This window comes from Falsibacillus pallidus (assembly GCF_003350505.1).
Classification (GTDB): Bacteria; Bacillota; Bacilli; order Bacillales; family DSM-25281; genus Falsibacillus; species Falsibacillus pallidus.
In genome coordinates this window covers 1-115,343 of sequence record NZ_QQAY01000002.1, presented here as the reverse complement: position 1 = coordinate 115,343, position 115,343 = coordinate 1, and the positions used below count along the sequence as shown (strand labels likewise).

Sequence of the window (115,343 nt, the reverse complement as noted above, 5' to 3'; positions counted from 1 at the left end):
GCTGTACCATTTGACTGATTCATGCAGGTCGGAAACATGGACAAAAACGGTATTCATTTTGTTTAGGATAGGACTTTTCATAAGAAACACACTCCATTTCATTTCATTTTCCTCTATTTAAACGAGTTTAAATGGATAAATTATACGCAGGGTTAAAATTTTTTGTAAAATGGGTTTGACTATGACGCAGCGTTAAGGTGTAAAGTGAAATAGTCAGGAGGTGATCGAATGGAGTATACGGTTCAGAAATTGGGGAAATTGGCTGGAATCAGCGCAAGAACGCTTAGGTATTATGATGAGATTGACCTTCTTAAGCCGGCAAGAATCAATTCATCAGGATATCGAATCTACGGGCAGACTGAAGTCGATCTGCTGCAGCAGATCCTTTTCTATCGAGAGCTTGGCCTTTCCCTTGAAACCATTAAAGAAATCATTGCATCACCTGCATTTGACAGTGCAAAAGCATTGACCGAGCACCGTGAACAGCTCCTTGACAGACGAAAGCAGCTGGACCTTCTCATAAAAAATGTGGAGAAGACCATTGCAGTAAAAGAAGGGAGAACTACCATGTCAAACAAAGAAAAATTCGAAGGCTTCAAGAAGAAAATGATAGATGAAAATGAAGAGAAATATGGAAAAGAAATTCGAGAAAAATACGGGGATGAAACAGTAGACCAGTCGAATCAAAAAGTAATGAATATGACCGAAAGCGAGCATGAAGAAGCAAACAAACTAGAGGAAGAATTGCAGCAAACCCTTGCAGATGCATTTAAAACAGGAGAGCCCGGCGGAGTATTGGGACAAAAAGCAGCAGAACTCCATAAGAAATGGCTGATGAATTACTGGAAATCCTACAGTAAAGAAGCACACGCGGGGCTTGCCCAAATGTATGTGGATGATGAACGCTTCACTGCCTATTACGACAAGGAACAGCCAGGGACAGCAGCTTTCCTCCGGGATGCCATCCTTATTTATACCGGAATGAAAAAGTAGGGCTGTTTTCGTAAACATTGTTGTTAAAATCTTACTTTCGATTTTAACGTAAAAATACCTGTTTTGCGCGTTGATATAGGGTATCCAGGCTCTTTTCCAGATAAATCTCCTTTACAATTTGCATAAGTTACTCTGTTTTAGCGACTAAAGCAACATACTTTAAGAAAAGAGCCAAAAGTAAAGAAAATCCGGCAGAGGATTGATCACCCTTTGCCGGCTATTTGGGTATACTCGAAGTTTAGGCGAAATTACTAGAACAACAGCATTAGTTGCTAGAACTTACAGACATTTCGCTAGAACCTTCAAAATATTAACTAGAACATCCCCCATTAGAGACAAAATCATTAGTAAATCCCTTGAAAATTCAGCGCATTCATCTTCAACCCGAGCTCAACAGCTGCAGCATTCAGCAATTCCCAAGAAAAACAGTAAAATTTCCAATAAACGATCCTGTCTTCCTCCATTTCAATGAAGTGGATATTGTTTAAGTAATCCCCATCCTCCTTAATCTCACATTCAACCACCACTGTCCGTCCCCAAAGCTTAACGATAGATGCACGAATAGCCCCTTGTCCTGCAGCAACTTGTGTCCAATCATTCAAGGAGTTCTTCAAGGTTTCATCTTTTCCAAATTCAATGCCCGCATGCATGATTTCTGTGACAACATGGTCATCCAATAGAGAAGCAATGAGATTCGGATCTTTTTTCTCAAACCCTTCCAGCAAACGTTCAAGCGTCGCGGAATAGGTGTTACATTCTTGCACATTCAAGAGTTCCAAACTAGGAAGTTCGTTTATCCCCTCGGAAAGAACCGCACGTGCACGGTTGAGGTTGGCATAAACAGCACCTTGAGTACATCCGAGTATTTCCGCCGCCTCCTTTGTACTGAATTGAAAGACGTCCACAAGAAGGACAGACGTATACTGTTTTGGAGTCAATCGGCGAACCAAATAATCCAGGCTTTCTATCACTTCAAGGCTATTTTTTGCATCGATATCCTGCTTCCACTCAATATCATACCCTCCTGCGACAGCTGCCTTCCCTCTTCTGCACTGATCGATCCAAAGGTTTGAAGCGATCCGAAATAAATACGCCTTCAAATTCAATTCCTGAAAAACCTTTGTCAGCATGGAAAGTGACTTCAATAATGTTTCCTGGACTAAGTCCTCTGCATCCCAGGGAGAACCGGTAAGCCTGAAGCAATACCACCATAAGTCTTTCCGAAATGGCTCTATCGTTCTTTTATATTCCTTTTCAACGGAGCGCATCTTCTCACTCCAAGAGAGGACGGATTGATCATTCATTTTAAACACTCCTTTTAGTTTACATAATAAAATTATATTAAACTTACATTGATTGCTGCTATGATTTACTATACTTACTTCTTCATCTCTTACTTCAATACCTTTCAAAACGAAAAAACCCAAACCAAATTGGTTCAGGTTCTGTCAGGTTCATCCTTGCATAATGAGACGATTGAAAAGAGAAGCCCTGTTATGAAAAAAGATAACGTCACGATCCAATGGAACAAATAAAATGAAAAGAGCGTCGATACAAACATGAGCATCAGCCAGAGCAGCGGTTGGCGTTTTCTACATTTGTCCTGCATTTTTTTGGCTCCAATAATAATTCTCCAATGCTTCGGCCAAAGCTTTCATGGAACGATCCAGTTCAGCCCGGTTATTATCCACACCGCCCACTTCCACTAACATCGCCCTTGAAGATAAGTCCTGGTTATAAACGCCGTCCCCCATGGATTTATTTTTCAAAAGAACGCCCCTGCTCAATCCAGGATAATGGGCTTCCAGATACGTATGCAGTTTTTCGGCAAATGCCAGGTTTTCTTTATAGGATTTATGCTCCTCTCCTACAATGAAATACAGCCTTGCATAGCTTTTGTCCTTAATGGCAATGGTTGTATCCTCTCTCCTCAGGGAATCACGATGAAGATCGATGAACATCTTTAAACTTTCCTCATCAGCCATGGCATCTTGAACGATAGATCTTGAGAGCTTGTAGGATTGATTGGTCGTCAATCCCTTCACGTGGAGCTTTTCCGCCATGTTATCACGATCATGTTCGGCGCCAATTCCATTTTTGGCCAAAGCATCGGCTAAGGTGGTCCCCGCTGAAATTATATTCAATTCAGGATTGGAACTGACTGCATCGTTCGGTTTTTTGGCATTTGGCAATAGCGGCAGGAAGGACTCCCAGCTATGTGAGTGATAAATATAGACCACTTTTTCTAAATTCGGATGTGCCGGTGGAACTGCAGTTTGATTTCCACTTCCAATTGGCTCCTCATTGTTAAGCAGGACGTCCATCGGAGGAGTGGATTCAACAGGGAGATTCGTAAAATTGCTCCCTTGTCCTGCAATTTGTATTTTTGTATCAAAATTGGCGAAGCCCGGAAGTTCCCTTCCTAGAAGAGAACGAATATCATAAGGCTTCACATTGGTCGCCAGCATGAAGGCCATCTGGCTGAGTGAAGTGCTTCCTTCATCGGGAGCTGGAAATGCATGATTTTCACTCATGAAACTATGTGAATACAGTTCCGACGCATCAATATTCTTTAATAATGACGACATATATTCAGAAGAAATTTTATTTGCGGCAAGGCCAGAGATGCTTGATGCAAGCGTGAAAAAAATTAGAATCATAACAACTAGCATCATGATCTTTTTCGAGTACCATCTCAACTGTCCCAACATCATTTTTCCCACCCCCTTTAAAAAGGTATGCAAAGCTGCGGGGGTTATGAAAAAGGAAATAAGATAGGGAAACATAAGACATCAATTGTTCCTAGTTGATTCTTATCTTGGCTAGCTGGATCTTCTCATGGATACCGGCTTGCTCATTTTCGTTTTTGATGCAGAACGTTTTTTATAATAGGTAAATAGGTTCCCTAAGCACAGACCAATAAATAAATACAATAATCCTCCTGATAATGCGTATATAAGGCTGCCTGATGCACCTGTTAGAAAACCATATACTACTTGATCTTTATCTTTTGCTGGAGATGTTGGAAGATCTGTCAGCATAAAGAATGCAAAGAATAATGTGGCATTAATAAATGGCGGTCTAAATGCATCTGCTGCTAATGTAGAATGGAAAAAACCCATAATTGCCAAAATAAGAAACGATGTGCCTGAAAAAGCAAAGACTTGAGGAAATTTATGAACACGGTTGACTACGACATACCCGCCTATCAACAGCAGGGGAATCGCCCATGGAGTCAGATCTCCAAACGCCCCCCACCAGCTCTGCCCCGTTCTGAAAAGAAGGTACGATAACAGCAATCCTAATGCTGCAGGATTAAAGATTGGTTTATTCTTATAAACTATAAAATGTTTTGATAAAATGGCAAGTACAGCTGTTGAAGTAACCACCCACATGGAAGCTGCTGTACTAGAAACAAGGGCGATAATCAAACCTGTGATTACTGCACCATCCGGCACTGTCCACTTTCTTCCTTTGATGATATTTATAGCCGTATCAACTACAACTCCTGCAATAATTGCAATGATTGCATTTTTGAACCCAGCCATGTCTTTATAACCTATTGATGCCAGTATAAGATAACAAGCCATTGCAGCAGCTACATATCCTTTAGGGGTTTTAACCCATTTTTTAAATGTCATCCTTATTTCCTCCCACCTTTACAATCTTCAGTTCCGGAGTGATCAACCGTCCTCTTGCACCAGCCGCTTCCAATAATATATCCGCTTCTTCAGCCTCCATTAAGAAGCATGCCGTAGAAAGGGCATCCGCCAACATTGCTGAAGGGGCGATGACAGTAGAACTTACCCATCGATTGGGTGAACGTGTGGTTTCTGGAAGGATGATATGGTGGTTTTCAGGATTATCCTCATTCTTTCGTTCATAACTTCCACTTGTGCAAACGGCTTGGTTCGATATATCAAATACTTCGATGACCTCAGCAGTTTTTACTGGATGTTGCAGACCGATTTTCCACGGTGTGTCCTTTCGCTCCAATCCTCTTGCATACACATCTCCACCGGCATTTATGATATATCCCTCAAACCCGTTCAGTTCAGCTGCTGCCAAATCGATCGCGAATCCTTTTGCGACAGCTCCCAAATCTATAATTAGCGGCTTTTTTAATCGTAAACTCCTGGTCGATTCATCTAAAATAATATCCCTATATGTTGCGGCAGAATCGATTGAAGCCGTAGAAATGCGTTCTCCCGTTAAATAATTTTGATTAAATCCATGCTGTTCCATGGCCTTGCCGATGGTGGGGTCAAACCTTCCATCCGTTGCATTTGCTACTTCTAAAGCGAACTTTAATGGTCCAAATAAATAGGGGCTGATATTTACTGGTTTTCCTGCTATGCTGCATGCACGCATTAATTCACTCTCTGGATTAAAACGGCTGCAGGCTTGTTCCACTTTCCGAAAATGCTCGAAAGCTCGTTCAGCAGCAGCTTCTGCTTCTTTTTCAGCAGTTCCATTCCAAGTTGCAATCTTAATTTCAATCAATGTATCCATAAATAATTTTATTTTTCTCATCATATCTCCTACGAATTTTCCGCTTGACTTAGCGCATCCTGCACCGCATTTTTAAAAGCTTCTGTACTGTATGTGGCTCCAGAGACATTTTCGACGTTATAACTTTGATCGGCGACTACTTGATCAGGGAGATTCACGACATCCTCTTCTGAATAGTGCATACCCCAATCACTGATTTGAACATCAACGATCTTATCTTTCTTTAAGGTCACGGATACTTGGATTTCTCCTCGCCTGTTCATTCCCATTCCGGTATAGGTACCATCTCTGTATTGCTGTTTCGGAGTATTGATCGTTTCACTATTGAGAGAATTTGTTTTTTCTTTATTAGGATTGGATACTTGTCCATTTGTCTGCTTATTTAAAAACTCGTAATGAGCGGATTCCATTTTGACAGCGTCCTGTTCCGTTGTATAAAAACCGCCTGCATACACGGCAGCTACTGCGGCGCTGCAGAGAACGACCCATTTTTTGTCCATTTTCCCCATCTGAATCCTCCTTGTACTCATTTATCTGATACTCTAAGCATATAGGTCTACTTTTAAAATTTCTTTAAAAATACACTCTTATTTAAAATGACTGCTTATTACTTAATAATCCAAATATCAAAAAGACCCGCATTTCTGCGAGTCATTTAGCCTTTGGATGATTTGATAATGGAAGTTTGATAATAAATTCACTGCCTTCATTTAGCTTTGATACTGCCGTTATCTGTCCTCCGTGAGCTTCTACTATCCATTTAGCGATGGATAATCCAAGTCCTGAACCGCCGGTCGCTCTGTTTCTCTCTTTTTCACTACGATAAAAACGATCAAAGATATATGGCAGATCATCCTCGGAAATTCCTTTACCATTGTCTTTAAAATTTATCATCAAATGCGACGTGCCTTCCCTTTTACACATAACCACAATTTGACCATTTTGGTAACTGTATTTAATGGCATTATCCAATAAAATTACAAATAATTGATGGAGTCGTTCTTTATCTCCGAAGTAATTGATATTTTTCTCTATTACTTTTTTCAGTTCCATTTCTTTCATATCTGCAATCGGCTGAAACTGCTCCACTAAACTTTCAAGCAGCACATCAATGGAGAATGAGCTTGGATTAAGCTGTTGCTCATTGGAATCGTATCTAGCCAGCGTCAATAAGTCCCCAACCATTTTGCTAAGCCGTTTCACTTCTGAAAGGCCATTATAAATACTCGTTATTTCCTCTTCAATCGTGCGCGTTGGATGTCTGAAGAGCCTTTCTAACTGTGTTTGAATAATGGCAAGGGGCGTTCGAAGTTCATGAGATGCATCCCCGACAAACTGCGCTTGTTTTTCCCACGATCTTTGAATGGGAATCAAGGCTTTGTTTGCGAGGAATAAGCCGGCAAAAAACGAAATTGCAAGCCCGATTACACTGCCAAAGGCAATCAAAAGGAGAAGTTTTTTCAGCACCTTTTCCTCGGGATCTATATTGTAAACAAGTTGTACAGTGGCTGATGAAGGAACTTTTTGCGGTTCGAATTTCAATACTTTATGCTTTAGTATCCTGTAAGTATGACCACCAACGGATTTCGTTTTTACCTTCTTATCATCATTCGTTGGCTTTAACGACGCCAATTCCCTGCTGTAAAAGGCATTTTCCGGATAACTTTGGAGCAGGTTTCCTTTCTCATCCCAGAACAAGTATGTGACCTTGCGCTCCGTTTCCCGCTCCCTTTCCTCTGACTTTATTTCATTTGAGTTCTGTACAAGATAAGCCTCTTTATGACGGAGCCGGTCGTCAATCGAAGAATAAGAGATTCTTTCCATGAACAAATACAAGCTAAAGCCCAAGATGGTCAGCACAATAAAAAATACAAGTGTAAAAAGCGAGACTAATTCGATTTTAGTTTTGCGGAACATTTACTTCTCCTTTTAGCATGAATCCGATCCCCCGTACTGTGACAATCCAATGATCCATTTGAAAGGGAACAAGTTTTTTCCGAAGGTGGTGAACATATACATCCACGACATTCACCCCTGCCTCTGAGCTGAATCCCCAGATTCGATTAAAGATTTGATCGCGCAGGAGAATCTGCTCCTTATTCAAAATAAAGAATTCAAGCAATCGAAATTCTTTTATCGTCAAATTCAATTTTTCTCCATTTAAATAGGCATCATGGTCATTTAACTTAATTGGTCCATATCCAATTTCCACTTCTGCCAAATCTCCTTTTCCGCGGAGGAGAACTCTAATGCGGGCAAGCAATTCTGGCCCGGCAAACGGCTTGATTAAATAGTCATCTGCTCCTGCATCGAGCCCTTTGACCCTATCCGTGACACTGTCTTTAGCAGTCAAAAGCAAGATAGGCGTCTTTATAGCTTGTCTTCTCAAAGATTGTACAATCGAAAAGCCATCCATCTCAGGAAGCATAATATCAAGGATAATTGCATCATAGATATTCTGCTCTGCAAGCATTAGACCATCCAGTCCGGTATGGGCAGAATCCACATCATATTTTTCTTCTCTTAATAAATCAGCTATCCCATCAGCTAACATTTTTTCATCATCAATGATTAGAATTTTCATTTTTGCCTCCAAATTCTTTACCTGCTCCTATTTTATCCCGAGATTATTAAAATATCTTTAAAAATGGGTGGGAGGTGAAGCATAATTGTAAATTCATAATAAAAAAGTACATCACTTTTCATTAATAGCGATATACTTTGGAAAGCTATATTCATATTTCAAGACGACTAAGAATATGTTCAGTTATTTCAACGATATTCAATTTATCGGTTTGTATGTACTCATCAAATGTGCCTGACCTGAAACCATCAAGGCATCTTTCTGTCTGCTGGAAACACCAATTCCCTTCTTCTTCCCCTCTATTCAAAAGCCGATCAGAAATGGTTTCCTTTTCCGCCATTAAACAAAAATGATATGTCTTGGCATCTATTTTTTTGAACCCGTTATAAATGTATTCAAATCGTTCCTGATTATAAATCGTCATTGGAACAATCAATGTTTCATGATAGGTGTCCATCAATTCTTCAGCCACTTCCACCACGAGATTTTTCCAAAGGATGAAGTCCTGAAAGTCACCAGTTTTTGCTTCCCTTTGCCTGATTTCCACAGGCAGCATCTCCCGGAGCAAGTACCCGACCATTTCTGGATCAAAAAGAATGCTTCCTTCGATTCTGCTCTTTAATTCTTCAGCTACACTCGTTTTACCAACCCCAAAAGCCCCATTGATCATAATAATCATTGTTTTGTACGCTCCAAGTGAAATGAAATTTTCTTTATAATTTCTTGATAAAAGTCCTCTTCATGAGGGACAAACGCTTCTTTTCCTACGCTATCGGTTATCTGAAAAAATTCTCCCTCTTTTGTCTCGCCAAATCCTTCTATACAGACTTTTTCTCTAGTTCCCGCCCAAAGCTCACTGAACTCTTGAAATTCGATTTTGACGATCCCTGCTACTTCCTCTTTTTGAAGTTCATAGTTATTGATTGGCCCTTCATGAAGGAAAAGGTATGTATGTGTTCGTTCGCGATCAATCAGGTCCTCTCGCTCGACTTCATACGATATCACACCTAAATGAATCAATTCACTCAAAGCCAGCTCGAGTCCGACTTCTTCTTTCACCTCACGAAGTCCGTCTTCCACCGTTTCTTCTGCAAGCAGGTGCCCCGCCGCTGTAATATCCAGCAGGTTGGGATAATCTTTCTTATCTTCACTTCGGAGCTGAAGGTGGATGTAGTCTACTTGATTTTCTCGCGTCACAAACCAACAATGAAACGTTTCATGCCAATGACCGAGCCGATGAATTTCTTCCCTTGTCGCAACCCCTAATTCGGTACCATTTTCATCAACGATTTTAATTAGTTCAGATTCCATTTGATGCACCTGCTTTGATTTCAAAAGTTATAATTCCAATTAATTTCATACTTGAGCTATCTCTCGAGAATTTGATAATCTTTACTCTTTTCAACTGCAATATTATTTATCTCGGCAAAAGAAACAAGAGCATCATAAACCCCCGCTGGTTTAAAGCGAATAATCCTAAGTTTCGTTCCTTTTAGTGGACATATTGAAATACATTTTGATGCCCAACCTGTACGTTTACATTTAATAATCTTAATGTCACTGGAAGTTAGACTGCGGCAATATATTATTCCGAGAAGAAACTTCACTCGATATATGATTTTTTCATTTGTGATTTCCAACTCAAAATCAATTAATAACAGAATTGCTGCCAAAATTGCCACAGCTATATCAAACATGAATCCTGTAATATCCACATCGATCAGCATACTTTGAATACATAAAAGTATAAGAGTAGTAAAAAGAGGCAATCGTTTCAATTCAGCAGAATAGATCATTTGCTTCCCCACTTTGTCCTCATGATAAAAATCGAAACTGACAGTTTTTTCAACACCAATTGTAGTGCTATTATTTTCATATACGAGAATAGAAAGGTGGAGTGAAATATGGCACTTGAAATGAGAAAGTATTGCGAAAACTGCAGTCAACCACTTCAGGATCAGGGTGTTGCCTTTTTATTTGCACTTATGAATGTACATTCTGTTCAGACTGTACTGAAAAAATGGAGCAGGTCTGCCCAAATTGTGGGGGAGAACTTGTGAAGCGGCCAAGAAAGAAATGGTCAATGTTTGTATAGAAGTTCTCCCTTTTTCTTACTCACTCCCATTGTTGTTGCTATCAGCATAATATTGTACAACTTTTTCATATAGAACCAGCTCCTGTTGTCCCTTCTCCGTCAGTGTGTAGACACCTCGCTGAACACGCTCGAACCAGCCTTCATAATTTTTACTCAAAATGGAGGTGGTTTTATCCCCTGTTCCTAAATCACGGAGCCCTTTTGGAGACATTGGGCCATTTTCCTTCAGGAAGTGTGCAATTTGAATGCAATTTTCTTTGTAGGCAGTGACAATTTTTGTTTTGGTGCTGCCCCCTACATTGTAATCGCCGTTTCTGCCCTGGATTTCCTGGATGATCTGCTTTCGTCTCCGCCTATTTTGCTGCCTGCTCTTTTTCCGGTCAAATGGCTGCGGTTCAATTCTCACTTCTGCTTTAGGAGTGCTTCCCTGGAAAGAGACGATAATCAAACCGAGTTCCATTCGCCTTATTAAATGGCACAAGTCCTTCCACTTTTTCGAAAACAAGCTGTATTTTGGTTTTGGTATACCAATGTAAACCTGGTCCGCTGCCTTTTGCCTCTTAGCTGCTTGGATAAGAAGATCGACGGTCATGTTCAGCTTTAATTCGACCACGAGCAATTCATCTTCTTTGATGGCTGCAATATCGCAATGCTTCACTTCTCCATAAACATCGTATCCCTGTTTGACGAAATATTTTCTGATCGGCTCATATAAATCTGCTTCCAGCCGCTTTTCCTGCTGTTTTTTCATATGTATCGCAACTTTCTATATTTGTATAACTGTTTTATATCTATCGATTCTTTATAGATACCTATAACTTTATCAAAACTATCAATCACTATTCCTATTATATCACTCACACTATTTCCCTGACTAAAAATTCCATAAATCCGACTGGAATTCATTAAAAAAACGCCAAATAAATGGCGTCTCCTCATTCTTCATTATACTCCTGATTTTTCATTTCAGTCATATCCCTCACCCCCGTACGGGCATAGGATTTGTTGAACGCTTTAATTTATACGCTTTTGAATAGCGCTCCATTTCTTCTTGCTGCTCTTTCCATAAATGCAATCAAGATAAGAGAAATGAGTAAATAACCAATCCCGATACTGAATTCTTTCATTAATAAAGGAGCAATGGCATAGGATTCTAAACCAAAAATCCCTCTCAATGCCTCAATACTATTTGTCAATGGAAGCATCCTAGCGATACTCTCCAATGGACCTGGTAGAAAATGAACGGAAAAGTTGGCACCGCACAAAATCTGAGTGACCGCAAGTACAATGTTTAAATACAAATTTGGATTTTCTACTAAAAGACTTACAGCTGCAAAAATCATTGAGAAACTCATCATGGAAAACAAGGTGATGACCATTAAAACAAAAAGTGTTCCAGTCTTCATCAAAGGCATCTCAAGTCCAAACAAGAAATGTCCAATAACCAAGCCAGCAGCAAATACGAATGTCGAATCCAAGAAAGGTACAATCGCCTTCCTCAAAATGATTAATAATGTCGATGTAGGAGATGCAATGCTCAGCTCAAGTGTTCCGAATCTTCTCTCCATCCTGAACATGTTCAAAAAGTTGATGGACATTGTTTGAAACGTATAGAAGGCAATATTTCCGATTACGACGAATTTTATAAATTCTGATCCTATAACAGAACTGACCAAGGCGGCATAAAACAAGTAATGAATAATCGGATCAATAAGTCTAAACAGGATAAATAGTTTTACGGATTGAAAAGAATAGATTGCCTTATAATTTATATTGGTAAACCCGTATTTATACAGCAGCATTAGATCGCCCCCAAATTTCCTTTTTGGCGTATGATGTTCTCTATCCTCTTCACGATAAAATAAGAAGCAGCCAAGTAAACAAGGCTTACCAATACCGCTATAATTAATGAAGTATACATGTTAGGCGAGAGCAGCAATGATTCATGCACAGCTTTGATACTCCAGGTCATCGGTATCAAGTAGGAAATAAACCGGAGTGCTAAAGGCAAATGATCAACCGGAATCAAGACCCCGCAAATCAAAATCATTGGCATTAGGATTAAATTTTGAAAATCAAACGCGTTTTGAAAAGCTACAAAAACGATAGCCAATATCAATCCAGCAACACTCAATGAAAAAACAAGGACGAGTACAGTTAAAAAGAATAGTGAATAATCCTCAACCCCTATTGAAAAATGAAAAATGAACTTGGCGTATACAAAGCTTAAAATCATGGAAATGAGTGCAATTACTGAATTGCTGATGGTTTTTGAAAGTATGATTTTGAACAAAGACACCGGTGCAGCAATTAAAAGCTTTAAAGTATCGCTCCATTTCTGTGATATTAGCGAAGATCCTGAAGAATATAAAACATAGCTCCACATACTGATCAACGCCGATGCCACCACAAATTTATCTGACTGGATGTCACCTCTTACTTGCTTCAAAAAATAAAAAATAGTCAAAAACATAAAAGGCTGAAAAAACAGCAAAAATTGATACATTCTGTTATTGAAGTTCGTGAAATATTTAACTTCTCTTATAAGCAGCCAAACAGAGTTCATGCCATCACCCAACATCCTTCATGTGATGGACATAAGCATCCTCTAAAGAGATATCCTTCTTCCGCAGTTTCAATACCATACCATATCTGCCAAGATGGTCTGAAATTTTCTCTGTAATCGACTCATCGACCTCGAAGTTAACTGTATAAAATGGTTCTTTGATTGCCTCTATTTCCACATTCGTAAAGAAGCTGTCTCTTTTTAAGCTCTCTGTATCAGATAGATTCATAGTAGCCTCGTATAATTTAAGATGGTTGCAGCTATCTTTTATCTCCTCGGGATTGCCTATCATACTCAGCTTCCCATTTTTAATGAATGCAATCCGATCACAAAGCTCATCAGCTTCCTGCATATAATGTGTGGTTAAAATGATTGTAATTCCATTACTTGAAAGTTTCTTAACTAAATCTCGCAATAGCCTTGCCCCTAATGGATCCAATCCAATCGTCGGTTCATCCAAGAAAAGGATTTGCGGCTCATTGATCAAACATCTGGCAATATGAAGCCTTTGGGTCATTCCCTTTGAATAAGTATGTATTTTCTGACCTTCATTATCCTTTAATTCCACTAATTCTAGCAGCTCACTAATTAATTGTGTTTGTTCTTTGTTCTTAATTTTGTATAGGGTACAGAAGTAGTGCAGATATTCCCTCGCCGTAAGCCTCCCATATACCCCTCGTTCCCCTCCGTAGACAAAATTGATTTTATCCCTGATCTTGCGGCTTTCGGTGACAACATCATAACCAAGAACCTTCGCATTGCCTCCTGTTGGCAGAAGAAGGGTTGTCAATATTTTAATTGTTGTTGTCTTCCCTGCTCCATTTGGGCCAAGCAGTCCAAATACCTCTCCTTTATAAACTTCAAAAGATACATCATCTAAAGCCTTTTTCGTCCCCTTCTTTATCTTGTAGGAACGGGCCAGGCCATTTACCTCAATCACCTTTTGCAAAAACCTCACTCCCTCTATAAATATCATAACATCTTACAATATTACCATAAATTATCATTTAATGTTTAGAAATTTCAGAAATTTAAAGAAGTAAACCAAAAGTGACAGGCACGCCCCGATTTTTGTCGATTAAAAAAGCCCCTGATTCAACAGGGGCTTAAGTCATTAATCATTTTTAAAATGTAAATTGCTGTACGAGTTTGTTTAGGTTGGCTGATTCTTTTTCAAGCATCCTTGCACTGTTTGCCACTTCTTCCATCGAACTGCTTGACTGTTCTGAAGTAGCTGTCACTTCCTCCACTCCTGCAGCCGTTTCCTCTGAAACCGATGCGATTGTATCGATGGAGGCATTGATGACCTTCGTATTATCCAACAGTTCAAACATGGATGAAGACATCGTTTCTACTTGATTGGTTGTTTTTTCAATTGTATCCTTCAATAATTTGAATTTCTCGCCTGTCACGTTGATTTGCTTTGTTCCATCAGATACTAATTGATAGCTGTCATTCAGTCTAGTTACAACTTGTTTCGATTCATTTTGAACATCTGAAACAATGGACGTGATATTCGTGATAGATTGAGTAACCTGATCCGCTAATTTTCTTACTTCATCAGCCACTACTGCAAACCCTCTGCCGTGTTCACCGGCTCTGGCCGCTTCAATGGCAGCATTCAAGGATAGCAAGTTTGTCTGTTCTGATATTTCCTTTATAACTTGTACGAGATCAGTAATCTGGCCAGTTTTTTCATCCAATCCTTTTACCATGGATAATGACGATTTTATTTGGTTATCTATCTCGTTCATTTGATTAACTGACTGAATCATATTTTGAGTACCATCACCGGTAATTTCCAACATCTGTTTAGAGTTTTCTTTTACATTTTCGCCTTCCATCGCTGCGTTCATGATGCTCTGTGAAAAATCGCTCATTTTTTCAAGAAGAGTAGAAGCTGAATGTGCTTGCTCTTCTGCACCACTCGATAATTCCTGCATGGTCGATGCGATTTGGGTGCTTCCCATCCCTACCTCATCAGCATGCTGTGTAAGTTCTTCGCTCTGGGTTGTAACTTGGTCGGATACACGTGTAATTTCAAGCATCATATCCCGAAGTTTCTTTTTCATATGATTCATTGAATTGAATAATTGTCCGATTTCGTCTTTCCTTTTCACCTCTAGTATTTCAGTAGAAAGATTCCCATCGGCAAGCTGTCCCATTTGCAACGAAACTTTTTTAATTGGAGCTGCTAAATGTCTGGAGAAAAGTAGCGTAACGATGCTCCCAATAATTAAAGAGACAGCCAATGTGATCAGCAGCATCAATAAAATGGAATTAGCCGATTTGTTAAAATCCATTTGATATGTTCCAGCCGAAATGACCCATCCCCAATTGGGATCTACTTCACTGTATGTAGTTTTTGGTTCAATTGCATTCGGATCATTTGGAAGCGGCCATTTATAGGTGACAAATCCACCGCCGTTTTTCGCTTTTTTGACAAGGTCATGGATAAAATACTTTCCGTCTTCATCCTTTGAATCCCATACATTTTTGCCTTCTAAGGAAGGATGGGCAAGTTCATTTCCATTTTCATCCAGAACGAAGAAATATCCGTTCTCCCCTAAATCTATTTTATTTGTAATTGTACGTTTTCCATCAGATTGTTTTGGTCCGATTAGAGCCTCTTTGAATTTCTCTTGGGCTTCTTCCTGAGTAATATGACCATTTTGCACCTCGCCATTTAATGTATCAGCAAGTTTGACAGCCATTTTTACTCCATTTTTTAAATTCGTATCACCTAAACTGTTAAGATGATCTTTTGCTTGAAAAAATCCAACAAGACCGATAATAAGTGCGGGAATGACTAGTAATAGGAAAGACACGCTGATCACTTTCCACTTGATTGATTTCATTCTCTATTGACCCTCCTCTGAATAATTAGTGTTTGTCCTAAAAGAGAAGATTGATTTTCTATCTTTTTCCTCCCCGCCCTTATATCGACACAATTCGACTCATTTTAACCCTTTTGTATAAAAATCATTTTTTTATTTTTAAACTATTTTCTGAATTTCACGCAATTTATTTCTGCATAAAAAAAGCCTGGCACAAAAATGCACCAAGCTCGACCTTTTTATATCTCCTTCGAAGACAACGGCAAAAATAATTTCACTCCCCGCTTATTGACCGGGAGGAATTTCATATCAGCGACTAAATGGCTTATATAGCCTGCAAGGCAGGCCTCGAATGCACCCGGCAAACCAATTGAGGCTTGAAACTTGCTGGCGATGACGCCAAAAAAGATCACTCCCAAAATGGAATGGGTGTAGCTTCTATGCGGGATTAGCGATGCTCCAATGATGAAGATCCCAAGCAGCCAGAGCCAGTTTTCCCCCAGTGAATATCCAGCAAGCAGGACGCCAATCCCGGTCATGGTCAGCATCCGCCGCTGGGTGAGAAAGGATGAGAATACGATGACTCCTACCCCTGCACATATCCCTTTCCACTTATCGAATCCTCCGTCTAAATAACTGTAAACGATGAGCAGTACACCCACTACTTGGGCGATGGTCCGAAATACTTTATGTGACATCGTAATTTTATTGGTCAATACACTGTCGATATCCATATCCGGCATCAAGCCAGAGATGCCTCCCAGACCTGCCAGCATTAGATTGGTCGATAAATCCAAATGCTGTGTATTTCCGATGATGAATCCTGCTGCTGTTCCGATAGCTAAATGTGCTGTGCCCTTCAAACCTTTTCACCTTTTTTCTTGATGTTTAGGATGAGTTGCTAAATTCATCCTTTTTCTGCAGTATGTCTACCATTATTCCTTAATTGGAAGAAAAAAACTATCGCACGACATACCTAATATCTCAAGAAAAATGGCAATCTCCTTCCTAACTTTTCCTACTTTCATCCCCTTATCCTACTTGCCGTATGCAATCAGGAGCATGGCCAACAGCGCGCTTCTGATCGGCATCTCATGCCAGATGAGATGTTCATGCTCCGCGTGGGCGCCGTCACCCACAGGGCCCAAACCATCCAAGGTCGGTGCGAGCGGCGCGGTGAAGTTCCCATCGCTTCCCCCGCCAGTCTCCCGTTCTTCCAGGGTAAATCCAAGCTGTTCTTGTGCGATTTTTTTAGCTGTCAAATACATTTCTTCGGTATCTTTTGTCCGTTCAAACGTTGGCCGGTTGATGCCCCCTTCAACCGTTATTTTGGCTTTCGGATTAACCGGCTTCAATTGCTGAATCAACGGCAGTAGCCTGTCAAATTCCTTTTTCGATTTTACCCGAAGGTCGATATCTGCGTTTGCTTCCGCTGCCATGACGTTCCCCGTAGTGCCGCCGTGGACTGTTCCGACGTTCACCGTGGTTCCGATTGATAAATCCGTCAAGCCGTGGAGATAGAGGATTTGATGAGCCATTTCCTCAATGGCACTGACGCCTTTTTCCGGATCGACTCCGGAATGGGCAGGAATTCCTTCCACTTTCATTTTGAACATCCCCACGCCTTTTCGGGACGTCTTCAAAGCTCCATCCATGGATGGCTCCAATACGAATACCCGCTCACTCTTCGCAGCTTCTTTCTCAATGAGCTTCTCAGAAGAAGGACTTCCGATTTCTTCGTCGCTTGTAAAAAGCCAAACGACTTTCTTGTTTAATTTGATCCCTAATTGACTCAGTGCATGAAGCGCGTATAGCCCCTGGATAATTCCGCCTTTCATGTCAAAGGTGCCAGGTCCATAAACCTTCCCGTCATCGAGGCGGAATGGCATGCGTGAAAGAGTCCCTTCAGGCCAAACCGTATCAAAGTGGGCCAAGATCAAAAGCTGGCCGTTTCCTTCTGCCCATTGTGCACGGATATGATTCCCGTATTCTTCCACGGCAATTACTTCAGTCAATCCGCCTGTCAAATGCATGAAGTTCCGTTGAATCCAATCTCCTGCCCGATTTGTTAACTGTTTGTTTGTCGAAGGCGATTCGATTTCAACTAATTCTCTTAAATCATTCAGCATGTTTAACTCGTTATCTTTTAAAAATGCCACAAGTTCATTCATGTCCATTCCCCTTTCCATTGTAGAAAAATCCTTCCCATCACATAGCAGGGAAGGATTTCACTCATTTTTTTATTAAATAGTCAAAGATCGCTTTGCCGATCCTGCTGATTGTTTTTCTGCCGAGTTCTTTATCGTATAGACCATCGATTAAAACAGAGGCATAAACGGTTTTCTCGCCATATGTAAAGATGCCGCAGTCATGCTCCACTCCGTCCAGCTCTCCTGTTTTATTGGCAGCAGTGACAATCTCTGTATCCATCAATGCAGGAAGCTTGTCGACAAATTGCTGCTGTTTCATGATTTGGAGGATCAATTCCCTGCTTTTTTTATTTAAAAGCTTTCCTCTATCAATCTCTTTCAAAACAAGGAGCATGTCCTCAGGACTGGTATAATTGTTCTTCCCATTTCTAATGGCTTCGAAGTCCATCATCCTTCTGCCGAGTGAGGTTTCCTTCAGCTGAAGCGTTTTGATGCAGTCATTGATTTCTTTCTCACCTGCCAGATCGATTAAGAAGTTGGTAGCGGTATTATCAGAAACAATGATCATCAATGTCATAAAATCCTTAACCGTCAGTTTAACGGAATCCGATAAGGCTGGCAGCACGCCCGCTCCACCGACCCGTTTCAAAGACGAAAAATCGACAGGCTCGTCCAGAGAAATCTTTCCCGCTTCCACTTGTCTGAAGCATTCGATGAGAATGGGAAGCTTGATCAGACTGGCTGAAGGAAACCGGTCCATTTCGTTCAAAAGGATCTTTCCTTCATGCGTTTCAATTGCCAACCCGATCCTGCCTGGGCATACGGAAGCCAGCTGCGTGATTTCATCTCTTAACCTGAGCATATTATTTGCTTGCAGCGACTTGAGAGAAGTCATGATCACCTGTCACCTTCTTATTGTAGAGATGGCATGCGACAAAATGATTCGGTTCAATTTCCTGCCACTCTGGTTTAACGGATGCACAGGCATCCATGGCGTGTGCACAGCGCGTCCTGAACACACAGCCGCTCGGTGGATTGATCGGGCTTGGAAGCTCTCCTTTTAAGATGATACGCTCCCGTTTATCTTCCACATCCGGATCAGGAATCGGGATGGCTGAAAGAAGCGCCTGAGTATATGGATGAAGTGGATTATTATACAGCATCTTGCTGTCAGTCAGCTCGACAATATGCCCCAGGTACATAACGGCGATACGGTCGCTGATTTGCTTGACCATTGAAAGATCATGGGCAATGAATAAATAGGTAAGGCCCTTTTCACGCTGCAGCTGTTTCAAGAGATTTACGACCTGCGCTTGTACAGAAACATCCAATGCGGAAATCGGCTCGTCTGCAATGATGAATTCAGGATTCAATGCCAATGCACGCGCAATTCCAATCCGCTGTCTCTGACCACCGCTGAACTCATGGGGATAGCGGTTCGCGTGGTCCCTGTTCAGGCCCACATCTTCTAAAAGCTGATACACCCTCTCGAGCCTTTCCCTCTTATTTTTGTACATCCCATGGACTTCCATTGGCTCCGAAATGATTTCAGACACCGTGGAGCGGGGGTTCAGGGATGCATAAGGGTCCTGAAAAATCATCTGCATCTGCTTATGGAAATCAAAGCGCTCTCTTTCATTCATTTCATGGACGTTTTTCCCGTCAAAGACCACATCGCCTTCCGTAGCATCATAGAGTCCGATGATGGTCCGTCCAGCAGTGGATTTGCCGCAGCCGGACTCACCGACGATCCCAAACGTTTCCCCGCGGTAAATTTCAAAAGAAATGCCGTCCACCGCTTTTAGATTTTGCTTTTTTCCCAGATTGAAATGTTTCTTTAACCCTTTTACTTCGAGCAATGTCTGATTGGTCATGATGCGTCACCTGTTCCCTTCCAGTAGCGGCTTGCTGCGCAAAGCTCTTTTTCATAGATTGTCCCCTTCATATCGAGGATTTCAATCGTTCTTCCTGTCTTTGGCGAATGGAGGAGCTTCCCGTCTCCATAGTAGATCCCGACATGATGGAGGCTCCCTTTCCCTTCTTCATAGGCAAAGAAAAGCAAATCTCCACGCTGAATATCTTCGAGTTCTACTTTTTCCCCTGAAGCAGCTTGATCATGGGCATCGCGGGGAATGATGACTCCGTTCGCTTTGCACATATTGTAGCTGAATCCTGAACAGTCGTATCCATAGCTGCTCATACCACCCCACAAATAAGGAAGATCCAAGAACTGTTCTCCATATTTTACAATTGCTTCTCCGTCTTCAATCGGGATTGCCTTAATGGAAGGATAGATTGCAACGTCTTTTGTATCAAGGTAGCCCGCTCCAATCGGTGTTTTCACTTTCACTTTTCCATTTTCCTCTTCAAGGACAGGCAGGCGGGTTTGAAAGCTTAGCGTCAGCTCCACTTCTCCTTCTTCATTAAGAAGATCCGCTTTTTTCGAAAAAACGACAGCCCATGAACAGTCCTGCACATCCCAGTCGACCACTTTTTCCAACTGAGCCAACGGGACCCATCCCGGATAGCCGCGTTCGTCTTTTGATGATGGCTGATCGACTGCGATCACTTGAGCCCAGCCGTCTTTTTCATCCAAGACAAGTACTTCCTCGCCAAATAACAGCTGCGTCTGCACGCGGTTCCCTTCGCAAAGGTCAAGGAGAGAATCATACGTCATGGATCCAATCCACTCATCCAACTGCACTGGATTCGTGATCGCTCCCTGATCCATTTCCCTGCTGGAATCTTGTTTTGTCCAAACCGTCGCCGCTGACACGCTAGTCAGCCATTTATACTGGATTTCCAATAGTAGCCCCTCCTTCAATATGTACATGTGAGATTCCCAATCCTGTTGATGTCGGAAAAGTAATATGGCGTCCGTTGTAGCGTATTCCGCCTTCCACAATATCCTTCGCCAGCATCAATGGAGCATCAAAATCAAATCTGGTGATATTTTTCTTGCTCGCTGCAAAATGAGCAGCTGCTGTGATCCCAAGCCTTGTCTCAATCATGCTTCCGACCATGCACTCCACTCCGCAAACTTCAGCCATGGCATTGATGGTCTGGGCACGGTAGATTCCCCCTGCTTTCATTAGCTTGATATTAATCAAATCAGCGCTGCGTGTTTTCAACACTTCGAAAGCCTGCTTAGGAGAGAAGACACTTTCATCTGCCATGATCAAGGTTTCCACCTGATCTGTCACCTGCTTCAACCCTTCAATATCATCCGCTTTAACAGGCTGTTCGACTAATTCGATGTCCAGGCCCATGTCCTCCATTTTACGGATTGTTCGGATGGCTTCTTTTGGCGTCCATCCCTGATTGGCATCCAGGCGGATTTTGACCTCTTTTCCTACTCTGTTCCGTATTTCTACAATTCTATCAATATCCACAGCAGCATCGTCTTTGCCGACTTTGACTTTCAAGATATTAAAGTCATTTTCCACATAGCCCGCTGCGTCTTCTCCCATCTCTTCCGGGTCATTGACGCTGACCGTGAAGTCCGTTTCCAAAGCATCCTTTGCCCCGCCAAGGAATTGATACAGTGGGACTTTGCAATACTGGGCAATACAGTCATACATCGCCATATCCACCGCTGCTTTAGCACTTGAATTCCCTACAAGAATCGTATGAATACCTTGAAAGAGAGTTTCATAGTTCAGTAAGTTCTTATTCAGTAAAAACGGTTTGATTACTGTATTGACGGCCGCCTCGATGCTTGAGAGACTGTCGCCTGTAATGACAACGGTCGGTGGAGCTTCTCCCCATCCCACAACGCCACCGCTGCACTCCATTTTCACTACGACGGCTTCCGCCGTGTGGACTGTCCGCAATGCGGTTTTAAACGGCTTCGTCAATGGGACTGCTGCGCGGTAGGTTTCGATATTTTCAATAATCATCATTCATCATCCTTTATTCGATGCCGCTGTCTACGGCAAGTATTTTATTGGATGCGTCAAGAGTGGCTTTCACTCCTAAGGGAACGGCATAGTGCGGATTGCAATGCCCGATTTGGAATCCTTTCACTGCCGGCACTTTCGCCTTCCCGGCATAATGGTCAAGCACTTCATCCAATTCCAGTGACAGCTTCCTCTCCCCGGGTCCGCAGTCCTTGAAATCTCCAAAGACAAGTCCTGAAGCTTCCTGCAATTTCCCAGTCATATAGAGCTGATTAAGCATTCTGTCGACAGAACGCGGCTCTTCATGTATATCTTCAATCAATATGATTTTATCTTTCGTATTGATTTCAAATGCGGTGCCAAGCGTACTCACCATCAGGCATAGGTTTCCGCCTGTCAAAATCCCTTCCCCTTTTCCTGCATGCAATGTTTCCAATGGAGAGAGTTCTTCAGTATAGGTGAATCTTGAGGGCTCAAATAACTGCTGAAGAGATTTCCACGAATCTTCATGAACATCTTCTTCTCCTAAATCAGATCCGAGCATCGGGCCGTGGAAAGTGGTAAGTCCGGTCATCTGCCGAATGGAGGTATGAAGGAATGTAATATCTGAATATCCCCAGAAAACTTTTGGATGCTGTTTGATCAATTCATAATTCAACATGGAGGCAATGCGGCCCGTCCCATATCCGCCGCATGCACAAATAATGCCTTTTACTTCGGCATCCTCAAACATGTCATGCAAATCTTCCAACCTCTCAAAATCACTTCCAGCTAAGTAGCCATATGTATTTAAAGCACTTTTTCCAAGTTTGACTTTCACACCATACATGTCTTGTAATTTTTCTATCGCTCTTGTCAGGTTTTCTTTATTAGGGGAAGAAGCAGGGGAAATGACTCCGATGGTATCTCCTTTTTTGAGGCGCTGAGGTTTCATCATTTATTCTCCTTTCGAATTAAGGACTTTCATTAACGTGGTGATGCATCTTATATGTATATGTTTAATAAATCCAAGGGATGTTCATCAGAACACCCCTTGGCTGGCTAAGTCTATGATTCGCGCTGAAAATTACTTCTTGTCAGCCCATTTCAATTCGATGTATCCAACCGGATGGCGTACAATTCCGGAGACTTTATCGTTTTGAAGGTACACTTGGTTATAGAAGTAAAGCGGTACAATCGGCATGCCTTCGAAAAGGACTTTTTCAGCTTGATATAGATCTTCGAAGCGTTTGTTTTCATCTTTTTCATTTTTAGCTGCTTTGATCAATGAATCGAATTCAGGATTTGACCATCCTGTACGGTTCATGGAAGAACCAGTGATAAAGCTTTCTAAGAAGTTGACCGGATCACCGTAGTCAGCTAGGAAAGAACTTCTAGAGAATTGATATTTCAATGCTTTTTGATCAGAAGCAAACACACTGGATTCAACGTTTTGAAGTTTGATATCCACACCAAGGTTTTCTTTCAGCATTCCTTGAAGCGCTTCTGCGATTTTCTTATGGGAATCACTTGTGCTATAAGTCAAAGTGACATCAGGAAGCTTATCCCATCCTTCTTCTTTCATTCCTTCAGCAAGCAATTCTTTTGCTTTATCTACATCTGTCTTGACTAAATCGCCGTTTGTTTCACGGAAGTCTTTACCATTTGCATCGTTAAATCCATAAGATACAAATCCATAAGCTGGCTTTTCTTGATTTTTCGTTACATAGTCGACAATTTTTTTCTGGTCGATTGCCATTGCAAATGCTTTGCGGACTTTTTCATTATTGAAAGGCTCCATGTTGACGTTAAAGCGGTAGAAATAAAGCCCCGCTTGGTCTTCAACCTTGACGCTTCCATCTTTGAACAATTGTTCGCTCAAATCTGCAGGTACATCTGACGTATCCAATTTACCTGTTTTGAACATTTGATATTCTGTATTTGTGTCATCGATCATAGCCCAATCGACTTTATCCAACTTGACTGTATCGGCATCCCAATACTTATCATTTTTCTCCATAACGATGCGGCTGTCATGATCCCATTTGGTCAATTTGAATGGACCATTTCCAACGAAAGAGTCTGCTTCTGCAAACCATTTCGGATTGTCTTTTGCCACTTTTTCATCGATCGGGAAGAATGCAGGGTTGGCAATGACATTTAAGAAATACGCTTGAGGGCTTGTAAGCTTGACTTCAAATGTTTTGTCATCCAAAGCTTTTACACCCACTGCATCTGCAGAGCCTTCACCGTTATTGAATGCCTCTCCGCCTTCAATGAAGTAGCCCAGGAATGAAGCTGGAGAACCAGTGTTAGGGTCTAATAATCTCTTCCAAGCGAATACAAAATCACCTGCAGTGACATCGTCGCCGTTAGACCATTTTGCGTCCTTGCGGATATGGAATGTGTATGTCTTTCCATCTTCTGATACATCCCATTTTTCAGCAGTCGCTGCTTCTGGATCGTTGTTCTTCCCTAGACGGGTCAAACCTTCCATCAGGTTATTTAATGCACTCCATGACACTGAATCGAATCCGATTGGCGGATCGAAAGAAGTTGGCTCCTGGCCATTGTTCAAGTACAATACCTTCTCTGTCTTGGAATCTTTGTCGCCTTTCGGCTCGCTGTTTGCATCGTCATTTGCGGTACAAGCTGCGAGGCCGAACATCAATACAGCTGTCGACAATACCCCGAAAATCTTTTTCTTCATGTTTTTCCCCCTCATTCAATGAATTTGCATCTATTTTTCTATTTCATAGCTGCCAATAATTTTTGCGCCCTCTCATCCTGAAGCCAGCAATCTACCTCATGCTCGCTGGACAAGCTGGTCTTGAATGGATATGCCCTGTCGCACACTTCCATGGCATAAGGACACCGTGCAGCGAAGGCACACCCTTCAGGCGGAGCAAATAAATCAGGAGGTGATCCAGGAATCGGAATAAGGTCTCCTCCATCCAGATCAAGGCGGGGCACAGAATTCAACAAACCTTTTGTGTATGGATGCTGAGGCTTGTAGAAGATTTCTCTTCTTGTTCCAGCCTCGACGATTTTTCCTGCATACATGACCGCGATTCGGTCAGCGACTTGCGCTACTACACCGAGGTCATGCGTAATGAGGATGATTGATACACCGGTTTTTTCTTGAATCTCTTTAAATAGATCAAGAATCTGAGCCTGAATCGTTACATCCAGGGCCGTTGTCGGTTCATCGGCAATCAGGATTTCCGGATCGCAGACAAGTGCCATCGCGATGACGATTCTCTGGCGCATCCCACCGCTGAATTGATGCGGATACTGCTTCAGTCGTGCTTCAGCACTTGGTATGCCCACAAGCTTCAGCATCTCAAGCGCTTTTTTCTTTGCTTCAGCTCTTGAAATCTTCTCATGCTGAATGATTCCTTCCATGATTTGATCCCCGACTGTCAGTGTTGGATTCAACGCTGTCATCGGATCCTGGAAAATCATAGAGATATCCTTCCCCCTGATTTTCCTCATTTCGGATTCCTGTATTTTAGTCAAATCCTTTTCTTTATAAAGGATGGAACCTTCTGCAATTCTTCCCGGAGGATTCGGGATGAGCCTCATGATGCTTTGGGATGTGACACTTTTCCCGCAGCCTGACTCACCCACAATGGCCAGGGTCTCCCCTTTTTTCAAGTCAAAAGTGACACCCCGAACGGCTTTGACTTCCCCTCCATACGTTTTAAAAGTGACATGGAGGTTATTGACTTCCAGTATATTTTCCATGCTCGCTACCTCCTTAACTTTGGATCAAGCGCATCCTGCAGCCCATCCCCAAGTACGTTGAAAGAAAACATTGTCAACGAGATGAAAAATGCCGGGAAGAACAATCTCCACCATTGGCCGGTTAAAATCGCGGATAAACCGTCGTTGGCCATCGAGCCCCAGCTTGCGTATGGCGGCTGAATCCCAATTCCTAAAAAGCTTAGGAATGCTTCAGCAAAAATGGCCGATGGTACAGTCAGCGTCATTTGAACAATAATCGGCCCCATTGTATTTGGAAGCAGATTTTTTCTGATGATTCTCTTTGTTTTCGTCCCAAACGTTTTCGATGCAAGAACGAATTCATAGTTTTTAATTTGAAGTACCTGTCCGCGAACTATCCTAGCCATTCCAACCCATCCGGTAATGGATAAAGCGAGAATGATCGTGGATAGGCTTGGCCCCATGACAACGCTGATCAAAATGACGACCAGCAAGTATGGCAGCCCATACAGGATTTCGACAAACCGCATCATCAAGTTGTCTGTTCGACCACCCTTATAGCCGGAAATACCTCCATAGACGACACCTACTAAAAAGTCGATGAGTGCAGCCACAAGGCCGACAAATAAGGAGATACGTGCGCCATACCAGGTACGGGCGAACACGTCGCGTCCTAAATCATCTGTACCAAACCAGTGATCACCGGACGGTCCAAGGTTTTGCTCCATAAAATTTTGCTTCGTAACGGAATGTGGGGAAATCCATGGTCCAATAACCGCCATGACAGCTAAAACCGCCAAACAGATAAGCCCAAACATCGCCAATTTATTTTTGATCAATCTTCTCCATGCATCCTGCCAGTAAGAGAGGCTCGGTCGGACAACAGCTTCTGCTTCATCAGAGTCTTTTTGTTTCGGCGTGAACCATTCGTCAGGAATGTTCGGCGCAATATTCGGTTCATGTTGTTTTCGAAGCTCCATTATCTTCCCTCCTTGCTTGACAGTTTGATTCTCGGATCAAGCACTCCGTAAGCCATGTCGACTAAAAAGAGCATAAAGATCAGAATCGCACTGTAAAAAACGGTCGTTCCCATAATGACGGGATAATCCCTCGTACCGATGCTGTCAACGAAGTATTTCCCCATCCCAGGAATTGCGAATATCTTTTCGATGACAAATGTTCCTGTAAGGATCCCTGCAGTCATGGAGCCTAGTATCGTAACAATCGGAAGCATTGCATTCCTCAATGCGTGCTTGATGACAATCTTTACCGGGGACAATCCCTTAGCTTTGGCTGTTTTGATATAATCCTGGGTCAGGACTTCAAGCATGCTTGAGCGTGTCAAACGGGCTATGATAGCCATTGGACCTGTTGCCAGGGCAAGGATCGGGAGAATCATATGCCTCCAGCTCGTCCAGGTTGCAACAGGCAGGATTCCCCAGTTCACTGCTACTTCCTGAATCAACAGCGTTGCCATGACAAAGTTCGGTATCGATATCCCCAGAACAGCAATCGTCATGGCCAAATAGTCGATGATGCCGTTATGCCTCAAAGCGGCAATTACGCCAAGAATGATGCCGGAAATAATCGCGACAATGAGAGTATCCATCCCTAATTCAAAAGAGACAGGGAATCCCCTTCCAATCAGTGTGTTGACAGATTCGCCTTTTTTGATGGATGGTCCGAAATCAAGCATCGCAACCGACTTCAAATAGTTCACATACTGAAGCGGCAGCGGGTCGTCAAGATGGTAAAAGGAAATTAAATTCTTCTGGACCGCCTCACTTGTATTGCGCTCTTCATTGAACGGCGAGCCCGGAATCGTATGCATCAAGAAGAAAGTCATTGTAATGATGAGCCACAGCGTCACTATCATTGCAGCGAAACGTTTTAATAAATATGTAATCATCTGAACACTTCCTAACAGAAGGTGGTTCTCATTGCTAATTCCGTCATTACAAGCATGGCTTGGTAGGCTTCAAGAATATTTTTCGCCTGATAACGGACAATGGTCGTTCCTTCTTCGATTTCTGTTCCAGGCATCAAATTCGCCCATTCCGCTTCACCGAAGTTTGTAAATTCGATGCGAAGCACCGGGTTTTCCGGAGGGGTAAGCGGTTTCACATTTTCCCTATTTTTTAAAGACTCTTCTGTCTTCCTGCGAAGAAGCTCTCCTGCTTTTGCGGGAGTAAGTGATTTTGCTGCAGATCTGGATATCGCTTCCTTAACGATTGCTGTCGTGACATTCGGAATCAATGCTTCCGCTTCTGCAGCAGCCTGATCATCCCCTGCGACCAATAGCACCGGTACGCCATAATATCCCGCAACGTAAGCATTGAAGCCAAGTTCACCGATAGCTGTATCGTTTATGTACATATTCCTCGCACCATAGATCATGGAATGTGTCATGACCCCCGGCTGCCCGGCTCTTGCATGATACCCGACAAACGCAGCACCCGTGTATGTATCATCCAATCCCTGAACCATAGAGAACGGTTTTACATCCCCTGTTATCAACTGTGTATCGGGATGAAGATTTTCAATCAATAAATTATTCATTTTCGAATGGCTGTCGTTGACTACCACTTCCTTACAGCCGCTCTCGAAAGCAGATGAAATGACATGATTCGCTTCCTCTGTCATGATCACCCGGCTTCTCTCATAGTTATGTTTACCCGAGTCTACATGGGTATGGTCGACCAATCCTGTAATTCCTTCCATATCCACTGAAACATATAATTTCATGGAATTCCCCCTTTTTCCATTTTACAATTTTCTTAAAATTATAAATTATAATACAATAATTTTCAATCCAATTCGACTAAGTTTCATAGGTGACTATGTATCTATTTTTTGGAAAACATCTTTTAAATCCTAGTTTAATAGGCTTTTAAGAAGTCATAGTGACTGAAAAATAATTTCAGTTTCAGCTAGCTTTTTTAGGCATTTTATTTCAAATATATTCCGGGTATGCAGTGAATTGAACTAAAAATTGTATAATTATGAGATTATAAGAAAAGCGGAAGCGCCTCGAACAGCCCCGACCAGCATAAGACGGAACTCGAAGGAAATCCTGATTTCCGTAGAGGTACGGCTTATGACTCGAGGGGCTAGGCGCTGGAGCTGGACAGCACTTCACTCAGAATTGTTATACTTTATTATCTATCAAAAAAGGGAACCGACCCAAAAGTCGATTCCCTCCATATTTTAATTCCATTTCTAATTAATGCCCTGCATGATCTACATGATTCAGGTGCTTTTTATTTCCCCAAATAAAGACCACTGATACGAGAACGAAGAATGCACCCACGATGAATGGCACCTGCGGATTGAAGATCTCCGCCAGTCTGCCCGCTGTGTATGGCGCAATCGCACCTCCAATGAAACGGAGGAAGCTGTATGCTGCAGACGCTGTAGAACGTTCCACAGGGGCAGCATTCATGACAGCAGTCGTAATCAAAGTGTTGTTATTCCCAAGTACCGCTCCTGCAAGGATGACAGACGTGATGACAACCCATTGAGTAGAAGTCCATACTCCCATGCAAATAAGGAGAACGGCAAAAAGGAATAACATAGCACACATGGATTTTATTGCACCGAATCTTGCCTGAAGCTTAGGCGCCATGAAAACAGACGTAATAGCAAGCAGGATTCCCCAGCCTAAGAATACAAATCCAAGGCCGTGTTCCTTCAGCCCCATTACAAATGGCGCGTACGCAAGCAATGTGAAGAATCCGAAGTTATAAAGTGCCGCTGCAATCCCGAACACTAAGAGTGAGCGATGCTTCAGCGCACGGAACGGGTCGGCCAGCGATGTTTTGGGTTTTGCCACTTTCCCAGTGTCAGTTGCTTTTGGCATTAATATTGTTAAACCTAAGAACGCAATGACCATCAAGCACGCCACTCCAAGGAACGGACCTCTCCAGGACATAGCCCCAAGCCATCCCCCGAGCAGTGGACCTACTGAGATCCCAAGGCCGATTGCTGCTTCATATAATATGATTGCCTTTGCAGTTCCACTGTTAGATAGGGAAACAATTGCGGCAAGCGCTGTTGCAACAAATAAGGCATTTCCAAGGCCCCAGCCTCCACGAAGACCGACCAGTGCCCATATACCATTTGATGCTCCGCCTAAAGCAGAGAAAATAGCAATAATGACGATTCCGCATAATAATGTCCATTTAATCCCGATTCTGGATGAAATTGCGCCTGTTACAAGCATAGCTATGGCCATGACGGCGTTGTAGCTCGTAAATAGAAGCGTCACTTCACTTTGGCTCGCATCCAGCTGTTCTGCAATGGCAGGTAGAATCGGATCCACCAAGCCAAGTCCCATAAATGCAATGATACAAGCGAAAAAGACCGCCCACACTGCCTTTGGCTGCTGCAGCAAACCTGGTTCAGCATTCAATGAAGGCTGCACCGGTGCTGCTTTTTTCGTTAACGTACTCATAAAAACACCTCTCCGATCTATTTGCAAAAAATATTAAAGGATTTTTTTGAATGTATGCCTGATAACGTCCCCACGGCTAATGATTCCAACGAGGACTCCATTTTTTTCGACAGGAAGCTTCTTGATTTGTTTTTTGCCCAAGATAGCAGCAACTTCCTCTACTTCTTCATCCCAAGAAGTTTTGACAACATGTTTCTTGGCCATTTCCATGACATTCAATTCAAGGATGCTTTTTAGCCTTTCTTCAAAGCCTTCATCGTCCCCTTTCACCACATCTACATGGAAAATAGAATCGATGATGATATCCTCGTGTTTACCGATATACTGCATAATATCCCCGTCGCTGATATAACCCACTATTTCGTTGTTATTATTGACAACAGGCAGTCCGCTGATGCGATATTCAAGAAACGCTTCAATGACCTTACGGATGGTCGCATCCTCGTTCACTTTATAAACATGTGTATTCATGATCTCTTGAGCAAGCATGAAAATCCTCCCTTTCGAAAAAACTAATTGTATGATGCAACTTTATTTATAATTGTATGATACAATTAAATGAGAAATCGGTCAATACCTTTGTTTGACAAATAGGTGGTGAAAGTTATGATGAATAAAGGAAGAATTGCGCGAGGTGAAGGTAATATGAAAGAAGATTCATTAGAACTGATACAGCACGAGCTAGCCATTCTGGTAAGATACGTCACATCCGTATCTCCGAATCGAAATGGCGGAAACTTGGACCGTTCAGGTTTTCTTTTACTATATGAACTTGAATTTGGTGGATCGGCAGGGGTTAAAGCACTGGCTGAACAATTCCACTTGGATATTTCCACTGTCAGCAGGCAGGCAGCTGCACTTGAGGCAAAAGGATACGTTTCAAAAGTTCCGAATCCTTCTGATGGAAGGTCATATAACTACGAGATTACAGAACTCGGAAGACAGGAGTTCAATGCTTACAAGATAAAGCGCATCAATAGTTTAAAAAACATCATGAAGGAATGGAATGAAGAAGAAGTTGAGCTATTTGGGAAGATGTTAAAAAAATTTAATAAGGCATTCAGCTAAGAAAAAAATTCCAGCCCTTTGAAAGGCTGGAATTTTTCATTACTTCACTCGGTATACTCTTGCTTCATATGGTTTCAAGTCAAGTAACGCTGCCGCTTCATGACTCTGTACGGCAATGTTTGCAAGCATCAGGCTATCACTGGAGACTTGGAAGCCCAATTCTACACCAACGGCTGGCTTATCGCTTAAATTCGTCACTATGACGACTTTTTCATTGTCCAGTGTGCGTGTGTACGCATAAACTTGTTGATCTCCAGGAAGAAGCAAGTCATACGTTCCATACGTGAAAATTTCGTCCGATTTTTTCATAGAGATCAATTTTTTGTAGAAATTCAATACAGAGTCTGGATTCTTCTCTTGCTTCTCTACATTGATTTCCAAATAGTTCGGGTTGACCCCAATCCAAGGCTTTCCAGTTGTGAATCCTGCATTTTCTGCATCAGACCACTGCATTGGCGTCCTGGAGTTGTCCCTTGAGGTTGCCCAAATGATTTCCATGATCTCTTCGTGAGGAACGCCTTCTTCACGTTTGAACTTATACATATTTTTGAAGGAAACGTCATCATATTCCTCAATGGTTTCGAATTTGACATTCGTCATGCCAAGTTCTTGTCCTTGGTAAATGAATGGTGTCCCTTGCATCAAGAAATACATAGCCGCAAACGCAGTAGCACTCTCACGCCAGTATTCTTTGTCATTTCCCCAAGTGGATACGACACGGGCTTTGTCGTGGTTTTCTATGAACAACGCGTTCCAGCCTGAGCCTTCCAGAGCTTTTTGCCATTTGGAAAGGACTTCTTTTAGTTCGACGATATCAAGTTCTTTCTTCTTTTCAGCGTCCCAGAGGCTTAGATGTTCAAATTGGAAAATCATATTGAACTTGCCTTTCTTTTCATCGACCCAAAGATCGATATCATCGACGCTTACGCCGTTCGCTTCCCCTACTGTCATGATCTCATATTTAGAGAAGGTTTCATCCTTCAATTCCTGCAAGAAAGGCTGAATGCCATCCACGTTCATATGCTTATCGAACGAAGAAACATATTTTACGCCCTCTTCATTAGGCATATCCTCTAGCCCATCCTCTTTTTTGATATGGCTGATCGCATCGACACGGAATCCATCGACCCCTTTATCAAGCCACCAGTTGATCATATCGTATAGGGAACGGCGCACTTCCGGGTTCTCCCAGTTCAAATCCGGTTGTTTACGGGAGAAAATGTGCAGATAATATTGTTCCGTCTTCTCATCATATTCCCATGCAGATCCACTGAAGATGCTTTCCCAGTTGTTTGGCTCTTTGCCGTCTTTCCCATCGCGCCAAATGTACCAGTCGCGCTTCGGACTTTCCTTGGAAGAGCGGGATTCGACGAACCATGGATGTTCATCACTCGTATGGTTGATAACGAGATCGATGATCAGTTTCATTCCACGCTTATGAACTTCCTCCATTAGTCGATCAAAATCAGCCATATTTCCAAAATCCGTCATGATGTCCTGATAGTCGCTGATGTCATATCCGTTGTCATCATTCGGGGATTTATACATCGGGCAGATCCAGATGACATCGATGCCCAATTCCTTAATATAATCAAGTTTAGCGATCATTCCTTGCAAATCGCCGATCCCGTCTCCATTCGAATCCATAAAACTGCGAGGGTAAACCTGATAGGCCACCGCTTCTTTCCACCATTGTTTTTTCATTTCGGTTCCTCTCTCTCTTTAGGCATTATCATGCAACTGTATGAACGATTATTTTACTGCGCCGTCTGAAATCCCTTTGATAATTTGTCTTTGGGCAAAGAAATAACCGATGATGACAGGGATGATTGCAATCGTCAAACCTGCAAGAGCCAAGTGCCATTGCTTCGTATATTCTCCAAAGAAGAAGAACATCCGCAGCGGGATTGTCTGCATCCCTTCCTGATTGATAACCAAGGATGGAAGCAAGTAGTCATTCCAGATCCAGATAGTATTCAAGATCCCAACCGTAACGGTAATTGGCTTCAACATTGGGAAGATAATATACCAGAAAGTTTGGAATTTGTTGCATCCGTCCATTTTTGCTGCTTCATCCATAGACTTTGGAATACCATTCAATGTACCGTGGTAAAGGAAGATGGATAAACTGCTTCCGAAACCAAGGTACATAAAGATCAATCCTGCACGATTCAGCATTTGGAACTTACCGAAGAGCGTGACAAGCGGAATCATGACCGATTGGAATGGGATCAGCATTGCTGCAACAAAAATGAAGAATAAGATCCCGCTGGCTTTTCCTTTGTTTCTTGACAAGGCATACGCTGCCATGGAAGAGAAAATAATGATGATCCCAACACTTATGACAGTGATCAAGAGGGAGTTGAAAAACGTTTTGATGAACTCAAGCTGAGTAAATGCTTCAATATAGTTGTCCATGTTGAAGCTTTCAGGCAAACGAATAACATCCGTGAAAATTTCTCTCTTTGTTTTCAATGAGTTGACGAGCATTAAGTAGAAAGGTGAAAGCCATAACAGCCCTAGGATGACGCCGATGATTTCTACGATAAAAAACTTCCTTTTGGCCATTACATCTCAACCTCCCTTTTCTTATTAAAGTAAACTTGTGTTAAAGAAATGATTGCTACGATTACAAAGAAAATGACTGCCTGTGCTTGTGCGTAAGCCATTTTATTCTCGCCAAAAGCTGTCTGGAAGATTTCCATCGCCACCATCTGAGTGGATTTGAATGGCCCCCCGCCAGTCAATGATAAGTTTTGGTCATACAGCTTAAATGAGTTGGATAGCGTCAAGAACATACTGACTGTGAATGCAGGCGCTACCAATGGGAAAATGATATAGCGGAATCGCTGGAATGCATTGGCTCCATCGATTTCAGCCGCTTCAATCAATTCAGCAGGAAGCCCTTCCAAATAAGCGATGTAAATGACCATGATATAGCCGGACATCTGCCAGCTCATCAAGATGACTAATCCCCAGAACCCAGTCTGAGTCGTTGACAGCCAGCCTTGAAGGCCTTCGATTCCAAGGAGGTCCCCAAGTCCGGAGAACACTTTCAAGAAAATGAACTGCCAGATGAAACCGAGGATCAAACCGCCGATAAGGTTCGGCATAAAGAAAATCGTTCTTAAAAACTTGCTTGATTTGATTTTAGATGTAACGATCAGGGCTAGCCCCAACCCGATTATATTAATAAGAATGATGGATACCACTGAGAATTTGACTGTAAACCAAAGGGAAGCTAAAAAGTCAGCATCATGGAATAAATCCAGATAGTTTTTAAAACCGACGAATTCCCCGCTTGTTATTCCGTTCCAATCTGTGAAAGAGTAATAGACTCCGAAGAAGAGAGGAATCACGACAACCAGCGTCAAAGCGATCAGGACCGGCGCTAAAAACAGCCAGTATGATAAATCACGAGTACGCATGTTTAGTCCTCCAAACCTTTAAGAATTTTGATGGATCATGATAGTTATGTTTAAGGAATCACCTAGGCTGTTTCATAAACTTTTTTGTTAAAATCTTAATGCCGATTTTAACTTGAAAATAGCTGTTATGCGCGTTGTAATGGTGTATCCAGGCTCTTTTTGAGTTGAATATTCCGCATAGATTGCATATATTATCCTGTTTTAAAGCTTAAAGCGACAAACTGTGAGAAAAGAGCCATCACCCATTAGCAAAACAAAGTAGCAGGGAGTTGCTCATCTGCTACTTTGCGTCGATCAATTATTCAAGGAACTATTATTTTCTAGCGTCTTCCCAAGCTTTTTGAGAATCCTTAACTACTTCATCCCAGCTTGCTTTGCCGCTTAGGTATTTTTGAATATCTGCACCAAGTTTATCTTGGCCCCATCCACTTGGATAGCCCATGAATACCCAGCCGATTGTATTGCCGTCTTGAGCATATTTGTAGATTTCTTTTGAAATCGGATCAGAAATCTTGTCTAAATCGTAGCCTTGATAAGCAGGGATGAATTTGAAATCTTCAAGAACTGCTTTTTTACCTTCATCAGAAGTGTACAGCCAATCCAAGAATTTCTTAGATTCTGCAACGACTTTTTTATCAAGGGTTTTGTTTACAGCCCAGTACATTGGAATTCCTACAGGAACTGCATTTTCTTTATACCCTTGAACAGGGATTGGAAGCAGGCCGATTTTGTTGTCAGCAAGATCTTGGTCGATTCCAGCGATTGAGCTGTAAACCCAGTTTCCTTGCTCGATCATAGCCACTTTGCCAGTTGAGAACAACTCTTCAACTTGTTGAGAGTAGTCAAGGCTGACTGTTGGCTGTACAGAATATTTATTTTGAAGATCTAAGAAGTTTTTCATTGCATCGCCATATTTGAAATCAACTTTCTTCGCATTGAATGCATTCAAAACGTTGTTGTCGAATTCAGGAGCGATGAATGCGTTGGATAAATGAAGTCCAGTTACCCAAGTTTCTTTTCCTGGAAGTGCAAATACTGCTTTGATTCCAAGTTCATCTTTTTTGGAATCCAATTTTTCAACTGCTGCTTGAAGGCTGTTGAAGTCTTTGATTTCTTCAGGCTTGATGCCAGCTTTTTCAAAGATTTCTTTATTGTAGATTAAGCCGTAACCTTCTTGGTTGTAAGGAACGCCTAGAACTTGGTTATCTTTCTTAACGCCTTCTAATGTTCCATCAAGAGCGTTTTTAGCTGCTTTAGTATCGGAAAGGTCAGCTAGTTTCGCTTCCCAATCAGCAACGTCCTGAGGTCCGCCAACATTGAAGATTGCTGGTTGTTTGCCGGAAGCAAATTTTGATTTAAGCGCCACACCATAGTCTTGGCCGCCGCCGACAGTTGTGATGATGATTTTTACGCCTGGATGTTCTTTTTCATACTTTTTCACTAAGTCTTCAAATTGCTTTTTGAATTCCACTTTGAATTGGAATACGTCGATCGTCACTTCATCCTTGCTGCCGCCATTGGATGAGCAGCCTGCCAAAGCAACGCTTAGAAGCAAAATGAGTGAGAAAATCAATGCTGCTAATTTTTTACCTCTCATTGGTGATTCCTCCATTTAAACTTTTTAAGTTAGGAAACCGTTTGCACAAAATCGCAAAGAAAATTATGCCAGAATAGGAATCCTTCTAATAAGTGTTTTCAATATATTGTTTAAAAACACAGTATTATGTAGGAGTGTCGCTTCTTGTCTTATTTTGTGAAACCGTTTGCACTCACTTGACGAATTTACTATATCACAAACTATTTACCTTGTACAATAGTAATCATTAAAAATTTTTTCTTATCGTTTTCCTTAAATATTCATAGGAATACTCTCTGATTCCCATGATATAATAGTGAAAAAAGCGATTAGGGTGTCCCGATGAAAAAATCACTCCTTTTATCAATCATCATTTCTCAACTCATATTTTTTCTTTCACTTCCGATGATCCATCATCTGTTTTCATACATTCATCCTCTTGCATTTGTGGTTATATGGGCTGTGACAACATTTTGTACTACTTTTATTGTCCTTGCTGTCAAAGGCCAAAAAGTGATTGCGCCATACTCATTATTCATATCCATCATGATTGTTTATACAGCGAGTCTGCTTGTACTCCTTTTCATCCGTCCTGGAAATCAGAATTACGACAATTGGAACATGACTCCTTTCAATACGGTAAGATTTTTCATGTCCGGAAGGGTCCCTCTTCTGGTTGAATTCTATAATTTAGTAGCAAACGTCGTTTTATTCATTCCATATGGGTTTTTCCTTCTTGAATTAAGGAAGCGGTTGGGCATCTCCATATTCAGCCTTATTTTTTACCCGCTGCTCTGCATCTCGATGATTGAAATCCTCCAGCACTTAACCAAAAGAGGGAGCCTCGACATCGATGATGTAATATTGAATATGTGCGGGGTCCTCATTGGATATGCTCTGTATCCCCTGTTCCACAAGGTCATCAAAATTAAATCTAAGACAAAAAAGCCGCCTAAGTGATGAATGGCGGCTTTTTTCGATGTTCTCATCAAAAATTAATTGGATTCTTTTCGTAGAAAGGACTATAATATGGAATAGAAATGAGGACAGGCATTTTTCTCCGGAAAAATGCACGGCCTGATATCCATTAAGGAGATGACATTATGGTAGGACCAGCAGGTTTAGTATTGATTGGTGCAGCAGCACTTGTTGTCTTTGGCCCTAAGAATTTGCCTGAAATCGGTAAGGCAGCCGGTAAAACCCTTCATGAATTCAAAAAAGCCACACAAGGAATCATGGACATGGATGAACCAGCCAAAAAAGAAGAAAAAACAGAAGCTAAAATTGATTTAGATAAATAATCGTCAAAGTAAAGAGCTGATGAGGTCAGCTCTTTTTTTATTCTCCAGCTCCAGCTCCCCCGGCTAGCCCCTCGGAGTCATAAGCCGTTCCTCTACGGAAATCAGGATTTCCTTCGAGTACCGTCTTATGCTCGATGGGGCTGAGCAAGCCGGCTGCGCTTTTCTACTTCCCAACTGAAAATCCATCAAATAGCCTTCCTCCGAATGACGCCAGTGCTTCATCTGTTAAGTTTATGACAGCAGATTTATCCCCTGAAGTGTAATAGTCATCAAATGCTTTTGCAAATTCACCAGCATAGTTTTCATCAAAATTCCTCAAGGCCCTGAATATCCATTTGGACTCCCCTGTCCATTGTTTATTTATGCGTAAAACAAATTCGTGAAGAAGCTCTGCCAGTCTGCCCGCAATGAATATTCCCTCTGATCTATTTTGACTGCCGATGAAATCATCGAGCACATCCGAAATAAAGTAGCGTTTTAATTGAATGGTCTTGTCATCCCACATCTCAGGACCTGCATTTAATTGCCTTGCAGCTTCCGACTTAATGGAATTCAATTTCTCATGATCTCTCAAGACAATCCCCTCAGATATCATTTTTTGAAGGGATGGCCGTCCGCGTTCTCGATCGCTTTTGAAAAATGATAGAAAGCTTGTAAAAGAATGGACGAAAACCTCTATTGGCCAATTTTCAAAAACCAAAGATTCACGATAGGCGGATGATAGCTCACCCTTAAAAATGATGATATCCAAATCTGATGTCGCTGTTTCTTCGCCTCTTGTAACGCTTCCTGCGAGAAGGGCTGCATCACAATCAGGGAATTGAACTTCTATAAATTTTTCGGCTGTTTCAATCGCCGTCATTGCTTTCATCTCCTCCCCCTCATTTACCGGAACTTACTATTAAATACAAACTCACTTCTTTTCATATAAATACAATTCCCCATTGCGGGGATGTCTGATTTTCGGACCGCTAAATCCTCTTTTTATAATTTCTTGATGCATGTAAATCATAAGTGCCCCATGCCCAACGATTAGAACGTTCTCTTTTGGATTATTCAATATCCGATCAAGTACATTGTTGATTCGCTCTAAGATGTCTTCTTTTTTCTCCAATTGGGATTTGTGATTAGCGGCCCATGCGAGCCTGATAATTGCTGCCCAGGCCAAAAAGGGAAGTTTTCTGGTTGGTTTGAAAATTGGATACATCTTGATCTCCCTCAATTCTGAAAGTTGGATAACCTCCCCTTTGAATATGCTTTCCGAAGTAGTCACCGCTCTTGAAAGATCACTCGTATAGCACCTATCCCAATGGATCCCTCTAAAATCTACTTCTGCAGGTTCTACTTCAGCATGGTCGTACTCATCAAACCATTTCATGACATTTTCTTGAGAAATCATTCGTTCTTTTGGAAACTCTTTGAGAACCTTAAAATGCCTCACTAACCCTACTTTCACCACATATCTCCCCTTTTGCCGGACTTTCACTCATCCATGAAAGTCAACTGAACAAACCTTCTCTTGCCTGCTTGCAGTATCATACCCTCCTTAATCTCCAATGTTGTTTTTATTTCCAGTACTTTTTCTCCATTAACTCTAACACCGCCGCCGGTAATCATTCTTCTTGCTTCACTTTTGGAAGGGAGCAAATTAAGTTCAACAAGTAAATCAATAAGAGGCAATTGCTTTTCCCCTTTCCATATAACACGTGGAATTTCATCCGGAATAGAGCCTTTTTGAAAAACCGTCTTAAAATGATGTTCTGCTGTTTCGGCAGCTTTTTCACCGTGGTACATACGGACAAAAGTACGGCTTAATAACATCTTGGCATCACGTGGATGGAGTTTCCTTTCTTCCAGCTCTTTCTTAATTCGTTTCTTTTCTTCGAGTGCTAAATCCGTTGCCAGTTCGAAGTATTTTGTCATCAATTCATCCGGTATGGACATTGTTTTTCCGTACATATCATTTGGAGTGTCATCAATGCCAATGTAATTATGTTTAGATTTGGACATTTTTTCTACGCCATCAAGCCCTTCTAAAAGCGGCAATAAGATAACTATTTGTTTCTCTTTCCCAAAATGCTCCTGCAGCTGGCGTCCCATCAGAACATTGAAATGCTGATCCGTTCCACCAAGTTCCACATCACTTTCAAGCATGACCGAATCATAGCCCTGCATAAGCGGGTAGAAGAATTCGTGAAGGGAAATCGGCTTTCCTTCAGCAAGTCTGTTTGAAAAATCATTGCGCTCCAACAGCCTAGCCACCGTAATGCTGCCGGCCAAATGAATCACGTCCCCAAAATTCAGGGTGGAAAGCCATTTTGAATTGTAGTGCAGCTCCACTTTACTCATATCCAGGACTTTGCCGAACTGTTCAAAATATGTCTGTGCATTATGCTTCACTTCTTCAGTTGTCAGCTGTTTTCTTGCCGCAGATTTCCCAGTAGGATCACCAATTTTCCCCGTGAAGTCTCCAATGATAAGCTGGATGATATGCCCATTTTCCTGAAACTGTTTTAATTTATTCAAGACTACCGTATGGCCGATATGGACATCAGGTGCAGAAGGATCCAGCCCGAGTTTTATTTTCATTGGAATGCCTGAAACAATGGACTTTGCTATTTTCTCTTTCAACTCTGCCGCAGGGATGATTTCAGATACGCCGCTGCTATAGATGGCATACTGCCTTTCCAGCTCTTCAATCTGATTTTCGTCAAGTGTTTCAATGATATTCCTCAACTTCCATTCCTCCTTTTTCCCATAAAAAAAACGCCCCTATATAAGGGACGTGGTCATTCTTCACGCGGTACCACCCTTGTTGAAAAAGAATCATCTTTTTCCGCTCAAAAGGGATAACGGTCCTGCCGTACTTGGCTACTGATTAATTCACCAAGAATGTTCCAGAAGGTAATTCACCATTATTTTTGCTCCGATTTCCACCCTACATCGGCTCTCTATACCAGGGAAATAATTGGCTACTGACTTCTTTCGCTACATCATGATAATGAAATTATGAACATTTTATCCGAATGTTTTGTAAAAAACAAGAAAAATTTTCTAAATATATGTACAATAGTATTAATTTCTTGTTGCTATTTGAGGTGAAATTCATGAAATTATATCCAGAATCTCCTTTTCTTCGCTATGTCGAGTTAAAAAAAGAATTAGTTCCATCCTTTGCCGAATTCCCTTTCAATCTTCCCTCCATTCAAAAAATGGACAGATTGAATTTTCATCCCAATACAACGTTTATAATCGGTGAAAATGGATTGGGAAAATCGACATTGCTTGAGGCAATTGCGGTATGCGCTGGCTTCAATCCGGAAGGCGGAACCTTCAATTTTCAATTTTCCACATACGATTCTCATTCAGAATTAGATCAGTATATGCGCCTAGTAAGAGGGACGGAGAAGCCGAAGAATGGATTTTTCCTCCGTGCCGAAACCTTTTATAATGTGGCCTCACAAATCGAAAAACTGGACCAGGATCCTTTGGCAGGACGGAGGATCATCGATTCTTTCGGCGGCAAATCCCTTCATGAACAATCTCATGGGGAGTCCTTTTTTGCTGCTTTTACCAACCGATTTGGACCAGAGGGGCTATACATATTAGACGAACCTGAAGCGGCACTGTCCCCATTAAGGCAGCTATCCCTGCTTTCTCGGATGCACGAGCTCATCCAGGAAGGTTCCCAGTTCATCATTGCCACTCACTCTCCAATCTTGATGTCCTATCCCGGGGCAAAAATCATGGAAATGTCACCGGGTGGAATGAAGGAAACGGAACTGGAGGAAACCTCGCATTACACAATCATGGAACAATTTTTCCTTGATCGAAAAAGGCTCTTGCATCATTTATTGAATAAATCATGATATTGGAGTGAGACAAATGGATTCCATTTTACTAGACTTCCCATTCGAATTTGAAACAGAAAGATTATTGATCAGAGGCCCTCTGCCTGGAGATGGAAAAGCAGTGTATGAGGCGATTATGGCTTCACTTAAGGAATTGAAACCCTGGATGGCTTTCGCCAATAAAGAGCAGTCCATTGAAAATACTGAAGCGAACATCCGGAAATCACACGCAGAATTTTTAACCAGGGAAGATCTTAGGCTATTAGTATTTCATAAAGAAACTAGAGCGTTTATCGCTTCCTCCGGTCTGCACAGAATCAATTGGGATATCCCAAAATTCGAAATCGGATATTGGATCGATAGCCGATACAGCGGTAAAGGCTACATGACAGAAGCAGTCGAAGGCATCAGCGATTTTGCAAGGAGGGAATTAAAAGCGAAGCGAATTGAAATCCGCTGCGATTCCAACAATGTACGAAGCAGGGCCATTCCGGAGAGGCTTGGCTTCGAGCTGGAAGGCATCCTAAAGAATGACAGCCTCTCCATCGATGAACAAACTCTCCGGGATACATGCATTTTTGCAAAAGTTTATTAAAGTAAAAAGCACATTCTGCCAGCTTCGACTACTACTAATTGCAGAATGTGTTTTTTGTTAGTTTAATAGTTTCCCCATGTAGTACTCATTGACAAATGTTCCGTCTATCAATAAAGAATCCTTCTTTGTTCCTTCTATTTCAAATCCAATTTTCTTATATAGTGCGACTGCCCGTCCATTCTCGGATACGACTGTCAATTAGAAGCGATGCATCCCTTTGCTCCGTGCCCACCTTTCCATCTCAGCGAAAAACTCTTTTCCTACTCCTTTACCTGTGAATGCCTCATCAATACCAATCACTAAGTAAGCGGAATGTCTATTTTTGTTTGCGGTTCCGCCGATGGCAAACATGTAGCCAATCAAATCTTCTTCATCAGCTGCTATCAAGATGACTGAATTAGATTGTTTTTCAACAGAAAGAATCCTCTTTTCCATCTGTTCTGCTGTCAGTGTCCTTTCCCCCGCCTCAAACATCATAAAATCAGATTGCCCATCCACTCTCATCATTAATGCAGCCAATTTTTCAGCATCCTTTACAGTTGCTTGCCTGATCATCTAGCATCCCTCCTTTTATAACTCCTTCTAAATGTATCATGAACCTAAATGTAAACAATACACAGGTTCAGGGTGATGCCCCTCTTCTACTTCTCCGGTAGGTTTAAACCCTGCTTTTTCGTAAACCCGTATAGCGGCTTCATTATTCCAGATGACAGAAAGATAGATTTCAGAGCACCCATACATTTCAACCATCTCCTCAATGACTAATTTTAGAGCTGGACTTCCATATCCTTTTCCTTGAAACTGATAGCCAAGCATAAGGCTTATCATTTCATATCTCCCAGTTTCCTTATTTAATCCATGGGAAGCAAAGCCGATCAGCTGTTCTCCATCATATAAAGCCCGCGGACAATAGCCGAAAACTTGTGCAGCCCCTAAAAAGAAAGCATTGGAACCCACCCAGCGTTCAAAGATCTGAATTCTTTTTTCCTGGTCCTCATCTGACTTTATTCCGATAACCTGCCAAAAATTTTTCTCTGTTACATCTTCAAAGTGTAGATTCATTTCATAGCCTCCTCTTTCTTCTGTAAAGCTTTTTCTGAAATCATTTTTATATTTTGCTGATACATCTCTCCATTTGACCAGTGTAAGTATTCATAGGGCATTTTCTCCGGAAAGCTATCTTCTTGCTTCATTGAAACAAATCTTTTTATATAGTTCTTCACTATACCCAAATGATCTGCAGTTCCCACTTGTCCATGTCCCGGTATAGCTATTTGAAGATTAAACTGTAGTACTGCTTCAAGACTTTTTATCCAATTTTCCAAATTGGACTCTTCGAAGAATGATGGATGTGTTTCAACAAAAAGCAGATCTCCCATAAAAGCTGTATGGTCATCTGGCAAGTACAAAATACTGTCGCATATCGAATGTCCTGAACCAAAGGATATCAATTTCGCTTTTCTTTTTTGTCCGATAAATTCAAATTCAGTCTGAAAGGTACAGGTTGGCAGAGTAAGATTTAAACCGGGCAATGATGATTCAATTTCCTTTAAAAAGGCAATCTTCTTGTCCATATTGATTTTTTCGTTCGGAGTCTCAATTGAGCAATTATTTTTAATCAATTTTTTTATGTATCCTGAGAGATCATCCATTCCGTCTTTTTGATTCCTTATACGTTCTGGATGGACATTTTTCATTTGTTCAAATGTCCTGTGAGTAGACAGAATTTCTGCATCCTTGAATACCTGATTCCCCCGAATATGGTCACCATGCCAATGACTATTGATTACACAAGATGGTTTTCTGCCTGTGAATTTCTCGGCAGCTGTTTTTAAATCTTCTGCAGCCTGCTGTGTATTAAATGTGTCAAAAATGATGGTTTTATCACCTAAATCAACAAAACCGGCATTTCCGACAGCTCCACCTCCGTCTTTCGCAATGGCGGCAAAGATGCCCTCATTGATCTTATTCAATTCAAAATGCTTCGAATAGAATTCCATTTACCAGTACACCCCTTTACACTTCAAGAGAAAATTCTAATTTATTCCTTTTACTAAATACGCTCAAAGCTCATCGAATCCTTCTCACTCTCTATAAATTTAAGGGAAATTATGTTAAAATGTACCAACAACTCATAAATTTCCAATTTCTAAAAATGGAAAAGGAGTACGGTAGATGCGGAGCGATGATAGATGTTAAAAACCATTATTCTTTTACTCGGCCCCACTTTAATGATTTTCATCGGGCTGAATTTAGCAGGGAATATCCTATTGACGTTCAGCCTTTTTTACGGATGGCTTTTTCTTGTTCCATTTCTTAATAGAAAAATATCTTCTGAAAACAAGCTTGTCCCATCTAAAAAAAAATCCGCTGCTGCAGGGATTATAAGCGGCATTCTGTGTATGTTGTTGATATTCGGAAGCTGTTCTATATTTTTGAATACTTTATTTGATGTGGAAAACTTGAGAAATGTTTTGAATAAGTGGGATTTTTCTGGAAGGAATGCTGCGTGGCTCGTTCTAATTCTGATATTCATCAACCCTTTTTTAGAAGAAAACTATTGGCGCAGCTATATGATGGAGAAGCTTAAAAATAAAGCTGGGAGCGGGATAGCCATTTTGATCACTTCGGCATTTTACAGCCTTTATCATCTGCTTTCCCTTCTCCCAATGATGGAATGGCCTTATAATTTCATCGCTGTTCTGCCAGTATTTGCTGCTGGTCTTCTATGGGGTTATTTTCGAAATCGGTATCAATCGCTCATCGCCCCGATCATCAGCCATATCCTTGCTGACTTCGGAATCATGCTGGTGTATTTAATTTGGATTGCCTAATAAATTTCAGCTTTATTAATCATTTTCCTCTTCCACAAATCTCTTTAATGCGGAAAGCTTGTTTTCCCAATAAAGTTCAAAGAATTGCAGCCATTTTTGCAGTTCGGTCAGCGGCTCTGGCTGCAAGGTGAACAAAGTTTCCCTTCCGGATTTCCTTTCGCTGACGAGCCCTGCCTCTGAAAGAATGCGTAAATGTTTGGCTACTGCAGTCCTGGAAATGGGGAAGTAGCTGCTGATTGACGCAATGGACATCTCTTTGCCGCCAAGCATTTTTAACATCTCTCTTCTTGTAGGGTCTGCTACAGCCTGAAAGACATCAGGTTTAGCTTTCTCTGCACCCATACTATCCCTCTATATGGCTTCGGAGTTTTGGAAGAATTGAAAATGCCCATCCTTTTGCCATATTTTCCTGTACCGCACGGTGAGGTGCTCCGAATTCTGTTACTTTATCTTCATCCCATCCTCCATGGACAAGTGTGAACTCCGTTTTTCCTTCCATTTCCTTCAGATAAAACTCAACGAACCAATCTTTCCCCCAATTGAATGATAAAAAATGCGGAGGATCGATTTTTGTGACTTTGCATGGCGACATGCCGAATTGTGCGGCATTTAAATGAAAATCATGTCCTTCTACAGGTTCAAAATCATTGGGCATAAACCAAACAGCAATCCCTTCTGCTGTTGAGACTGCCTTCCACACCTTTTCAATTGGCGCATTAAAAACTTCTGTAAAACGTACTTCCTGTTCAATTCTTTCTTGTTCTTTTTCCATTTGATACACCTCTATTTTTTAGATTTGACTTTTTCCTTTTCCCTGAATCGCAATGCAGACCAAGCCGCATCTACTGCTGCGTTGCTGACTGGGCGAAAAATCGTCTCTTGCATCATTTTCTCTGCCAGAATGTCGCGGTTGAGATCAGTTTCTACTTTTTTGGATGTTTTCTTAGGGTAGGTAATCCAGAAAACGCCATCCTCTTTTAAAAGAGGCAGTACTTTGGGAAGCCAGCCATTTAACTCAGAAGAGTTTTTTACATACAACTGGATAAAATCCAGCTCTTCTTCATCTGTAACCTGTTCAAAATCAAGCGAATACCCTTCAGGGGCATTGAAAACCTTTGCTGCATATCCTTCTTTATAACGCAGCTTTTTAGCTAATTCATTCATGAATTGGCCCTCCTTCTCAAAAAAAATAAAACCAAATGGTTTCATATACAGAGCATATAACACCTTTTGGTTTCATTTCAAATTTTATTTTTTGCTGGTGGGGCTTTTTTCATTCCCTCTTTTAAAATTCCCCGTTGCCTTTGCTAAAATAAGTTGTACTTCTAGGTCAGTCGCAGCAGCATGAATTTTATTTACTGTCTTTTCCGCTTCTTGTCCTTTCAATGTCTTTATCCATTTTCCTTCCCAACTGATGAAAACATAATTTTCTTTTGTAATCCGGTAATCAAATACATTTTCAGCTAAACGATTCCTTTTGTCGATATTATCCATTTACCATAGCAACCCTTTTCTTCACTGAATTCCAAGGTTCAGCTCGTTCCATCCAAGTGTTATTTTCTCCATTTCAGCAGTTTTATCAAAATGGAGGTCCTTTATCATGACCCCTTTGCGAAGCAGATCTTCATACTTCAATACGATCCGTTGAAAATCTTCATCGCAGTCTACATAAACATCAATTCTCTGTTCTATCTGCAAATCCTTTTTCTTTCTCACATCCTGAATAAACCGGATGAAATCCCGCACCATTCCTTCCTCCAACAGTTCCTTTGAAACAGCCAGGTCCATCATGACAGTGAAGCTGCTGTTTGATGCTTCCGAATTTCCATTAGATTGCACCTTTTTTTGTAAAATCACTTCTTCATCCGTTAATTCAACTTCTCTTTTATCTTCTAGAACAAAGTGCAGTTTTCCTGAGTTTCTAAATTGATTGATATCATTCATTGACAGTGACTGTAGAAGGTGTTTCACCTGATTTAAGTCCTTGCCCAATTTAGGGCCCGCTGCCTTAAAGTTCAATTTCAATTCAAAAGCAATCAAATCACTTGAAGCATCTTCCCACACGATTCTTTTTACATTCAGTTCATCCATGATTGTTTCTTCAAATAAACAGAGCGTTTCAAAATCCGATCTGGCAGGAATGATGATCATTTTTGCCAAAGGCTGCTTTGTCTTGATTTGTGCAGAATTTCTGATGCTCCTGCCAAGCTCCACGATTTCAAGCACTTGGTCCATTTGACGTTCTAATATTTCATCCTTCCATTCCTTTCTGCTTTCAGGATAGTCAGTTAAGTGGACGCTATTTCCTGTCAGGGAAAGGTGGATTTCCTCTGAAGTGAAAGGGATGAAAGGGGCAGATAACCGGGCTAGATCTCTTAATACTGTATAGAGTGTTTGGAAGGCAGCTGCTTTATCGCTTGTCATACCTTCACTCCAAAATCTTTGTCTGTTTCTCCTGATGTACCAATTGCTTGCTTCTTCTGCCAACCTGCCAGCAGAACGGGCAGCTTCTGTTAAACGATAGTCATCCATTTCCGACTTCATTTTTTCTTTAGTGGTTTCAAGTCTTGATAAAATCCATCTATCCATAACAGAGTATGCTAATTCCTGATTTTCATCGGGTTTAAATGAATCCATATCGGCATACAGCGTATAAAAGTTCAGCATACTCGACAATGTATCGATGAATTTAGACTTCGCTTCTTTAATGTTCTGTTTTGAAAATCTCTTCTGATTCCATGGTGCACTGTCTTCTATTAGCGCCCATCTTAATGCATCTGCTCCAAATTCCTTCATCAGCTCGATCGGATCAAGGGCGTTTCCTTTGCTTTTGGACATCTTTTGACCCATTTCATCCAGTACATGCCCTGTTGCAAGAACTCTTTTGTAAGGCGCTACTCCCTTATATAATACTGAGACTGCAAGCAGTGAGTAGAACCAGCCCCGCGTTTGATCAATCCCTTCCGCTACCACATCTGCCGGAAACTGTTCTTCGAATAAGTTTTGATTGTCAAAAGGAGTATGATACTGAGCAAACGGCATGGATCCGCTGTCGAACCATACGTCAATTACCTCAGGCGTACGCTTCATCTTTTTCCTGCATGAAGGACATTTAACAAGCAATTCATCTACGTATGGCTTATGCAGTTCCAAATGTTCCGCATTCTTTTCGCTATTTTCAAGCAGCTCATGGATGCTTTTTGGTGAAAATTCCGTCTGGCAGTCCTCGCATTCCCAGACATTCAAAGGTGTTCCCCAATAGCGGCTGCGGCTGATATTCCAATCCACCATGTTTTCAAGAAAATTGCCGAACCTTCCTTCCTTAATATGCTCAGGATGCCACTGTACACCTTGATTTTCATTAAGCATCTGTTCCTTGACTGCCGTGGTTTTGATAAACCAGCTGTCTGAAGCATAATAAAGCAATGGAGAATCGCATCTCCAACAGTGTGGATAGGAATGTTCATACTTTTCCTTAAGGAATAAGAGCCCTTTTTCATGAAGCATTTTGACAATGTCTACATCACAGTCTTTAACAAACCTGCCTGCTAGCGGCTCTACCTCATCCGTATATCTCCCTTGCCTATCAACAACATTAACAAAGGATAATTGTTTTTCCTGAACGGTTCGATAATCATCCTCTCCATACGCTGGTGCGATGTGGACAATTCCTGTACCGTTCTGTTCTGTTACAAAATCAGCTTCCACGATGATATGCCCTTTATCTACATTGACGAAATCAAACGGCGGAACATAGGAGTGCCCAGCCAACTCGCTCCCTTTTATGACTTCAATCAGTTTATCGTTTTCTTTCATGAAACTGTTTGCCCGAGCTAAAGACATGATCAGAACTTCATCATCGGTTTGGACTTTTGCATATTCGAGATCTCTATGGACAGCTAATGCCACATTGGCAGGCAATGTCCATGGGGTCGTCGTCCATCCAAGCACATATTCATTGCTTGAACTTTTCAACTTGAATTTGACAGTCGCACTTAAATCTTTGACATCCTTATACCCCTGCGCCACTTCATGGGAGCTTAGTGAAGTCTGGCAGCATGGACAATAAGGAGAAACCCGGTGGCCTTTATATAAAAGGCCTTTCTGATGCAGCGTCCCGAGGATATGCCAAACCGATTCGATATACTCATTGCTCATCGTAAGGTATGGACCGTTCATGTCCACCCAGTAGCCTAGATCTCGGGTGAACTCTCTCCACTGCTTTTCATAGGAAAAGACACTTTCTTTACACTTAGCAATGAATTTTTCTATACCATACTCCTCGATTTCTTGCTTCCCTGATATCCCTAATTGTTTTTCCACACCCAGTTCGACAGGTAGTCCGTGGGTATCCCATCCAGCTTTCCTTAATACTTTTTTTCCTTGCATCGTCTGATAGCGGGCAACGATATCCTTGATCGTTCTCCCCAAGGCATGACCGACATGTGGAAGACCGTTTGCTGTTGGCGGTCCTTCATAAAACACAAACGATTCCGCCTCTTTTCTCTGTTCGATGGATTTTTGGAAAATACGTTCTTTGTCCCAATATTCCAACATTCTCTTTTCCATTTGCACCCTCGCTTCTTTACTTGAACCCATCATAATCCTCCTTAATTTATTGATTCAAAGGCTGTTTTCTTAACAATGTTGTTAAAATCTTACTGCCGATTTCAACGTAAAACTAGCTGTCAGGTGCGTTGGGATGGAGTATCCAGGCTCTTTTCGAGCTAAATCTTTAGCAAAGAATGCATAAGTTATCCTGTTTTAATGCCTAAAACAACAATCTTTGAGAAAAGAGCCTAAATAAAAAAACACCCATCCCTATTCATTAGGGACGAGTGTTTACCCGCGTTACCACCCAAATTCTGCTCTCGATTGAAAGCAGCACTCTGTCAACGTACTATCATACGCGTTCCTTTTAACGGCGGACCTCCGTCAGGACTTACTCCGTTCAGTCCCGCATCTCAGAGATGATTTTTCCAATTGGACTTCCCGCCGGTTCCCACCACTCCGGCTCTCTGTTGAGGAAGTACACAAAAGTACTTTTTCTCTTCATTGATTTTTATTGAAATATTTCATTTATTATAATATGGTTTATTCTGGAATGCAATGAAATGTTCTGGAATTCTTCAGTAAAAAGGTTGCTTTCTTTGAACTGACCTGTCAAGCTAGAGAAGAAGTTTTACCAGACATTGAAAAAGCAGGTGGTCATAATGATAGAAGTCAAGACATCCCAACTAAGCGACGGAGAATTTAATAGAGGCGTCTTCGCCACACAGGATATCAAAAAAGGGGAATTGATTCACGAAGCCCCCGTCATCGCGTATCCAAACGCTGAACATATCCATATTGAAAAAACCCTTTTAGCAGACTATGCATTCGAATATGGGAAAAACCATACCGCAATGCTGCTTGGATATGGAATGCTGTTCAATCACTCCTATACACCAAATGCAGTCTATGAAATCAGCTTCGAAAAGCATACATTCGATTTCTTTGCTTATAAGGATATTAAAGCAGGAGAAGAAATCCTGATTAATTACAATGGGGAAGTAGATGACATGGATCCCCTTTGGTTCAATAAGGAATCCGATGAAGAATAAATAGCAGCAAAATGAAAGAGCGCCTAAATTCGGCGCTCTTTTATATTGTCCAGCTCCAGCGCCTCTAAACAGCCGGCTCCGCTTTTCCTATTAATGAGTTACATTCTTCGGCACATTCCGCAACATGCTCGATGATGAGAATCCGATGTAAATGGATGCAAATGCAATTAAGAAGTGCAGGATATTGTCTGCAAATAAGAAGATGATCCCTGCAAATTCGTGGGTGAACATTCCAATAATCCCGACGAGCAAGTATACAAAACCAAAGATTTTAGCATAGGCTGCAGCTCTGGCTTCACTGGTTGTACAAATCAATGCAATGATACCTGAAACTAAATGGACAATATTATGCATCGGCGTCAAATGAAAGATACCGTCAAACTGTACGAAAAATCCAATAATTCCCAGTAAAATAAATACAACACCTAATAGACCTACAAATTTTTTAGCCATCTCCATCCCTCCAGTCTTTTAATAGTTGGAAAGCCCTTATGTAACACAAGTTTGTTAGTACATATATTCCTATTTTTTCTAATCTTTAAACCATCCAACAAAAAAAGCATCCAAAAAAGGATGCCATCAATACGGTGCGTATGGGGTATATGGGTAAGGATATGAATACGGATATGGCGGGTAGGCTGGAACCGGATATGGTACTGCTGCTGGAGCAGTTGCAGCTGCTCCCAGCGCAACACCTGTCAAAGTTCCTGCTGCAAAGCCAGCTGCAGGATTATATCCCCAGCCATGATAGCCTCCATGACCCCAATTTCCGCCGCCGTGTCCCCACGTACTTCCATGACCCCAAGTTGCATGACCGCCGCCATGGCCCCAGCTGGCATGGCCGCCTCCACCATGTGCAGGTCTTGATTGTCGCTGGTTTGGAACAAACATTGCTATCACCTTTCCCTTTCACCAGGATTTTAATATCATATGTTAGTTCCGGCTAAAGGGTTTTTCTAATTCAATTCATATGTGTAAAAACTAAGCCAATCAAAAAAAGAAAGATTGCCCCAATTAGATAAACCAAAACCTGAATAAAAATATAGTGGTTATTCTTTTTTTGAAACATCCTCTCTTCCGATGAAAACAAACTGTATGAAAATATGGGGTCACAGATGTCCCAGATCATTCTTCCCTTTTTGCATCTCGTTTTCATCTCCACCACATTCATCCCCTTTTTTGCCGCGAAAATATTTTGAAACAACCAGCCAGATAACCGAAATGATGATAAATGAAAAAATATAAACGACCGGACTTATCTGTAGCCCTATGGACTGGACACTGGCGGAAGTTGTTGGAACTCCACCTTTATAAGAAAACGCTTTCAAATATCCATAAATACTGATGATCAAAAAATAGAGAACGTGGATGAACAAGGAACCTTTGATCGCCTTTTGAAATGCCAATTCCTTTTCCCCCTTTATACCTCTTTCAATATCTATTCGATGTTTTCTATTGAATCCCTTTTAAAAAATATTCTTTTACAACTATATATGAACTTCACTTGCCTATTTTCATTCTTTTTGTTATGCTAAGGAAGAATTATTTTTGCTCGATATGTTGAGTGAAGAACAGCAATGCTTTTTCGCTAGGATATCATTAAGAGCAAGAATAGTAATAAGATTGTGTGTTAAACGCACGAGGAGGCAACAATAATGGAAAACGGTAAAGTAAAATGGTTTAATGCAGAAAAAGGTTTCGGATTCATCGAGCGCGAAGGTGGAGAAGATGTATTCGTACATTTCTCAGCTATCCAAGGTGATGGTTTCAAAACTCTAGAAGAAGGTCAAGACGTGACTTTCGAAGTAGAACAAGGTGCTCGTGGACCACAAGCAGCTAACGTTAATAAAGCATAATTAACGCTACAAAACATATGAACAGACCCTGCTTGCAGGGTCTGTTCTTTTTATTTCACCTAACTGCTTTTCGGCTATAAACATAAAGAACCCCGTTCAGCGTTCGAACGGGGTATAAAAAGTAAAGAAAATGGTTTAGTTCATTATATCATAAATTTTTTCTTCCATAAAAAAATTCTTTGTGAATTTTCATACAAAGTGTGAACATGCTCCTCTCTTCTTTTCCATGATTATTCTTCTACTATTTTTCCCATTAAAGTTTAACCTCTCTTCATTTAGGATAAAGCAAAGCAATGGCGATTAACGCTGCCATCCTGAATATTTGAACAAGGGAGGAACTTGAAACATGAGCCAAGATCAAAATAAAAACAGCAAAGACGAACAGCTCGATGAATTCCGTTCGGATGACGCAGGAAAAAAATTAACCACCAACCAAGGGTTGAAAGTATCGGATACAGAACATTCCCTCAAAGCTGGCGAACGCGGCCCTACATTAATGGAGGACTTCCATTTTCGAGAAAAGATGACCCATTTCGATCATGAAAGAATACCGGAAAGAGTCGTCCATGCCCGCGGCTTTGCTGCACACGGCGAATTTGAAGTCTATGAAAATATGAAAGAATTCACCAAGGCTGGATTTCTCCAGGATCCTTCAGTTAAAACACCTGTATTTGTTAGGTTCTCAACCGTTGCAGGATCTCGCGGGTCCGCAGATGCTGTAAGGGATGCACGTGGATTTTCGACGAAATTTTATACGCAGGAAGGAAACTATGATCTAGTAGGGAATAACATACCGGTTTTCTTCATTCAAGATGCTATCAAATTCCCCGATCTTGTGCATGCACTTAAGCCTGAACCTCATAACGAAATGCCTCAGGCAGCTTCTGCACACGATACATTTTGGGATTTCATCGCCAATAATACTGAGTCTGCACATATGGTAATGTGGGCTATGTCCGATCGTGCAATCCCTAGAAGCTATCGCATGATGGAAGGATTCGGTGTGCATACATACCGTTTTGTGAATGAAGAAGGCCAGGCTCATTTTGTGAAGTTCCATTGGAAGCCAAAGCTTGGTGTGCACTCCCTTGTTTGGGATGAGGCGCAAAGATTGAACGGCAAAGATCCGGATTTTCATCGCAGGGATCTTTGGGAATCCATCGAAAACGGCCAGTACCCTGAATATGAACTGGGTGTCCAGCTGATTAAGGAAGAAGATGAATTCAAGTACGATTTTGACGTTCTTGATCCAACAAAGCTTTGGCCGGAAGAACTCGTCCCAGTCAAAATTGTTGGTAAGATGGTCTTGAATAGAAATGTAGATAATGTTTTCGCTGAAACGGAACAGGTAGCATTCCATCCAGGCCATGTAGTCCCAGGGATTGATTTCACGAATGACCCCCTTCTTCAAGGGCGTTTATTCTCTTACACCGATACTCAATTAATCCGTCTTGGCGGACCGAACTTCCATGAAATCCCGATCAATCGTCCAGTTTGCCCGTTTCATAATAACCAGCGTGATGGATACAACAGGATGACCATCAATAAAGGTCCAGTATCCTATCATAAAAATTCATTGCAGAACAACGAGCCCTCCCCTTCTTCTGAAAAGGATGGCGGGTACGCCCACTATCAAGAAAAAGTAGAAGGACAAAAAGTCCGAAATCGAAGCAAAAGCTTTGACGACCACTACTCCCAGGCAAAATTGTTCTGGAATAGTATGTCAGATGTTGAAAAAGAACATATCATTAACGCTTTCCGTTTTGAACTAGGGAAAGTAAAAAGCAAGGATGTTAAACAACAGGTAGTCAACATGTTCAGCAAGGTTTGTACTTATCTTTCAGGAGAAGTTGCCAAAGGGCTAGGGTTGAAAGTGCCTGAAGACGCCTCCCCTTCCACCGAGGAGAGATCTTCAGAAGCTCTCAGTCAAATGAACACTGTCAAAACGGCGAAAACAAGAAAAGTGGGCATCCTTGTTGAAGATGGATTCCATTATGAAAATACGCACCAATTAATCAAAGCTTTGAACGATGCTGGAGCCGAAGCCGAGATTATCAGCAGTTCTCAAGGAAATGTCAAAGGCGGCAATGGTGAAGAAATGGAAGTCGACCAAACCTTCCTGACTTGTGATTCCGTCTTGTATGATGGGATTTACCTTCCTGGAGGAAAGGATAGCATTGATTCCATTCAGTCCAACCGGGATGCTGTCATTTTCCTACAAGAAGCATTTGGACATTTCAAAACAGTCGGAGCCTGCCACGAAGGGACAGAGCTTCTTTCTACCCTCGGAATGGTCGATTCTGCTGAAGATGGCGTCATCACACTAAAATCAGATGAGGAAAATGACAATTTCTACAATTCATTTGTAGATGCACTGAAAAAACACCGCCATTGGAACCGACAAATATAATAAAGCAAGAGCCTGGTCCGTTAATTGGCCAGGCTCTTCATTTTAGCAAAAAATATTTTAATTATTTTCTAAGCCAGACCTTCCTATAGTCGATCTTCCCTCTTGCATTCATTATGGCACCCCCGATTGAACCGTCATGCATCACCCTCTGTTTTATATGGAAAAGGAACAAAACCTGTCTTTTTTCAGCCAGTTTCAGTTCCAATTTATGCAATAATTCCTTCCTTTTTTCAAAAGACGATTCCATTCTGCAAACACGAATGCATTCAGAAACCATTTCTTTAGAAGCATCGTCCAGATGGTTTTGGATAAAACCATTTTCCGATTGGAACATGTGAATCAATTCAATGTCAGGCTGTGCACCTGCCACCTCCCCCGCTGCCAATAGATCAGCTTTTTGAAGAATTTCAGGGTTTGTCAACTGAGTGACGGGAAGGATGATAGTCTCTATATGGAAACCGGCAATTTCCAGCTGCCCTCTCAGCCACTGGACATTCTTTTCATTGCTTGTCATTTCGTAAGTATATAGGGAGAGCATTTCTCCTCTATAGCTGGACTGTTGCAGCAGTTTACGCGCAAGTAATAGATCCCCTTCTTCTCTAATTTCCTCAGAACTGATATCAGGAAAAAAACTGCTCGCTGGGATTTCTCTCATTTCTTTTAAATCCCCAATCATTTTCGAGCGATTGATAGCCATATCAATTGCTTTTCTGACAAATGGATCCTGCAAGACGCCTTTTTTCCTTAGGTTCATACTTAGATAGACTGCTCCAGTTTCAATGCCTGTCAATTCATTAAAAGTCTTGTGTTCCCTTTTAGCTTCTCCATCATACAAAATATCTCCCTGATTGAGCTGATCTAAAACTCTGGACTGATTATAATCAGGCACCACCCACATCTCCATTCCATCTAAGTGAGGCCTACCATTAAAATATTCCTGATGAGAATGAAGCTTCATGATTGATTCATTATTCTCAACTATTCGAAACGGTCCAGTTCCGATTGGATGGGATTGAAAGTCTCTGTTTTCAATCAGTTCGTCTAAATCAGAAGGAACAATCGAACAATACTCAGCGCATAATTCATGCGGAAAAAGTATGTTGGATTCTTTCAAATGAAATTCAATTCCATAACTGCCCGATCCTTCAATGTGTTCAATCATATTTAACAATGGAGCCGCTGTGCCTAAGGATTTCAATCGAGTAAACGTAAACTTGACATCCTCTCCCGTAAATAATTTGCCGTGATGAAACTTAACCCCTTTACGGAGATAAAAGACCCATACCTTATGGTCATTTTTGCTTTCCCAATAATGAGCAAGCTCCCCTTCAAGCTGCTTTGTCCTTTCATTAAATGAAGTCAAGGTATTGAAAATCTGCCTGATGAAATCCGCTTCTGTACGTCGATGGACGAATGCAGGATCCAATCTTAACACCGGGCGATAAAACGGGTAGCGGATAATATCCGCTTGCTCTTCCGGCCGTGCCCCAAAATGGGAATACAGCCACTCTTCAAAAGAATATGCAATGGGTAATTCTTCATTCATCATCTGTAAGGCAGCAGATATTTTCCCCTGTTTGACAAGTTCTTTTGCTTTTTCAAATTTCAGTTCCTCAAGCGGCTTAATAAAACAGATTTTAGATTGGTTCCCACGGCCTTTCCCGGGGATCCACTCGATATATTGCAGCTCCACCAATTTCTTTATGAGGAGCTGAGCATTGCGAATCGTACAGTCCAATACATGCGCTATCTCATCCATTCGCACATTCTGGAATATTCCTTCCGGTTGATTGAAATTATTTCTAAGTGCTCGGTAATGCGCCTTAACATCCAAATGGGCCACTCCTCTTTAAAAAGGCGAAATTTCAAAGTACGCAACTTTCGCTTTTTCTTCTTCTTTTAGAAAAGTATAATTTTTTCCAACAGAACCGTAAAGAGGTGGAACAAAAATGATTGCTGTACAAAAGAAAAAAGGAGAGGCTTCAATATTCAGCAAAAAACAGCCCTCCATATGGCAAAATGCAAATTTTATCATCCTGTTGTTCTCAGGTGCAGTCCTTGCATTTGGTAGTAAAATCTATGAACTTGCCCTTCCCTTGATTTTATATCATGTGACGAATTCTCCGGTCGTCATGTCTCTTATGAAGGGAATCGAGTTTCTGCCGAATCTATTATTGGCTATGTTTATCGGTGTCTTTGTAGACCGTTCGCGAAAAAAAGCCTGGTCTCTTTGGACCGTATTTCTGCAAATCATCATTTTGTTCGTCCTATTTTTCTCAATGCGGAATGGTACACCCCCACTGATTTTGTTCTATGTATGCGGATTTTTTCTGATGACCTGCAGCTATGCTTTTTTCAACGGACGCGCAAGTATTGTAAAGCTTGCTCTCCCAACTGAAATGCTGACAACAGCGAACGCTTCTTTTAATTTCATTTTTACATTCATCGGAATTATGGGTCCTGCGATAACGGGGCTGATACTGATGTTTTCATCACTTAACTCCGGCATTCTTCTCACGGCGGTTTCGTTTTCGATTGCCTTTGTGATTCTGCAGTTTTTAAAATTTGATGAGGCTCCTTCTCTTGCAGCAAGGGAGGGGTTTTGGAGAGAATTTAAGGAAGGATGGATTGAACTTTACCGCAATCAAACCTTGTGGCTGATCACGATAACAGTGATTTTCATGAACTCGACTGCAGGCATGGTCGATACGACTATAGTCTTCTATGCTAAAGACGTGATGAAGCTCTCAGATGCTGAATTGGGACTTCTTCTCTCGTTTGCAGGAATCGGGGGACTGCTTGGAAGTTTGGCAATCGGCCGCATCAGGCATAAATGGAGAACGGGCGTCATTGTGACTATGTCAACGCTTCTTACTGGATTAACTTATCTGATGCTTTTTACAAATGAGAATTATGCCTGGACTGCATCTGCCATATTATTAAATGGCTTCCTTGGGACCATCAGTTCTGTCTGCATATGGACTTTCAGGCAGGAATCCACTCCCCATCATTTAATCGGGCGCATCAGCGGCATCACTGGTTCTGTCTTTAAGCTCAGTATGCCCTTTGCTATCTTTGCGTCTGGTTGGATCTCGGAAATATCACGGCCAGAGGTCGTCTTCCTGATTGCTTTTGCCGGCAACCTGATTATTTTTCTCTTCTGCCGGTTCAGTGCGCTTTGGAAAAAATAAAAAGCTTGGGAAAATCCCAAGCTTTTTAGCTATATTAGAATGATTTTGCTGCTTCTTTCGCGCGGGCAATAGCGTCTGCTTTGATTTCTTCTGCTTTATCCGGCATTGCATTGTGTCCTTCTACAAATAGACCATCGAAGGATGGAACACCGAAGAATTGCATTAGGACTGTCAAATAGCGGTGCCCCATTTCCATTCCAGCTGCAGGGCCTTCAGAGTAAATGCCTCCGCGTGCTTGGATATGGATTGCTTTTTTATCTGTAAGCAACCCAACAGGACCTTCCTGTGTGTACTTAAATGTTTTGCCTGCAACTGCAACTGAATCAAGATATGCTTTCATCACTGGCGGGAATGAGAAATTCCAAAGCGGAGTGACAAAAACGTATTTATCAGCAGCAACGAATTGTTCGCTCAATTCTGCCAAGCGTCCGACTTTTGCCTGCTCTTCAGCTGATAGTTCTTCGAAGCCTTTTCCTGTTTGAAGTTTTCCCCATCCGCTGAATACATCAGCATCAATTTGCGGGATGTTTTCATTGTATAGATCGATGTGGACAACCTCATCGCCTGCGTTTGCTTCTTTATAGGAATCAATGAATGCTTTCCCAACCGCCATGCTGTATGATTGAGTGTCATCGTGTGGATGTGCTGTGATGTATAAAACTTTAGCCATAATAAAAAACCGTTCCCTTCTCGTTGAGTTTTGTCATTTTAGTTTGCGGCATCAAACTAAAAATCATTCTTTATCTCGAATTAAATTATTCTTAATTCAAGGTAATTATATAAACCTTTTTTCAGAATTTCAATAAATATGCTCATGAAAATAAAAAGGATTTGTCATCGGACAAATCCATGCTTTCTGTTTCTATTATTTATGCCCTTCGAATGGGTTCCCGCTGATGTTTTTTCTTCCTTCTGGAGTCAATTCAAACAACTCCACTTCTTCTGCCGCTTCCATTGAATGAATGCTGCCGTCAAAATGCATCGGTTTATTTTCAGACACACCTTTCACCTCCTGGTTCAATAGTCTTAGTATTTACTACTATTTTACTAATTAATTCAGGAAGTTCCTAGTGTATTTTTTAAAAAATCAAAAAATTCATTTTATATTCTTCTCCAACGATTGTAAATAATCCGCAATTTCTTTTTTATTTTTCAATTCCACGATCGTTTTATCTTTACCCAGGGATTGAAATGCAGTGAACCTCTTTTGCATTTGCGCTTTTCTCGGATAATAGGTCGTCCAAATGAATTTCAAAAATGGCCAATCAATCTTCTCTTTGCAGTCTGGTCCAAGATCAGGCCGTGTCCTCCCGATATTTTTAAAGAATCGCTTGAAGACACGATAGATACAAACATACCTCGGCAATTCTAAATAAATGATGGTATCTGCCTGCTCCGCCCTCATATCATATGTAGCTGTATAGTTGCCTTCAATGATCCATCGATCGTGCTCGAGGATTTCTTCCTGTGCACCCCTAAACTCTTCAAATGTAGCTTGCGCCCAGCCAGGTTTCCAAAAGTGCCTATCTAAATGATGGACAGGAATATCCAAAAGGTCTCCAATTTTTTTGGCAAATGTCGACTTGCCGACCCCGGCACTGATACCTACAACCATAATTTTCTTCACATACAGTCCCCCCATTTCAAGACTCGTTTTTCCATTATAAGCCAAAGACTGAATGCTTGAAAGACATTTTTTCAGAAAATATTATATCCTGCTCTTTCACATACGTGCTACAATCGATATGGCAAAATGTTACGATAAAGGTGGAAAGCATATGGCAAAATTATATACAGCATTATTAACATTGAGCTTCATTTGGGGATTATCGTTTGTTTTTATCAAATGGCTATCAGAATTCGGAGGCGTATGGGGAACTGTTTTTATACGCTGTCTGGCAGGTGCATTAATCATGCTGCCTCTTTTATATATCAAACGAAAAGAAATTATCAAACCGATACCATGGAAATCGCTGATCATTGTTGGTGTTTTAAACTGCGGGCTGCCCTGGGGCCTGATTGCATTGAGTGAAACGACGATCAACAGCAGTACTGCTGCTGTCTTGAATGCACTCACTCCTATTTGTACAGGGCTGATTGGCTTCGCCTTTTTTTCTACCGTCCTTTCGAAAAGGCAGTGGATTGGAATCATTATTGGATTTGTAGGCATTTTAGTGCTGATGGGAGGCCAAATCAAAGCATTACATGGATTTCATATTGTCGGAGTTGGAACGATGCTTGCTGCCACAATCTGCTACGGATCCGCCTCTCAATATACGAAACATTTTTTAAATGGGGCCAGCATTGTTTTGATTACAGCAGTCTCTCTTTTGACTGGTGCATTAATCGGACTCTTTGGAATGATTTTTTCTGGTTCAGACATAATGGTTCATGCTATTTCAAAAGAAGTGATTTTTGCCACGGTTGGGCTTGGCTGCTTTGGATCAGGGATTGCTACACTATTGTATTTTTATATCATGAAAAAAGCCGGACCCGAATTCGCTTCGACTGTAACGTACATCGTTCCAGCTTCCGCCATGATTTGGGGATATGTACTATTGGGTGAAACGATTTCTCTTAATTTAATCATCGGCTTACTCATCATTTTTATAGGCATCGTACTCACAACCAAGAAAAACAAAAAAGTCACCGAACAAATCGCTGCGTAAAATCAAATGCGCAAGCGCCTTGATGAGCCCAGACCCGCATAAGACGGATCTCTAAGGAAATCCTGATTTCCTTAGAGGTACGACTTATGATCTCGAGGGGCTAGGCGCTGGAGCTAGACGTAAAAAAAGACCTTAAAGGTCTTTTTTTCATTATTCTTTTTCTAATTTTTCTATGATTGCATTCCCATTTTCGCTTACACGTATAAAAGCAGCCTGATTTTCGTTTTGCAAATTCTGGCCCGTTTTCTCCGGTACGAAATAGGTTTCAATTCCATAAGTAACGTTTTGCCATCCGTCATAGCGGCCATTGATGATGACATCCCCCTGCAATTTTTTGTAGGGGCGATTCCATTCTCCATTATGCTCGTAATAACCGCTATATTCATAATATCCTCCCATTCCCTTGCGGAGGACAACCTTCACTTTTTCCCTTTTATGAATTTGCTGTGCAATATCCGGAATGACTGAAATTCGATAGTGAAGCTGGATATAATCTCCCTGCATCATGGACCTCGGATCGACAGGTGCGAATGAAAGCTTAATCAATTGTCCGTTTTTAAGCAGGTTTTCATTGGCTGCCCCTTGATAGCTGATGATGCCAATTTGAAGGAGAATTACGGCAAGTATAGCCGGCCATTTTGTTTTAACGAAATGCTTCTGACCCTCATCCATCACATTCTTGCGATCAAAAAGCACTGAACATACAATAAACAGAATTCCTACAATGGCAAAGAATAAAGACTTATTCAATAAATCCCATGCAAAATCATAATATTTGTAGGCAACAAATAAAAACCAGAAAATGATTGCAATGTACCACTCCACAACCAGCTGATTCCTATTCGCAAACCAGACCATTGCTGTCGCTGCCGCAAAATAAAAAAGATTGTAGATCACGTATAAAGCAATCGGGATATCATTCAGCATGGCAAGTGCAAGGAAGTAACCAAAGGCAACCCCCAATGCAGTCCACCGTGTTTCTTTCAAAGCAATCTTCAATTGATAAAATAACCCGTTCAAAACAAGGAATGTAATCCCAGCATACTGGAATTCATGCGTCCAATTTCGGAAAAGCATAAATGCGGTCAAATTGAGAAGCAAGAAATGCATAACCTGTATCCCGGGTACTTTTATCTTCATCATCCCAAACAGCAGAACGGCTAGCAGAATCCATTCATAATAAATATGCTCATTAAAAGCAGCAGATAAAAACTGAATGGCATACCCAGTTGAAAGCATGGTATAACGGACTGGCGGGGGCCATTTAAAGAAAAGAGACGGGATCACAAGCACCACCAGTGCAGAGAAGAATAAAAAAGTAACGTTCAAATTCCCCGTCAGCAAGGAGATCAATCCTATGATGGCTGACACTGCAAAAATGGTTGCGACGAATGTAACGCAGATGATTAATACATTCCGAAAAAAAGCATTCATCGGATGTGTGCTAATGTATTTCAGCAGAAGAACAGCTCCGAAAACCAATAAAGCAGAAAAACCAAGCTGAAGGAATAAGAAAAGTTCCTGGAAAAATTCAGCCATTAGTTCAATGCCTTTTGCGCATACATATCCAGCCGCAGCCGCTCCTAAAATAAACAAGACGCCCTTTTCCAATTTAATCTTTATAAAATAATAAAAAGCTCCTCCAAGAATCAAAAGATAAATCAGATTCATCAGCCACGCCAATGAATGGAATTCATGAACCGTGGTCAAGTATACCGCAGTGATATTAAATAAAATGAGGGAAGCATATAAGACAAAGCTCGAATGAATCCACCTTTTATAAGTGCATAAGAAGAGAATCAGGTTCGCTCCTGCTAAAGCCAGGTAAAGAAAGAACTCCTGGGAGTTGGACCATCCCATATCATAGCCGGAAGGCGATATTAAAGACAAAAAAGCAAGATGACCCAGAACGAAACACAAAATATAAAATGGCTGATATCTGGTAATAGCTGCCAGTAGAAGCGATGGAATCAGCCAAACTATGAACAGCCAATAGCTGTCTGCATGCGAGTTATAAACCTGGCCGATCAGGGCCGCTGAAACCCCAAAGGACACAGCTGAAGCAACAAGGCTCCAGTTGCTTAAAAAAGGATGCTTTGCGACCCGCTTACTGAGGATAAATGATACAGCATACATGAACACCATCAGCAGAAGGCTTAAAATGACCTTTTCCAACCGTTCCATCCCCTGCCAATTCGAAGCGAAAAAATAAAAAATGCTGGCGAGCACAAGCGTAATCCCAAATAAGTATCCTGTCTGCACAAACCTGAGCTGCTTCATCCCTTTCATCCCCCTAATTATTCTTTCTATATGAATTCCCTTTTAATGAACCAAATCCCTTTTTTCATATATATGACGGAAATAATAATGCAGACGTTACGGATAGGATTCTACTGGATTATGTTATAATTATATGGAATATTATGGAGGAGATTTAGAACTATGGTCTTTATGAGAAGAGAGTCAATAAAAGAATTTTTAGCGCTTTATCCGATTACTGCCCTAATAGTCTTACTGAACACAATGGTATTTTTGGCATCATTAATCATTGGATTTTTTGCCGACAATAATACCGCCATCTATTGGGGTGGGATTTCAAGGGAAGGGATTGAGCAAGGAGAGTATTATCGATTGATTACATATGCATTTTTACATGATGGAATTATTCACTTTGCATCAAACATGATATTTGCTATTCTATTAGCTCCATACATTGAAAAGATATTGGGAAGATTTATTTTTATACTATTCTTTATTGCTGCCATATTAGCAACTCCGTTATATGACATCTTTTATACCAATGAACTTTCTGTTGGAGAATCCGGTTTTGGCTTTGCCTTGTTCGGTTTCTATTTATTTCTCGTTTTGTTTCAGAAGGAATTTCTTGATAAAGATTCAAGAGTGACAGTCATTATCTTCATGTCCATCGGCTGGATCGCTTCTTTCATTATTACTAATATTAATATTTCTGGACATGTTTGCGGATTTGCTGCGGGATTTCTCGCAGCCCTTTTCACGAAAAACCTGCGAAAATCCATTCAAATCAAAAATACTCTGCAAATGTAGCTCTAGTATGATGACAGCACCTTATTCATAGGGCTATGGACCTTCAAGCATGATTTAGACAGAATATCACATACTACAGAGAGATATTTTAGACACTGGAGGTCCCTTATGAATACTGAAAAAGACAATGACTTTTCTGAAACACATTTGCCCTTCACAAGTATTTCAAGCGGAGATGGCCTTGCAATTCTGCCTGATCTTTATGTCCTTCCCGTTCAAATTGCCAACATCATTATGATAGGCAATCCAGATGATTCAGACCATTTTGTTCTGGTGGACGCGGGAATGCCGCATTCACATAAAATGATCATCGAAGCCTGTGAAAATAGATTTGGCTCTGATTGTAAACCTAAAGGAATCATTTTGACACACGGCCATTTTGATCATGTAGGTGCCTTGGCAGCTTTATGCGAACATTGGGGTGTTCCTGTTTTTGCCCATAAAGACGAAACACCCTATCTGGATGGACGAAAGGATTATCTCCCGCCTGATCCAACTGTCAATGGCGGCCTTGTTACAGAGTTTTCTCATTTCTTTCCCTATCACGGAATCAATATATCGAGAAACCTCCATCCATTGCCTAAAGACGGCTCCATCCCAATCCTGGGAAATTGGAAATGGATCCACACTCCAGGTCATACGCCTGGCCATATTTCATTATTCCGGGAAGCGGATAAAACCCTTATCGCAGGCGACGCATTTGTAACCGTGAAACAAGAATCCCTCTATAAAGTACTTGTCCAGGAGACTGAATTCAGCGGACCTCCTAAGTATTTCACCACTGATTGGAAAGCTGCCGAAAGATCCGTCAAAAAACTGCATTCGCTTCATCCAAGACTTGCTGTGTGCGGACACGGCCTCCCGGTCTACGAGGATGAACTTGAAACAGGATTGGCAGAACTGGCTGTAAGCTTCAAAGAAATTGCCGTGCCGAAAAACGGAAAATATGTGCACTAAGAAAAGCGAAGATGGACAAATAGAAAAGCGGAACCGGCTTGAACAGAGGCGCCGAGGTTGGACTGAAGTACCACGAGATAAAGGAAACACGGTGAACGAAGTGAACCGATGTTGACTTATCGTAAGTGTGCTGAAGGAAACCTCCCAGCCTCTAGCTGGTGGAGCTGGACAAAAAAAGCCCGGATCATTATCCGGGCTTCCTTCAAAACTCTTCCAACACTTCATCTATATCTACATATTCTATAGTAAAATCCTCTTCCCCCAAATTAACCGTATCCTCAAGTAATTGATCAATATCCATATCCTGATACCTCCTCAATTAGTGGACATCCTCTATCTTATTAATAGACTTCGTGCGGAACAAAACAGGTATGGGGGTCGTTCAAAAAAAATAAAAAAAGCCTTCCAATGGAAGACCTTCATACTCCAGAAGCCACTAAAAACAAATAAAAAATCAACCCCATCACAAGCAGCAATAAGCTGATAATGATATTAGCAACCGCCCCCTGCATGAGCTTTTTCTTTACTAGCAAATAAACTGAGAAAGCCAGACCCAAAACGATGCAGACGATAAAGAAAGGAATCGTCGCGCTCCCTGCGAAATTGGTGAATAATGCGATGACACCAGCAAGTGGAAATATTAAAGGCAAGAGATTTTTTAATAATGATTTGCTGTTCATAGTATTCATGCTCCTTTACCTGCATATGGACATATCATAACATGAAACACCTCTCTGAAAAAAACATCGCCCCAGCTTATAAAAATCAAGAAGAACCCCATTACAGGGGTCCTCCATTTTCACGCGGAAAACTCTAATTCTATGATTTCTCTCAAATATTTCCTTGCCCTGTAAATCCTCGTTTTGACGGTTGCTGGATTCAATTGCAGTTTTTCTGCAATTTCGCTCTCCTTCATACCATATTGAATGCGGAGAATCATTACTTCCTGCTGGCTATCTGGGAGGCTCAAGATGCATTTCTTCAGTTCTGTTTTAAGAATGAGTGCCTCAACTTCATTTTCTACCAATTCAAGCCGGATATCCTGATGTTTCCACGGTTCAATGTCTTCCACGATCGTTTCATTCAACCTCTTTTCTTTTCGAAGAAAATCGATGGCAGTGCGGGCAGCAATGGAGGAAAGCCATGAGCCGATTTTACTCTCATCTTCTACCGAATGACATTTTTTAAACGCCTTGAGAAAAGTTTCTTGCAGGATGTCTTCTGCCAGTGCAGCATCACGGATGATTCTATATCCGATCTGGTAGACAAGCTTATGGTATTGTTCATACATTTCTTCAAAGCTGATGGTGATTGGCTTAAGGCAGCCCATGGCATTTCCCTCCCTTTCATGAGACTTATTTTAATTCCGCGATAATTCTTTCCGGTATTCCATTTTTACCGATCCAGCGAATATCCAGGTCGTTGACACCTTTATAATGAATGGCGACTACATATTGTTGGCCGCTGCTCCATAGGGCGTCATCAATCATCTGTTTTATTTCAGACTCGGCATCGATTTTTACCACTTTTCCTTCTTTAGTCATTTCTTCGAATCGCTGCTCTAGTGATTTATCTCCGCTGAACTTGTTAAAGTCGCTGTCTTTCGCCACCATAATGGACGAAATATCTTCTGGCTTTAATTCAATTTCCTGAAAGATTTTTTCTTGCTTCAAATAATTTATTAGAGTGCTGTAATTTTTTGATAAAGGTACATAGATCGTTTTATCGTTATTTAATAAAATATTGATTTGATATGGACTATCCTCAGAGTTTTCCATGTCCTCATAGGATTGGTTCAGTATATCTGATTTGATAAGCTCCATTAGTTTACTTATTTTTTCAGGCTCCGTTACAGAAGCTTTGCGATTGAACGGTCCTTCAAAGGAGAATGTGATTTTTTCAGCCATTCCATTGTCCACATTCAACACGTCATATCTAGTTTTCTTATACTCTTCTGATGAATAGATATCAGAGAGTTGATTCTTAAATGAATCCTTTTCAATACGATATTCCCTGACAAGCTTTTTGCCATTTTTCAACTCGTAGGCAATAAACACCGAACGGCTTTTTTCTGGTGGAATGATGCGGCTGCTCGGATGAGAAACAATGGCTTTATGCAGCGCAATGACATTCTTGATATTTTCTCTACCAGCTAAATATCGAGGTCTTTCGATTTCAGTGTAGTCATTCCCCCGAAGGTAATCATAATACCCTTGACTGATATGAACCCTTTCAACTTTTGAAGCTTCCGGCAATTTCTTTTCATAGTGGAAGACGTCGAAGTGGATCAATAAACCTAATACCAGCATAGCAGCGATGTATATCCCTAAGCCTTTCCAATGGAATGTGATTCTCCACGATTTTTGAATCAGCATTTCTGCCAGTATATAGCCAACCAATGCACCAGCTGCATAGCCGAATACAATCCATGGCCATGTGTCCTGCATCGCGCCGAAATAAGCGCCTCCAAGCATCATGACACAAAAGGATACACAGTACTTGAATATAGGCTTTAAGAATGGGAATGCCAGCGCTTGGGACACCCCTTCCAACTTTCTCTTTTTATAGATCCATAAAGAGGCAAAGTATAGGATAATCGCAATGATGATATAAAAGATGACTTCTTTTCCACTTAAAAGGTGCTGACCGAAACTCACTTGCCTTGTAAGTGGAGAATACTTTTCAATTTCTTTGTTCATGAAATATTCTCTTGGGAATCCAAGGAGAAAGTATTTTAGGTTGACACTGAATAAAATTAATATTCCAGCAGGGAACACAACAAATATATACGTAAGGACCCCCTGTACTGCAGATAATCCCGTAAGCATCCCGACGAAGGCACCCGCCGTGAATAATACGATATTGATCAAGCTCGTGATTCCCATCCAGATGAAAACTTCTTCCGGCTGGTAGTACATGCTGACATCCAGCACGCCATATTGAATCAGTAACACTACACCAGTTAGAAGAACAGGAATGATTAAATAAAGAATTCCTGCAATGGAATAATGATAGAATATTTTTTCCCTTTTCATTGGCAGACTGTGAATCAAGTCAGACGTCTGCTTAACTTGCAAATAACGGAACAAAAAGATTGATAGACCGATAGGCACGATGATAGTAATCAGCATTAGCAAGTCGGCGTTGATTTCAAATAGGTTCTTGAATTGCCTGTAATAACCCTGTTCATCCCTGGAGGACAGCATCAAAATTTCAAGCGGCAGTGCAAATAGGAGTGCCAGCAGATAGATGATCCCTACCCATCCGATGCTGCGGTTGATTTGTTTCAGTAATTCCTTATTAATCCATGATATTTTTGATGACATATCCAACATCCCCCATTTCATAAATAAAGATTTCTTCAAGGGTCAGCGGCAGCAAATCAAAAATAACAGGATTATACCTTTCAACCATTTCAGCGATTCTGGCTTCATTGCCCTTTACGATGGCGAGCACAACACTTCCCCTATTTTCACGATGAAGCGGATCAAGTGCTTCAAACAATTCATTTGGAACGTGGTCTTTGAACGCAACTTGTATTTTGTGAATGCTCGTTTTTAAATCATCCAGCTCTTTTTCAAATAATAACTTTCCTCCATGCAAAACGCCTACATGGTCGCAAATATCTTCCACTTCCCGCAAATTATGTGAAGAAATCAATATCGTCATTTCACGTTCAGCAACATCATCAATCAACAGGCTTTTTACTTTCTTCCTGACAACCGGATCCAATCCATCCATCGGTTCGTCCAAAATGAGGACTTCCGGCATTGTGGATAGAGCCAAAATGAATGCAGATTGCCTCTGTACACCTTTTGAAAATTTATGTAGACGCTTCTTGCTGTCGATTTGAAACTCCTGAACCAATTTCAGGTAGCGGTCATCATTCCATCCAGGATAAGTATTTTTATAGAATTGCGCCATCTGATCAAGATTAAATTGTGAAAAGAATGTCGGGGCATCTGGAATAAAAAAGATTTTATCTTTTATAGTAGGGTTTTCAAATACAGGCTTCCCTTCTATCTCGACGCTTCCTTCCTCCTGCAGATAGATCCCCGACAATGTTTTTAGCAATGTTGTCTTACCCGCTCCATTCGAACCAAGCAATCCATATATTGAACCTTTACGGATTTGGAACGATACATTGTGTATTATCTCGACTCCATCTATTGATTTTTTGATATCATTCATTTTTATCATTCGATATTCCTCCCCCCACTGCAGGTTCTATCTCTTTTATAAGGCAGATCAGTTCATCCACACTCATCCCAAGATACAACGCTTCGGAAATCATCTTCCGTAAATCCTTTTTTACTTTTTTAAGCTTTTCTGAGTCTTGAACCTCTTCAGAAGGAGTGACAAAACTGCCTCTACCTTTTACTGAATAAATATATCCCTGTGATTCCAGCTCTCTGTAAGCCTTTTGTATTGTATTCGGATTAATCGTCAAATCGCTTGCCAATGAACGTACTGATGGAAGCTGCTCATCAGCCTTCAGCACTTCATTGATGATCAGTTCTTTCAGTTTCTCAACAAGCTGTTCATAAATCGGCTTTCTGCTTCTTAAATCCAACTCAAGCATATACACCCTCCCGTCTGTATCAAGTGTACTACGTGTCTTAATACAGTTAGATTATAATACAACCATTTCCAAAAAGAAACCCCTTTTTAATAAAATTTTTCCAAATAAAAAACGGAGAGCACAGTCACTCCCCGTTTTTTGTCGATTTTTCTACCATTCTTGTTTTGTCTTTCGAAATCCATAATATGGACGGAATCGAAGTTTTTCATTGAATCATTACGGAACCAGCCGGTCGCAGTCCCTTGGAAATGCCGACGCTTCCCTCACATTGTTCAGCCCTAAAAGCTTTGCAGTCAATCGTTCCAACCCAATTGCAAACCCTCCATGCGGTGGAGCACCATACTTAAAAGTATTTAAGTAGCTCTCAAATTCTAAAGGATTCAGTCCCTTTTCTTCTAAAGACTTCTCCAGCAATTCATACTCATGAATCCTTTGCCCGCCTGAAGTGATTTCCGTTCCCCGGAACAATAAGTCAAATGACTTCGTTTTTCCGGGCTGTTCGAGATCCGGCATGGTGTACATCGGACGGGTTTCCACTGGATAATGGGTAATAAAGACAAATGGTGATTCATATGTTTCTTGAACATATTTGCATATGAGCAGTTCCCCTTCTCCATCCAGGTCTCCTTCAGGCGATGATTTTCCAAATGATTCTTGAAGGATCTCATGTGCTTGTTCGAGTGTAATCCGCGGAAATTCCCCCAGATCAGGGACTTCACATTCCAATGCAGCAAGTTCATTTCCGCACGTTTCCTTCAAATACTGAAAAATATGAACCAGTGCTTCGTTTTCCATCTCCATGATCTCTTCAAACCCTTCAATGAAACCCATCTCTGCATCAAGTGAAGTGTATTCATTCAAATGGCGTGATGAATTATGCTGTTCTGCACGGAAGACTGGAGCAATTTCATAAACCCTTTCGTACCCAGCAGCAACCATCATTTGTTTATATAATTGCGGGGATTGAGCCAAAAATGCTTCCTTGCCAAAGTAGTCCAGTTTGAAAACATTCGCTCCTCCTTCAGCGCCCTGTGCCACCAGTTTCGGGGTGAACATTTGCATGAATCCATTACGCCTCATAAATTCCTGGAATGCCCCAGTTATGGCCGATTGAATTTTAAAAATGGCTTGCGTCCTTTCATTCCTCATTGAAATCAACCGATGATTAAGGATGAGGTCTAAATTTGCATCCAACTCTTTTTTATTGACTTCAAATGGCAAAGTCTCCGATTTTGAAAGAATGCTGATATCCTCAACAATTATTTCAACCCCATTTTGCTGTTGGCCAGTTGCAGCGGCAATCCCCTTAATGACAATCGCTGATTCATTTTCAATCTTCATCCCAGCAAATTGATTTTCAAGGACACATTGTATATATCCTGTCCGGTCTTTCAGGATAATGAAGCTGACACTCTTCAAATGCCTGACCCGATGAACCCATCCTTTCAGTATGATCGTTTGTCCAATGTAATTTCCACATTCGAAAGCAAGTACACGATTTCCTTTTTCCATTTCATATTCCTCCTAATTAATTCATAGTCATATTGGCGATCATCATCATAATCATCAGATTCGGAATTCAATGTACTCACCTCCCTATTAGAAAAGCGCAAGCGCCTCGGTCAGCCCCGACCAGCATAAGACGGAACTCGAAGGAAATCCTGATTTCCGTAGAGGTACGGCTTATGACTCGAGGGGCTAGGCGCTGGAGCTAGACAATTCTTCAATTTCTAAAGCAATGAAAATGTGATTAGGGATGTGATTAGTGTATAAAAAAAATACCCGCCCCTAAAAAGGGACGGATATTTCTATTCCGCGGTACCACCCGGTTTGCTTATTCAGCCACTCGCGACAAAGTAACGTTTGTCAACCGGCTGCCCCTACTGTCTGTAAGCATTCAAGGCAGCACTCAGAGGTGTCTTTCTTTCGCTCTTGATTGCATTCTTTTCAGCTTCCGAATGCTCTCTATGAATCAGGGTGCGAAATACTCTTCCTCATCACCGATTTGATTAATTAAAAATAGTATATTCTATTTTATAAAATATGCAAGATAAATTTTCCAAATAGGGCGGCTTCATTAGATCTGTAGTAACTAAATGCTTCCGTCCTTCTCTACTTCCATGATAGGATCTGGACCACCATCACTATCTGATATCTCCCGCTTTTGTTTGAGGATGCGCTTTACTTCTTCTCGCTTCGCTTTATGTACCAGGATATAGAGGGAATCCTTTGGCAAGAGAACCGTGTTCCCTACAGGAGTAATTAATCTATCTTGCCGAACCACAGCAGTGATCAGCGTGTTGTCCGGTAAATCCACGCAGCGGATTTCTTCCCCAGCGATAAGGGCATCTTCTTCAATCGATACTTCAATGATTTCATTGTTTGTTTTTCCAATCGAAATTAATTCGAGCGTATGTGCCGTTTCTTTTTTCTCTCCGCCCGAAAATTTTAAAATGGCAGCTAATTTAGAGATGCTTGCACCCTGAATAAGGGCAGAGGTCAATACGACGAAGAATACCGCGTTAAAAAGCAGCCTCCCATTTTCAATGCCTGCCACCAACGGATAGGTAGCGATAACAATCGGGACAGCCCCTTTCAGACCGGCCCAGGAGATGAAAATCTTCTCATTGACACTATATTTGGCGAACATCAGACTGAGAAAAACTCCAAATGGCCTTGCCAATAATATGGCAATCAGGGATAAAGCAATTCCCTGCCAAGAAATCAGGACAAGCTGATCTGGAAATACTAGTAAGCCAAGAAGCATGAACATGACAATCTGGCTCATCCAAGCGAACCCTTCATTAAAACGCAAAATGGTATGCCGGTATGTGAGATCTGCGTTCCCCACAACTAGTGCCATGACATATACAGCCAGGAGGCCGCTTGCGTGGAAAAGGGTTGCAGCACCAAACGTAAAGACAGCGAGCGCAATAGATAATACGGGATACAATCCAGAGGAATCGAGGCTGATTTTGTTAATGATCCAAACAGCAAGCTTTCCTAAGAGATAGCCTAAAATCAACCCGGCAGACATTTCCCATACGAAACTGAAGATAAGCCCAGGAATGGATGTATCCGGTTCCTGAATAAGTTCCAAAAGTGAAACTGTCAAAAAAATAGCCATGGGATCATTAGTGCCAGATTCAGCTTCCAGCGTGGAAGTCAGTTTTGTTTTAATGTTTTTATTACCAAGAACAGCAAAAACGGCAGCTGCATCTGTTGAGCCGACAATGGCACCGAACAGCATGCTTTCTGACCAATTCAGGCCCAATATGTATTTGGCAGCAGTCCCAATGACAGCAGTAGTGCCTATGACGCCGAGAGTCGCCAATGAAAGAGCTGGTTTATAGATTTTTTTAATATGGGATGATTTTGTTTTGAAGCCGCCTTCGAAAAGAATGACGATTAAAGCCAGCGTTCCGATGAATTGAGTTAAGATGGCATTATCGAAATAGATATATCGGTTTAGAAGCATTCCAACCAAGATGAAAAATACTAGTGAGGGCAAACCTAATCTGGAAGAAAACTTCGCAGTAAATACTCCGGTAATTAGAAGAAGGGCCATTACTAAAATCGTACTTTCTACAGCAAAATTCATTTTGTCCTCCTTTCTCTTCTTTAATTATAGTCTTAAAAAGAGGAAAGAACAATGAATTGGACCTAAGCAATGGATCTCATCACAAAGAATAATGAACTTATTAAATGGTACTCACATCAATATAAAAAGCAGCACAAGGCTGCTTTTACTTAACGATTATTCAATTCCTTTTTATCTTTACTGTAAATGATCAATCGATAAGGATCATCTTTAACCGCCGTCTTTGCTGCATCAGAATGAATTAATTCCTTCACTTCGTTCTCTATTTTCTCCGCCAGTCGGTTGGCTTCTGGAGATTTTGAATCGACGCTTGTTTTAATGGTGATAGTCAAGGGAAGTGGATGGAAGGAATACCCCACACCTTTTACCTTATATTCACTTTTGCTCATCAATCCTTCTGCAATCGCAGAAATGATTGGCTGCCACCTTTGTTCCATCACAACAAATTTCATTTTGGCCAGACGGATCTTAATATGAATATCCTCAAGCCCGTTTTCTTTTAATGCTTCGGCAGCTGCAGCTTTGATCTTTTCCCTTTGTTCAACACTGTCCGTATCGGGAAGCTCAATTTCTACTTCCTTCTCCTTTTCATTTGTGCCCATTGTCCTGAAAGAAAGCTTTTCACTCTCAAGCTTTTTCACAATCGCATCCATAGCCAGTTCCGGCCTGCTTGGATTTCTTTCATCTACTTTTGTTTCTGCAGGTGCTTTTGCCACTTGGATTTTATATGCATCATATTGCCAGCTGTCCAGTATTTCCTTTGTTTTTTTCTCAATATCACCTTTAACACTCGAGTAATATTGTTCCGTTCCCCCAACTGTAACTGATACTGTTTTTTTAGGGACAAAACTCACACCGGCTCCCTCAATATCATATCCGGCACCCTTCAGCTCCTCGTAGATTCTTTCTGAGATTGACATTTGTGATTTAAATATCAATTTCAGATAGGGAATCTTGGCAGCAACATGTTCCACAGCCGGCGACACAAATGCGGATCCAATAAATAACCCGATCAATAAGACCGCTGCGGAACTAATGAAGGTAATTCTCTTAATAAAACGCCTATCCTTCTTTTTATCTGATTTCAATTTCAAATGGACATTCCCTTTGACTCGCCTAGCAATTTCTTCATCGAAATAATGCTCTTCGAAGTGCTTTTTTACTTCACTCAACTCACGATCCATTAAGCACATCCCCTTCCTGGAGTTCTATTTTGTCTCTCAGAAGAGCCCTTCCTCTGGCCAGCCTTGTTTTTACTGTATTTTCATTCAATTGAAGGGCATCTGCTGCTTCAATGATTTTAAGGTCCTGAAAATAATGAAGAATGATCACTTCCCTATATTTTTGCGGAAGTGACAATACTAACTGAAGCAGTCTTTCTTTTTCATCCATTTTCAGCACTTCAACCTCGGAACTTGCACTCTTTTTAAAGGTATCCAATAGTGTAAGAGGAAATTGCAGCAGGCTGAAGCCTTTCTTTCTGATATAATCTTTCGAGGTATTGACAGTAATTCGATAAATCCAGGTTTTAATAGAAGAGTCATTTCTGAATCGGTCCATATAGCGGTAGCATTTCAAAAAAACTTCCTGAGAGATGTCCTCGGCTAAATCTTTGTCCTTAACAATTGAATAAGCTAATAAATACACATTTTTAGTGTAGAGTTCCATCCATTCATGGATCAGAGCCTCTTTGTTCAATTCTCCTTCTCCAGAGGAATTCGATTGCCGGCAATCGTTTTTTTTCATCTTATCTCCTCCTTTCTTACACCCTTTAGACTTTATCTGGATGATTTCGGTTTCATTTTTGTCAAAAAAAATTAAAAAGGTGCCCCAACAATAGGGACACCTTAAGTAAATTCTTTAATAATGCTTATTTTGTAAATGCTTCAGTAAGTACCGGCACGATTTGTTTCTTGCGGGAAACAACGCCTTTCAGTACAGCCGTGTTGTCTTCTAATTTAACATTGTAAGCTTTTTCAATCGCACTTGCTTTTTCACCCAGTGCCAATGCGACAGAATCGTTAGTCAAAATGTCAGTCACAACAAATAAGAACAGATCTAATCCTTTTTCATTGATGACATATTCCAATGCACCTTCAATTTCCGCTTTACGCTCAAACACTTCTGCAGTATCTACTGCATTCACCTGTGCGATTTCAACTTTTGAATCACCCATAGAAAATTCCTTGGCATCAAGCGTGATCAAATCGTGTACGGTTTTATCGCTTAAGTCAGCACCGGCTTTAAGCATTTCAAGGCCATACTGTTCTGCATCAACCCCTGCGATTTCAGCCAATTCTTTTGCTGCCGCAACATCTTGATCTGTGCATGTTGGGGACTTGAATAAAAGAGAATCAGAAATGATCGCTGAAAGCATCAATCCTGCAATTTCCTTTTTAATGGATACACCATTTTCTTTGTACATTTTATTTAAAATGGTTGCCGTACATCCAACCGGTTCGCAGCGATAGTACAAAGGATCGCTCGTTTCGAAGTTGGCGATGCGGTGGTGGTCGATTACTTCTGCTACACGTACTTCTTCAATATCGCTGACACTTTGCTGGCGTTCATTGTGGTCGACAAGAATGACTGTTTTCACTTCGTTCGCGACCGTTTCTACAAGGCGCGGCACTTCAGCGTTGAATTGATTCAATGCATATTCCGTTTCGCCGTTGATTTGGCCGAGTCTTACAGGTTCAGCATCAAATCCTAATTCTTTTTTTAGGTCTGCATAGGCAATCGCAGAACAAATCGTATCTGTATCCGGGTTTTTGTGTCCAAAAATAAGTACTTTTTCCATAGTCAGACTCCTTGATTAACTTGATATGTACGGACCTCTAATGGAAGTCCGCTTCTTAGAATATAGTAACACAAACTTAGTAGAATGTTGAATGTTCCCTTCCCAAAAAATTTATCAAAAAAACAGTGAGGATTCCCCTCACTGTCTATTAAATCTTTTTATTCGCGCAGCTGCTCGAGATCCCAAACATCTGTAGCCCAATTGTGATAAAACTCAGGTTCATGTGAAACTACAATGACTGTTCCCTCATATTTAGCAACGGCTTCTGAAAGCGAATCTTTCGCCTGCACATCTAAATGATTCGTCGGCTCATCAAGAATGATCCAATTGCTGTCTTTCAGCATGAGATCACACAGTCTCACCCTAGTCTGTTCGCCACCGCTCAAAGAAGCAAGCGGCTGGAAGATATGCTCGGTCTTCAACCCGCATCTCGCCAGTGCCTGGCGCACCTCTTTTTGCGTCATGTCCTCATGCAGCGCCCATATATAGTCAATCGGGGTCTGTGTTGAAGTCGTATTCCATTCCTGCGCAAAATACGCTGGAATGACATTTTCTCCATACGAGATGCATCCATTTATAGGTTCGATTTCGCCAAGAAGTGTTTTGAGCATCGTTGATTTTCCGATTCCATTATGGCCGGTTATCGCCACTTTTGCTCCACGCTTTAATTCAAATGAAATAGGCGGCAGCAGCGCCTCTGAATATCCTACTTCCATATCTCTTACTTTAGCGATAATCCCTACAGGCCTTTTGGCAACCTTAAAAGAAAATCTTGGCGTTGGCAGGGAATCAGGTTTTTCAATTCTATCGATCTTTTGAAGTTTTTTCTCCCTCGACTTCGCCTGCTTGGAAGTCGAAGCCCTCACTTTGTTTTTTTGAATATAGGTTTCTAATTTTTCAATTTCCTGCTGCTGTCTCACATAATTTGTCAATGTCTGCTGTTTACGGAATTCGTAGGCTTCGATAAAGCTCTGATAGTTGCCGATATACCTCGTTAACTGTTTGAATTCCAAATGATAGATGACGTTCACTACTTCATTTAAAAAAGAAGTATCGTGTGATATCAAAATGAAGGAATGCGGGTAGGATTTCAAATACTCCTTCAGCCATTCAATATGTCCAGTATCCAAGTAGTTGGTTGGTTCATCAAGCAGCAGGACATCCGGCTGTTCAAGCAATAGCTTGGCGAGAAGCAGCTTAGTCCGCTGCCCCCCGCTCAATTCGCTTACATCTCTATCCATTCCCAATGGTGTTATTCCGAGTCCATTGCAAATTTCATCGATGTTTGTGTCGATCAGATAAAAGCTTTCCTGATAAAGAAGTTCCTGAAGCGTCGAGTAGCGCATCAATGCCCGCTCTAGTTCATCCGGTGTATATTCCCCCATCTCATTCGACAATTGGAGCATTTCTGATTCTGCCTCATACAGATGCTGAAATGCTCTTCTCAAATATTGGCGGATATTGATTCCTTCTGTTAAATCAATATGCTGCTCCAAATGTCCAAAGTTGACATTCGGAAGCCACCGGACAGATCCGTCATCCGGCAGGATCGTTCCAGTCAACACTTTTAACAGCGTTGATTTTCCAGCGCCGTTTGGACCGACCAATCCAACCCTTTCGTGCCGAAGCAGACGAAAGTTAATATCTTTAAAGACTAATTTATCTCCAAAATAATGCGTTAATTTTTCAACAGTGACAATGCTCATGATTTGTCTCTCCTTTATTTTCGGTATTATAAATACCAATCGCAAAACAGGAGGACCCTATTCTTTTATGTCAAAACCTTCAACAAAAAAAGACAGGGAGAATACACCCTGTCTTCCATTCATTTACAAAGCAGACCAATGCCTTGTAAAAATGAATATAATAAGAGGGTAGGATCAGAATACTTCGTTGTTTTACGATTGGTTTTGGGAAAATGGGCAGACCTCTCCCTTATCAAGCCAAAACCATTTGCAAAACAACGGGTGTATTCATGGGATCCTATCTCTCCTTTGTAAGTAAATTTAATAATTCCTTTTTATCATAATATTTTCCAGACTCAATGTAAAGGGTGTATTGCCTAAATTTTCATTTTATTCCAGTCGGGATTAGTCATGGAGAAAATAAACGCATCATGGGAGATTTCATTTTGGTATAAATAGCCCCTCAATACACCTTCTTTTTGAAACCCAAGCTTTAGAAGCAGTTTAAACGATGGTTCATTTTCCATGAATGTTACTGCCCCTACACGGTAAAGCATCAAGTCTTCAAAGCAATATTCCAGCACTTTTTTTACAGCCTCGCTGGTATAGCCTTTCTTCCATGTGTCGGGGTGGATTTCATAGCCTACTTCGCACCGTTTATTGTGGATTTGCAGAGCATTCAATCCCACTGTCCCAATGAAACGGTTATTCTCTTTCAGTACGATTCCCCAACGGATTCCCCTCTTATCCTGAAAATTGACTCCAAAAGAAGAAATGATTCTTTCAGCATCTTCTTTGTCGGTCAAGGAATTCATTCCGTAGTATTTTGTTACCTCATCATATGACATGATTGAAAAGTAATCTTCTAGATAATCCATTGTTATCTCTACCAATTTCAGGCGTTCAGTTTCTAATGTTGGAAAAATCATATGCACCCCTCTTTATTACTTTGTAATAACTCACATCATATAGTTCGCGATTTAAATAGATTCACCTTTTTCCGCCGACATAAAAAGAAGGTCAAGTATTTCTTTTGGTTCGTTTATGGCCTGATAATCGGAATATTTTTCATTATTCCAGTGCTTACTGAACCATTTTGCATGAAAAGGATGCATTCCCGCCTTTTTGGCCCCGTTCAATTCGTCAGACCCATTGTCCCCAATGAATATACACTCTGAAGGCTCAACTCCCATTTTCTTGCACGCCAGCTGGTAAATCTCTAAATCTGGCTTGGCATAGCCTGTCTGGTATGAAAAAATCGCTTCATCAACAAAAGCTGCTATTGGACTTCCTGCCCATGCTGCGACTTCTTCTGGGGAGCAATTGCTGATGAGACCAATCTTGAGTCCGCGTTTTTTTAACTTCCCCAACATATCTAATACATTCTGATCCGAATTTTCAAAAGCCTTCTCTTTCGCCTTTACCCGCTCATTGAAATGTTTTTCTAATAACAGCTTGTCCGGAACAATTCCATTCTTATTGAAAATATCCTCCATGCACGAATAGAAATCCGGAAACGTCCCATTCATTCGTTCTTCTCGTCTCTTCGACCATTCCTTGTTAAAAAGGGATTCATTCATCCCTATATCTATAAGTCTTTTAGTGTATTTCTGCTCACCGTTTTCCCATTCTGTGATCAGCGTTTCATATAAATCAAAAATTACCGCTTTTATCATTTTGTCCTCCAAATAACGTATTCTTCTATATTCTACCATTACAGGATGCAAGAATTTTCTTTTTCCAAAAGAAAAAGCGATCCTCTTATGGAGAATCACTTAATCTGCTAACTTATTTCTTCTTGAAAGAAAACACCAAGGTCGGATGAGACAATCGTGGATGAAAATTCTATGATTCGATATTGGGCAATTCCATTTTGCCAATAAGGATCTTCTTTTAATATTACTTCAAGCTGCTCTCGCGATATATTACCGGCAACAATGATCCCACCTGTGTTGGAGTGTTTTGGACCGGAAGTCATAAATGTTTTGTTTTCATAGTATTTTTTCAAGAATAGGTTATGCTGTTCACGGATTAGTTCGTTGCTTTCTATTGGATGATTGAAATCGAGTTCAACAATCAACAAGTTGATCTCCTCCTGTTTCTACTTTCTGCGTTTGGCAGCTGATAGGATTATACCCTGCCTGCAAATTTTCAAAACCCACTATCTGATAGAAACTAGGAGGATGTTTTTTCCTTTTAGCGAATATTACTGTAATGATATTCGTATTGAGAGGATGTTTTAATTGATAGAACATTTGGCCCCAGCTATTCTGGCATTCCTTTGTGTCCTTGCCCTGTCACCGGTATTGATTAAAACACTTAAGACATATAATCTCACCCAGCCCATACGAAGCGAACTTCCATCTGACCATCAATTAAAGAAGGGGACGCCCCTCATGACTGGAAGCATCTTCCTCATTGGAGTGCTGATTGCCTTGCTTTTCAATGATACGATTTTGATGTATTTCCTTGCAGCTGTATTCATACTTTTTAGTTTGATAGGGTTTGCAGATGATTTTTGGAAAGCCTCCAAACAGGACCCGGGCGGCATTTCTGGAAAATCAAAGCTTGTGTTCCAGTTTGGATTCACTATTTTCCTTCTGCTCTTTTTAGCACTTGAAATGAACTTGGAAAGTACCATTCACATTACTCAGCATATTTCCATCCAGCTTCCAGGAATGATCTATATTGCGGTGATGACCCTTTTCATCGTCGGTTCTGCCAACGCTATCAACTTTACAGATGGTATGGATGGTCTGCTTGGGATGGTTTCCATTCCGACCTATTTTTTCTTTTTCCTAATCTCGGACAAGCCGGAAGTCAAACTGTTCAGCCTCATCATGATTGCCTGTATTGCAGGATTTCTCATTTTTAACCTTTATCCCGCAAAGGCATTCATGGGCGACACAGGTTCATTGGCTTTAGGGGGATCGCTCTCATTCTTAGCCGTTATTGAAAAAGTAGAAATACTCATTCCCCTTCTCTTTTTCGTCTACTTGGCAGAACAGCTGTCGGTCATCATTCAAGTAGTCGTCTACAAAAGAACAAAGAAAAGAATCTTCAGGATGACTCCAATCCATTATCACTACGGATTGAAATACGGCTGGAGCGAAAATATGATCGTAACAGTGTTTTCAATCGTATCATGGACTACCGTGATTCTGGCATACCTGTATTGGAAAATATTTTTACTTTGAAATAGTAAAACAATCTTCTGTTTTCATGTATCATTAACCGGGAATATAAGAAAGAAACCATTTTAAAGGAAGATGTCTATGAATCTTGTAAGATGCTCCTATTCCCGATTAAATCAGATTAAGGGCTATTTTGATGAATACCCTAACTCAACTGTACAGTTTAAAAGAATCAAGGGATATTACTTTGTGTATAACGTTCATTGGTCGACAGATGACCCGCCGGTAGATCGAAGCACTCTGGAAAAAATGGAATGGCTTTTAAATATTGAACTTGGATTCGAAAAGGAATACCAAAAAAGAAAAAGGTTTCACTCCTGACAGCTCTCTTATTTAAGAGCTGTTTTCCATGTATACAGGGGAATAAATAGGCAGGCAACACCGGACAAGCGAGGATGCAAAAAAGCAGAATCTACATATTATATTTTGTGATTCAATATAGTAGATAGGAGATGGAACCGAATGTGTTTTTGCAACCAAATGAATAAACACAAAGCAATAAGAAAACGACCGCTCGAAATCATTCCGGTCAAAGTGGAACCGCAAAAGTATAGACCTGAAAATAAAACACAGCGAATTAAAAAATTAATGGACAGACTCTCATACAGATTGGACAGCTAGTCTTTTGGAGGTAGCCCTGCATTTCCGGCAATTGGCCCTATAAAGACCATTCGCCATACATAATGCCAATAACGTACAAGACCCGTCACCCAAATTAAGGGAACGGGTCTTGCGTTTATGCTCATCCAGCTTGTGATTGAAGATCTTTCTTCTGTTTTTTTAACTTTTTCACCGGATGGAAAAGGCTGTATAATACCGGAACAATGAAAAGTGTCAATAATGTGGATGTAGTAAGCCCTCCTATGACCACTACTGCGAGTGACGAGGAAACGATGCCTGCGTGTGCAGAAACGGCCATCGGAATAAGTGCTCCAATGGTGGCGATAGCAGTCATCAAGATCGGGCGAAGTCTAATGACCCCGGCATCCAATAGCGCTGCATGCTTCGGCATACCGCGTTTTTCATTTTGCTTCACCTTATCCACTAATACGATGGCATTGGTCACAACAATTCCATTCAACATAAGAAGTCCAATCATAGCAGGCATTCCTATTGGTTCACCTACAATGAATAAACCAAGTAAAGCACCAATGAGAGAGAACGGAATGGCAAATAGGATGACAAATGGTCCTTTTCCTTCACCAAATGCAATTACAAGAGTCATATATACAAGCAATACACTGACTCCTATGGCTATGCCCATATTCTTGAATCCCTCATCCATCGCAGCGGATGCACCTTCCTTATAATAGGTGACGCTTTTTGGAAGTGCTAAATCTTCTATCGCTTTATCGGCGTTCTTTGTGACCTCACCAGTCTTTGCATCCGTAATCTGTCCATAAACCATGACATATTCGTTTCCATTCAGATGGGTGATCACATCACGATTCTTCACCTTTTTTAAGGTGCCGATTTCTTTCAATGCAACTGGCTCTCCCATGACATTCAGGATTTTTTGCTCACCGAGTTTTTCCAATGAGGATATGGCTCCCATTTTCAACCCCAAGGTGACATCCGTTTTCTCATTATCCATCTCAATTGAAGTCACGACATCACCATTCAACATATCGCGAAGGTTCTTTCCTACCATGCCGGCCATCAAACCATGTTCTGCAAGTTTTTTGTCGTCCATTTCAAGGCTGATCTCGGGTTTATCCCCTTCTAATGAGGAATGAACATCAGCCATTCCTGGGATTTCTTTTATTGCTTGAACCATCTTGGTGCTTGCTGATTTTATTTCTTCAAAGTCAGATCCCTTAACAACCATGACATATTGCGATTCTGCTCCACCAGCCAGACCGCCTAAAGCTGTCACTGAAATCTCCTGTGGTTCCTTAATGGATTTAAAGGAATTCCGCAAACTTTTTACCAGAGCATCCACATCAGTGATGCTATCTTTCACATGAAAAGTAATTGAAGCTCTTTCATATTGTCCATTGACACTCGTGCTTACTAGACCAATTCCTTCAGTATCCAATAAAATCTCTTCAACCTTGTTGGCTGCATCACTTGTAAGGTTAGGATCTGTGCCTTTATCCATTGTAATATTTACGTCAAAATCACGTGATTCTTCCTGTGGTAAAAATGTTGTTCCCAATTTAGGTCCGATGATTGCTGCAGTGGCAATCAACAGGATCAAGGCTGCAGCCATGGTGATTAAACGGTGGCGAAGGGACCAGCCAATACTTTTGCGGTAAATACGCTGTATCCCAGTTTCTTTATGCTCTTTAGGTTTCACCTTCAATAAAAATATTCTGGACAGCAGCGGGACAATCGTTATCGCCACGATTAATGAAAACACCAATGAAATGACTATAGTCCAGGCAAGTGGTGCAAAGAAATTCCCGACGATTCCTGGAACAAAAGCCATCGGAAGAAAAACAGCAACAGTTGTTATTGTTGAAGAAGTGATGGCTGCAGCCACTTCCCTTGTAGATTGTTCAACTAACTTTGCGGAAGGTTCTTTGGAAGCCCTGACCCTTCTGAAAACATTTTCAATGACCACTATCGAGTCATCTACTACCCTTCCGACCGCAACGGCAATCCCTGCCAATGTCATGATATTCAATGTATATCCCAGCATATTCAACACCGTGAATGAAGCCAAAATGGATAAAGGGATTGAAATGATGGCAATCAATGTTGAACGGATGTTGCGCAGGAACAGTAGTGTTACAAGAACGGCCATGCCTGCTCCAAGAAGGGCTTCCCTTAACATGGTATAAACTGATTCCTTAATTTCTACGGATTGATCCCTCAAAGTAACCAGCTTATAGCCTTCAGGAAGTTCAACATTCTTCATTTTCTTTTTTATTTCATCTACGATACCAACAACATTTGCCCCGCCTTCCACTGAAACGGCAAATCGAACTCCTTCTTTTCCATTGATTCTTGTGAAATCAGTCACGTTTTGGCTTTCGTAAGATACTTCAGCCACTTTGTTCAAGTCAATGACCGGTAATTGTCCAGGCTGAGAAGGTTTTAGGAACAGTTTGATATTTTTGATTTCCTCCAGAGATGTAAGTTCTTTGCTGACTCGAACCGGAAGAACCTCATTTTCACTTTTGATATCTCCTGTAGGAACTGTAAAATTGTTAGCTTCAATCGTCCTTTTAACATCCTCAAGTGTCAATCCGTATTTGGTTAATTTCTCAGGAATCAGCCGAATAAAGACATTTTTATCTTCTATCCCGCCAACATCTACTTTACTGAATCCCTCAATCGATTCCAGTTTAGGTACAACTTTATCTTTCACATAACTTTGCAATTTCTCATTATCGCCTTTTGAATATATTCCAAGTGTATATACTGCAGGGTCTGCATCTGGCCCCTGTTTGATCAATTCTGGGTTCCCGGCAGTATCAGGCAGCTTTACTTTATCAATTGCTGAGCGGACAAGTTGTTCAGCATCTTTCATTTTTACATCTAAATTGAACTCCAATGTTTCGTAGACTGCATTCGCTCCTCCATCAGTGTACACATTCTTTACACCATCAATATTCATTAATTCTCTTTCCAGTGGTTCTCCTATATCCCTGGTTGATTGCTCAGGTGAAGCACCTGGATATGGAATCACCACTGTTAGATAAGGGATATCTACATTTGGATATTTTTCAATATTGATTTGCTGAAGAGAATAGATGCCTCCTCCCACAACCAAAAATACCATCAACAATAATGCTACTGTGTTTTTCATACTAAATTGAATAACTGACTTGATCATCTTAAAACCCCAATCCCCATTTGATTAAAAACATCAACTTTATCATAATAAGATGTTCTTTGTATTTTTTCCATATTTTTCTTCACCTGATTCATTATATCCTCAGAGAGTATATGCAACCATGCCCCAGGGATTTAACTTTTTATGAGTCTTAAGACTTAGAAAAGTTTTTAACTTTTACTAAATGTCTATTTTTAGACAAAAAAAAAGCCCTAATCAGGGCTGGGTTAGGAAGATTAATGATTGCAATTGTTATTAAAAATATTTTCCTATTTTTCGAAAATCTGAATCCACTTGCCTTAAGCGCTTACTTCTGCCACACGGTATGAATTCTCCACTAATCCAATGACTTCAAAACCATTTGCGAAATTATTATATTTTTCTTTATGATGGCAGCTGCTGCAATTGATTTCAACTGAATTGAACGATGTACGGAACTCGCTTCCACAATCACGGCATTTCACTATATGAAGATCCTCTCTTGTCCCCAGCTTATCGAACAAAATCACTTCTTTACCTTTTGTAATGAAATTCATCTTTCAAACCTCCTATTATTCTCTTCTTGTGCGTTTAGTAAAAAATACCCGATGGAATTGCTATCAAAACGTAAAAAATGAAAATTGTACCAATATTTTTAAAAAATCACCTTTTTCGTATGTAAAAACCGGTCTCCTTAAATGAAAGGAAGACCGGTCAACTGTACAATTTCTATTTTTTAGAAAAGACTCTCATTTTACTCCAATTCATTCCGCCATTTGAGGTTGCATAAAGTACAGGACCATTCTCATTATCATTTATGATCCACCACCCATGATCCCCATCCGCCATAGCAAGCAGGCTTTCTCCATATCCTTGGAGTTGTGTCTTCCCGTTTATCCAGGTCTTGCCTCCATCCTTGGTCCAGCCTACAGTATTTGGCACTTCACACGCCGGACAATTGCCTCCCTGGAATGCGATATCCTTATTCACAACATATAGTGGTCCAGGTTTTGAACCGGTATTCTTAGGTATTTCATTATGCGGTTCTTCCACACCTGGGGCTGGCCCGCCTCCAGCAGTCGAATTAGCAAGTACCTTACGCCAGTTCTTTCCGGAATCTGTTGTATGAAAGAGACTATAAGAAGTCTGTGTCATACCAGTGCCGCCAATCAATTCCACCCATGCATCGTTTTCCCCCATTGATCGAATGATGCTCGATTGAAGTTCATCTTCGTATGGTCCTGAGTATGTTCCCTTCCAGGTTGTTCCGCTATCAGTCGTTTTCTTAATTAAGATTTTCTTATCTTCCTGGACAACTGCCCAGCCATTTTTCTGATCATGGAAGTATGTTTCACCTACAGCATTTTTAGGCATTTTCAACTTGCTCCAAGTCTTCCCGCCATCAGTTGAACGGTAATTGGATACAAATGCATCATTTACGGAAGTGAAATGGAGGAATCCATCAGCAGGCATCCTGCCAACAGGCTGCCAATGCTTCCCTCCATCAGTTGATTTTAATAATCTCTTCCTGTCTGGCGTATCTCCATCACTCGAAAAAACCGCCCAAACGTGTTTGCCGTTCAATGCAAAAATCTGTTCGACGGTTTGTTCCCCTTGGTATTGAATCTGCCAATTTGCCCCGTTATCATCGGACCGGGCTATATAACCTTTACCTCCGATCCATCCAGAAGATGTGTCAATCATGCGCAAAGCCGTAACTTCTTCAATTTGTACATTGTCATTATTTGATTGTGTATCAGCCGGTGGAGGAAGTGTATCGGTATCTGAACCAGATTTAGAATCAGATTCTCCATTCGTATTCTTTTCATCCTGCCGGCTTTGTGAGTCACCCGAATTTTGTCCACTCGTATCATCAGTTGACGATTGTTTATCTTCAACATGGCTATTATCATGGTTTTCCTGAACCTTCCCATTGTCACTTGAGGAAGCTTCTTCTCCTGGCCAAAAACTGCAGCCTGTGATGAGTGTTGCCATCAATACAGCTGCCGCCATAAAAATCGACCATTTTATAATTCTATTCATTTTTTACAGCTCCTTTATCATACACACTTTGTATATATGACGTAATCAAAATGAAATGATTACAAAGTTAGCCATAAAAAATAAATTCACTCATTTATTTCTGTTAAGTGCGGTATTTGCCAACAATTGAATGGTCATATCATCCATCGGTGGATTATGAAGTCCTGCCCTGACATCCCGGTAGTACCTTTGAAGGGGATTTTTAGCAGAGAGGCTTCTGGCACCAACGACTCTCATGGCTAAATCTACAATTTCCATAGCAGCATTTGTGACGATATGTTTTGCAGCTCCCAGTACAGGAAGCATCTCACTTCGGTCGGATTCTCCTGATTCGTCCCACTTCTTCGCAGCTGCATACAGATATGTCCTAGCATTCATCAATTTAAGCTCCATTTCACCGATTTTCTGCTGAACATTAGGCAAATCGGAAATGGTTCCTTCAATACTGTTTGGCGAATATTCCTTGGCAAATGAAATGGCATAGTTTTCAGCTGCCTGAGCAATACCGAGATAACATGCAGGAATGTGAAGCAGCCAGCCTTCAGGTCCTTTTTTTCCTTTATTGCGATTATCCACATGATACTTGAGCGGGATCTGAACGTTTTGAAGGACGAGGTCATGGCTTCCTGTTCCCTTCATCGCAATACTGTCCCATGTCTCTTCAATGCTGACTCCTTCAGAAGCCCTTGGAACAAGGAAATTGCCGACCTCTTCTGAATTGGCAATGGAAGCACTGACAATGATATAGTCCAATGCAGGCGCGAGACTGGTAAACGTTTTTCGTCCATTCAGCACCCATCCATCACTATGCATTTCTGCCGTGGTCTCCGGCTTACCGCCTCTAGTCGGACTGCCCGTACTCGGTTCAGTGGCCGCAGCATTGATCAGGGAACCATTCAATGCTTGATGGAAAACAAGTTCGAGCATGTCATCTTCCCAGCTTGTTTTTTCACCAAGATTTTTGATGATGCCCATGTGCCATCCAATCGCCAGAGCAGTCGATCCATCACCCTCTGCTATCTTTTCTTGCAGTTGAAGCATTTCCGTTAATGTGATTTCCATTCCCCCATATTTTTTAGGGACTGTGAGTGCGGTGTAGCCTGAATTTTTCAAATCGGACATATTTTCATGTGGGAACTCATCGTTTGTATCATACATATAAGATCGTTCCAAGAAACGCCTGCTTAATTCTTCCATTAATGCCATGCGTTCATCTTCCGTTTTGGTTTGTTGAAAATTCATCGTAGAACCTCCGTCAATTGGTCTTTATCAATATTATTGTAGAAAGGCCAACTTAATTCAAACCATGCGCATCGGAATTATAAAATAATATTATTTGTTTTCTTCTTTAATTGTTGCCGTAACATCTTCTGATAAATCAATTTTATATTTTAAATGGTTGATTTTAACATGCATATCTTTTGCAAGCTCGTAGAAATAAAACGGCACAGTAACCCCGTTAGCCGTTGACCCGTCTGAGCGGAAGACATTTGAAACTTGTGCATATTCTCCTTTTTCGTTCTGGACCGTAACCTGCAGAGGAATCCTATATTTTCCATCTGTTCCTCCGTAGCCCGGTGTCAGTATTTGATCATCAAGATACGGTTCATTCTTGTCAGATGTTCTCCCTGGGTCTAAGCCGATAAAGATATTAAACCCTTGGTTATTTAAGGTCATATTCTCTAAGAAAATTTTAGCATTATTTTTTTCGTAGACCTTCGAATGAAGGATCCGACCTTCTTCATGTCCTTCCATCATCTTTTGAACATCATTCAAATCAAATTGAACTTCCTCATTTCCAAACCAACTGATTCCGTTTAGATAGAAACCAATGGATTTAGGAGTCTTATTAAACGATTCAAACCCCAGTTTATATACTTTTTCTTCCCCATTCAGTCCCATTTGGTACCTTAAAAGTCTTTGCTCCTTTTGATCTGAATGGATTACAAGATCGACGCCATCAAGACTCTCCTCTTTATAAGCCGAGTCATACTTAAGGTAAAGGAAAGACATTTTCTCGAATACTTCTATTTTTTCTATCGTTATCTTTCTCTCTCCTGCTTGGATTGTTTTATTGATATTCCAAGTATGTAGGATCGGTTCTTTGTAATCAAACTTAATGGGAAATTGAACATCATCCATCACGACTATATCCCCATTCATTTTAAAGAGAATCCTCATTGGATATTCTCCATCTAAATGAACCTCAGGAATTTCACCAAAGTCATCAAAAGAATTCATTTTTAGGACATAATGCATCTGATGATCGTAAAAAACCCCTTTCGGCGGTTTGTTTGCTGTATCTTTCGGTTCAGTGGGTAGAGTGCTATGCATAAAATCGACTGACACAATATATGGCAGTTTGTTTCCCGGATTTTTCAGCATTCCAGTCTTTTCATCTGCATCAATACTATAAAGAGCATATAATTCCTTTCCGTTCAGCCACATTTGTTCCATATGTATTTGTTTTTCAGAATTTGGGATTTGAATATCTTTTTTTATTTCTTTTACGGAACCCTCTGCCTCAGCCTTCTTCAACCCTGGTGCATTTTTGTAGAGCAGTTCTTTCCACTCTTTTGTGTTTTCTGCATGTGAAACATTCCCTTTTGGTGCATCCTCTCCGATAAAAGCATTAATAACGAAAATGGCTGCCACTAAACCAACAATCCATAAAAGTTTTGTCCCATTTTTTCTTTTTTTCTCCATAAAAAGTTTCCCTCTCTTTCCCCCAGCACTTCAAATTTCCATTCATTTCCTTGAATAAGAACTATTTTACCATGAATACTCTTATTTTCGGAAAAATCCGATGATTTTGTCGAATAAAAAAACCAATACTCTCCTAAAAAGAGCATTGGCAAATAGATCAGTTATTACATGAATAGCGGTGCATCGGATTCTTGATCTTTTTTTCATAAACTTTCTGCAATGAATACAATATTATGGATTTAGACATAAATAAAAACCATAACTGATATCTTTTTAATCTACCTTGTTGAAATATCCCTATTTTCGTAAAAAGGAAATTAAAGGGATATATGAACAAAGAATCAACGACTGCATTAAGACCGAGATAAAAATAAAAATTCCCGTAGCTTAATGTTAAGATCCAAAGTGAACCGGCGAAAAAAGGTCCGCATATAAATGGTGTCTCAACTGTCATCTTTGGAAATAACTTTTTCGTGATATTCCACCATTTCAGTTTTTTAACAAGATAAGATTCCAAAAAAATGATAAGGCTCATTCCAATGGTTGCAGGTGTGAATCGTTTAATATTTCTCCAGCCCAAATAAGGGACTGTCGCCCAAGAAATAATCACCATTCCAATCAGAATGAATTTATACTTATTCATGATTTAGCCATCTCCCTTTTTGGATAGCTTTTGCATGAAGAAAAATAGTATACCTGCTGAGAGTCATCAATTGAAAAGATGCTTACTTTCAAAAAAAAGAGCCCTGCACTACAGCAGGGCTCAGGACTTACTACAATGTATTTGCCTTTTTGACTAGAAAATTGTGATCGTTCAAAGCTTGCTTTAAGCTGCTGTGGGTCGAAACATCCTTAAAGTTAATCCCCAATTGTACTGCGGTCTGTGCAACTTCAGGACGTATGCCTGACAGGATTGATTGGACTCCGATTAATTTCAAGGAGCTCATGATTTGAAAGATTTGGTGCGCTACCATTGTATCGATGATAGGTACACCTGAAAGATCTATAAATAACTGGGACAAATTTTTTTCGGCACTTTGTTCCAATGTGGACTCCAGTATTTTTTTTGCTCTTTCGGTATCAATGTCACCTATGATCGGCAATATTCCGACTTCCTCTGTCACAGGGATGATAGGCGAACTTAGATCATGTATCATTTGCTGCTGGGCAGAAAGTCTTGTAGCCGTCAGTTTAAAATACTGTTCAGCAAACTTTTCAATGATCTGATCAAACGTTTCTTGCAGATGTCGATTCCATGAGAGTAAATCAGCAATATTGATCTGATCATTTTCTTCCGTGAACCGTTCAATCAGGTCAAGGAATATCAATCTGAATATTTTAAATTGATGCAGGGTTTCATTAATGGCTGTATAGGTGTTTACCCGATCATCAGCCACCGCTGCCGCCCATTCCAAAATATTTTTTGTAGCTTCTTCTTTATTCTCTATGAAGCTTTCTGCTACGAGTTGGATAAAAAGTCTGTTTTGTTCGATCAGTCTGTTTTCAATATGTGAAGATATATTTTTTGAATAGACAGATCCAAAATCTCCTCTTGATGCTAACCACTCATTGGTCATTTCGCTTGATGAATCCATAATGTATTGATGTAAGTCTCTATTTTTTTGGTTCATTTGGCATTCCTCCGCTGGACTCCCTGTGGTTTTCCTTAAGAAGAGAATCATCTTTATTTGAAAAAATATTTCTTGTTTATGAAATATATAATTTGACTCTAACATATTACAAAAGAGAAGTCAGCCTACCTACTTCCTGAATATCTTTCCATAAAATTCTCGCTTAATTAAAAAGGGGCCTGCAGCACGCAAGCCTCTAATCAATTTCCATTATTTGTTACTCTCGTATACCTTCAAGTTTGCATATATGACATCCAGCACAGGGGTTTGAATATTATGATGGGTGGCTAATGCTTTCATATGGCCAAAAAGGTGTTCTGCTTCGATATCCTGCCCTTTTTCCATATCACGTTGGAGGGAAGATTTCATCCCCTGGCCGATTTCTTGCAGTTTTGATTTTAGGATCTCATCGATTCCATTAAGAACGGGAGCTTTGATGGCAATAACGGTTTCCTTAACTTCCGCAATCAGTTGATGCATTATGCTCCTGCTCTCTGGTTGTTCGCGGATAGGACCGATAGGGGATCTAAACAAGGATGTCACCCCTGAAAATGTAGAGATGAATAAATATTTATGCCACATTTCCTGCATAATATTTTCTGATAGTCTGAACTCTGCTTTAGACCCATGTAATGCTTTGTTAAGCAGTAAAATTGATTCCGTCATTTCTCCATCCCGCGGACCGAATACAGTTTCATGCATCGGACTGGTATGGTGAATCCCCCCATTTGAATCAAGGGTGGATTCGATGAAACATAATCCTCCCAGTATATTTTCTTTTTTAAAATGATTCTCCAACAGTTCTAAATGGGAGATTCCATTCAACAATGGAATGATAAGTGTGTTTTCATTTGTATATGGTTTTATATCTATGACAGCTTTATGGAGATGATAGGCCTTGGTCGAAAGAAACACTGCATCAAAGGAGTCGTGTTCCTCGCCAGAAACGAGTACCTTTGGTTCAATATGTATATTTCCGTGTGTAGATTGAATGGTTAAACCGTTTTCCTTAAGCTGCTCTTTTCGCTTTTCCCTGACAAGAAATGTCACATCTTCTCCTTTTTCGGCCAACCTCCCGCCAAAATAGCCTCCGACAGCTCCTGCTCCCACAATTAATAATTTCATTTAGATTTTCCTCCCTCTTAAATTGTAAAAGCCCCACAACTAAATGTCATAGGGCTATACTAATTTTAACTAAATACCATAAGGCCAGCAATCACAGCTATGACAATCAGTATTGAAACGATTTTGATCCCGATAGGAATACTGTCTTTGCCGCGATCATTTAATTTTTCTTCTTCCTCATTTACAATGGTACGATTGCCCGGACTGCAGCACCCCATTATGCAACACTATTCCATCCTGAAATATCTTCTTCAAGTGGAACTTCTTTCGCACGCGCTTTATTCGCTGCAATAAAGAATATGACCGTGATGGCAACTGTAATGACCGCTCCAATCACATAAGAAACATTTAATGATAGACCGAAGCCGATTCCAGCGTTGAAGATATAGGTCATGGTCGCCATTGTCATGAAGATGCCTGGAATGATGGCAATCCAATAGTTCTTTTTCGCAATGAACAGATACATTGCTCCAACCCAAAGGGCTATGACCGCAGTGGATTGATTGGCCCATGAGAAGTACCTCCACAGTAATGTGAAATCGATTTTAGTCAGTGCGAAAGAAATCACGAACATTGGAATAGCGATCCAAAGACGGCTCATGATTTTTCTCTGTGAAAGATTGAAGTAGTCAGCGATAATCATCCTTGCGCTGCGGAATGCAGTGTCCCCTGACGTAATCGGCAGGATGATGACCCCAAGAATGGCAAGAGTACCACCTACAGAACCGAGCATCAATGTCGAAGCTTTGCTGACAATTCCAGCAGGTCCGCCATTGGCAAGCATATCGTTTAAACCACTGTATCCATCAAACAAACTCATAGCTGCAGCTGCCCAGATCATGGCAATGATGCCTTCTGCAATCATCATTCCGTAGAAAATCTTTCTTCCTTGTCCTTCTCTTTCTGTAGTCCTTGAAATAATTGGAGTCTGTGTTGCATGGAAGCCTGAAAGAGCACCACAGGAAATCGTCAAGAATAGCAGCGGGAAGATCGGTGCATGACCCGGATGCATATTTTGAAGTGTCAATTCAGGAATTGGTGCACCTGTCCAAATCAATCTTACCCCAACTCCAACAGCACTGATTAGAAGCAGCAATCCGAAAATCGGATAAAAGCGTCCAATGATTTTGTCAATTGGAAGAATAGTCGCAAGAACATAATAAAGAAAAATGACCCCTAAAATGATTCCCAAGCCCATCCAGCCATCCATCAGATTATAAAGAAGATCTGCTGGAGATGTAACAAAAACCGTTCCTACAAGGAGTAGAAGCAAAATAGCAAATGCATTGACGACATGCTTCATGAATTTTCCGAGGAATTTACCTGCCAATTCCGGAAGATGAGCTCCCCGGTTTCGAATAGAAATCATACCAGTCAAATAGTCGTGCACTGCACCTGCAAAGATGCACCCGACGACGATCCAAATGAAAGCAACCGGACCATACAGGGCACCCATGATAGGACCAAAAATCGGACCTACGCCCGCAATATTCAATAGCTGAATCAATGAATTCTTCTTTGTATTCATAGGCAGATAATCCACATCATCTTTATGGGTATATGCTGGAGTAGTTCGTGCTTCCTTAACCCCAAACACCTTCTCCACAAATTTCCCATACGTGAAATAGCCAATGATTAAAAGAATGATTCCCCCTAAAAATGTAAACATTTCATTTCCCCCTTAGCTTACTAAAATAAATGAATGCGCTTACACCAAGTATAAGGGATGTGAATATTCTAAAAGTTAAAAAAGGGCTAACATGTAGAAATTCAAGTACAAGAGGTTGAATTCCTGAGTTATCCTGTATATAACAACACTTAGATTTCTAGTTTCGCCCTCAGTTCTCTCACATAATTGCGGCTGACAGAAAGATTTCCTTCCATCCCTTTCAGCTCCAGCTGATAAGTGCCGCTGAACCAAGGCGTCAATTTAGCCACATAATCAAGATTTACAAGGATGCTTTTATGTATGCGGAAAAATGAAAATGGCGAAAGACGATTTTCCATTTCTTTTAAAGGCATCTTTGAATCAAATTCCTTTTTCAATGTAACGATTTTTGTTAATTTATCTTCTCTATGGATATAAACAATTTCATTCGGATCGAGGTAGAAGATTTCCCCTTCCCCTTCAACAGCAAGCTTCCCGACTGGTTTAACACTTTCATTGGATTGAGCAGGGGCAGAAAATTGTTTTTCAATCCTTTTAATTGTTTGGTCAAGCTGAATTTCATCATATGGCTTTAATAAGTAATCGATCGCTTCATAACGAAATGCTTCTGCGGCAAATTGCGGATAAGCCGTTGCAAAAACAATTAAAGGGGGGCTTTTCAATTCCATCAATGCCTTTGCAGCTTCCATCCCGCCCATTTTCGGCATTTCAACATCCAAAAAAACGACATCCGGCTGCAGTTGAATCGTTTTCATCACAGCACTTTCCCCATTGTCCGCTTCACCAATGATGGAAAAGTGAGACCTTTCATTCAACAAATGTTTCAACTCTAATCTGCTGTAGTGTTCGTCATCTACGAGCAGTACACTGATTCCTGAATTCATTTCATCCTTCCTCCCTTGATGGGATGAAAAACGATACCATCGTCCCTTCCCCAATCTTGCTTTGAATCTTCAATGTCGATTTTGGCCCGTACAATATGGAGAGTCTCCTATTGATATTATATAAAGCAAGTCCTGAACCTGACTCGGAAGCCATTAATTCCTTTCCCATCCGCTCCAGCATCTTCTCTTCAATCCCGTATCCGTTGTCCTTTACCCCTACAATTGTCCCTTCACTTACTGTTTGAACTGAGATTTCCAGGTTCCATTGTTCTTGTTTATCCCTGAACCCGTGCTGACAGGCATTTTCCACCAATGGCTGCAGTGTCAGCGGAGGGATTTTCACTGTAAGTGCCTTTTCATCTATTTGGTATTCAATCTGGATCTTATCGACAAATCGTGTTTCTACAATTGAAAGATATGCTTTCACATGATCTAACTCATTCCCGATGGTTGTAGTCGTTTCGGTTGTCCCATGCAAATTCTGCCTGATGAAATTTGAAAACGAAACAAGCAGCTTCCTTGCTTTATCAGCATCAACCCTAATGAGTGAAACGATGGTGTTCATCGTATTGAATAAAAAATGAGGATGAATCTGCGCCTGCAGTGCTTTGATTTCTGCCTCTTTCGCTAATTGAAAGGCATGCTCAGCTTCAGCCATCTCCAATTGGTTGCTTAAAAGGCTGCTAAGTCCTGATATCAATTCGATGCTGATATTGTTGATTTCTTTCTCCGATTGAAAATAAATTTTAAGCGTCCCTGCTGTCTTCCCCCTTTGTCTTAACGGTGCAATGACGGCAGCATTAAGCGGGCAGTCCTTTTTAACACAATCAATGGATTTTTCATTGGCAACGATCATTTCCCCTGTCTCAAGCACCTGTCTTGTAATCTGTGTTTGAATGGGTTCATCGGGACAATGATGATCCCTCCCCTTGCCAATATGAGCTAAAATTCTTTCTTGATTTGTTATTGATACGGCACAAGCCTTCATTTCTTCTATTAAAATGCTGCACACCGCTTCCGCTGATTCCCCATTCAATCCTTTCCTCAAAAATGGAATGGTTTTATTTGCTATCCTTAGTGTCACCTGAGCTTGAAGGGCACCAGCCTTTTCTTCTTCACTCACCACATTTTTAATGACCAGCAAAAACAGGGCAGAACCGATTCCATTTGCAAAAATCATGGGAATGCCAATCATTTCAACAAGATTCAATGCTTTTAAGAATGGATCGGCTAAAAAAAGGATGATGATCATCTGTACCATTTCTGCACCTGCCCCAATGAAGAAAGCATTGGTGAGTTTGATTTGCCGATGTTCTTTATGAAAAGCTCCGGCAATTATCCCTGCTAAAATAGTGGCTAGACCACATGCAGCCGCAGTAAAACCCCCTAGCGTGAAACGATGGATGCCGGCAATCAATCCGGCACCGATTCCCACTTTGTATCCTCCAAGCAGACCAGCAATCACGACACCGATCACCCTCGAGTTCGCAATCGCTTCATCATGGGTCAATCCGCTCGCCCACCGGTTAAAGTCCAGTGAATCTGCATTGAATGTCACTCCGCTGTATGTACCAATGATTCCAAAAAAGCCGAAAAACAGGATGGCGATATATTGCTGTTTCTTTTTTAATTCCCTCTCATAAATCATTGCCCTGAAAAATCGAAAGCGTGTCAAAATAAAAGCAATGGTCACAATGATGCCAAGCCGCTCAAGCATGGTCAATAACAGGACAAACATACTGCACCCCCTATTCTATCAAACAAAATTTCTGAATCTATTTATATTTTAGTCATTGTCGCTTTGGCTTTTCAAGATAATCCCCTTCTTTTACAAGTGAATCTTTTTCGCTATAATAATCGGAGAATACATATAGAATTGGAGCGAAACATATGTGGCAGGAATTTAAAAAATTCGCCTTGAAAGGGAATGTAATGGATTTAGCCATTGGGGTCATTATCGGCGCTGCTTTCAGCAAGATCGTGACATCCTTGGTAAATGATATCATTACACCGATTGTCGGAATGTTATTGGGAGGTATTGATATCTCCAAACTTTCCATCGACTTTTACAAAGCACACATTACCTACGGTGCCTTCCTACAATCAGTCGTTGATTTCTTCATTGTAGCTTTTTCCATTTTCTTTTTTGTTAAACTTATCACACAGTTCAAACGTAAGGAACAAAAGCCCGCTGCCCCGAAAACAGATCCACAAGAGCTGCTTTTGCGTGAAATAAGGGATATCTTAAAAGAGCAAAGTGTCGAGCGTGGGCAATAAAGAAAAAGAAGCCAAATAGGCTTCTTTTTCTTTTGCATATTTTTTAATAGAAAAGAAAGTATAAAGATTCTGAGTGAAGTGGTGTCCAGCTCCAGCGCCTAGCCCCTCGAGTCATAAGCCGTACCTCTACGGAAATCAGGATTTCCTTCGAGTTCCGTCTTATGCTGGTCGGAGCTGTTCGATGCGCCTTCGCTTTTCTTATCACCGAGGCGTCTTCATTAAGATGATTCTTTTGACTTGATCCGTTTTGGGGTCGAATTCGATTGTCACATATACCCCGAATTCTTTCTTGCCTTCCTTCAGCCAAAGCTTGAATTTTTCAACCTCATCGGCCCCTTTGATCTCCCGGCCGATATGCAGGTAGTCTACGACATTCGCTTTAGGGTATTTTTGTTTTGTTTTTTCAACAGCCAATCGCCCCCACTTTGCATAAGGGGGAACCGGTTTTTGCGCATGTGCCATCCCCAATATGCAGAAATTCAGGGCAAAAATAATGGCTGCAGTTCTCCAAAGCTGTTTCATTCAGTGCAACTCCCATCCGTTCATATAACTCGTAGTTTCCACGGAATAAGAGGATTTATTCTTTCCAAGCATCTTTCATTTCATTGGAAGAATGTTATAATTCGTATATTTAGTATGCTTTAGCCCAATAGACTAATTGATCTGCCTTGTTTCCACAGCACATGCAGGAATCAGAAATCTTTTCTTGTTCAAATGGAATGCATCTGGAAGTTGCCCCTGTCTCTTCTTTGATTTTTTCTTCACAGGCAAGTTCCCCACACCACATACCTTTTACAAAACCAGGGTTGTCATTCAGGCTATTTTGGAGCTCTGTCAAATTCATTGCGAGATTCGTTTTCTTTTCGCGGTGGTCTTTTGCCTTTTCCAGGAGGTTTTTCTGTATTTCTTCAAGAAGTTCAGGAATTTTAGTATTCAACTCATCTATACTGACAATTTCTTTCTCTCCTGTATCCCTTCTTGCAAGGACCACTTGATTTTTTTCGATGTCTTTCGGCCCGATTTCAAGGCGGAGCGGAATGCCTTTCATTTCATATTCATTGAATTTCCATCCTGGCATCTTATCACTTGCATCAATATCAACACGAACAGCCTTTTTCAAGGAATCGCGCAATTCATAAGCGCGGTCCAAGACACCCTCTTTATGCTGGGCGATTGGGACGATCATGACTTGAGTCGGTGCAATTCTTGGCGGCACTACAAGTCCTCTATTATCCCCATGGACCATGATCAAGGCCCCGATGAGCCTGGTGGTGATTCCCCAGGAAGTTTGGTGGACATGCTGCAGCTCTCCGTTTTTATCGCTGTATTGAATGCCAAAGGATTCAGCAAACCCTGTGCCTAGATAATGGGAAGTCCCTGACTGCAGTGCTTTCCCATCATGCATCAAGCTTTCAATTGTATAGGTGGAAACTGCGCCTGCAAATTTTTCTTTTTCCGTTTTCCTGCCTTTGAGAACTGGAACGGCAAGATATTCCTCGCATACGTTCGCATAGACATCCAGCATCTTTAATGTTTCATCCATAGCATCCTCTTCATCCGCATGGCATGTATGGCCCTCCTGCCATAAGAACTCCAATGAGCGAAGGAACGGACGTGTTGTCTTTTCCCAGCGCACCACGTTGCTCCATTGATTGTAAAGCATTGGGAGGTCGCGGTAGGAGTGAATGATATTGGCGTAATGTTCACAGAAGAGAATTTCAGATGTCGGCCTTACACATAAACGTTCATGAAGCTCTTCATCACCCCCGTGAGTCACCCAGGCTACTTCAGGTGCAAACCCTTCAATATGGTCCTTCTCTTTTTGAAGGAGACTTTCAGGAATAAAGAGCGGCATGTAGACATTCGAATGGCCTGTTTCTTTTATTTTTGCATCAAGCACATCCCGGATATTTTCCCAAATCGCATATCCGTAGGGACGGATGATCATTGAGCCCCTTACAGAGCCGTAGTCAACCAGGTCTGCTTTTTTTACTACATCTGTATACCATTGTGCAAAGTCTGTTTCCATTGCCGTAATTTCTTCTACAAATTTCTTATCTTTTCCCATGTAGTTCACCCATCTCTCCAATAAATTTGTACGCAAAAAAGCCCCGATCCATAAAGGGACCGAGGCTTGGTGGTACCACCCTTGTTTGCCAAAGCAATGCTTCTTTGGCACACTCTTTTTGTTAACGGATCTTCTCCGCATGCATCTTCAATTGATGCTGAACTCCAAGGCAGGTTCAAATGCTGTCCCATAGGAATCTTTCACCACTCAATTCCCTCTCTGAAATAGGACTGCGGCATTTTACTAATCCTTTTCAACGTTTCATTTATTTAGTTAAAAATTAATATATTCAGTTTTTCCGATAAAGTCAATAGAAATTTTATTTTTCAATAAAAAATTGAATTAAAAGTGCGATGCATATCAAAAATCCAAAGATTGTGTTTGTTTGGGCAGTTGCCTTCATGGCAGCCATCATTTCCTTGGCAGACGTCCTCCCCTTAAAGCCTTTAACTGCATCGATTGGTTTTTTTATACTCAAAAGAACAAGGAGCAGCCACGGAGAAGCAGCGTCCCAGATGACCAGCCCAATAATCCATGCATAGGCAGCGATAAACATGCCGGCAAGGATTACGACAGCACCTTTAGGTCCGATCAGGATGGCGAGTGTTTTACGGCCGAACTCCCTGTCTCCCTCAAGATCGCGGATATTATTTCCCATATTGATGGCGCCAACCAAAATAGCTACGGGTACGGAAATCAATATACTTTCACGGGAAACAATGCCTGTTTGAATAAAAAAGGAGATTAGTATGAACATACTGCCCATAAATAAGCCGGCCAGAACTTCACCAAAAGGAGTGTAAGCAATTGGCAGCGGTCCGCCTGTGTATAAATAGCCGACAGCCATTCCGGCAAGCCCGACCATCGCCAGCCACCAGCTGCTGCTCATACAGATGTACACGCCAAGCAGGATAGAAAGACCATATAATAATAGAGCAGCATTTAAAATTGTACGAGGCTTTAACTCGCCCTTAACGATTGCCCCTCCGATTCCGACGGATTCTTTCGTATCCAACCCTCTTTTGAAATCATAGTATTCATTAAATAAGTTCGTGGCTATTTGAATGAATAGGCAAGCAAGCATCATGGCCAAGAATAAGAAAAAATGGAATCTCGAATACAATAAAGCCAGGATGGTTCCTATCAGGACCGGAACAAAAGAAGCAGTCAATGTATGTGGACGAGTTAACTGCCACCAGACTTGGCCCCAATTCGGACTTTCAAAATGTGAATTCATTATTATTCTTCCTTTCACTTTCTGCGGGTCGTTCATTCAGAAGTATTCTATATTGATTTAATCATGAATACTTCATTCTATCAATGCAGAAACCCTAGCATGGGCAAATTCTGATATATCATTTTTCATTAAAAAGGACTGGCATAAGCCAGCCCTACAATCCCCTGTTCAATTCCCCGAAAGCATTGCACCAATCGCTCCGACAAATGGACCTCTATCAAGAAAATGGGGGGTGTAGTCCATCATTTTCCTGAATGTCGCAAGCCTTTTTCTAAAATATGTATTACCTTCAATGGCCCCTCCCACAAATACAATGTCCCTGACTCCCTTGGACAGTGCTGCCTGAGTGGAGAGGAGTACAATTGTTTCCGCTGCCATATTAGTGACAGCTGCCATTTGATCTTCCTTTGAAAATGTGTCCATTCCATACACCTTTCCAAAGTTAGCAGCTGTCAAGTCACCTGGAATGGGCGTATCATCCGATTCAAAAATATCACGGACCTGAAGATCCAATTTTCCTGCCTGCCCTTTTTCTGCAAGCTCCATTAATTCATGAAAATTTGTGCTCCCAGTCAATAATCGCCCAAGACCAAGGATAGAACCTCCTCCAATTCCACTGCCAAGGAGCCTCTCTCCTTTTCCTTGGTGGATATACTGAATGGATGTTCCTGTTCCAATCATGGTCAAGATATAGGCACCCATTACATTCTTTTCCTTTTTCAGCAGATAATCTGTTCCGATTGCCGTTGCCTCAAACTCGGGAATGACTTTACTTCCTTGAAAATGATTTCTCAGTTTCACAGCTTTTCCTCCGGTTAAAACCACTTTATGATTTAAACTGAGAAACGAAATCCATCCCATAAATTCGTCTGTTTGCTCATTACTGTACATTTTTGTGTGCAGCATGCCATTCTCAAAATAAGCAATCTTAATAAGAGAACCGCCTGCATCTATACCAATTTGTTTTTTATCCATTTTCTTTTCCCCGCCATTTTCTTCTGTCTCTCCTGGATCTTAGGTTTCCTTGGGTAGAATCAGCCATTTAGGTAATTCTGTTCCTGACCGATAAATTCCTTCTCAAAGAATCGAATTATTATAGGAAACTACAGCTTCTTTCTCCCCCACCATCCTTTTGATTTAAAGTAGAAAGCTATGCTCGTCCCTATGCCCGCCATCAGAATCAATGCAAAAAGGTAGCCGTACCGCCATTTCAATTCCGGCATATTCAAAAAGTTCATTCCATACAAACCTGCAATGAATGTCATCGGGATAAAAATGACGCTGAATAGGGTCAATGTTTTCATTATAGCATTCGAATGATCGGCTTTAAGGGTCATCTGCAAATTGAATATGCTGTCCAAATTCGCTCTGAAGCCATCGATTCCATTGATTACACGTGTAAAGCTGTTATTCAAGGATTGAAAATAAAATCCTGCATTTTCATTAATGAATGGAAACTCAGAACCTGCGATCGTTTCCATCATGTTTCCCTGCGCTTCAATTCCGTTTCTTAAATGATGGAGAGTCCTTTTCCAGCGATACACTTTCCGGGCAATCCCATTATCAAATGGCTGATCAAAGACTTCCCTCTCAAGCTTTTGGATGGAGTCTGCAATTCGATCGATCATTCTTAAATCTACCATTGTTACTTTATTAAATATATGGAAAAGAATAAGGCCTACTGACTTCATATGTTCAGGATTCTGCAGCAAATCCGGCATTAATTGTTCCAGCAGCCCTATTTTCTCTCCCTCTTTAGTGATGACAAAATTCTCGCCTGCGAGTATGGTAATTTTGGCTTCTGTAAAATCATCCTGTATGGCAAATAACGTCATGACGGCTACGTTTTTATAAACATTTACCTTCGGAATATCATCAAACTTCGCCAGCTCTTCCTTCGCCAACGGATGGATATCGAGGCTTTCTAGAAACAAGTCGAATTTTTCCTTGTTCTCAGGTTTGAAATGAATCCATATGATATCTTCCTTAGACTCAGGAAGAACGAGGCGATCCTCTTCTCTTACACTTTGATCTATTGAGGAATATTTCAGCATACCCTAAAAACTCCTTCCATAGCCATAATGATTCTACCATTCATTATGTGGAGAGTTTATTAATACCATACTTTAAAGGCAAAAAGAACGCAGCAAATTGATTGCTGCGCTTCCTGCTACCCTATGAATCTAAATTCTGTGCAGCTTCCGCTCTGGCTGCTGATGACCTCAAGCCTTGCATCGATGCGCTCCTTTAATTCAGGCACATGTGAAATAACTCCGACAAGCCTTCCACTGTTTTGAATATCCATTAAAGCATCAATGGCATTATCCAATGACTCGGGATCTAATGTACCGAATCCCTCGTCAATGAACATCGTCTCCAGAGACACTCCCCCGGCATGCTGCTGGACGACATCAGCCAGCCCTAATGCAAGAGCCAGGGATGCTTTAAAGCTCTCTCCACCTGAAAGTGTCTTTACATGCCGTTCCTGACCGGTATATTGGTCAAAAATCAAAAGTTCCAGTCCACTCTGGACATTTCCTTTCGATCTGTCTGTCTTTCTTAATAATTGATATCTGCCGCTGGTCATTTTCGAAAGTCTTCCATTGGCAATTTTTAGGATTTCATCAAGGAAAGAAGCAAGGACGAACCGTTCAAAAGTCAATCGATAAGTGTTTTGGCCTCTTGCCATATCTGAGAGATGACCAATCACTTGGTAGCGGTTTTCAGCTTCCTTCATCTCTGAATTAATCACGTTCACTTTAGCTAAGATCGATTTATTTTCCTTTATACGGATAGCAAGATTCGTCAATTCATCCTGTTTTTGTCCTAATTCGGAAGATAGCTCTTTAAAGGATTCCTGAAGCATTGCCAAGTCTGGAAGAATCTTATCCTTTAGCTTAAGAGCCAGTTCATGGCACCGATCTGTAACAGATCGAAGCTCTTCCCCATAATCCTTCAACTCATTTTCTAATGCTTGTATTTCTGTTTCAGTATTTTTGGCACCAGCATAATCCTGGTAAGTAGAGAAACCTTGTTCATCAAGCATCGTTTTAAAATTTTCCCGTTCTTCTTTCAGCGACTGTTCGGATTTACTGACAGCTTCATGTAAAATGTCCATCTTTGATTGAATGCCAGAAAACGTTTCTTTTAATTCCTGATGGCGCTTCCTGGCCTTTTCCATGGACTGTTCCAGCATTAGTTTTTGATTTATCGCTTCCGCTAATTTCACTTGAAAGGCATCCATACTCCGGAGCTCTTCAGGAATGCTCTCCTTCACCCTCTGCAGTTCAGTCCTCTTTTCAATAAAATGCTCGTTTGACATTGAATGGAGCTTTTCCAATTCTTCTAATCGCTTCAGCATTTCCATTCTGGCAGACTCTGCTGCTGCGGTTTGCTGCTTTATTTTTTCCTCTTCTTCAACAGCCGCATTCACCTTTTGAAGTTCAGCTTTTAAGGATTCCTGTTTGACTTTTACCTCTTGTAGTATGGAGTCAATGAAATCAATTTGAAAATGAGGAATGAGCCGGGATGCAGAATCCTCCATCTCCTTAATCGATTCTTGCAGCATTTCCAGTCTGGCATTCACTTGATAAAGCTCATTTTCCACCTTCGCTTTATCTGCGTCTGCCAGTCTGACTGATTCTTTTGCTGCATTCAAATCGGATTCAGTAGGAATGTTTTCATCTATTAAAGCCGGTTGAGGGTGGTGGTTCGAACCGCAAACTGGACATGCATCCCCATTGACCAATTCTTTCGCTAATAGCCCCGCTTGGCCATGCCTCCATTTATTCTCCAAGTAGTTCAAAGTTTCTTTTGCATCATTAAGGGCATTGGAGAATTTTTGCACCTTCTCTTCTACTAAGATGACATTCTTCCGATTTGCTTCAGATTGAATGATAGAGTTAGTCAGCTTGTCCAACAGCTGCAGTTGATGATCAAGCTTCTCTAATTCAGCAGTGTATTCAAGCTTTGCATACCGTGCTTTTTCCACTGATTCTTTTCTTACTTTAAGAAGTTCGGTACGTGAATCAAGTTCTTCTAATGATTTTTTACTTTCATCACGTTTTTTGACTGCATTCTCATGTTCTTGCTGTAATCTGTTGGTTTCCGATTGCAGAGAATCAAAAGTCTTGATCTCCTCTTTCATGTTATTCAGATATGAAACCTTTTCAGCCGCCAGATTTCTTTCATCTTCTCTTTTTTCTTCCTTAAGGTAGTTTTCCAAAGCAGCTTCAAGTGCCTTTTCAACTTCAATTTTTTGGCCTTTAATTTGATTTAACCTCTTCACATTCTCATCATAATCTTTCCGAAGTCGTAGGCAAAGTTCTTCTTGCTGCTGCAGGCGGGAGGCTTTATATGCAAAGGCAATGTCCTGTTTTTTCTTTTCCATTTCCTCTTTCTTTGATTCTAATTCATTTTTTCTTGCTTCGAATTCATTTTTTTGCTTGGCTTGTTGATGCAAATCTTCAGCCTGATAAATGGACTTCTGCAGTTCATCCCTTTTCTTTTGAAGATTTTCCACCGTTTCTTTCATGGAATTAGAATCCACTTCCATTGCTTCAATTGCTTTATGAGCCAACGGAATAATTAAATGATCATTTATCTGTTCTTCTTTAAGGGAGGCATCTAGTTCTGGATCATTCCCGGAGTGCAGCTGCTGCAGCAGGCTGTTTCTTTGGACGATTTGCCTTTCCACTGATCTTTTTAACTCGGCTGCCTCTTCCTTTAGCTTTTCCTCTATTTTTTTATAAAATTCTGTATGGAAGAGCCTTTGGAGGATTTGTTCCTTGTCTTTACTGTCCGAAACGAGCAACTTTCGGAATTCCCCCTGTGGGATCATCAAAATTTGCCTGAATTGATTCGCATCCAGCTGGACGATTTCTTTTATTTTCTCATCGACTTCCCTTACGTTTGAACCAAGGAGCTTTTGGCTCCCATCTTCTTCTATCTTATATAATTCCGCCTTGGCGCCGACTGTTGTAAAACCTTCTCCCCGCTCTTTTTTCTTGTCCTGCTGAGGAGCCCTCGAAATGGAATAGGTTTCACCACGCAATGAGAAGAGCAGCGAAACCTCTGTTGGAGTCGAATCATGAGAAAACTGGCTGCGCAAATCAGGGCCATTTCGATCGTCTCCGCTTGCTTTACCGAAAATGGCATAGCTGATTCCATCAAAAATGGTCGTCTTTCCCGCTCCAGTCTTCCCAGAAATCACAAACATCGTCCTATTTTCAAGTTTCGTGAAATCTATCTTTTCAGTGCCGGCATATGGTCCGAATGCCTGCATTGTAAGCTGTAATGGTCTCACTTCCGCTCTTCCTCCCCTTTTACGACTGATATCACTGATTCCATGATTTCTCTCTTATCTTCTGAAAAATCAAGCGTGGTCATTTCATGATAAAAGCTTTCAAAAAGCTCCAACTCTGACTTTTTCTCGCTTCTGATGGATTGGAATACCTGCTTCTGTTTCATATCCATCACATCGATTTTCCTTTCAAGGTGAAGGACGTTCGGATAGATTTGCCTCAATTTATTGATGGGATCAATCAGCGCACCTTCATCATGCAGTGTAACTTTTAAATAATCATCGATTTTTTGTTTTTGATAAAAAGACGGATCGAGCAATTCTTCAAGGCGTCCCTCAATTTCCCTCATATCCCTTGCAGGAGAAAGCAGGCGTTCTTCGATATTGATGTCCCCTTTTGAATCGATATGGATGATGGAAACACTTTTCCGCTGCTTTGCTTCTGAAAAGGAGTATTTTAATAGAGATCCCGAATACCGGACACTATCATGTCTTAAAGCATCAGGACTATGCAGATGTCCTAGTGCTGCATAGTTGAATGGACCAAATAAGTCGGATGTAACACACCCTGATCCACCCACCGATAATGTCCTCTCAGATTCGGTTTCTTTACCACCTAATACAAAGGCATGTCCTACAAATATATTCGGACTGTCCTGATCCATTTGACTTTCGATTTTGCCGATTACTGATTTCATCGCATCCTGATGAGAATGGATGGATTCATCCTGGAGAATTTGTCTTACCAGTCCGGGCTCAGCATAAGGGACCAAATGAAAATGCACATCATTAAGCATGATGGGGCTGAAATCATCAGTCAATTTTCCTTTTAAATAAAAATGGCTGTGCTTATACCAGGATGTACCGAACGAAAGGCGTTCTGCACTATCATGGTTGCCGGAAATGGCAATGATCGGCGTGTTCAATTCGACGTTGATTTTAAATAGGATATCATTCAGCAAATCCACGGCATCCGTCGGCGGAATGGAGCGGTCATAAAGGTCGCCGGCAATGATGACGGCATCCGGCTTTTCCTCTTCAACGAGTTGAACAAACTGCTCAAGGACAACCCGCTGTTCTTCTGTCATATAAATGCCATGCACCAGTTTTCCTAAATGCCAATCGGCTGTATGTATAAATTTCATCAATTATCACCTCATAAAATGCATTTGAAATTTCTTATTTAAATAATTCTTGCTTTATTTCTCCACTTGCGTTTTAAGGTTTATGACGATTACTCCTGCAATGATCAATATAATTCCTGCAAGTGTCGCCATGCTGATCTTTTCCTTCCATATCAAGACCCCGATTACGGCTGTGGCAGCGGTTCCTGCTCCAGACCAAATAGCATAGGCAATACTGAGAGGGATCATTTTCAGTGAAAGGGAAAGAAAGAAAAAGGCAGAAGCAAACCCCAGGACGACACCGATTGCCGGTCCTGCTTTTGTAAATCCATCGGAAGCCTTCAGCATAGATGTACCGATCAATTCAGAAGCAATGGCCGCAGCTAAAAAAATGTATGCTTTCATTTTATCCCCTCCAATATTCTATATCTAGTATACTTAAAAACTCTCAGAAATTGGGAGTGAATAATTAGTATCTATTCGTTTAATGACATGGAAAAAGAGAAGCAAATTGGCTTCTCTTTTTTGTCATCATTCTTCTTCGGACGTTTCGTCGAATTTCATTTTCTTTTTCTTCATTAAATACTGAAGTGCTGTTTTGAAATTTGAGTGTGCTTTGAATGGAAAAGCTATTCCCGAATCAATGATATCCCGGATGATATGTGGTGCAAAGCCCACATACAACGGCTCGACCCCCATTAATTTCAATGAATGTGAAATATCTGAAACCTCTTTAGCCAATTGGCCATACCCCAGCTCTTCTATTTCAGAGTGTCCGATCCCAGTAAAATCTATGATGGCTGTATCAATATCCTGTTCATATACCGAATTCAGGATTCTCTCCCTGACATTGCTCAATCGATTTTCATCCAGTCTACCAGTAAGAGGAACAAGAATGGTACTTGGTACAATAGAAGGGATTATCGGTGCTGAGATATCCTGTAAAATTTTTTCGTATTTTTCTATTTTCCGTTCGAGTTCCTGGACATATTCTTCAATAATCAATACTATTACTCCTTTTATATATAATTTGAATAGTATGGCATCACTAATGCAGCCACTTCTTTATTATTCCATTATACCATTTATGATGGCGATTGATGAAACGATTGTATCAAATAAGAATTTTATTCCATTTTTTATCATTGGTATGCTGTCTGTATTTATCCAGCAAATCACTTCAACCTTTTTCTTAGACTCTTTTCTGAATGTTTGTTACTTTATGCAGTAAAACAGAATAACTTAGGCGATCAATGCAGAATATGCAGAAGAGCTAGCTCGAAAAGAGCCTGGATACTTTATCCCAATGCGCAATACATGTATTTTTACGTTAAAATCGGCTTTCAGATTTTAACAACAATGTTTACGAAAACAGCCTTTTCTAAAAAATCGTGTTTGACCACATTACTATATTAAAAGGATCCACATTTTATCATTTTTCTGACAGAAGACTCCCTCTTCAATCGTGTGAAGGGCAAAGCCCAACGATAAGGGGGAGATGAATGGCAGTTGGTGGTAGCCAAAATTTCCCTCTTTGTGATACAATAAGAACAAACGTTCCCTACTGGTGGTGAGATGAAAGCCATGCTGGTCAACAAAGCCTATAAGTTTCGGATCTATCCAACCAAAGAACAAGAAGGACAGATTGCTAGAACCATCGGATGTTGTCGCTTCGTCTTCAATCGGTTCTTAGCCCAATGGAATGATACCTACAAAGAAACCGGCAAAGGATTAACCTACCACTCCTGTTCAGCCGCCTTAACCCAAATGAAAAAGGAATTGGGCTGGTTAAAAGAAGTCGACAGCATTGCTCTTCAATCCTCGCTCAAACATCTTGCGGATGCGTATACACGTTTTTTCAAACAACAAAACAAGGCTCCCCAGTTCAAATCGAAAAAGAATCACGTACAATCCTATACAACGAGGTATACCAACGGAAATATTGCCATAGTCGGCAAAAAAATCAAACTGCCAAAACTTGGTTTGATCCGCTTTGCCAAAAGTCGTGAGGTAGAGGGACGTATTCTTCATGCGACTGTTAGACGGACTTCAAGCGGCAAATACTTTGTATCCATTCTGGCAGAAATGGACGTACATCTATATGAAAAAACAGGTTCCTCTGTTGGTGTTGACTTAGGACTTAAAGACTTTGCCATTTTATCAACGGGTGAAGTGTTTGGCAATCCTAAATGGTTTCGTCATTTGGAAAAGAAACTGGCTGATGCCCAGCGAGTTCTTTCTAGACGCCAACAGTCCGCCTTGAAAAGAAAGTGTAAATGGGATGAAGCAAAGAACCTTCAAAAACAAAAACGCAAAGTTGCCCGTATTCATGAGAAAATCGCAAATGTACGAAAAGACTACTTGCAAAAAATCTCCACCCACATCATCAAAAACCACGATGTTGTAGGGATTGAAGATTTGCAAGTATCCAAAATGCAAAAGAATCATAGGTTGGCCAAAGCGATCAGTGAAGTAGCCTGGTCACAATTTCGCACCATGCTGGAGTACAAAGCAAAATGGTACGGAAAGCGTGTTATTGCGGTGTCGAAAACGTTTGCGAGTTCTCAATTGTGTTCGAGCTGTGGCTACCAAAACAAAGACGTTAAGAACCTTGCCCTTCGCAAGTGGGATTGCCCTTCATGTAGAACACCCCACGATAGGGATCTTAACGCAGGACAAAATCTTCAAAAAGAAGCCATAAGACTTCTAACCGTAGGGACTACGGGGCTAGCCTAATCCATTAGAAGCCAAGGGGCTTCTGTATTTAGGAATCTCCCACTTAAAACGACCCGTGAGGGTGTTAAGTGGTGAGTAGTTCAAGAAATTCTCTTTATTTACGCCATTGCTTTTTAGGGAGGTCCATCACCAAATAATAACTTTGCCAGTACCGGGAGCTGAATATTCGTTAAAAAACCCCCTGATCCTACTTTTTTAGGTCAGAGGGTTTTTTATTATAGAAAAGGACCCTCTGCAATTGCAGGGGGTCCTCAATACTCAATAATTAGTTAACGTCGTTTGTGATGCTTGCAGTTGTCAATCCTGCTTTTTCAAGGATTGAACCCATCTTTTCATCTGCAGATGCTAATTTTTCATTAGCTGCATCAAGATTTGCGTCAGCGCCTTTTTTAAGCTCTTCAGCTTTCATAGAATAAGAATCTTTAAGATCTGTCAAAGCTGCTTCTAAATCAGATTTGTAATCTTTTAAAGAATCAGGAACAGTTACTTCACCGATTTTTCCTGCAACCGCTTCAGCAGAAGCTGCAGCACTTGGAGCCATTGCTGCTAAATCTTCTTTTTTCGTTTCTTCTTTTGCAGCGGCAGCATCATAATTTTGAACGTCAGTATCAGCTGAATTGATAGTTCCAGTCAAGTTCATGTAGAAATCAATCATGTCAGATTGAACATTTTCTTTGCTGGACTCAGCTGATTCAGTATCTTTTGTATCTTTCTTGTCTGTTGATTTTTCTCCATCACTTGAGCAGCCTGCTGCTACAGATACTGCCAATAATAGAGTTAAGCCTAACCACCATAATTTTTTCATTGGTGATCAACCTCCATTTCCCTTTTTAATTTTTTCCCTAATCCCTGGTCGCTTCTTATCTATGTAGAAGTCCCCGATGTTCAGCAGAAGTTTATCCCCCCTGCCGAGATTCATCATATCATGGTGAGAAATATTGGTAAAGGAATATTTCATCAAATTCAAAAAGCTCCAATATTATAAATATTCCTATTATTCAACTAACTTTTTCCAGTCGTTTTTCCCCTCTTTCCTCTCATAAATCACTTGTCTTCTTATTTCAATATTGTCTATAATAATAACGACAATATAGGATCGTGAAATAATTTGAGGTGAAAAAAGTGGGTACTGCACTTAGCGGATGGTTTTTGGTTTTTATCCTTTTCTGGATTGTTGTACTAGTTTCTTCCTTTGCTATCGGTGGATTTTTCATGTTTCGGAAATTTTTGAAAAGAATGCCGAAGCAAGACGGGAAATCCGATCTGGATTGGGAAGAATATTATGTGAGTCAAACAAAGCAGCTTTGGAAGCCAGATAAGAAAGAATTGCTTGAAGAGCTCGTCAGCCCGGTTCCGGATTTATTCAGGGATGTTGCCCGGCAGAAGATTGCCGGAAAAATAGGCCAGATTGCAATGAATGAAAAAGCAGATGCTATTTCAATGGATCATGTCATACGTGGATATATCCAAGCAACTCCTAAAAGAGACCATAAATTTCTTAAAAAAAAGCTTCAAGAATTAAATATTGATTTTCATCCTTACAAACACCTTTTCTAAAAGGTGTTTTTCTTTATACAAAAAAACATATACGAAATGAACGTATTTATTGTAAAATTTTACTATACAGAGAAACAGGGGGTATATCATGAATCTACAAACAGATCGAAATTCCGCGTTTTTTATTCCGGGGGGAATCATCATAATTTTATCTTCATTAATTTCTCCACTCTTCCTCGGAGAAATGCTAAGGGAGATATTTTATAAACCTGAAAACACATTTATTTTTGTCTCAAGCCCGATGACTTATATTGTGTTTGCATCATCCATTGCCCTCATAGGGGTTGGAATGCTTTTAATCCCAATACATTCCATAAAAAAGTGGATACCTGCCGTAGTTATTCTAGCTGCATTTGCAGGGGCTTATGTCAGTATTGATGAGTATCACTATGGAACAGCGGATGGATTTTATTATAATGGTCTGCTTACCCTGGATGAAAAAGAAATAAAATGGGCAGACGTTGAAAAAATGGAGCAGGTTTATGTAAAAAAACGCGGGACTCAAGTTCCGAAGAAATTGATATTCAACTTAAAAGACGGAGAGCAAGTAAGTTTTGACTTTGACAGACGGCTATATGATTCCAGAAGACAGATCGACGCAATGGTAACCTCGGCAGGAGGCGAGTCTGTCATTGAAGTATTGGACAGTTTAAAAGATCTTAAATAAGAAGAAAAAAAGACCCATAGTACGTGACAGTACTGTGGGTCTTAATGATTATATTGATTTCGTCGGAAACGGACCATCCAGCTGGCCGAGCAGCTTTTTATACTGCACATACATCGCCACTCTCCAAGGAACAATCATACCGAACGCTAGGATCCAAAACATGCCGCTCAATTGGCCATAATCAATCGTCTTACTTAAGAAAGCTTTCATCACAAGCCGTATCAATAAGAGGCCGATCAAGATAAATGCAAAAGCTTTAGAACGTTTCAAATAAATATCATTTTCTTTGATTTCAAATTTAGAAGTTTTAATCAGCAATAAAGAAAATACCATTCCCACCGTCACCGCTTCTAAGAGCTCGGCCAATGTTACCCTGAAAAACGGAAACAGGAACATCAATGCGCCCGTACTCATAAAAATAGGCGGCAAAATGATTTTTCGGCCTGATACTGGTTTTTTGGAAGCTTTCATTCGAACAAATATGACAAGGGACCCCATTAGTACAGCAATTATGGATGAGGCAATCAACATGTTCATCATCCCTCTTTCATCTAGTAAACATTGTATTTGTTTCATTCAGTTTAGCCTCTTCTGTTAGAAAAGACAAACTGCGATTTTTATTATATCTCATTCGGGGCAAAAAGAAAAACCATTCAGGAAAAAATCCTAATGGTCATTTCGTTAAGACAACACACGGCTTATGGCTTCTACAACCCTGCTCTCATCAAAAGGCTTCACGATGAAATCCTTCGCACCAGCTTCTATGGCTTCCATAACCGTTTTCTGGACACTCATCGCAGAGCATACAATGATTTTTGCTTTTGGATGTCGTTTTAAAATCTGTTTTGTGGCGTCAAGCCCGTTCATTTCAGGCATTGTGATATCCATTGTAACAATATCAGGATGCAGCTGATCAAATAACTCGACTGCTTCCCGGCCATTTTCAGCTTCCCCGACTACTACATGGTCCGTGTTCTTTAACATATTTGCAAGTGTCATCCTCATGAACTTTGCATCATCTACAATCAATACCGTCGCCACTGATGATCCCCCTCGTATTCCCATTCGATGCGTTTCATAGTCATAAAGTAATGATTATTTAGAAAAAAATACCACATCACTAAATATATCAAATTTTCTAACTCTTTATCAAGAGTTATTACAGAAAAATGAAATAAAATGATTAGAAACCTGTAAAACCTCCAGTAAGATAACTGAAAAGTCCTATAATGGCAGTCATCCAATTAAAAAATAAGATGATTCCCATTACGATCATGATATAACCGCCAATTTTTACGATTTTCATACTGTTCCTTCGAATCCATTTCATCTTTCCGATAAAAAAAGAGAGAATGAAAAACGGCACTGCAAAACCCAGTGTATAGGCAATCATGTAAGCAATCGCAGATCCTGGATGAGAGGCTGCCATATAAATAACCGACATAAGGATTGGCCCTGTACAAGGCGTCCACCCTGCAGCAAATGCCATACCGATAAGGATAGTGCCTACATAGCCTGCCGGCCTATTCTTAAATTCCAGTCGTCGATCCTTCATTAAAAACTCAGGCTTCAATAATCCAATGACCATCAATCCGAAAAGAACCATAAAGATTGCTCCGAATTGGCGAATCAGATCCTGATACTGATTAAAGAATCCACCGACTGCCGAAGTCCCAAATCCTATTGCAATGAATATGGATGAGAAACCCAGTAAAAAAAATAGAGTATGCAGCAGGCTTCTCTTTTGAAGCATCGCATTTTCGGTTTTCAATTCGTTAACGGACATCCCTGTTATGTAAGATAAAAAAGCTGGGTACAATGGCAGACAGCAAGGAGAAATAAAACTTAGAAATCCAGCCCCGAACGCCAGAAAAATAGTTACATCACTCAATCAAAACAACTCCCAGTATTTACTTTGCCTTTATTCTATCAAACTTAATTGAAAAATATGTATTTATTAAATATGAAGTTTTTGTGGCATTTACTTCCTTTCAAATTCAAAAAAAACAGCAACCCAGTATTCACAAGGAATGAGTCGACTTTTCTATTATTAATGCACGAAAAAAATTTAAATCATTTTCCTTTAAAAAGTGTAAAGAATTGGGTATACTATAAAAAACAAGTTACAAGAATTTGAAAATATGTACTAGATTAGGATATATTTCCACTGTCCGGTGAAATACTTTTGGAAAGGACAAGCAGCCGTGTCTAAACAGCAATTACTTGATAAAATTGAACAAAAGCGTGCGGACTTGATTCAGATTGCTTGTGAGCAAGGACTAAATTCTACCCTAGCCATTGAGTATAGTCAAGAATTGGACCGCTTATTAAATGACTATAATCGTTTATTTTTGAGTTCAACTTCACAAAACAAATCTTATCTTTCCCCACAACCATTATAATCCAATATTATAAGGCTAAAAACCATCAATAAAAGGAAGCAGACAATTCTGCTTCCTTTTTTAAGTCTTGTTGATATTCATTCAGTATGAATCCATCTAGTGAGGAAAAGTGCCATTGATATATAACTTATAAACAGCAATAGTAGAAATACAGGTACAGACAATGAATCTTGAACCAGCATTATTAACCCTCCTATTTTAATTGTTCCAATGGTATAGGGAAGAGCAAGAAGAAAATGATGGCACCCAGCAAAGATAGTGAAATGGCGAAATACGGTTTTCGATAATGAACAGTCAACACAATGAACAAGACCAGATTAAGCCAAATATTGTACCAGCCGCCCCACCCATTCCCATATACATACATTCCTTTATGCGCAAAAAGTGTTTCAAGTACGCTAAAGAACACTACCCAGACAGCCATGTATATAGCCATCTTCCTTTTAGTATGGGGTAAACGCTGTAGATATATGATAAGGGCAGCTGGACAAATGAAAAATGTAAAAGCTAAATTGATGATCGTATGATTCAGCCAATCAATTGTGACACCCCTGAATGCCCACAAAGTATGTTGATAATAGAGCATATTATAAGTCATATTGATGACAATAAAGAACAGTACGGTTGGGTATTGTTCTTTAACTGATTCCCATCGGATAAACTTATAAGCAAAAAAACACCAGACAAACATAACCAAAAGCAAATACATAGAAATAGTCACCTCAACAGAATAAAAACTACTTGTTAGTTTTGCCAGGATTCTCCGTGAATAATCAATCAAAAATAATACTGCAAGCAAAAAAGCACCCAATTGGGTGCTTTTTGCTGACAAATTCTATTTTACATAGTGCTTGTCCATATTGATGAATGATTACTTGGATTGTTTGTTCATTGCAGCCATCATTTGATTGATTTTCTTTTGGGACGGCTTCATGCCCATTTGCATCATCATCATTTTCAGCATCTGTTCATTGATTGGTGGATTTTTCTTTAGGTAGCTCATCATGTATTTGCGAGCAATGAAAAATCCTAGCGCGACACCGACAAGCAATGCAAGGACGCCCACTAGAATAAATTGCCATAACATAGGATAATTTCCTCCTTCGTGTTGTCTACTTTACAGTGTACTAAACCACAAGACATTATACAATATATCAATAATTTTTTCTCCTATAAATCATCAATTTAAACGTATTTTCTCTCTTTTATCGGCTTTACCCAGCCGAATCTTTGGTTTTCTAAATCAACCGCCAGCAGCCGCCCATCAAATTGACGTAAAACCTCGAAAAATGCAAATTCCGAATCATAGCTGCCCCACGCGCATAGCTGCAGAGATCTCTCATGCCAAAGCAATTCCGCTCCGTTCACTTTCGTCGTGAAACCGACTTGATAGGAACACCCTTCAAACGAAAAATCTTTCCTCTTTTGAAGATGGTTGACCAATAATCGGTGAAACGGAAGAAATGGAATGGATTTCGTAATATAGTTCACCTGGAGATCGAGAATCGTCTTTAATTCACCAATGGAATTTTGGTGCTCATGAAACAATTGGTAGAACATTTTTTCCCTGCCGTAATAATGTCCGGCAAATTCATCCTCTATGAAATAAATTTGATAGGAACGCAAAATGAATCACTCCCAGCCATATCCTTTTTTTCATTATAGACAAGTGGCATCGTGGTGATTGTCATAAGCTGTCAACAACTTCTTACTAATTTTGTCGAAACTATTGATATTTCCTAATTTATTCTTGTTAGAGGCACTGTATTCCTTCTTTTTTATGGCTCTTTTCTCAAAGTTTGTTGCTGTAGCATAAAAAAAAGGATAACTTATGCAATCTATTCAGGGAAATTAGCTGGAAAAGAGCCTGGATACTCCAATTCAAAGCGCAAAACAGGTATTTGTAAGTTGAAATCGGCAAAAAGATTTTAACAACAATATATACGAAAACAGCCTTTTTATAAAAATACGTCAAAATAAACCGCTAGTATCTCTAAATCGAGTAGGCGCATGAATGATTCATGCGCCTCTCACAGATCCGTACGTGCGGGTCATCGCATACGGCTCCTCCATATTATCCCCGCTGGGGAT

Annotated in this window: 115 protein-coding genes, 1 pseudogene and 4 other annotated features (1 of these 120 running past the window's edge); of the genes and pseudogenes, 22 read left to right on the top strand and 94 right to left on the bottom strand. The window is 40.8% G+C overall.

Annotation, left to right across the window (positions count from 1 at the left end; all coding sequences use genetic code 11):
• Positions 1–81 carry the 5' portion of a VOC family protein gene (locus tag DFR59_RS04105; protein WP_114744795.1) on the bottom strand. 294 nt of this gene lie to the left of the window's left edge, so 81 of the gene's 375 nt are visible here — the first part of the coding sequence; the start codon lies at positions 79–81; the stop codon falls past the left edge of the window.
• A 147-nt stretch (positions 82–228) separates the two neighbouring features.
• Here DFR59_RS04105 and DFR59_RS04100 point away from each other — a divergent pair, with 147 nt between their 5' ends.
• Positions 229–993, top strand: coding sequence for a MerR family transcriptional regulator (locus DFR59_RS04100; RefSeq protein ID WP_114744358.1), 765 nt, complete (start codon positions 229–231; stop codon positions 991–993).
• 344 nt (positions 994–1,337) lie between these two features.
• Here DFR59_RS04100 and DFR59_RS04095 read toward each other — a convergent pair whose 3' ends face one another.
• The 10 genes from DFR59_RS04095 to DFR59_RS04050 form a co-directional block, all read right to left on the bottom strand.
• Complete coding sequence (locus DFR59_RS04095) at positions 1,338–2,297, bottom strand: RNA polymerase sigma factor (protein WP_114744357.1); 960 nt, start codon at positions 2,295–2,297, stop codon at positions 1,338–1,340.
• A gap of 288 nt (positions 2,298–2,585) precedes the next feature.
• On the bottom strand, positions 2,586–3,707 hold the full coding sequence (gene spoIIP / locus DFR59_RS04090; protein ID WP_158538309.1) for a stage II sporulation protein P: 1,122 nt from the start codon (positions 3,705–3,707) through the stop codon (positions 2,586–2,588).
• Between the two features lie 108 nt (positions 3,708–3,815).
• Entirely contained in the window at positions 3,816–4,634 is an 819-nt protein-coding gene (locus tag DFR59_RS04085) for an RnfABCDGE type electron transport complex subunit D (protein ID WP_114744355.1), read from the bottom strand.
• Positions 4,624–5,526: an FAD:protein FMN transferase gene (locus tag DFR59_RS04080; RefSeq protein ID WP_114744354.1), complete on the bottom strand. Its 903-nt coding sequence runs from the start codon at positions 5,524–5,526 to the stop codon at positions 4,624–4,626. Before DFR59_RS04080 ends, DFR59_RS04085 begins: the two co-directional genes overlap by 11 nt.
• A gap of 8 nt (positions 5,527–5,534) precedes the next feature.
• Positions 5,535–6,014 carry an FMN-binding protein gene (locus DFR59_RS04075; protein WP_114744353.1) on the bottom strand — a complete coding sequence of 160 codons (480 nt, stop codon included), beginning with the start codon at positions 6,012–6,014 and terminating at the stop codon, positions 5,535–5,537.
• Between the two features lie 142 nt (positions 6,015–6,156).
• Entirely contained in the window at positions 6,157–7,422 is a 1,266-nt protein-coding gene (locus DFR59_RS04070; RefSeq protein ID WP_114744352.1) for a sensor histidine kinase, read from the bottom strand.
• A complete protein-coding gene (locus DFR59_RS04065; RefSeq protein ID WP_114744351.1) occupies positions 7,406–8,089 on the bottom strand; it encodes a response regulator transcription factor in 684 nt (227 codons plus the stop codon). Before DFR59_RS04065 ends, DFR59_RS04070 begins: the two co-directional genes overlap by 17 nt.
• 151 nt (positions 8,090–8,240) lie before the next feature.
• Entirely contained in the window at positions 8,241–8,768 is a 528-nt protein-coding gene (locus tag DFR59_RS04060; protein ID WP_114744350.1) for an AAA family ATPase, read from the bottom strand.
• A complete protein-coding gene (locus DFR59_RS04055) occupies positions 8,765–9,400 on the bottom strand; it encodes an NUDIX hydrolase (RefSeq protein WP_114744349.1) in 636 nt (211 codons plus the stop codon). The genes DFR59_RS04060 and DFR59_RS04055 overlap by 4 nt, the downstream gene beginning before the upstream one ends.
• Before the next feature lie 56 nt (positions 9,401–9,456).
• Positions 9,457–9,897 carry a hypothetical protein gene (locus DFR59_RS04050; protein ID WP_147278252.1) on the bottom strand — a complete coding sequence of 147 codons (441 nt, stop codon included), beginning with the start codon at positions 9,895–9,897 and terminating at the stop codon, positions 9,457–9,459.
• Between the two features lie 96 nt (positions 9,898–9,993).
• Here DFR59_RS04050 and DFR59_RS04045 point away from each other — a divergent pair.
• Positions 9,994–10,184, top strand: a pseudogene (locus DFR59_RS04045) (DUF1272 domain-containing protein).
• Positions 10,185–10,200: 16 nt separating this feature from the next.
• Here the strand turns inward: DFR59_RS04045 and DFR59_RS04040 are convergent.
• The 19 genes from DFR59_RS04040 to DFR59_RS03945 all read right to left on the bottom strand — a co-directional run bounded on the left by DFR59_RS04040 (position 10,201) and on the right by DFR59_RS03945 (position 30,283).
• Positions 10,201–10,935, bottom strand: coding sequence for a DUF2161 domain-containing phosphodiesterase (locus tag DFR59_RS04040; protein ID WP_114744347.1), 735 nt, complete (start codon positions 10,933–10,935; stop codon positions 10,201–10,203).
• A gap of 268 nt (positions 10,936–11,203) precedes the next feature.
• Positions 11,204–11,986, bottom strand: a complete 783-nt coding sequence (locus DFR59_RS04030; RefSeq protein WP_114744345.1) for an ABC transporter permease — start codon at positions 11,984–11,986, stop codon at positions 11,204–11,206.
• Complete coding sequence (locus DFR59_RS04025; RefSeq protein WP_158538308.1) at positions 11,986–12,750, bottom strand: ABC transporter permease; 765 nt, start codon at positions 12,748–12,750, stop codon at positions 11,986–11,988. Before DFR59_RS04025 ends, DFR59_RS04030 begins: the two co-directional genes overlap by 1 nt.
• 4 nt (positions 12,751–12,754) lie before the next feature.
• Positions 12,755–13,690 (bottom strand): ABC transporter ATP-binding protein, encoded by a 936-nt coding sequence (locus tag DFR59_RS04020; protein WP_245948397.1) that lies wholly within the window; start codon positions 13,688–13,690, stop codon positions 12,755–12,757.
• A gap of 184 nt (positions 13,691–13,874) precedes the next feature.
• Positions 13,875–15,608, bottom strand: a complete 1,734-nt coding sequence (locus DFR59_RS04015) for a methyl-accepting chemotaxis protein (RefSeq protein ID WP_114744342.1) — start codon at positions 15,606–15,608, stop codon at positions 13,875–13,877.
• A 218-nt stretch (positions 15,609–15,826) separates the two neighbouring features.
• The gene (locus tag DFR59_RS04010) at positions 15,827–16,450 is read right to left on the bottom strand and encodes a metal-dependent hydrolase (protein ID WP_114744341.1); all 624 of its coding nucleotides are present in this window, start codon (positions 16,448–16,450) and stop codon (positions 15,827–15,829) included.
• A 174-nt stretch (positions 16,451–16,624) separates the two neighbouring features.
• Entirely contained in the window at positions 16,625–17,758 is a 1,134-nt protein-coding gene (locus tag DFR59_RS04005) for a M20 family metallopeptidase (RefSeq protein WP_114744794.1), read from the bottom strand.
• A gap of 61 nt (positions 17,759–17,819) precedes the next feature.
• Positions 17,820–18,632 carry a serine hydrolase gene (locus DFR59_RS04000; RefSeq protein WP_114744340.1) on the bottom strand — a complete coding sequence of 271 codons (813 nt, stop codon included), beginning with the start codon at positions 18,630–18,632 and terminating at the stop codon, positions 17,820–17,822.
• Complete coding sequence (locus tag DFR59_RS03995) at positions 18,601–19,611, bottom strand: ABC transporter ATP-binding protein (RefSeq protein WP_114744339.1); 1,011 nt, start codon at positions 19,609–19,611, stop codon at positions 18,601–18,603. The genes DFR59_RS04000 and DFR59_RS03995 overlap by 32 nt, the downstream gene beginning before the upstream one ends.
• A complete protein-coding gene (locus DFR59_RS03990) occupies positions 19,608–20,543 on the bottom strand; it encodes a C40 family peptidase (protein WP_114744338.1) in 936 nt (311 codons plus the stop codon). Before DFR59_RS03990 ends, DFR59_RS03995 begins: the two co-directional genes overlap by 4 nt.
• Complete coding sequence (locus DFR59_RS03985) at positions 20,527–21,636, bottom strand: dipeptide epimerase (RefSeq protein ID WP_114744337.1); 1,110 nt, start codon at positions 21,634–21,636, stop codon at positions 20,527–20,529. The genes DFR59_RS03990 and DFR59_RS03985 overlap by 17 nt, the downstream gene beginning before the upstream one ends.
• Positions 21,637–21,649: 13 nt before the next feature.
• Complete coding sequence (locus DFR59_RS03980) at positions 21,650–22,573, bottom strand: S66 peptidase family protein (RefSeq protein ID WP_114744336.1); 924 nt, start codon at positions 22,571–22,573, stop codon at positions 21,650–21,652.
• Between the two features lie 129 nt (positions 22,574–22,702).
• Positions 22,703–24,325, bottom strand: coding sequence for a peptide ABC transporter substrate-binding protein (locus DFR59_RS03975; protein WP_425454691.1), 1,623 nt, complete (start codon positions 24,323–24,325; stop codon positions 22,703–22,705).
• 38 nt (positions 24,326–24,363) lie between these two features.
• Positions 24,364–25,362: an ABC transporter ATP-binding protein gene (locus DFR59_RS03970; RefSeq protein ID WP_114744334.1), complete on the bottom strand. Its 999-nt coding sequence runs from the start codon at positions 25,360–25,362 to the stop codon at positions 24,364–24,366.
• A 5-nt stretch (positions 25,363–25,367) separates the two neighbouring features.
• On the bottom strand, positions 25,368–26,321 hold the full coding sequence (locus DFR59_RS03965) for an ABC transporter permease (protein WP_114744333.1): 954 nt from the start codon (positions 26,319–26,321) through the stop codon (positions 25,368–25,370).
• On the bottom strand, positions 26,321–27,250 hold the full coding sequence (locus tag DFR59_RS03960) for an ABC transporter permease (protein WP_114744332.1): 930 nt from the start codon (positions 27,248–27,250) through the stop codon (positions 26,321–26,323). The genes DFR59_RS03965 and DFR59_RS03960 overlap by 1 nt, the downstream gene beginning before the upstream one ends.
• Positions 27,251–27,261: 11 nt before the next feature.
• Positions 27,262–28,086: a M55 family metallopeptidase gene (locus DFR59_RS03955; protein WP_114744331.1), complete on the bottom strand. Its 825-nt coding sequence runs from the start codon at positions 28,084–28,086 to the stop codon at positions 27,262–27,264.
• Positions 28,087–28,564: 478 nt separating this feature from the next.
• Entirely contained in the window at positions 28,565–29,794 is a 1,230-nt protein-coding gene (locus tag DFR59_RS03950) for an MFS transporter (protein ID WP_114744330.1), read from the bottom strand.
• Positions 29,795–29,827: 33 nt separating this feature from the next.
• Positions 29,828–30,283: a CBS domain-containing protein gene (locus DFR59_RS03945; RefSeq protein ID WP_114744329.1), complete on the bottom strand. Its 456-nt coding sequence runs from the start codon at positions 30,281–30,283 to the stop codon at positions 29,828–29,830.
• A gap of 117 nt (positions 30,284–30,400) precedes the next feature.
• Between DFR59_RS03945 and DFR59_RS03940 the strand changes: the two genes are divergently transcribed.
• Positions 30,401–30,862: a MarR family winged helix-turn-helix transcriptional regulator gene (locus DFR59_RS03940; protein ID WP_245948364.1), complete on the top strand. Its 462-nt coding sequence runs from the start codon at positions 30,401–30,403 to the stop codon at positions 30,860–30,862.
• 39 nt (positions 30,863–30,901) lie between these two features.
• Here the strand turns inward: DFR59_RS03940 and DFR59_RS03935 are convergent, their stop codons facing one another.
• The 4 genes from DFR59_RS03935 to DFR59_RS03920 all read right to left on the bottom strand — a co-directional run bounded on the left by DFR59_RS03935 (position 30,902) and on the right by DFR59_RS03920 (position 35,887).
• Positions 30,902–32,566 carry a glycoside hydrolase family 13 protein gene (locus tag DFR59_RS03935; RefSeq protein ID WP_114744328.1) on the bottom strand — a complete coding sequence of 555 codons (1,665 nt, stop codon included), beginning with the start codon at positions 32,564–32,566 and terminating at the stop codon, positions 30,902–30,904.
• A 48-nt stretch (positions 32,567–32,614) separates the two neighbouring features.
• The gene (locus DFR59_RS03930; protein ID WP_114744327.1) at positions 32,615–33,430 is read right to left on the bottom strand and encodes a carbohydrate ABC transporter permease; all 816 of its coding nucleotides are present in this window, start codon (positions 33,428–33,430) and stop codon (positions 32,615–32,617) included.
• Positions 33,430–34,290 carry a carbohydrate ABC transporter permease gene (locus DFR59_RS03925; RefSeq protein WP_114744326.1) on the bottom strand — a complete coding sequence of 287 codons (861 nt, stop codon included), beginning with the start codon at positions 34,288–34,290 and terminating at the stop codon, positions 33,430–33,432. Before DFR59_RS03925 ends, DFR59_RS03930 begins: the two co-directional genes overlap by 1 nt.
• Before the next feature lie 313 nt (positions 34,291–34,603).
• Positions 34,604–35,887 (bottom strand): ABC transporter substrate-binding protein, encoded by a 1,284-nt coding sequence (locus DFR59_RS03920; protein WP_114744325.1) that lies wholly within the window; start codon positions 35,885–35,887, stop codon positions 34,604–34,606.
• 321 nt (positions 35,888–36,208) lie between these two features.
• Here DFR59_RS03920 and DFR59_RS03915 point away from each other — a divergent pair, with 321 nt between their 5' ends.
• Together DFR59_RS03915 and DFR59_RS03910 are read left to right on the top strand one after the other, a co-directional pair.
• Positions 36,209–36,826, top strand: coding sequence for a VanZ family protein (locus DFR59_RS03915; RefSeq protein WP_114744324.1), 618 nt, complete (start codon positions 36,209–36,211; stop codon positions 36,824–36,826).
• Between the two features lie 143 nt (positions 36,827–36,969).
• On the top strand, positions 36,970–37,167 hold the full coding sequence (locus DFR59_RS03910; RefSeq protein ID WP_114744323.1) for a twin-arginine translocase TatA/TatE family subunit: 198 nt from the start codon (positions 36,970–36,972) through the stop codon (positions 37,165–37,167).
• Positions 37,168–37,330: 163 nt separating this feature from the next.
• Here DFR59_RS03910 and DFR59_RS03905 read toward each other — a convergent pair whose 3' ends face one another.
• The 3 genes from DFR59_RS03905 to tyrS are packed head-to-tail and all read right to left on the bottom strand — an operon-like array spanning position 37,331 to position 39,903.
• A complete protein-coding gene (locus DFR59_RS03905) occupies positions 37,331–38,029 on the bottom strand; it encodes a nucleotidyltransferase domain-containing protein (protein ID WP_114744792.1) in 699 nt (232 codons plus the stop codon).
• Positions 38,030–38,080: 51 nt separating this feature from the next.
• Positions 38,081–38,623: a histidine phosphatase family protein gene (locus DFR59_RS03900; protein ID WP_114744322.1), complete on the bottom strand. Its 543-nt coding sequence runs from the start codon at positions 38,621–38,623 to the stop codon at positions 38,081–38,083.
• A 26-nt stretch (positions 38,624–38,649) separates the two neighbouring features.
• Positions 38,650–39,903, bottom strand: a complete 1,254-nt coding sequence (gene tyrS, locus DFR59_RS03895; RefSeq protein ID WP_114744321.1) for a tyrosine--tRNA ligase — start codon at positions 39,901–39,903, stop codon at positions 38,650–38,652.
• A 40-nt stretch (positions 39,904–39,943) separates the two neighbouring features.
• Positions 39,944–40,165 (bottom strand) — a binding site (T-box leader).
• Between the two features lie 109 nt (positions 40,166–40,274).
• On the opposite strand from tyrS, the gene DFR59_RS03890 reads away from it, so the two are divergent.
• Both DFR59_RS03890 and DFR59_RS03885 read left to right on the top strand, forming a co-directional pair.
• The gene (locus tag DFR59_RS03890; protein WP_114744320.1) at positions 40,275–41,036 is read left to right on the top strand and encodes an AAA family ATPase; all 762 of its coding nucleotides are present in this window, start codon (positions 40,275–40,277) and stop codon (positions 41,034–41,036) included.
• Positions 41,037–41,052: 16 nt separating this feature from the next.
• Entirely contained in the window at positions 41,053–41,613 is a 561-nt protein-coding gene (locus DFR59_RS03885) for a GNAT family N-acetyltransferase (RefSeq protein ID WP_114744319.1), read from the top strand.
• A 57-nt stretch (positions 41,614–41,670) separates the two neighbouring features.
• On the opposite strand, the gene DFR59_RS20550 is transcribed toward DFR59_RS03885, so the two are convergent.
• From DFR59_RS20550 to DFR59_RS03870, 4 genes are read right to left on the bottom strand one after another with little or no spacing between them, the layout of a single operon-like run.
• A complete protein-coding gene (locus DFR59_RS20550) occupies positions 41,671–41,811 on the bottom strand; it encodes a GNAT family protein (RefSeq protein WP_342768304.1) in 141 nt (46 codons plus the stop codon).
• A complete protein-coding gene (locus tag DFR59_RS03880; protein ID WP_342768303.1) occupies positions 41,812–42,168 on the bottom strand; it encodes a GNAT family N-acetyltransferase in 357 nt (118 codons plus the stop codon).
• Positions 42,169–42,204: 36 nt separating this feature from the next.
• The gene (locus DFR59_RS03875; RefSeq protein WP_114744318.1) at positions 42,205–42,675 is read right to left on the bottom strand and encodes a GNAT family N-acetyltransferase; all 471 of its coding nucleotides are present in this window, start codon (positions 42,673–42,675) and stop codon (positions 42,205–42,207) included.
• Complete coding sequence (locus tag DFR59_RS03870) at positions 42,672–43,586, bottom strand: MBL fold metallo-hydrolase (protein WP_245948363.1); 915 nt, start codon at positions 43,584–43,586, stop codon at positions 42,672–42,674. Before DFR59_RS03870 ends, DFR59_RS03875 begins: the two co-directional genes overlap by 4 nt.
• Before the next feature lie 219 nt (positions 43,587–43,805).
• Between DFR59_RS03870 and DFR59_RS03865 the strand changes: the two genes are divergently transcribed.
• Positions 43,806–44,447, top strand: coding sequence for a CPBP family intramembrane glutamic endopeptidase (locus tag DFR59_RS03865; RefSeq protein WP_114744316.1), 642 nt, complete (start codon positions 43,806–43,808; stop codon positions 44,445–44,447).
• 15 nt (positions 44,448–44,462) lie between these two features.
• On the opposite strand, the gene DFR59_RS03860 is transcribed toward DFR59_RS03865, so the two are convergent.
• The 5 genes from DFR59_RS03860 to ileS all read right to left on the bottom strand — a co-directional run bounded on the left by DFR59_RS03860 (position 44,463) and on the right by ileS (position 49,016).
• Entirely contained in the window at positions 44,463–44,789 is a 327-nt protein-coding gene (locus tag DFR59_RS03860) for an ArsR/SmtB family transcription factor (protein ID WP_114744315.1), read from the bottom strand.
• Between the two features lies 1 nt (position 44,790).
• Entirely contained in the window at positions 44,791–45,219 is a 429-nt protein-coding gene (locus DFR59_RS03855; RefSeq protein WP_114744314.1) for an SRPBCC family protein, read from the bottom strand.
• Positions 45,220–45,230: 11 nt separating this feature from the next.
• Positions 45,231–45,611: a hypothetical protein gene (locus DFR59_RS03850; protein WP_114744313.1), complete on the bottom strand. Its 381-nt coding sequence runs from the start codon at positions 45,609–45,611 to the stop codon at positions 45,231–45,233.
• 84 nt (positions 45,612–45,695) lie between these two features.
• Complete coding sequence (locus tag DFR59_RS03845; protein ID WP_114744312.1) at positions 45,696–45,941, bottom strand: hypothetical protein; 246 nt, start codon at positions 45,939–45,941, stop codon at positions 45,696–45,698.
• Positions 45,942–45,962: 21 nt separating this feature from the next.
• Entirely contained in the window at positions 45,963–49,016 is a 3,054-nt protein-coding gene (gene ileS, locus DFR59_RS03840) for an isoleucine--tRNA ligase (protein ID WP_425454695.1), read from the bottom strand.
• Between the two features lie 258 nt (positions 49,017–49,274).
• Positions 49,275–49,512 (bottom strand) — a binding site (T-box leader).
• A gap of 148 nt (positions 49,513–49,660) precedes the next feature.
• On the opposite strand from ileS, the gene DFR59_RS03835 reads away from it, so the two are divergent.
• Entirely contained in the window at positions 49,661–50,050 is a 390-nt protein-coding gene (locus tag DFR59_RS03835; RefSeq protein WP_114744310.1) for an SET domain-containing protein, read from the top strand.
• A 90-nt stretch (positions 50,051–50,140) separates the two neighbouring features.
• Here the strand turns inward: DFR59_RS03835 and DFR59_RS03830 are convergent, their stop codons facing one another.
• The 3 genes from DFR59_RS03830 to DFR59_RS03820 form a co-directional block, all read right to left on the bottom strand.
• The gene (locus DFR59_RS03830) at positions 50,141–50,503 is read right to left on the bottom strand and encodes a DUF4383 domain-containing protein (protein ID WP_158538307.1); all 363 of its coding nucleotides are present in this window, start codon (positions 50,501–50,503) and stop codon (positions 50,141–50,143) included.
• 126 nt (positions 50,504–50,629) lie between these two features.
• A complete protein-coding gene (locus DFR59_RS03825; RefSeq protein ID WP_114744308.1) occupies positions 50,630–50,941 on the bottom strand; it encodes a hypothetical protein in 312 nt (103 codons plus the stop codon).
• A gap of 218 nt (positions 50,942–51,159) precedes the next feature.
• The gene (locus tag DFR59_RS03820; protein ID WP_114744307.1) at positions 51,160–51,456 is read right to left on the bottom strand and encodes a hypothetical protein; all 297 of its coding nucleotides are present in this window, start codon (positions 51,454–51,456) and stop codon (positions 51,160–51,162) included.
• A gap of 249 nt (positions 51,457–51,705) precedes the next feature.
• Here DFR59_RS03820 and DFR59_RS03815 point away from each other — a divergent pair, with 249 nt between their 5' ends.
• The gene (locus DFR59_RS03815) at positions 51,706–51,906 is read left to right on the top strand and encodes a cold-shock protein (RefSeq protein ID WP_114744306.1); all 201 of its coding nucleotides are present in this window, start codon (positions 51,706–51,708) and stop codon (positions 51,904–51,906) included.
• Positions 51,907–52,252: 346 nt separating this feature from the next.
• Positions 52,253–54,316, top strand: a complete 2,064-nt coding sequence (locus tag DFR59_RS03810; RefSeq protein ID WP_114744305.1) for a catalase — start codon at positions 52,253–52,255, stop codon at positions 54,314–54,316.
• A 61-nt stretch (positions 54,317–54,377) separates the two neighbouring features.
• On the opposite strand, the gene DFR59_RS03805 is transcribed toward DFR59_RS03810, so the two are convergent.
• Positions 54,378–56,150, bottom strand: coding sequence for an ABC transporter substrate-binding protein (locus DFR59_RS03805; protein WP_158538306.1), 1,773 nt, complete (start codon positions 56,148–56,150; stop codon positions 54,378–54,380).
• 115 nt (positions 56,151–56,265) lie between these two features.
• Between DFR59_RS03805 and DFR59_RS03800 the strand changes: the two genes are divergently transcribed.
• Positions 56,266–57,507, top strand: a complete 1,242-nt coding sequence (locus DFR59_RS03800) for an MFS transporter (protein ID WP_114744303.1) — start codon at positions 56,266–56,268, stop codon at positions 57,505–57,507.
• Positions 57,508–57,541: 34 nt separating this feature from the next.
• Here DFR59_RS03800 and DFR59_RS03795 read toward each other — a convergent pair whose 3' ends face one another.
• The 3 genes from DFR59_RS03795 to DFR59_RS03790 form a co-directional block, all read right to left on the bottom strand.
• On the bottom strand, positions 57,542–58,177 hold the full coding sequence (locus tag DFR59_RS03795; protein ID WP_114744302.1) for an FMN-dependent NADH-azoreductase: 636 nt from the start codon (positions 58,175–58,177) through the stop codon (positions 57,542–57,544).
• 195 nt (positions 58,178–58,372) lie between these two features.
• Entirely contained in the window at positions 58,373–58,507 is a 135-nt protein-coding gene (locus DFR59_RS20480; RefSeq protein WP_281269335.1) for a hypothetical protein, read from the bottom strand.
• Positions 58,508–58,603: 96 nt separating this feature from the next.
• Positions 58,604–59,134, bottom strand: coding sequence for a P-loop NTPase family protein (locus DFR59_RS03790; protein WP_114744301.1), 531 nt, complete (start codon positions 59,132–59,134; stop codon positions 58,604–58,606).
• A gap of 151 nt (positions 59,135–59,285) precedes the next feature.
• Between DFR59_RS03790 and DFR59_RS03785 the strand changes: the two genes are divergently transcribed.
• Positions 59,286–60,176 carry a DMT family transporter gene (locus DFR59_RS03785; protein WP_114744300.1) on the top strand — a complete coding sequence of 297 codons (891 nt, stop codon included), beginning with the start codon at positions 59,286–59,288 and terminating at the stop codon, positions 60,174–60,176.
• A gap of 150 nt (positions 60,177–60,326) precedes the next feature.
• Here DFR59_RS03785 and DFR59_RS03780 read toward each other — a convergent pair whose 3' ends face one another.
• On the bottom strand, positions 60,327–62,456 hold the full coding sequence (locus DFR59_RS03780; protein ID WP_158538305.1) for a GDYXXLXY domain-containing protein: 2,130 nt from the start codon (positions 62,454–62,456) through the stop codon (positions 60,327–60,329).
• Between the two features lie 162 nt (positions 62,457–62,618).
• Here DFR59_RS03780 and DFR59_RS03775 point away from each other — a divergent pair, with 162 nt between their 5' ends.
• Together DFR59_RS03775 and DFR59_RS03770 are read left to right on the top strand one after the other, a co-directional pair.
• Positions 62,619–63,242: a rhomboid family intramembrane serine protease gene (locus DFR59_RS03775; RefSeq protein WP_114744298.1), complete on the top strand. Its 624-nt coding sequence runs from the start codon at positions 62,619–62,621 to the stop codon at positions 63,240–63,242.
• A gap of 108 nt (positions 63,243–63,350) precedes the next feature.
• Positions 63,351–64,199, top strand: coding sequence for an MBL fold metallo-hydrolase (locus tag DFR59_RS03770; RefSeq protein ID WP_114744297.1), 849 nt, complete (start codon positions 63,351–63,353; stop codon positions 64,197–64,199).
• A 419-nt stretch (positions 64,200–64,618) separates the two neighbouring features.
• Here the strand turns inward: DFR59_RS03770 and DFR59_RS03765 are convergent, their stop codons facing one another.
• From DFR59_RS03765 to DFR59_RS03700, 14 genes are all read right to left on the bottom strand, one after another.
• Positions 64,619–64,879, bottom strand: a complete 261-nt coding sequence (locus tag DFR59_RS03765) for a hypothetical protein (protein WP_114744296.1) — start codon at positions 64,877–64,879, stop codon at positions 64,619–64,621.
• A 119-nt stretch (positions 64,880–64,998) separates the two neighbouring features.
• Entirely contained in the window at positions 64,999–65,529 is a 531-nt protein-coding gene (locus DFR59_RS03760) for an RNA polymerase sigma factor (RefSeq protein ID WP_114744295.1), read from the bottom strand.
• Between the two features lie 25 nt (positions 65,530–65,554).
• The gene (locus DFR59_RS03755; protein WP_114744294.1) at positions 65,555–67,525 is read right to left on the bottom strand and encodes a DUF6449 domain-containing protein; all 1,971 of its coding nucleotides are present in this window, start codon (positions 67,523–67,525) and stop codon (positions 65,555–65,557) included.
• On the bottom strand, positions 67,500–68,399 hold the full coding sequence (locus DFR59_RS03750) for an ABC transporter ATP-binding protein (RefSeq protein WP_114744293.1): 900 nt from the start codon (positions 68,397–68,399) through the stop codon (positions 67,500–67,502). Before DFR59_RS03750 ends, DFR59_RS03755 begins: the two co-directional genes overlap by 26 nt.
• Positions 68,383–68,781, bottom strand: coding sequence for a GntR family transcriptional regulator (locus tag DFR59_RS03745; RefSeq protein ID WP_114744292.1), 399 nt, complete (start codon positions 68,779–68,781; stop codon positions 68,383–68,385). Before DFR59_RS03745 ends, DFR59_RS03750 begins: the two co-directional genes overlap by 17 nt.
• Positions 68,782–68,997: 216 nt before the next feature.
• A complete protein-coding gene (gene aspS / locus DFR59_RS03740; RefSeq protein ID WP_114744291.1) occupies positions 68,998–70,293 on the bottom strand; it encodes an aspartate--tRNA(Asn) ligase in 1,296 nt (431 codons plus the stop codon).
• A gap of 279 nt (positions 70,294–70,572) precedes the next feature.
• Positions 70,573–70,791: a binding site (T-box leader), on the bottom strand.
• A gap of 82 nt (positions 70,792–70,873) precedes the next feature.
• Positions 70,874–72,382 carry a potassium/proton antiporter gene (locus DFR59_RS03735; protein ID WP_114744290.1) on the bottom strand — a complete coding sequence of 503 codons (1,509 nt, stop codon included), beginning with the start codon at positions 72,380–72,382 and terminating at the stop codon, positions 70,874–70,876.
• A 149-nt stretch (positions 72,383–72,531) separates the two neighbouring features.
• Positions 72,532–73,566, bottom strand: coding sequence for a DUF4030 domain-containing protein (locus DFR59_RS03730; protein WP_158538304.1), 1,035 nt, complete (start codon positions 73,564–73,566; stop codon positions 72,532–72,534).
• Positions 73,556–74,128 (bottom strand): sigma-70 family RNA polymerase sigma factor, encoded by a 573-nt coding sequence (locus DFR59_RS03725; RefSeq protein ID WP_114744288.1) that lies wholly within the window; start codon positions 74,126–74,128, stop codon positions 73,556–73,558. The genes DFR59_RS03730 and DFR59_RS03725 overlap by 11 nt, the downstream gene beginning before the upstream one ends.
• A 124-nt stretch (positions 74,129–74,252) precedes the next feature.
• The gene (locus tag DFR59_RS03720) at positions 74,253–75,182 is read right to left on the bottom strand and encodes a manganese-dependent inorganic pyrophosphatase (protein ID WP_114744287.1); all 930 of its coding nucleotides are present in this window, start codon (positions 75,180–75,182) and stop codon (positions 74,253–74,255) included.
• Positions 75,183–75,340: 158 nt separating this feature from the next.
• On the bottom strand, positions 75,341–76,888 hold the full coding sequence (locus DFR59_RS03715; protein ID WP_114744286.1) for an ABC-F family ATP-binding cassette domain-containing protein: 1,548 nt from the start codon (positions 76,886–76,888) through the stop codon (positions 75,341–75,343).
• A gap of 356 nt (positions 76,889–77,244) precedes the next feature.
• Positions 77,245–77,796 (bottom strand): GNAT family N-acetyltransferase, encoded by a 552-nt coding sequence (locus tag DFR59_RS03710; RefSeq protein WP_114744285.1) that lies wholly within the window; start codon positions 77,794–77,796, stop codon positions 77,245–77,247.
• 51 nt (positions 77,797–77,847) lie between these two features.
• Positions 77,848–78,543, bottom strand: coding sequence for an HAD family hydrolase (locus DFR59_RS03705; RefSeq protein ID WP_158538303.1), 696 nt, complete (start codon positions 78,541–78,543; stop codon positions 77,848–77,850).
• A gap of 107 nt (positions 78,544–78,650) precedes the next feature.
• Entirely contained in the window at positions 78,651–78,950 is a 300-nt protein-coding gene (locus DFR59_RS03700) for a YciI family protein (protein WP_114744283.1), read from the bottom strand.
• A gap of 160 nt (positions 78,951–79,110) precedes the next feature.
• Here DFR59_RS03700 and mraY point away from each other — a divergent pair, with 160 nt between their 5' ends.
• A complete protein-coding gene (mraY, locus tag DFR59_RS03695; protein ID WP_170137261.1) occupies positions 79,111–80,064 on the top strand; it encodes a phospho-N-acetylmuramoyl-pentapeptide-transferase in 954 nt (317 codons plus the stop codon).
• A 78-nt stretch (positions 80,065–80,142) separates the two neighbouring features.
• Complete coding sequence (locus tag DFR59_RS03690; protein ID WP_114744282.1) at positions 80,143–80,382, top strand: hypothetical protein; 240 nt, start codon at positions 80,143–80,145, stop codon at positions 80,380–80,382.
• A gap of 421 nt (positions 80,383–80,803) precedes the next feature.
• Here the strand turns inward: DFR59_RS03690 and DFR59_RS03685 are convergent, their stop codons facing one another.
• The 10 genes from DFR59_RS03685 to DFR59_RS03635 all read right to left on the bottom strand — a co-directional run bounded on the left by DFR59_RS03685 (position 80,804) and on the right by DFR59_RS03635 (position 95,620).
• Positions 80,804–83,845 (bottom strand): efflux RND transporter permease subunit, encoded by a 3,042-nt coding sequence (locus tag DFR59_RS03685; protein ID WP_114744281.1) that lies wholly within the window; start codon positions 83,843–83,845, stop codon positions 80,804–80,806.
• A 299-nt stretch (positions 83,846–84,144) separates the two neighbouring features.
• Positions 84,145–84,381 (bottom strand): hypothetical protein, encoded by a 237-nt coding sequence (locus tag DFR59_RS03680; protein ID WP_114744280.1) that lies wholly within the window; start codon positions 84,379–84,381, stop codon positions 84,145–84,147.
• 172 nt (positions 84,382–84,553) lie between these two features.
• Positions 84,554–85,867 (bottom strand): VPS10 domain-containing protein, encoded by a 1,314-nt coding sequence (locus DFR59_RS03675; RefSeq protein ID WP_114744279.1) that lies wholly within the window; start codon positions 85,865–85,867, stop codon positions 84,554–84,556.
• Between the two features lie 90 nt (positions 85,868–85,957).
• Positions 85,958–87,109, bottom strand: a complete 1,152-nt coding sequence (locus DFR59_RS03670) for an acyl-CoA dehydrogenase family protein (RefSeq protein ID WP_114744278.1) — start codon at positions 87,107–87,109, stop codon at positions 85,958–85,960.
• A gap of 90 nt (positions 87,110–87,199) precedes the next feature.
• Positions 87,200–88,573: a hypothetical protein gene (locus tag DFR59_RS03665; RefSeq protein WP_114744277.1), complete on the bottom strand. Its 1,374-nt coding sequence runs from the start codon at positions 88,571–88,573 to the stop codon at positions 87,200–87,202.
• 773 nt (positions 88,574–89,346) lie between these two features.
• Positions 89,347–90,204 carry an STAS domain-containing protein gene (locus DFR59_RS03655; protein ID WP_158538302.1) on the bottom strand — a complete coding sequence of 286 codons (858 nt, stop codon included), beginning with the start codon at positions 90,202–90,204 and terminating at the stop codon, positions 89,347–89,349.
• Positions 90,205–90,414: 210 nt separating this feature from the next.
• Positions 90,415–91,329, bottom strand: a complete 915-nt coding sequence (locus tag DFR59_RS03650; RefSeq protein WP_114744274.1) for a ketopantoate reductase family protein — start codon at positions 91,327–91,329, stop codon at positions 90,415–90,417.
• Between the two features lie 217 nt (positions 91,330–91,546).
• Entirely contained in the window at positions 91,547–92,998 is a 1,452-nt protein-coding gene (locus DFR59_RS03645; RefSeq protein ID WP_114744273.1) for a carbon starvation CstA family protein, read from the bottom strand.
• Positions 92,999–93,147: 149 nt separating this feature from the next.
• Positions 93,148–93,882, bottom strand: a complete 735-nt coding sequence (locus DFR59_RS03640) for a LytR/AlgR family response regulator transcription factor (protein ID WP_114744272.1) — start codon at positions 93,880–93,882, stop codon at positions 93,148–93,150.
• Between the two features lies 1 nt (position 93,883).
• Entirely contained in the window at positions 93,884–95,620 is a 1,737-nt protein-coding gene (locus tag DFR59_RS03635; protein ID WP_114744271.1) for a sensor histidine kinase, read from the bottom strand.
• Between the two features lie 152 nt (positions 95,621–95,772).
• On the opposite strand from DFR59_RS03635, the gene mscL reads away from it, so the two are divergent.
• The gene (gene mscL, locus DFR59_RS03630; RefSeq protein WP_114744270.1) at positions 95,773–96,159 is read left to right on the top strand and encodes a large conductance mechanosensitive channel protein MscL; all 387 of its coding nucleotides are present in this window, start codon (positions 95,773–95,775) and stop codon (positions 96,157–96,159) included.
• Positions 96,160–96,360: 201 nt separating this feature from the next.
• Here the strand turns inward: mscL and DFR59_RS03625 are convergent, their stop codons facing one another.
• The 9 genes from DFR59_RS03625 to DFR59_RS03580 all read right to left on the bottom strand — a co-directional run bounded on the left by DFR59_RS03625 (position 96,361) and on the right by DFR59_RS03580 (position 106,895).
• The gene (locus DFR59_RS03625; RefSeq protein ID WP_114744269.1) at positions 96,361–96,681 is read right to left on the bottom strand and encodes a DUF3889 domain-containing protein; all 321 of its coding nucleotides are present in this window, start codon (positions 96,679–96,681) and stop codon (positions 96,361–96,363) included.
• Between the two features lie 109 nt (positions 96,682–96,790).
• Positions 96,791–98,227 (bottom strand): proline--tRNA ligase, encoded by a 1,437-nt coding sequence (proS, locus tag DFR59_RS03620; protein ID WP_114744791.1) that lies wholly within the window; start codon positions 98,225–98,227, stop codon positions 96,791–96,793.
• A gap of 51 nt (positions 98,228–98,278) precedes the next feature.
• Positions 98,279–98,493: a binding site (T-box leader), on the bottom strand.
• A 53-nt stretch (positions 98,494–98,546) separates the two neighbouring features.
• Positions 98,547–99,464: a 1,4-dihydroxy-2-naphthoate polyprenyltransferase gene (locus tag DFR59_RS03610; RefSeq protein ID WP_114744267.1), complete on the bottom strand. Its 918-nt coding sequence runs from the start codon at positions 99,462–99,464 to the stop codon at positions 98,547–98,549.
• A 168-nt stretch (positions 99,465–99,632) separates the two neighbouring features.
• A complete protein-coding gene (gene coaW / locus DFR59_RS03605) occupies positions 99,633–100,439 on the bottom strand; it encodes a type II pantothenate kinase (RefSeq protein ID WP_114744266.1) in 807 nt (268 codons plus the stop codon).
• 128 nt (positions 100,440–100,567) lie between these two features.
• Positions 100,568–101,518, bottom strand: coding sequence for a magnesium transporter CorA family protein (locus DFR59_RS03600; protein ID WP_114744265.1), 951 nt, complete (start codon positions 101,516–101,518; stop codon positions 100,568–100,570).
• Between the two features lie 116 nt (positions 101,519–101,634).
• Positions 101,635–104,769 (bottom strand): AAA family ATPase, encoded by a 3,135-nt coding sequence (locus DFR59_RS03595; RefSeq protein WP_114744264.1) that lies wholly within the window; start codon positions 104,767–104,769, stop codon positions 101,635–101,637.
• Positions 104,766–105,911 carry an exonuclease SbcCD subunit D gene (locus DFR59_RS03590; protein WP_114744263.1) on the bottom strand — a complete coding sequence of 382 codons (1,146 nt, stop codon included), beginning with the start codon at positions 105,909–105,911 and terminating at the stop codon, positions 104,766–104,768. The genes DFR59_RS03595 and DFR59_RS03590 overlap by 4 nt, the downstream gene beginning before the upstream one ends.
• A gap of 54 nt (positions 105,912–105,965) precedes the next feature.
• Positions 105,966–106,295 carry a DMT family transporter gene (locus tag DFR59_RS03585; RefSeq protein WP_114744262.1) on the bottom strand — a complete coding sequence of 110 codons (330 nt, stop codon included), beginning with the start codon at positions 106,293–106,295 and terminating at the stop codon, positions 105,966–105,968.
• Positions 106,296–106,421: 126 nt separating this feature from the next.
• Positions 106,422–106,895 (bottom strand): STAS domain-containing protein, encoded by a 474-nt coding sequence (locus DFR59_RS03580; protein WP_114744261.1) that lies wholly within the window; start codon positions 106,893–106,895, stop codon positions 106,422–106,424.
• 579 nt (positions 106,896–107,474) lie between these two features.
• On the opposite strand from DFR59_RS03580, the gene tnpB reads away from it, so the two are divergent.
• Complete coding sequence (tnpB, locus tag DFR59_RS03575; RefSeq protein WP_114744790.1) at positions 107,475–108,626, top strand: IS200/IS605 family element RNA-guided endonuclease TnpB; 1,152 nt, start codon at positions 107,475–107,477, stop codon at positions 108,624–108,626.
• Between the two features lie 265 nt (positions 108,627–108,891).
• Here the strand turns inward: tnpB and DFR59_RS03570 are convergent, their stop codons facing one another.
• The gene (locus DFR59_RS03570) at positions 108,892–109,431 is read right to left on the bottom strand and encodes a hypothetical protein (protein WP_114744260.1); all 540 of its coding nucleotides are present in this window, start codon (positions 109,429–109,431) and stop codon (positions 108,892–108,894) included.
• Positions 109,432–109,748: 317 nt separating this feature from the next.
• On the opposite strand from DFR59_RS03570, the gene DFR59_RS03565 reads away from it, so the two are divergent.
• Together DFR59_RS03565 and DFR59_RS03560 are read left to right on the top strand one after the other, a co-directional pair.
• The gene (locus tag DFR59_RS03565) at positions 109,749–110,183 is read left to right on the top strand and encodes a DUF2621 domain-containing protein (RefSeq protein WP_114744259.1); all 435 of its coding nucleotides are present in this window, start codon (positions 109,749–109,751) and stop codon (positions 110,181–110,183) included.
• 88 nt (positions 110,184–110,271) lie between these two features.
• Positions 110,272–110,850 carry a hypothetical protein gene (locus tag DFR59_RS03560; RefSeq protein ID WP_114744258.1) on the top strand — a complete coding sequence of 193 codons (579 nt, stop codon included), beginning with the start codon at positions 110,272–110,274 and terminating at the stop codon, positions 110,848–110,850.
• A gap of 48 nt (positions 110,851–110,898) precedes the next feature.
• Here the strand turns inward: DFR59_RS03560 and DFR59_RS03555 are convergent, their stop codons facing one another.
• The 3 genes from DFR59_RS03555 to DFR59_RS03545 all read right to left on the bottom strand — a co-directional run bounded on the left by DFR59_RS03555 (position 110,899) and on the right by DFR59_RS03545 (position 112,741).
• Entirely contained in the window at positions 110,899–111,387 is a 489-nt protein-coding gene (locus DFR59_RS03555) for a CcdC family protein (protein WP_425454694.1), read from the bottom strand.
• Positions 111,388–111,531: 144 nt separating this feature from the next.
• On the bottom strand, positions 111,532–111,891 hold the full coding sequence (locus tag DFR59_RS03550; RefSeq protein WP_114744257.1) for a response regulator: 360 nt from the start codon (positions 111,889–111,891) through the stop codon (positions 111,532–111,534).
• Positions 111,892–112,033: 142 nt separating this feature from the next.
• A complete protein-coding gene (locus DFR59_RS03545) occupies positions 112,034–112,741 on the bottom strand; it encodes a cytochrome c biogenesis CcdA family protein (protein WP_114744256.1) in 708 nt (235 codons plus the stop codon).
• Positions 112,742–113,054: 313 nt separating this feature from the next.
• Between DFR59_RS03545 and DFR59_RS03540 the strand changes: the two genes are divergently transcribed.
• Positions 113,055–113,252 carry an aspartyl-phosphate phosphatase Spo0E family protein gene (locus DFR59_RS03540; protein ID WP_114744788.1) on the top strand — a complete coding sequence of 66 codons (198 nt, stop codon included), beginning with the start codon at positions 113,055–113,057 and terminating at the stop codon, positions 113,250–113,252.
• A gap of 193 nt (positions 113,253–113,445) precedes the next feature.
• Here DFR59_RS03540 and DFR59_RS03535 read toward each other — a convergent pair whose 3' ends face one another.
• The 3 genes from DFR59_RS03535 to sirA all read right to left on the bottom strand — a co-directional run bounded on the left by DFR59_RS03535 (position 113,446) and on the right by sirA (position 114,878).
• The gene (locus tag DFR59_RS03535) at positions 113,446–113,961 is read right to left on the bottom strand and encodes a CBO0543 family protein (RefSeq protein ID WP_114744255.1); all 516 of its coding nucleotides are present in this window, start codon (positions 113,959–113,961) and stop codon (positions 113,446–113,448) included.
• A gap of 162 nt (positions 113,962–114,123) precedes the next feature.
• Positions 114,124–114,339, bottom strand: a complete 216-nt coding sequence (locus tag DFR59_RS03530) for a YneF family protein (protein ID WP_114744254.1) — start codon at positions 114,337–114,339, stop codon at positions 114,124–114,126.
• Between the two features lie 98 nt (positions 114,340–114,437).
• Complete coding sequence (gene sirA / locus DFR59_RS03525; protein WP_114744253.1) at positions 114,438–114,878, bottom strand: sporulation inhibitor of replication protein SirA; 441 nt, start codon at positions 114,876–114,878, stop codon at positions 114,438–114,440.
• Positions 114,879–115,343 lie beyond the last annotated feature (465 nt).

Bases quoted from the DNA above. Each gene is read 5' to 3' on its own strand.
- DFR59_RS03670 (WP_114744278.1), bottom strand. From the start codon at position 87,109: ATGAATTTTCAACAAACCAAAACGGAAGATGAACGCATGGCATTAATG.
- DFR59_RS03925 (WP_114744326.1), bottom strand. From the start codon at position 34,290: ATGCGTACTCGTGATTTATCATACTGGCTGTTTTTAGCGCCGGTCCTG.
- proS (WP_114744791.1), bottom strand. From the start codon at position 98,227: ATGGGAAAAGATAAGAAATTTGTAGAAGAAATTACGGCAATGGAAACA.
- DFR59_RS03890 (WP_114744320.1), top strand. From the start codon at position 40,275: ATGAAATTATATCCAGAATCTCCTTTTCTTCGCTATGTCGAGTTAAAA.
- DFR59_RS04070 (WP_114744352.1), bottom strand. From the start codon at position 7,422: ATGTTCCGCAAAACTAAAATCGAATTAGTCTCGCTTTTTACACTTGTA.
- DFR59_RS03570 (WP_114744260.1), bottom strand. From the start codon at position 109,431: ATGAAAAAATTATGGTGGTTAGGCTTAACTCTATTATTGGCAGTATCT.
- DFR59_RS04080 (WP_114744354.1), bottom strand. From the start codon at position 5,526: ATGAGAAAAATAAAATTATTTATGGATACATTGATTGAAATTAAGATT.
- DFR59_RS03785 (WP_114744300.1), top strand. From the start codon at position 59,286: ATGGCAAAATTATATACAGCATTATTAACATTGAGCTTCATTTGGGGA.
- DFR59_RS03980 (WP_114744336.1), bottom strand. From the start codon at position 22,573: ATGATGAAACCTCAGCGCCTCAAAAAAGGAGATACCATCGGAGTCATT.
- DFR59_RS03860 (WP_114744315.1), bottom strand. From the start codon at position 44,789: ATGGGTGCAGAGAAAGCTAAACCTGATGTCTTTCAGGCTGTAGCAGAC.
- DFR59_RS03920 (WP_114744325.1), bottom strand. From the start codon at position 35,887: ATGAGAGGTAAAAAATTAGCAGCATTGATTTTCTCACTCATTTTGCTT.
- DFR59_RS03650 (WP_114744274.1), bottom strand. From the start codon at position 91,329: ATGAAATTATTAATTGTGGGAGCAGGAGCTGTCGGAGGCTATTTTGGC.
- DFR59_RS03940 (WP_245948364.1), top strand. From the start codon at position 30,401: ATGATGAATAAAGGAAGAATTGCGCGAGGTGAAGGTAATATGAAAGAA.
- DFR59_RS03905 (WP_114744792.1), bottom strand. From the start codon at position 38,029: ATGACGGCGATTGAAACAGCCGAAAAATTTATAGAAGTTCAATTCCCT.
- DFR59_RS03765 (WP_114744296.1), bottom strand. From the start codon at position 64,879: ATGAACAGCAAATCATTATTAAAAAATCTCTTGCCTTTAATATTTCCA.
- DFR59_RS03945 (WP_114744329.1), bottom strand. From the start codon at position 30,283: ATGCTTGCTCAAGAGATCATGAATACACATGTTTATAAAGTGAACGAG.
- DFR59_RS03560 (WP_114744258.1), top strand. From the start codon at position 110,272: ATGAATCTACAAACAGATCGAAATTCCGCGTTTTTTATTCCGGGGGGA.
- DFR59_RS04060 (WP_114744350.1), bottom strand. From the start codon at position 8,768: ATGATTATTATGATCAATGGGGCTTTTGGGGTTGGTAAAACGAGTGTA.
- DFR59_RS03745 (WP_114744292.1), bottom strand. From the start codon at position 68,781: ATGCTTGAGTTGGATTTAAGAAGCAGAAAGCCGATTTATGAACAGCTT.
- DFR59_RS03720 (WP_114744287.1), bottom strand. From the start codon at position 75,182: ATGGAAAAAGTACTTATTTTTGGACACAAAAACCCGGATACAGATACG.
- DFR59_RS03985 (WP_114744337.1), bottom strand. From the start codon at position 21,636: ATGATTATTGAAAATATCGAAACCTACCGCGCAGCAGTCCCATTGACG.
- DFR59_RS04005 (WP_114744794.1), bottom strand. From the start codon at position 17,758: ATGAATGAACTTGTGGCATTTTTAAAAGATAACGAGTTAAACATGCTG.
- DFR59_RS03960 (WP_114744332.1), bottom strand. From the start codon at position 27,250: ATGATTACATATTTATTAAAACGTTTCGCTGCAATGATAGTGACGCTG.
- DFR59_RS03675 (WP_114744279.1), bottom strand. From the start codon at position 85,867: ATGAATAGAATTATAAAATGGTCGATTTTTATGGCGGCAGCTGTATTG.
- DFR59_RS03995 (WP_114744339.1), bottom strand. From the start codon at position 19,611: ATGACCAATCAGACATTGCTCGAAGTAAAAGGGTTAAAGAAACATTTC.
- DFR59_RS03910 (WP_114744323.1), top strand. From the start codon at position 36,970: ATGGTAGGACCAGCAGGTTTAGTATTGATTGGTGCAGCAGCACTTGTT.
- DFR59_RS03775 (WP_114744298.1), top strand. From the start codon at position 62,619: ATGGTCTTTATGAGAAGAGAGTCAATAAAAGAATTTTTAGCGCTTTAT.
- tnpB (WP_114744790.1), top strand. From the start codon at position 107,475: ATGCTGGTCAACAAAGCCTATAAGTTTCGGATCTATCCAACCAAAGAA.
- DFR59_RS03645 (WP_114744273.1), bottom strand. From the start codon at position 92,998: ATGTTTACATTTTTAGGGGGAATCATTCTTTTAATCATTGGCTATTTC.
- DFR59_RS03725 (WP_114744288.1), bottom strand. From the start codon at position 74,128: ATGAAAAAAAACGATTGCCGGCAATCGAATTCCTCTGGAGAAGGAGAA.
- DFR59_RS03625 (WP_114744269.1), bottom strand. From the start codon at position 96,681: ATGAAACAGCTTTGGAGAACTGCAGCCATTATTTTTGCCCTGAATTTC.
- DFR59_RS03975 (WP_425454691.1), bottom strand. From the start codon at position 24,325: ATGAAGAAAAAGATTTTCGGGGTATTGTCGACAGCTGTATTGATGTTC.
- DFR59_RS03845 (WP_114744312.1), bottom strand. From the start codon at position 45,941: ATGGATAATATCGACAAAAGGAATCGTTTAGCTGAAAATGTATTTGAT.
- DFR59_RS04100 (WP_114744358.1), top strand. From the start codon at position 229: ATGGAGTATACGGTTCAGAAATTGGGGAAATTGGCTGGAATCAGCGCA.
- DFR59_RS04025 (WP_158538308.1), bottom strand. From the start codon at position 12,750: ATGAACTCTGTTTGGCTGCTTATAAGAGAAGTTAAATATTTCACGAAC.
- DFR59_RS03715 (WP_114744286.1), bottom strand. From the start codon at position 76,888: ATGAGCATTGTCACTGTTGAAAAATTAACGCATTATTTTGGAGATAAA.
- DFR59_RS03705 (WP_158538303.1), bottom strand. From the start codon at position 78,543: ATGATAAAAGCGGTAATTTTTGATTTATATGAAACGCTGATCACAGAA.
- DFR59_RS04015 (WP_114744342.1), bottom strand. From the start codon at position 15,608: ATGAAATCAATCAAGTGGAAAGTGATCAGCGTGTCTTTCCTATTACTA.
- DFR59_RS03730 (WP_158538304.1), bottom strand. From the start codon at position 73,566: ATGGATCGTGAGTTGAGTGAAGTAAAAAAGCACTTCGAAGAGCATTAT.
- ileS (WP_425454695.1), bottom strand. From the start codon at position 49,016: ATGGAAAAGAGAATGTTGGAATATTGGGACAAAGAACGTATTTTCCAA.
- DFR59_RS03815 (WP_114744306.1), top strand. From the start codon at position 51,706: ATGGAAAACGGTAAAGTAAAATGGTTTAATGCAGAAAAAGGTTTCGGA.
- DFR59_RS03735 (WP_114744290.1), bottom strand. From the start codon at position 72,382: ATGAATTTTGCTGTAGAAAGTACGATTTTAGTAATGGCCCTTCTTCTA.
- mscL (WP_114744270.1), top strand. From the start codon at position 95,773: ATGTGGCAGGAATTTAAAAAATTCGCCTTGAAAGGGAATGTAATGGAT.
- DFR59_RS03880 (WP_342768303.1), bottom strand. From the start codon at position 42,168: ATGATCAGGCAAGCAACTGTAAAGGATGCTGAAAAATTGGCTGCATTA.
- DFR59_RS03810 (WP_114744305.1), top strand. From the start codon at position 52,253: ATGAGCCAAGATCAAAATAAAAACAGCAAAGACGAACAGCTCGATGAA.
- DFR59_RS03885 (WP_114744319.1), top strand. From the start codon at position 41,053: ATGGATTCCATTTTACTAGACTTCCCATTCGAATTTGAAACAGAAAGA.
- DFR59_RS03590 (WP_114744263.1), bottom strand. From the start codon at position 105,911: ATGAAATTTATACATACAGCCGATTGGCATTTAGGAAAACTGGTGCAT.
- DFR59_RS03710 (WP_114744285.1), bottom strand. From the start codon at position 77,796: ATGATTTTTCCAACATTAGAAACTGAACGCCTGAAATTGGTAGAGATA.
- DFR59_RS03760 (WP_114744295.1), bottom strand. From the start codon at position 65,529: ATGGGCTGCCTTAAGCCAATCACCATCAGCTTTGAAGAAATGTATGAA.
- DFR59_RS04055 (WP_114744349.1), bottom strand. From the start codon at position 9,400: ATGGAATCTGAACTAATTAAAATCGTTGATGAAAATGGTACCGAATTA.
- DFR59_RS03855 (WP_114744314.1), bottom strand. From the start codon at position 45,219: ATGGAAAAAGAACAAGAAAGAATTGAACAGGAAGTACGTTTTACAGAA.
- DFR59_RS03955 (WP_114744331.1), bottom strand. From the start codon at position 28,086: ATGAAATTATATGTTTCAGTGGATATGGAAGGAATTACAGGATTGGTC.
- DFR59_RS03665 (WP_114744277.1), bottom strand. From the start codon at position 88,573: ATGGAGAAAAAAAGAAAAAATGGGACAAAACTTTTATGGATTGTTGGT.
- DFR59_RS03865 (WP_114744316.1), top strand. From the start codon at position 43,806: ATGTTAAAAACCATTATTCTTTTACTCGGCCCCACTTTAATGATTTTC.
- DFR59_RS03600 (WP_114744265.1), bottom strand. From the start codon at position 101,518: ATGCTGAAATATTCCTCAATAGATCAAAGTGTAAGAGAAGAGGATCGC.
- DFR59_RS03755 (WP_114744294.1), bottom strand. From the start codon at position 67,525: ATGTCATCAAAAATATCATGGATTAATAAGGAATTACTGAAACAAATC.
- DFR59_RS03680 (WP_114744280.1), bottom strand. From the start codon at position 84,381: ATGAATTTCATTACAAAAGGTAAAGAAGTGATTTTGTTCGATAAGCTG.
- DFR59_RS03610 (WP_114744267.1), bottom strand. From the start codon at position 99,464: ATGAATTCACATTTTGAAAGTCCGAATTGGGGCCAAGTCTGGTGGCAG.
- DFR59_RS04085 (WP_114744355.1), bottom strand. From the start codon at position 4,634: ATGACATTTAAAAAATGGGTTAAAACCCCTAAAGGATATGTAGCTGCT.
- DFR59_RS03930 (WP_114744327.1), bottom strand. From the start codon at position 33,430: ATGGCCAAAAGGAAGTTTTTTATCGTAGAAATCATCGGCGTCATCCTA.
- DFR59_RS03825 (WP_114744308.1), bottom strand. From the start codon at position 50,941: ATGTTTGTTCCAAACCAGCGACAATCAAGACCTGCACATGGTGGAGGC.
- DFR59_RS04075 (WP_114744353.1), bottom strand. From the start codon at position 6,014: ATGGGGAAAATGGACAAAAAATGGGTCGTTCTCTGCAGCGCCGCAGTA.
- DFR59_RS03635 (WP_114744271.1), bottom strand. From the start codon at position 95,620: ATGTTTGTCCTGTTATTGACCATGCTTGAGCGGCTTGGCATCATTGTG.
- DFR59_RS03750 (WP_114744293.1), bottom strand. From the start codon at position 68,399: ATGATAAAAATGAATGATATCAAAAAATCAATAGATGGAGTCGAGATA.
- DFR59_RS03655 (WP_158538302.1), bottom strand. From the start codon at position 90,204: ATGAACCAAAAAAATAGAGACTTACATCAATACATTATGGATTCATCA.
- DFR59_RS04040 (WP_114744347.1), bottom strand. From the start codon at position 10,935: ATGAAAAAACAGCAGGAAAAGCGGCTGGAAGCAGATTTATATGAGCCG.
- DFR59_RS03685 (WP_114744281.1), bottom strand. From the start codon at position 83,845: ATGATCAAGTCAGTTATTCAATTTAGTATGAAAAACACAGTAGCATTA.
- DFR59_RS04095 (WP_114744357.1), bottom strand. From the start codon at position 2,297: ATGAATGATCAATCCGTCCTCTCTTGGAGTGAGAAGATGCGCTCCGTT.
- DFR59_RS04030 (WP_114744345.1), bottom strand. From the start codon at position 11,986: ATGCTGCTGTATAAATACGGGTTTACCAATATAAATTATAAGGCAATC.
- DFR59_RS03850 (WP_114744313.1), bottom strand. From the start codon at position 45,611: ATGAATGAATTAGCTAAAAAGCTGCGTTATAAAGAAGGATATGCAGCA.
- coaW (WP_114744266.1), bottom strand. From the start codon at position 100,439: ATGGATAAAAAACAAATTGGTATAGATGCAGGCGGTTCTCTTATTAAG.
- DFR59_RS03935 (WP_114744328.1), bottom strand. From the start codon at position 32,566: ATGAAAAAACAATGGTGGAAAGAAGCGGTGGCCTATCAGGTTTACCCT.
- DFR59_RS03795 (WP_114744302.1), bottom strand. From the start codon at position 58,177: ATGGCTAAAGTTTTATACATCACAGCACATCCACACGATGACACTCAA.
- DFR59_RS03965 (WP_114744333.1), bottom strand. From the start codon at position 26,321: ATGGAGCTTCGAAAACAACATGAACCGAATATTGCGCCGAACATTCCT.
- DFR59_RS03835 (WP_114744310.1), top strand. From the start codon at position 49,661: ATGATAGAAGTCAAGACATCCCAACTAAGCGACGGAGAATTTAATAGA.
- DFR59_RS03535 (WP_114744255.1), bottom strand. From the start codon at position 113,961: ATGTATTTGCTTTTGGTTATGTTTGTCTGGTGTTTTTTTGCTTATAAG.
- DFR59_RS03780 (WP_158538305.1), bottom strand. From the start codon at position 62,456: ATGAAGCAGCTCAGGTTTGTGCAGACAGGATACTTATTTGGGATTACG.
- DFR59_RS03970 (WP_114744334.1), bottom strand. From the start codon at position 25,362: ATGGAAAATATACTGGAAGTCAATAACCTCCATGTCACTTTTAAAACG.
- DFR59_RS03530 (WP_114744254.1), bottom strand. From the start codon at position 114,339: ATGTTATGGCAATTTATTCTAGTGGGCGTCCTTGCATTGCTTGTCGGT.
- DFR59_RS03585 (WP_114744262.1), bottom strand. From the start codon at position 106,295: ATGAAAGCATACATTTTTTTAGCTGCGGCCATTGCTTCTGAATTGATC.
- DFR59_RS04065 (WP_114744351.1), bottom strand. From the start codon at position 8,089: ATGAAAATTCTAATCATTGATGATGAAAAAATGTTAGCTGATGGGATA.
- aspS (WP_114744291.1), bottom strand. From the start codon at position 70,293: ATGGAAAAAGGAAATCGTGTACTTGCTTTCGAATGTGGAAATTACATT.
- DFR59_RS03830 (WP_158538307.1), bottom strand. From the start codon at position 50,503: ATGGCTAAAAAATTTGTAGGTCTATTAGGTGTTGTATTTATTTTACTG.
- DFR59_RS03555 (WP_425454694.1), bottom strand. From the start codon at position 111,387: ATGAACATGTTGATTGCCTCATCCATAATTGCTGTACTAATGGGGTCC.
- DFR59_RS03875 (WP_114744318.1), bottom strand. From the start codon at position 42,675: ATGAATCTACACTTTGAAGATGTAACAGAGAAAAATTTTTGGCAGGTT.
- spoIIP (WP_158538309.1), bottom strand. From the start codon at position 3,707: ATGATGTTGGGACAGTTGAGATGGTACTCGAAAAAGATCATGATGCTA.
- DFR59_RS03950 (WP_114744330.1), bottom strand. From the start codon at position 29,794: ATGAGTACGTTAACGAAAAAAGCAGCACCGGTGCAGCCTTCATTGAAT.
- DFR59_RS03690 (WP_114744282.1), top strand. From the start codon at position 80,143: ATGAATCTTGTAAGATGCTCCTATTCCCGATTAAATCAGATTAAGGGC.
- DFR59_RS03640 (WP_114744272.1), bottom strand. From the start codon at position 93,882: ATGAATTCAGGAATCAGTGTACTGCTCGTAGATGACGAACACTACAGC.
- DFR59_RS03915 (WP_114744324.1), top strand. From the start codon at position 36,209: ATGAAAAAATCACTCCTTTTATCAATCATCATTTCTCAACTCATATTT.
- DFR59_RS03800 (WP_114744303.1), top strand. From the start codon at position 56,266: ATGATTGCTGTACAAAAGAAAAAAGGAGAGGCTTCAATATTCAGCAAA.
- DFR59_RS04000 (WP_114744340.1), bottom strand. From the start codon at position 18,632: ATGACTTCTCTCAAGTCGCTGCAAGCAAATAATATGCTCAGGTTAAGA.
- DFR59_RS03770 (WP_114744297.1), top strand. From the start codon at position 63,351: ATGAATACTGAAAAAGACAATGACTTTTCTGAAACACATTTGCCCTTC.